Below are 110311 nucleotides of genomic sequence, written 5' to 3' on the forward strand. Positions count from 1 at the left end.
CGGGTACGACCAGCAGCGACAGGGGAACCGGCTCGAGGGCGAAATCCGGCAGGATCGGCTCCACCGTCCCGTCCTGCAGCAGGTCGTCGACGAGCCAGACATGCGTCGCCGCGAACCCGCGGCCCCGGGCCAGGGCTTCGCGCGCGGCGAGGCCGTGATCGACCAGCAACCCGCCGCCGACCGGCACCGCGACCGTCGTCCCGTCCGGCCCGCGCAAGGCGAGCCCGTCGCTCCCGGCGACGTTGCTCATGCGGATCGCCGCGTGCCGGGTGAGATCGTCGGGCCGCTCGGGCCGGCCCCGCGCCGCCAGATAGTCGCGCGACGCCACCAGCAGGCGGCGCGACCGGCCGAGCGCCCGGACCTGCATCGTGCTGTCGGCGAGCGGACCGAGCCGGATCGCGACGTCGACCGCCTCCTGCACCAGATCGATGCGCGCGTCGGACAGGCTGAGGTCGACGACGAGCCCCGGGTGACGGTCCTGGATCGCGAAGAGGAGCCCGCAGACGTAGCGGACGCCCAGAGCCGCCGTGCACGAGATGCGCACCCGGCCGGTCAGGCCGCGCCCGGCCTCCCGCACCCCGTCCGTCGCCTCGTCGACCAGCCGCAGGATCGTGCGCGCCTCGGCATGGTAGCGCCGTCCTTCGTCGGTGAGGGTGAGGCGCCGGGTCGTCCGGTTGAGCAGGGTGACGCCGAGCGCCCGCTCCAGATCCGCCACGTGCCGGGTCACGGTCGACTGTCCGACGCCGTGCTCGCGCGCCACGGCCGACAGGCTACCGCGCTCGACCACGCGCACGAAGCTGCGCATCCGCTCCAGCGTGACGCCCGATTGATCCATAGAGCGGTGAAGTCCTATCCGATCCTGCCGCCTACCGGATGGATCGATCGCCGGGCAGGTTCAAGCCTCGATCGCTCGCCGGGCGTCGTTGCCCGCCGAGATCCGCCGCTCGCACGGAGGCACCCTCCATGAAGATCCTCGTCATCTCCGCCCATCCGGAACCGGCCTCGCTCATCCACGCCCTGCGGGACGTGGCGGTCACCACGCTTCACGCGGACGGGCACGAGGTCCGGGTCACCGATCTCTACGCAGCCGGGTGGAAGAGCGCGGTCGACCGGGCCGACTTCCCGGGCCTGCCCGATGACGCGCGCCTGCACGTGCCCGCGGCCTCCGCCGAGGCCTTCGCGGCCGGGACCCTGACGCCGGACGTCGTGGCGCAGCAGGCGGACCTCCTCTGGGCGGACGCCCTGATCCTCGCCTTTCCCCTGTGGTGGTTCTCGATGCCGGCCATCCTCAAGGGGTGGATCGACCGCGTCTACGCGTTCGGCTTCGCCTACGGCGTCGGCGAGCACAGCGAGACGCGCTGGGGCGACCGCTACGGCGAGGGGACGCTCGCGGGCCGACGCGCGATGCTCGTCGTGACGGCCGGTGGCTGGGCGTCGCATTACGGCCCGCGCGGGATCAACGGGCCGATCGACGACCTGCTGTTTCCGATCCACCATGGCGTGCTGTTCTATCCCGGCCTCGACGTGCTGCCGCCCTTCGTGGCCTACCGCGCCGACCGCATGGACGACGCCACCTTCGCGGCGACCGCGGAGGCCCTGAGGAAGCGGATGCGCACCTTGTTCGAGACGGCCCCGATTCCGTTCCGCCGGCAGAATGGCGGGGATTACGCGATCCCCTCGATGGAGCTGCGCCCGGATGCGGCCGACCCGCACCTCACCGGGTTCTCCGCCCACCGGCTTCCCGCCTGAGCGCCCGGCCTTTACCTGAACTGCGCCGTCGGGGCCGGTCCCGGCGGATAACCAGGGCCGTATCCGCCGCACATCGCGCGGCGCGTCGGAGGCGTACGGTCATGGCCGTCGAAAACGCTTCGCGCCGCCCCGATCGGCGATCCTCGCCGAGCATTGTTGCACAAGCCGATCGCCGATTCTGCCGGTTTCGGACACGGTCAAGATCGACCTGCGCTCAACGGCGACCCGGGCTGAACGGCGCAGGCACCACCAGCGGGGCCTCGCCCGACATCACCTCGGCCAGGAGGCGGCCGGAGGCCGGCCCGAGGGTGAACCCCTGGTGGCCGTGGCCGAAATGGAGCCACAGGCCCGGATGGCGCGGCGCTGGCCCGACGACCGGCAGCAGGTCGGGCATGCAGGGGCGGATGCCGGACCAGGGCGCGTTCTCGCGCGGCGCACCGAGATCGAGGAGGCCGCTCGCGGCGGCCTCGGCGCGGGCGAGCTGGACCGGGCCGGTCGCGGCGTCCGGCCCCGCCAATTCGGCGCCGGTGGTGAGGCGCAGGCCCGCCGCCATCGGGGCGAGGACGGTGCCGTTCTGCGCGTCGAGCAGCGGCAGGTTCAGCGTCCGGGTGGTGCGCCAGTGCCGATGATAGCCGCGCTTGCGCACCATCGCGATCCGGTAGCCGAACCGGCGCAGGAGCGCGGGCGACCACGGGCCGAGCGCCACCACCGCGGACGAGGCCTCGACCGTCCCGTCCGTGGTCCGCACGCTCCAGCCCCGCCCCGCCGGGGCGAGGCTGTCCGCCTCGCCCCGGAGCAAGGTCCCGCCGCGCCGGGCGAACAGGGCGGCGTAGGCCGCCACGAGCGCGCCCGGGTCCCGGACCGACCACGGATCCTCCCAGTGGACCGCCCCGGCCCCGGTCTGCTTCAGTGCCGGCTCGGCCACGGCGAGGTCGGCGGGGGACATTGCCCGCGCGCGAACCCCGTAGCGCGCCCGCAGGCGCTCCGCCTCCGCCACGGCCTCGTCCATGGCCCGTGGCTCACGGAAGAGCGCGCGAAAGCCGCCCCGGCGGACGAGGTCGGCGGCGCCCGCCGCCTCGATCAGCGCCGCGTGCTCCGGGACGGCGTGCGCGATCAGGCTCGCATAGGCGCGCGAGGCGGCCGCGTGGCGGCGGGGGGCCGAATGCCACCAGTAGCTCAGGAGCGGCCCGAGATGGCGGTGGAGCGCGCGCAGCTCGTAATGGACGTCGTTGCTGCGGCCGGTGGCGATCGCCCACAGGGTCGCCCGGTCGCGCGGCATGGCGTAGGGCTCGACCGCCTCGCTCTGGATGATCCCGGCATTGCCGTAGCTCGTCTCCCGCCCCGGCTCGCCCCGGTCGACGAGGGCGACCGACCAGCCGCGCTGCTGCAGGTGAAGGGCGGTGCCGATGCCGACCATACCGGCGCCCAGAACGATCGCGCTGCGCAAACTCACCGCCCTCGGATTTTTTGGTGGGATTCGTGTTCTGGGAGGAGTGTCGGGCCCGCCGCGGCCGGGCAAGACCCGACCACGATACGCGGCACGCGCGCCGGCGCAATGGAGGACCGGGCATCCGGGCCGGCCTGCGCATTCGACCCCGCGCCCCGCCGTCTCCGGACGAGCGCGGGAAGCGGATCCGAAAATCCCTTTTCCAAAAATCCCTTTGCCTCGTCGCGACGGCCGCGACATCCTCACGATCGTCCCGGGCTCCGCTCCGAGGCCCGGGACCGATGGTGAGAGGCCGTGAGCGTCTCGCTCGCCGCGCCGCACGAACCGAAGCTCGGGCAGGACCGGCGGCTCGGTCTCCGGAACCTGGACGCCCGTCGCGGTTTCCGGAGGGCCAGTCCGGACCTTGCATGACCACCTACTTCACCAGCGACACCCATTTCGGCGACCCGCGGGTGCTGCGGATCGACCGCCGGCCCTTCCCCGACCTCCCGACCCATGACGCGGCCCTGATCGAGAACTGGAACGCCGTGGTGGAGCCGGACGACACGGTCTGGCACCTCGGCGATTTCGCCCTCGGCCCGCCGCCGGAGCGGGTCCAGGCCCTGCTCTCGGCGCTCAACGGGCAGAAGCACCTGATCGTCGGCAACAACGACGGCCCGGCGACGCTCGCCGCGCAAGGGTGGCGCAGCATCGCGCATTACGCCGAGATCGACGTCGACGGGCAGCATCTCGTCCTGTGCCACTATGCTTTCCGGACCTGGAACCGGATGGGACGGGGCGTCGTGAACCTGCACGGCCATTCGCACGGCAAGCTCAAGCCGGCGACGCGGCAATACGATGTCGGCGTCGATGCCTGGGATTTCCGGCCGGTGACGCTGGAGACGATCCGCTCGACGCCGCGCCGTCGCACGACGACCTGACGCCCTCCGACCTCACCTCGCCGCGCGCGGACCCTTGCCACCCATCCGGGCAGTTTTGCGCGGAACCCCTCGGGCGCCCCCGACGTTCATCGGTCACAAGAAGCAAGCTTGGCATCACGCTTCATCCATGAGGCCGATCGCCGCAGCTGCGGATCCCACATCGTTCGTGAGTTCAGTGATGACCACACCGCGTCGTCTCCCGCTCGGCTGGCCACTCGCCGCCGCTGTCCTGCTCCTGGCCGGCCCGGCCTTGGCCCAGCCGGCCTGCATTGGCGCCCAGCGCAAGATCGACGAGGCCGGCGCCCTGCGGTTCCAGGCCCGGCAAGATGCCCGCATCGGCGACCGCGACCGCGTCTGCGACAATCTCGGCGATGCGGAGGACCGCTACGAGGATGCCCGCGACCGGCTCGAGGAATGCGGCCTCGGCGTCGCGTCGGTCGATCTCAAGAGCGCCATGCGCTCGGTGCGCCAGGAAAAGCGGTTCTTCCGCTGCGATTGAGCGCGTGCCGTAGCGCACACCTCTTCACCCGAAATTCACCCATTACTCTCACTGGGCGCTGCCGTGACTTGAGGCGCGCCAGATCGGAACCGTCGTCATGACCAACGCCAGCCAGACCCCGTCCGAAGCCCGCCTCTCCGCCCCGACCGCCGGTGCCCACTCGTTCACCGCGGCGCTCTGCGGCTTTCTCGGATCGACCGCGGCCACGACCGTGGTGATGCTGCTGCTCAGCAGCGTCTGAGACGCCTCTTGTCACGCCTGTCTTGACCATGCTCGGTCTGCCGGCGCCTGTTCAGGGCGCGACCGACCAGAACCGGCGCCGGGCGAACAGCATGTCCGGCTGGCCGACCTGAGGGCTCCCCGCCTGCACATGGACCTGCACCGGCGCCGCCGGCGGGCAGACCGGATCCGGGCGCCGCGCCTGGATCGTCACAGGCTCGGGCCGCACGATGCCCATCCGCACCTGAACGTCCGGATTACGCAGCGCCGCGACCGTCGCCACGGCGGCCATCAATGCGCCTGCGATGGCGCCGAGGAGAAAATTCAGCATAGCGGTCGGTCCTTGCGCCGACATCGTAGCGGTTTGAGGGCGAAACACCGGCCTGTGCACCAAGCCGCCTGCCGCAACGTCGGCCTTCTTTCACAACCCTAGCTTAACAAATCGATGGCAGACCTGCCCCCGGGGCCGCTGCAGCGGCAAGCCGGAGAGGCAGACTGATGAGCTACGCGGCGAACGCCTACGCGCGAACGGCCCAGGTGGCGCTGACACCCCGCGAGGCAGAGGCCGCGGTTTTGATCAAGGCGGCGGCTCGCCTGCAAGCGATCCAGGACAACTGGGACGACCAGCAGATGACGCTGAACGATGCGCTCGGCTTCAACCGCAAGGTCTGGACGCTCCTCTCCTCCGCCGCGACGGAGCCGGACGCGCCGCTTCCCGACGAGCTGAAGACCGCGATGGCCCGTCTCGGCGCCTTCGTGTTCACCCGCACCCTCGATGCGATGATCGATCCCACCGCCGACAAGCTGACCGCCCTGATCCGGATCAACCGCGAGCTGGCGAACGGCCTGCGCGGGAATCCCTGATCGTCGGATCCCGGCCCGGGACACGGACGCCCGGTCTCCTTCCGCCGCTGCGGGGCGCTCGCCGCGGCGCTGCATTGAGGAGAGGGCGTGTCATCGGCCGAGGCGGGCCGAGCGACCGCTTCTTCGAACGGCGACGAAGAAGCCCTCGTCCCAGGCGGCACGAGGGCTCCTGAAAGGCGGGACGAGCCCGCCGGCTGGGGGTTTCCTCGGGAGACTCCGATCACCCGCACCGCCCGCGGTGGCGGCGCCCGAAAAGCGGGCGTCCCGCGAGGCGCTTACTTGTGCTGCCGGCGAGCTAGCGCGCTGTCGTCGCCCGAGGTCGTGGTCATCGGGGCTTCCAGGCCGCTGGTGTTCTGCTCGGGCCTGTCGGGCAGGGTCTGGTCGAAGTTGCGCCGGTTCGAGGCGTGGTCGTGGTACTGCTCGGTCTGGACGTGCTTGCTGTCGAGGCCCCGCGCCGCCCCGTGCTGGGACTTGTCGCGGTTGCTGAGCACCATGTTCTCCTCGAGGATGCCCTCGGGCAGCTCGGTCATCGCACCGGTGCCGGAGCCCTTGCCCTGCGCCCCCGGACCCATGTTGTGCCTGTCGGCCTTGGCCATGTTCATCCTCCGATCGAGCTGATCGCCGGAGAGGAGGCTGCCGGTCGCAGCGTCCCGCCCCGCCTACCCCATAACAGTATGAAGCGCATCGGCTGGAGCAAGCGGGGCCGCAGGAAATATTGCCCGGAACCTTTTAGCCGCGAAAGCGATACAGCCGCGCAGATCGTGTCCGGCTGATCATCGCCGACGACGGCATGATCCTGCAAGGGCGGCCGGAACCTTCGCCGGCACGCATGTATCGGACAGCCTTAGTCTTTCCGGCACGGAAACGCGTCGCGCAGAGCGAGCAGCGCCAGGACGCCGGCCTTCTCGCGCAGAGCCGGCGGATGGGCGGTGCCGTAGGCCACCACCGCCCGGACGAGCTGGAGCCGGTTGCCGTCGGGCGGCAGACAGGCGCCGAGGATCGGTGGCTGGTTGGCGGTGTCGGCGACGCCGGCGAGATCCTGCACCGCGCCCATGAAGGCCCAGCATCCGACGGTTTCCGGATCCTGGCGGAACTCAACCTCGCCGCCCCGGACCTTGGCGCCGCGCAGCAGGCTCTTGCACTGCGTCACCAGCACCGCGCCCTCGGCGGCGTGGGCCGGCGCCGGGACGGCTCCGGTCGCAAGGATCGCAGCCAAGGTCGCCATGACGATGGCCGAAGGGCGAAGGAATTCGGGGAGCCGCACGGTCTCGCCGGATGACGGCGCGCGGTTCGGGAACCTGCCCGGACGGTTCGGGAACCTGCTCGGAATCGACATGCGGACACAACTCGACGCGGGAGGCCGCCTGGCTGCGGCCCGGCGCATCCTAGCAAGCGCGGCCGGGTCCCGCGCCGCGCCGCTCGCCGTGAGTCACACCCTCGTTGCCGCAGGCCGGAGGCCGGCAAAACCCGGGCGTGGTAAACCCGGGGCGTCAGCGCGCCGGGTACACCACCCGGGCCAGGGCCGCCTCGACCCGGGGGGTCGGCACCGTCGTGGCGGCGGCCTTCTGGTACTGCGCCATCATCCGGCGGGCGGCGTCCGCCGGCAGTGCGCCGATCGGCGCCGTCATCGCCAGCAACTCCTTGCGGGTCTTGGCCGCCACCACCCCGGGACGGTTCACGTCCTGGAAGTCGGCCATCTTGTGCTTGTCGGAATCGGGGTCGCCGTGAAACACCCGCGGCCCCTCGGGCATGATGACGATGTCGCCCGGCCGCAGGGTCGGGTCGCGCAGGAGGGCAGTGCGGGCGTCGAGGGACTTGAGCGGCGACACCGCGATCGCCAGGGGCTTCACCTCCTTCTGCGGCTTCACCTCGGCTTTCGGAAGCGCGACATAGCGGGTACGGCCGCGCAATGCCTTTGCCTGGGTCGCGAGGCGGTTGCGCCGGCTCGCCCGCTGCCGGATCGGCGCATCGTAGGGTTGCGCCGCATAGGGCTGGACCGCATAGGGCTGCGCCGCCGGCGCCGAGGCTGCGGACGGGCCTCCGAACATCTGGCGGAGGAAGTCCAGCCCGTCATTCTCGGCCCGCGCCCCCGCACTCGAGGCGATCAGCAGGCATCCCGACGTCATCGCCAGAAGGACGGCGCGGAGCCGGGCAGCCGGCATGGTCTGGTGCAGCGGCATCGAGCCCCCCAGTGAGTGTGGCGGTGATCTTGGGAAATCTGTACTGGTACCCGGCCGTTTAACCTCGACGGCAGCCTGCCAGTTCCGGGCTTTCGGACAAAGATGAACAATTTATGATCGCGCCGTCCCGCCCCCTCCCCGATCGGATGAGGCGAGGGCTGCGCAGGCCCGGCGCCGGATCAGGCGGACGCCCTAAACCTCGCCATCTCTGATCCTCGTCTGAGCATCAATGGTCGAACACTGCCCCCGAACCGGCGCGAGGCGTGGAGAATCGATGACGCAACGGAAATCGACGATGCCGCGGCGGGGACACCTGCGGATGCGATCGGCCCTCGCCTTGACCTTCGCCTCCTTCCTCGGATGCGCCGCCCCGGCACTGGCCCAAGGCCCCTCCCCGGACAGGCGCGTGCCGCAGGAGCCGACGGCTTGGCCGTTCACGGCGATCGGGCGGGTGAACGTGGTGCAGGGGCCCGCCCATCGCAGCCACTGCACCGGCACCCTGGTCGGGCCGCGTCACGTGCTGACCGCCGCCCATTGCCTGTTCGACCTCCGCCTCGATACCTGGGTCAAGCCGCACCAGGTCCACTTCGTCGCCGGCCAGGCCCGCGACCTGAACACCGGCACCGCCGAGGTCGAGGCGTTCCGCCTCGCGCCCGGCATCGACCTGCGGGCAGCGGCGCGGCCGGCTCAAGGATCGATCGCACCGGAGATGATCGGGCGGGACTGGGTGATCCTCACGCTGCGCCAGCCTCTCGCGTTGAAACCCGTGCCGTGGCGCGTGCTGCCGCATGCCGATCTGCCGGGAAGCCGGCCCGGCGCGGTGGTGGCGCTCGCCGGCTACGCCGCCGACCGGCCCTACCTGCCGGTGATCCATCGCGGCTGCACGGCCCGGATCGACGCCCCGGCGGCCGGCATGCTGAGCGATTCGTGCGAGTCGATGTCGGGCGAGTCCGGCGCGCCGGTACTGCTGCTCGACGCGGAGGGCGGCGCGGCCCTGGTCGGGATCCACACCGCGGTCACGCAGGGCATACGAGTGGGGAGCGCCTATCGCTCGGCGAGCGGCGTCGGGGTCGCGGCTGGCAGCTTCGCCGGTGCGCTCGACGAGATGGTCAAGCCGTGACGCGCCAGAACGCCACCTGCGTGTCGCCGTAGGTCCGGCGCTCCAGCTCCGCAAATCCGTCCGGGGCGGCGAGGGCCGCGGAGGCCGCCTCCTCCACCACGGCGAGGGCATCCGGTGCGAGCCAGCCGCCCTCCCGGGCCGCGCTCAGCGCCCTGGGAGCGAGGTCGCGTCCATAGGGCGGATCGCAGAAGACGAGGCCGAACGGCTCGCCGGGCGGAGCCGCGCCGAGGCGGGTGGCGTCGCGGCGAAACAGCCGCGTCACGCCGCCGAGCCCGAGGGTGTCGAGGTTGGTGCGGATCACGCCGCGGGCCTCCGCCCCCTCGTCGACGAGGAGCGCGAAGGCCGCGCCGCGGGAGAGCGCCTCGCAGGCGAGCGCACCGGTGCCGGCGAACAGGTCGAGGACGCGGGCGCCCGGAACCGGATCGTCGTAGGCATGGCCCAAGACGTTGAACAACGCCTCGCGCAGCCGGTCCGAGGTCGGCCGGATCGCGTCGCTGCGCGGTCCGGCGAGGCTACGGCCGCGCAACTCCCCTCCGACGATCCGCATCGGTCAGGCTCAGCCGCGCGGCGGCCGGCCGCCGGGCCGCGCGCCGCGCCCGCCGGGCTTGGATCCACCGCCACCGCCGCCCGAGCGGAAGCCGCCGCCGGGCTTGCCGAACGGCTTCGCCCCCGGCCGACCGCCGCCGCCGGGACGACCCTCGCCCTTGCCGGCGAAGGACTTACCCCCGAACGACTTCGCCCCGAAGGACTTGCCGCCCGCGGGCTTGCCGCCGAAGGATTTGCCGCCGCCAGGCTTGCCGCCGAACGAACGGCCCTCGCCGCCGGACCGGCCCTCGAACGAGCGACCGCCGCCTGGACCGCGGCCCTCACCTCCGAAGGAGCGGCCTTCGCCACCGCCCGAACGCCCTTCGAACGAGCGGCCACCACCGCCCGAACGGCCCTCGCTCCTGCCGCCGAACTTGCCGCCGGAGCCGCCGCTGCCCCCGAAGGAGCGGTCCCCGCCGCCGGAACGACCTTCGAACGGGCGACCGCCACCCGAACCACGGCCCTCGCCCCCGAAGGAACGCCCTTCGCCGCCGGAGCGGCCTTCGAACGAACGGCCTTCACCGCCGCGGCCCCCGAAGCTCTTGCTCCCGAAGCTCTTGTCACCGAAGCCGCGGCCCGAGCCGCCATCCGGGCGACCGCCGGGCCGGCCGAAGCCGCGGCCACGACCGCCGTCATCGGCGAGGCCGGCCTTGGCGCCGCCTCGCGGGGCGCTGTCACGGTCGCGGCGCATCGGGCGGTCCTCGCCGCCCGGCCCCCGGTAGGGGGCGTCGTCCCGGTCGCTGCCGCGGAACTTGGTGCGGCGGTGCGGCGCCGCCTCCTCCTGCGGCTGGGCCACCAGGCGCTCGACCAGCACACGGCGGTCGCCGGAGGCGATGGCGCCGACGCGCTTGCGCGGCGCATCCGCGGTGGCGGCGCGGATCTCCTGCGGGCTGTCGCCGCGCCGGTGCACCCGGCCGCGATTCGGCAGGTCGCCGGCAGCCTCGGCCTCGGGATCGCGCCAGACCGTGCGCGCCGGGGCGCGGCGGGCGGCCGGCGCGGCCGGCGGCTTGCCGAATTGCGGCCGGGCGGGGTCGCGACCGCGAGGAGCAGCCTCCTGCGCCGCCTTGCGGGCGGCGGCTTTCGGCGACCCGAACGCGGCGATCGGCTCGCGCACCGGGCTGGTGAAGTCGACGCCGGCCTGCTCGGCGAGCGTGGTGCCGAGCTGGTCCTTCAGCACCCGGGTGCGGATCTCCTCGACCAGACCGACCTCGAGCTCGCCGAGCTGGAACGGTCCGAAGGAGAGCCGGATCAGCCGGTTCACCGACAGGCCGAGATGCTCGAGGATCCGCTTGACCTCGCGGTTCTTGCCCTCGCGAAGGCCGAGCGTCAGCCAGACGTTGTCGCCCTGCGCCCGGTCGATCGTCGCCTCGACGGGACCATATTCCATCCCGTCGATGGTCACGCCCTTGCGCAAGCCGTCCAGCATCGCCTGGTCGACGTCGCCGAAGGCGCGCACGCGGTAGCGGCGCAGCCAGCCGGTCTCCGGATGGGCGATGACCTTGGCGAGCCCGCCATCATTGGTGAGGAGCAGGAGCCCCTCGGTGTTGATGTCGAGCCGGCCGATGGCCACCACCCGGGGCATGTCCTCGGGCAGCACGTCGAACACCGTCTGGCGCCCTTCCGGGTCGCGGGCGGTGGTCACGATGCCGCGGGGCTTGTGGAAGAGCCACAGCCGGGTGCGCTCGCGGGTCGGCAGCGGCTCGCCGTCGATGGTGATCCGGTCGCTCGGGGTCACGTTCACCGCCGGGGAATCGAGGCGTGCGCCGTTCAGCGTCACGCGGCCCTCCGCGATCATCGCCTCGGCGTCGCGGCGCGAGGCCACACCCGCCCGGGCGATCGCCTTGGCGATGCGCTCCGGCTCCGGCTCGGCCGGTGCCGCGGCCTTGGCCGTCCCACGCTTGGAAGCCTGCCCCTCCGGGGAGCCTGCGGATGCCTCGTCCCGTCCGCGACGCCGCTGCGGCGCCCCGGTCTCGTCGTCGTTGATGTCGTTCATGCGCGCCTGATACCAGACGGGGTCTGTTTGGGCGAGTGGAACCGATGCGCGATTTTGCAAGGGGTGGGGCGCGTTTGGATCCCTCGCGCCAGGATCTCGCGCGCCAGGATCTCTCGCGCCAGGATCTCTCGCGCCCGGACCCTTTGGGCCTCGCCTTCGACGCGGCGCGCGAGGCTGCGGCGCGGGGCGAGGTGCCGGTGGGCGCCGCGGTGGTGCGGGACGGGGTCGTGCTGGCGGTCGCCGGCAACCGTCCCCGGGCCGACCGCGACCCGACGGCCCATGCGGAGATCCTGGCGATCCGTGCCGCCTGCGCGGCGCTCGACGACGAGCGCCTGACCGGCTGCGACCTCTACGTCACGCTCGAGCCCTGCGCGATGTGCGCCGGCGCCATCAGCTTCGCGCGCATCCGCCGGCTCTACTTCGCCGCCTCCGATCCCAAGGGCGGCGCCGTCGAGAACGGCCCCCGCTTCTTCAACCAGCCGACCTGCCACCACGCCCCCGAAGTCTATGGAGGGCTTCGCGAGAGCGAGGCAGCGGCGCTGCTGCGCGACTTTTTCCGCGACCGGCGGCCCTGAAGCCCCTCGAATTCAGCCTTCTCAAATCAATATAGCAATGGCTATATAGCTGGGCCCGAAGTCGGGCGGGAGCGGCGGAGCACGGGGCTGATGCGGGACGGATGGGCGTGGCGCGCCGGGACCGAGGCGGCGGAGCCGAGCCTCGGGGCGATGAATGCGAGCGTGCCGGTGCGGACCACCGGCTCCTGGCCGCGGCGGCTGCTCGCGTTCCTCGGCCCGGGCTACATGGTCTCGGTCGGCTACATGGACCCGGGCAACTGGGCCACCGACATCGCCGGCGGAGCGCAGTTCGGCTACACCCTGCTCGCCGTCATCCTGCTCTCGAACCTGATGGCGGTGGTGCTCCAGGCGCTGGCCGCGCGGCTCGGCATCGCCACCGGCCGCGACCTGGCGCAGGCCTGTCGCGACGCCTATTCGCGCCCCGTGGGGATCGCGCTCTGGCTCGCCTGCGAGGCGGCGATCATCGCCTGCGACCTCGCCGAGGTGATCGGCACCGCCATCGCCCTCAAGCTCCTGTTCGGCCTGCCGCTGCTGCTCGGCGCGGTGCTGACCGGCCTCGACGTGCTGCTGATCCTGCTCCTCATGCGCCGGGGCTTCCGCGCGCTCGAAGCTTTCGTGATCGCGCTCCTCACGATCATCTTCGTCTGCTTCGCGCTCCAGATCGCCATGGCGGCGCCGCCCGTGCGCGACGTGCTCGCCGGCTTCGTGCCGTCCACAAAAATCGTCACCGATCCGGCGGCGCTCTACCTCGCCATCGGCATCCTCGGCGCCACGGTGATGCCGCACAATCTCTACCTGCATTCCTCGATCGTGCAGACCCGCGCCTATCCGCGGGACGAGGCCGGCAAGCGCAGCGCGCTGCGCTTCGCGGTGGCCGATTCGACCATCGCGCTCACGCTCGCGCTCTTCGTGAACGCCGCGATCCTGATCATGGCGGCCAAGGTCTTCCACGGCTCCGGCCATGCCGGCGTGCAGGAGATCGAGGAGGCCCACGCCCTGCTCTCGCCGCTGCTCGGCGTCGGCCTCGCCTCCACCCTCTTCGCCCTGGCGCTCCTCGCCTCGGGCCTCAATTCCACGGTCACCGCGACGCTCGCCGGCCAGATCGTGATGGAGGGGTTTTTGCACCTGCGCCTGCCCGACTGGGCGCGCCGGCTCGTCACCCGCGGCATCGCCATCGTGCCGGTGGTGGTCGTCACCGGGCTCTACGGCGACGGGGGCACCGCAAAACTCCTGGTCCTGAGCCAGGTCGTTCTGTCGATGCAGCTCCCCTTCGCGGTGATCCCGTTGGTGCGCTTCGTCTCCGACAAGAACAAGATGGGCGTCTTCGTCATCCCGGCCTGGCTGAGGATCCTGTCCTGGGCCATCGCCGCGGTGATCGTGGTCCTGAATCTGAAGCTTCTCGCCGATACTCTCACGGGTGGTTGACGTCGCTGTCGGCGAGTGTCGGGAAGCAGACGCAAACGCAGAGATGTGGCGCTTGCACAACATTTGGGCGACACCGGCGGGGCGAGCTGGGCGAGAACTCGGAACAACGACGCTCATTGGGACTTTACGCACCACGTCTTTCGACTTGCGTGGACCCACGATGAAGATCCGCACCGGCTACTCGATCGCATTCGACACGCCCGGCCCGACCCCGATGGTCCTGATGCTCAACGTGCATCCCGACCGGGCCGGCGACCTGATCACGCCCGACGCCATGACCATCGACCCGCCGGTCCCCGCGCATCAGTTCGTCGATTCCTTCGGCAATCTCTGCACCCGCATCGTCGCCCCGGGCGGCCGCATCACCGTCTCGGCCGATGTCCTGGTGCAGGACAGCGGGCAGGCCGACGACGTCGCGCCGGACGCGGTCCAGCACCCGGTGCAGGACCTGCCCGACGACGTGCTGCCGTTCCTCCTCGGCAGCCGCTACTGCGACACCGACAAGCTGTCGGACACCGCCTGGCAGCTCTTCGGGAGCACGCCGGAAGGCTGGGCCCGGGTCCAGGCCATCGTCGACTACGTCCACAACCACATCCGCTTCGACTACCAGCGCGCCGATGCGACCCGCAGCGCCCTCGACGGCTTCAACCAGCGCGAGGGCGTCTGCCGCGACTTCGCGCATCTCGCCGTCACCTTCTGCCGCTGCATGAACATCCCGGCGCGCTACTGCACCGGCTATCTCGGCGATATCGGCGTGCCGGCGGTGCCCGACCCGATGGACTTCTCCGCCTGGTTCGAGGTCTATCTCGGCGGGCGCTGGTACACGTTCGATGCGCGCCACAACACGCCGCGCATCGGCCGCATCGTCATGGCGAGAGGCCGCGACGCCACCGACGTGGCGATCTCGACCAGCTTCGGCTCGGCCCGGCTCGCCAAGTTCGAGGTCCATACCGACGAGGTGATAGAGCCGGATGTCGTGCAGCCGACGCAGTGGCTCCAGGCCGCGGAGTAGGGGGATGGCTCGGGGGAACTCCCCTCTCCCGTGTGGGAGAGGGGAGTTCCCCCGCAAGCCTTCTTGCCACGTGGCTCTCTGATTCGCCGACCAAACGGAGAACCGGCCCACCCGTCTCCCACCAAGGTCAAGCCTGGATGAACGACCGTTCTCCGGCTATGGCGGCGCGATGCTGCTCCGTCCCTACCAGCGCGCGAGCCTCGACGCGCTCCAGGCCGATTGGGCGCGCGGCGGCCGCAACGGCCTGATCGTGCTGCCGACCGGGGCCGGCAAGAGTCTCGTCATCGCCACGTTGGTGCGGGAGACGATGGCCCGAGACCCGGCTGCCCGGATCGCCGTCGTCACCCATACCCGCGAGCTGATCGCCCAGAACCACGCCGAGCTTCTGACCCTCTGGCCCGAAGCGCCGGCCGGCATCGTCTCTGCCGGGCTCGGGCGGCGGGAGGAGACAAAGGCCGTCCTGTTCTGCGGCATCCAGTCGGTCTGGAACCGCGTCGAGGCGACCGGCGGCTTCGACCTGGTGATCGTCGACGAGGCCCACCTGATCCCCCGCGACGCCGAGACCCGCTACGGCCGTTTCCTCGATGCGGTGCGGGCGCGCTCCCCCGCGATGCGTCTCGTCGGGCTCACCGCCACGCCCTACCGCCTCGACAGCGGCCGCCTCGACGAAGGCCAGGGCCGCGTCTTCAACCGCATCGTCTACGAGGCGCAGGTCGGCGACCTGATCCGCGAGGGCCACCTCTCGCTCCTGGTCTCGAAGGCCACCGCCACGATCCTCGATGTCAGCGGCGTGCCGCTGCGGGCGGGCGACTACGTGCCGGGGGCGCTGGAGGCGGCGGTGAACCGCGATGTCATCACCAGGGCCGCGGTGGCCGAGATGGTGACGTACGGGGCCGAGCGCCGGGCCTGGCTCGCCTTCTGCGCCGGGGTGAAGCACGCCGACGCGGTGCGCGACGCGATCCGGGCGGAAGGGTTCTCCTGCGAATCGATCTCGGGCGAGACGGGAAAGCGCGAGCGCGACCGCATCGTGCGCGACTTCCGGGCCGGGCGCCTGCGCTGCCTCACCTCGGTCGGCGTGCTGGCGACCGGCTTCAACGTGCCGGAGGTCGACCTAATCGCACTCCTGCGCCCGACCCAGAGCACCGGCCTCTACGTGCAGCAGGTCGGCCGGGGCCTGCGCCGGGCCAAGGGCAAGACGGACGCCCTGGTGCTCGATTATGCCGGCCTCGTGCGCCGCCACGGGCCGATCGACGTGCTCTCGGCCAACGCCGTCGCCCGGGCGCGGCTGCTCGGCGAGGGCGGCGGGCCCCGGGCCAAGCCCTGCCCCGGCTGCGGGGCGCTGATCGCGCTCAATGCCAGCACCTGCGAGGCCTGCTGGGTCGAACCGGAGGACGAGGACGACGCGGAGATGCCGCACGAGGCGGTGGCCGACGACGAGACCGCGGTCCTCTCCGCCGGCACCGTCGCGGTGGTGCGCGAGGCGCATGCGCGCTGGTGGCCGGTCGCCGGCTGGCGCTTCCGGCGCGAGGCGCGTCCACGCGGCCCCGACGTGCTGGCGGTGGCGCTGGAGGGCGACGAGGATGCGATGACCGTGTGCCTCGATCTCGAAGCCACGGGCTTTGCCCGCGAGAAGGCGGTGCAGTGGTGGCGGCGCCTCGGCGGCGCGATGCCCCCACCTCTCGACATCGACGAGGCGCTGGCGCGCTGCGACGAGCTGTCCCGGCCGGAAGCCGTGCGGGTGGTGCCGACCGGCCGGCTCTCCGAGAACGTCGATTATCGTCTGGCCGACGGGGCGACCTGGACCGATACGCGGCGGGTGGCCTGAGCGGTCAGCCCGCCGCGATCAGCCGGGCGATCTCGGCCTCCGCGACGTCCTTCTCGGCGCCGACCTCGGCGGCGAGGGTGCGGATCGCCTCGAGGTCGCCGGCATGGCAGGCGGTCTCGAGGGCGGCGCAGAGCCGCGACAGCCGGGTGAAGCCGATCAGCCCCGACGAGGCGATCACCCCATGCGCCGCGGCGCCGAGTGCTGCTGGCTCGCCCCGCACCGACCAGCCGCGCAGCTGCGCCTGGAAGCGCCCGAGGAGCACCGGCATCGCTTGGTCGCCGACTGCCTGGCGCAGGTCGGCGAAGGTCGCGGCGTCGAGGGAGGGGGGCGTCGTCATGGCGTCCGGCTCCACATGCGCCTCGTCCTGCTCGTGCGCGTCGGCACTCGGGACGCGATCCTACAGGATATGGAGCGGCCGCGATGCTCGGCCATCAGGCCGATCCATTGCCGATCGGTGCCGATCCATTCCGGACCGGCACGGATTCAGGGCTGACCGAAGCCGCCGCCGCGCCCTCAAGCCGATCGCGCCACCGAGGTCCCGATCTCCGCCGAGCGGGCGGCCTCCGCCTCGCGGGCATAGGTCCGCGCCCGCAGGACGGCCTCGGACGGCAATTGCTCGACGACCGACCCGTCCGGGCCGACGACCTGGAACACGATCTGCCGGCTCTCGATGTCGCGCCGGTACTGGGCCCGGTCGGTCTTGGTGTCAGGGGTGTCCGTCGGTGCGGTTCCGTCGCGCGCGATCGTCCGCTGGGCATCCGGGCTCAGATCGAGGGTCACCGCCGGGTCGAGGGGCGGGTCGATGCCGGCTTGGTACGTGCGCGAGGGGGTGGTTCGGACAACGGGTTCGACCGCGGCCGGCGGGAGCGCCGCTGCGAGGTTGCTGGTCTCGATCACTGCGAAGTCCTTTCGGGCGATCTGTTCGCAACCAGCTAGCCGCGAGACGCCCTACCGCAGTGTTAACGTCGCCCCGGCCCTTCAATCCTATGTTAAGGTCTGGTTTCGCCGTTCCGGACAATTGTCGCGAGTTTCATCACGGACGCGCGGATCCGGCGCCGGAGACGGCAGGAGATGGAAGGGCCGACGGTGTCGAAGCTCGCAAGCATCCCGCCGTCGCAAGCGCCGCGCAGGGGCCGAGGATATCCCGCCGCGACGCCCGGCCGAAGATCCTGCAGCCTGGACAAGACTTCAATGACGAGACGCCGAGGGCCGATCCCTCATGGCCGCCCGATATCCTTTGAATCCTGTCTGACCCACTCAACAAGACGCGCACCCAAGGGTCTTCGACCCCCTGCGTCATTCCGGTGCCGCGCAGCGGAATCCGGAATGACGATGCCGACGTGAGTCCGTCAGGAGCGAAGCAGGCCGCTCTTTGCGGACCCACCATTGATCGTCACGGCGCCTCGGGCGAAGCCGGCGGCGCCTCGCTGTCCGGGCGGGGCTCGGCGGTGGCGACGGCCTTCGTGGTGAGCAGCGGCTCGAGGCGCCGGGCCAGTTCCTGGCCGAGATGGCGGGCATACGGCCCGGTGAAGTAGCGGCCGCCGGCGCCGCGTCCCTCCAGGTGGTCGCGAGCCTTGGTCATCGCGTCGACCTCGGGCCGGCACAGGAAGCCGATCACCCCGGCCGCCTCGTACCAGCGCCCGGCCCGGGCATGGGCCAGGGCCGCCGGGTTGTTGCCGATGGTCTCGGCGAAGCAATCCGTCGCGGCCTGTTCGAGCGGGGTGAGGACCGCGCGCCGGTGCTCGGCGCGGGACGGTGGGGCCGCCACGGCCGGATGGGCCGCGGCGGCCAGCTCTATCGCCGCCAGGGTGCAGATCGCGCCGTACAACAGAACTCTCATATCCGGGCCTCGGCCGAATCAACCGCCTCACTCCGGCAAGCCTCGTGCCGATCATGGGCGGATCTTGGGCGGAACCCGGAGAAAAAGCAGGCTTTCGTACGAGGCAGGCCGCCGCCGTGAAGCTGAGCGGCAACCTTTTCCCAGTCTGCCGCTGAGTTTCCCTGGTCGGCCGCGGCGCTCTCTTTGCGAGCCGCGGCGCCCTCTTTGCTAGCCGCGGCGCTCGGCGTTCCAGCGGCCCTTGCAGGAGGTGGAGCCGGAAGTGGTCCAGTTGCCGTTGCCCATGCCCTGGCCGAGACGGCCGACCACCTGGGCGGCGGCATCGCCGCGGCTGATCGTCGCCCGCACGGCGCCGCTCGGCTGCACCCGTCCCGTGACGGTGAAGTCGCCGCCGCCGGCATAGCGGGCCTGGCCGTTCTCGATGATGACGCCGTAGCGATAGGCCCGGTCGCAGGACCCGCTCTCGGTGATGACTTCGACGCTCCAGGTGCCGTCGAAGCGGTCCGGTGCCTTGGCGCTGGTTCTGGCGATGGCCGGCGCCACGGCGCCAGCCAGACAAGCTCCCGCCGCAAGGGCGGACACGATCAGCCTCATGGTCCTCGTTTCCCGATTCGGTCTGGCGACAAACTCGGCAGCACGAGGTTGGTTGCCGCAGCGCAGCGTTTCCCGGGCGTTACTCCGCCATGCCGAGGCGGGGCCCCGGCTCCTCCGCCAGGGTGGAGGCCCGCCGCAGATCCTCGAGGAAGCCCGCATAGGCCTCGCCCCGGGCCTCGTCGGGCAGGCGCAACAGGTAGGAGGGGTGGACGGTAACGAAGCCTGCATACGGCTTCTCGCCGAACGTCGCCGGTCCGCGGGCGCGGGTGATCGGCACCTGCCGGCCGGTGAGCGCCAGAACGGCGGTGGCGCCGAGCGCCACGACCAGGCGCGGCGCCACGAAGGCGAGCTCGCGGTCGAGCCACCAGCGGTAATGCGCCACCTCGCCGGCGGTCGGCTTCCGGTGGATGCGCCGCTTGCCCCGCAGCTCGAACTTGAAGTGCTTGACCGCATTGGTGAGATAAGCCCGCTCGCGGTCTATGCCCGCCTCGCGCAGGGCCTGGGACAGGAGCTGACCCGCCGGGCCGACGAAGGGCCGGCCCTGGAGGTCCTCCTGGTCGCCCGGCTGCTCGCCCACGAAGGCGATCGCCGCCCCGAGCGGGCCCTCGCCGAGGACGGCTTGCGTCGCGCCCGGCACCAGCGGCTCGGAACCGCGAATCACCGCGTTCAACGCATCGAGGTCGGCCGGTTCCTGCGCCGCCATCGCGGCGATCGCCCGGGCGGGCACGCGCTTGACCGGCGCCTCCGGTGCGCGTGCGATCATCGCCCCGACCCGGCGTCCGGCCTCCCGCACCAGGCCGGGGATCGCCGCCGTCTCGGGCAGGTTGTGCCAGTACTTCTTCGGCATCTCGGCCCGCATCGCCGCCAGGTTGGTGCGGGCAGGGTTGAAGGTGCTGGAATAATACTCGGTCCAGCCGGCCTCGAAGGCGTCCTGCTCCGGCACGTCCTCGCGCCGCCCCGGCGGTCCGAACCGCAGGGCCTGGCCGTTCCAGTGGGCCGAGCCGTCCGGGGTCAGGATCGACCAGTCGAAGGACGGGAAGCGGGCGGAAAAGAACGGCGCGGCCTCCGCCAGGATGTGGTGCTCCGGCTCGAACCAGGCGGCGAAACGCTCGCGTCCGCCCTCCCCCGCCCCGGCGTGGCGAAAGCGCAGGAAGGCGTGCATCTTGTGCAGGTCGCGCGCCACCGCCTTGCCCATCAGGGTCAGGCGGTGGACCAGGGGATCGCTGGCGACCTCGGCCAGATGCCGCTCGCCCTGCGCCACCCGCCAGATCAGCCGGTGGAGAAGGCCGTAGCGCTCCGGGTCGCGGTGCATGACGATTTGGGTCACGAGCGTCGCCACCGCCCGCGGCAGGGTCAGTGCCGGACCAGGTTCGCCATCCTCGAAACCCGCCCCGTCGTCCGGAAACAGCGAGCCCGAATCGCCCTCGACCCAGGTCACCGCCTCCGGCGACATCCCCGCCGGGATGAGGTGCCGGATCGCGGCCCGGAATCCGTCGAGGTCGGCACCAGGCCGGAGCCGGATCGTGCGGGTGCGCATCGAAGGCCTGTCGTCGTTGAACCTGTGTCAGCGGCGAGCCTGTCCCCGCTTCGAGGCGGAGCCGCGATGCTGGTGGACGTCCAATAAAGGGCCGCGTCGGCGCTGCTGATCGAAGCCTGCCCGCCGAAAGTCAAGACGCCGCCGCAAGGGTCTGCGTCGCAGCGTCGTCGGCCATCTTCTCGCGGCATCTGAACGGCGCCGCCAGCCTTGTCGAGCGGCCCGATCGAACCGTGCAGGGCGCGGAGCCGGTTTGTCGCGGGAAGGAAACGCGGCGGTGATCCCGCCGGCGACGCCATCCGGCGCTGGGCCGCGGCGCAGCCCGGTGGCGCTCCTACGGGCGGCGGCGCCCGAGACTCGTTCACGCAGGCTTGGCCTGCCTCCGCCGGGACGAGCTTGCGGGCGAGGGCAGCGCCGAACCCGGCCACCCGCGACAGGCGGGGACCGCCGGCGCCTCACCGGACGCCAACGCCGAGGAGCTGGTCGACGGTGCCGGACGCGGCCGCGAGGTCGGTGCTCGCCCCGGCCCATGCGATGCGGCCGCGCTCGATGACGATCGCCCGCTCGGCGAAGGCGAGGGCACGCCCGATCTGCTGCTCGACCAGCAGGATCGTCGTCTCCCCCGACAGCGCGAGGCCGGTGATCGCCTCCATCAGCTCGTCGCAGATCACCGGCGCCAATCCCTCCAGGGGCTCGTCGAGGAGCAGTACGCGCGGCTGCCCGAGCAGGGTCCGGGCGAGGGAGAGCATCTGCTGCTCGCCGCCCGAGAGCTGGTGCCCGGCATTGCGCCGCCGCTCGGCCAGCCGGGGAAACAGCGCATAGGCCTCCGCCAAAGCCGCGCGGGAACGTCCCTTCAGGCCGGTCGCGAGGTTCTCCTCGACGGTGAGCGAGCCGAAGATGTCGCGGGTCTGCGGCACGTAGCCGAGGCCGAGCGCCGCCCGCGCCGAGGGCCTGAGCCCGCCGAGTTCGTGGGTGTCGAGGCGGATCGAGCCGCTTCGTTGCGTCGTCCGACCCATGAGGGTCGCCAGCAGGGTGGTCTTGCCGACCCCGTTGCGGCCGAGCACGGCGAGCCGCGCCCCGGCGGCGACCGAGAGGTCCAGCCCGTCGATCACCCGGGTCGGCCCGTATCCGGCGGAGAGGCCCGCGATCTCAAGCGCTGCGGCGGTCATCGGCGTAGCTCCCGAGATAGGCCCGGCGCACCTCCGCGTTCCGGCGCACCTCCTCCGCCTTCCCTTCGACGATCAGGCGGCCCGCCGCGAGCACGAGGATGCGCGCCGCGAAGCGGAAGACGAGATCCATGTCGTGCTCGATCATCAGCACCGCCATGTCGGACGGCAGGCGGTCGAGCGCGTCGAGGATGCGGTGGGATTCGTCGTGCGGCACGCCGGCCGCGGGTTCGTCGAGGAGCAGCACCTTCGGCCGCAGCGCCAGCCCGATCGCGAGGTCGATCAGGCGCTGCTGGCCATAGGCGAGGCGGGCGACCGGCGTGTCCGCCACGGCCGCGAGGCCGAGCTCGGCGAGCAGGTGCTCGGCCTCGCCGCGGACCTCCCGCGCCGCGCCGGCATGGCTCGTGATGCGGCGGCTCAGGCCCCGGCGCTGCTGGATCGCGATGCCGAGATTCTCGGCCGCCGTCATGCTGCGGAACAGGCGGGTGATCTGGAAGGTCCGCACGAGCCCCCGCGCCACCCGGTCGGCGACCGACGCCCGGGTGACGTCGTGGCCGTCGACGAGGATGCGGCCCGCGCTCGGCGCGAGGTCGCCCGACAGGAGGTTGACGAGGGTCGTCTTGCCGGCCCCGTTGGGGCCGATCAGCGCGACCCGCTCGCCGGGGGCGAGGGCGAAGCTGACGTTGTCGGTCGCCTGCAGGCCGCCGAAGCGCCGTGACACGCCCTGCACGGCCAGGAGGGGCGAGGGGGCGGTGGGGACCGGCACGGTCATGGCTGCCGCCCCGGCAGGCGCGAGGACTTGAACGACCCGAACGGCCGGGGCAGGCGCAACGACGTCGACGACAGCCAAGACCCGGACGACCGCACCTCGGACGACCGGAAAGACCTAACCATCTCGGGCAGCCCGCTCGCGAGGCCGCGGGGCATGAGCACCACGATCAGCACCAGGAAGGCTCCCACGGCCGTGATCCAGTGGAACGGGTTGTAGGCGGCGACGAAATGCTCGACGACCTGGAACAGGAACGCGCCGACGAGCGCGCCCCAGAGCGTCCCCGCGCCGCCTAAGGTCAGCATCACCAGGGCCTGGGCCGAGCGCTCGAAGCCGATGCTGTCGAGCCCGACGACACCGGTGGTGATCGCCGTGAGCGCCCCGCCGATGCCGGCCACCGCGCCCGCGATCCCGTACATCACGACGAGACGAGGATAGACCGCGATGCCGATCATGCGCGCCCGCAGGTCGTCGTCGCGGATCGCCCGGCAGGTCGCGCCGAAGGGGGACCGCACCAGGATCGTCAACCCGATGACGACCAGCACCAGCACGGCGACCGCGAGGACGTAGGCGGTGCGGCTGTAGATGTCGAAGGCGGCGAGCCCGAGGACCGGGCCCGGCTCGATGCCCGCCAGACCGTCGCTCCCGCCGGTCCAGCTCGCGAGCTTGTTGGCGAGCGCCGCGGCGAGCTGGCCGATGGCGATCGACTGCACGAGCTGGGGCAGGCCGCGGAAGCGGGTCACGACGGCGCCGGAGGCGAGGCCCGCCGCGCCCCCCGCGGCCGCGCCGACGAGCAGGAGCAGCACCGGGTCGGTGAGGCCGCCGAGGCAGGCATTGCCGGCCGCGTAGGCGCCGACGCCGAACAGGGCGGCCTGGCCGAGGGTGGCGATGCCGCAATAGCCCGTCACGAGATCGAGGGAGAGGACGAGCAGGCTGATCGCGATGAGGTGCGTCAGGAAGGCGAGGTCGTCCGGGAAGGCGGCGTAGCCGAGGCCCGAGACGAGGAGGATCGCGAGCGGGACCAGAGCGGCGCCGAGAAGCGGGCGGGCCGCCATCCGGCGGCCGCGATCCGGGATTGCGCGTGTCAGCATGTCACTGTGCCCGCCCCAGCATGCCGTTGGGAAAGATCGCCACGACGGCGATCACCGCGCTGTAGAAGAAGAACTCGCCGAATTCCGGCGCGACGTACTTGCCGACCGTGTCGATCAGGCCGAGCAGGAGCGAGGCCGCGAGCGCCCCGGGGATCGATCCGGCACCCCCGACCGACACGACGACCAGGAACGTCACCATGTAGCGCAGGGCGTAGAACGGCTCGATCGGCAGGAGCTCGGCGCCGACGATGCCCCCGAAGGCGCCGAGGCCGACGGCCAGCGCGAAGGTCGCGGCGTAGATCAGGTCGGTCCGCAGGCCGAGGGACTCGGCCATGTCGCTGTTGTCGACGCTCGCCCGGAGCCGGATGCCGAACTCGGTGCGCTCGAGCAGGAGCCACAGGCCGAGCGCCGTGGCGAGGCCGCAGGCGATCACGAAGAGGCGGTGCGTCGGCACCGTGCGAAAGCCGAGGTCGAGCGGGCCGCTGAGCGAGGCCGGCAGGGGGATCGGCTTGAGGGTGGGGCCCAGGAGGTAGTTGGCGGTCCCGATGATCACGAAGGTGATGCCGATCGTCATCAGGATCTGGGTCAGGGGATCGGTGCGGCGGTAGAGGCGGCGGTAGAGCAGGCGCTCGAGCGGCAGGGTCACCGCGACCGTCGCCGCGACGGCGAGCGGCAGCGTGACGAGGTAGGACAGGCCGGCGCCGCGCAACAGGGTCGAGGCGATATAGCCGCCCATCATGGCGAAGGCGCCGTGGGCGAGGTTCACCACCCGCACGAGGCCCATCATGATCGAGAGGCCGATCGAGATGATGAAGAGCACCATGCCGTAGGCGAGGGCGTCGAAGGCGAGGCTGAGGATCGTGCGGGTCATCGGGCCGGCCGCTCCGTCGGACCGGCGGCATCGTGCAGCCGGCCGCCGTGCAATCGATCATGGACGACGCGGCCCCGCACGACGGTGAGCAGGACCTGCGTGCCGCGCATCGTGGCCGCCTCCGCCCCGGTCGGATCCCGGTCGATCGCGATCAGGTCCGCGGCCATGCCGGGCTCCAGCCGGCCCCGCCAGCCCTGATGGCCCATGGCGCGGGCCCCGCCTTCCGCATAGGCGGCCAGGACCTCCGGGGCCCGGAGCGCCTCGTCCGGCCCGACCGGCCGGCCCGCCGAGGCGCCGCGGTCCATCGCATCCGCCACCCCGATCCAGGGCGAGATCGACCCGGTCGGCGCGTCCGAGCTCGGCACGTAGCCGATGCCGGCCTCGATCATCGCCCTCGCCTGGTAGCAGGTGCCCGCAGCCTCGCCGAAGGCGGCGTGGATCGAGCGGTTCATCCGCGACAGGAAGCTCGGCTGCGTCACCACGAGGGCGCCGAGATCGCGCAGGCCCGGCAACAATCCCGGCGCGACCCGAAAGGCATGCTCGATCCGGTGCGGCGCCGCGGGCTGCCGCGGATGAGCCCGGCGCGCCGCCTCGAGGCTCTCCGCGACCAGCGCGACGGCCCGGTCGCCCACCGCGTGGACGGCGACCTGCCAGCCTGCCTCATGGGCCTCCGCGAGGGCGCGGCGCAGGGCCGGTTCCGGCCGCATGAAGTAGCCGTGGCCGGCGCCGTCGGCGTAGCCCTCCGTCATCGCGGCGGTCCGGGCGCCGACGATGCCGTCGGCGAAGAACTTGAGCGTGATCGCTTGCCAGTCCGGATCGGGGGTCGGGCGCAACCCGTGCGCCGCCGCCTCGGGCGCGTCGAGGCGGTGCATGAAGCCGAGCCGCAGCGGCAGGTCGGCGCATTCGCGCCGCAGCCCCTGCCAGAGCGCGAATTCCGCCGGAAAGCCGTCGGTGAAGCCGATTGCGGCCTCGACCGCGGCCGTCAGACCCAAGGCCGCCGCGTCCCCGATCGTCGCCCGCAAGGCACGGGCGAGCAACTTGGCGTCCGGGCGCGGCACGGCGCGGAAGATGGCCTCGGCGGCGGCCTCGCTGGCCGAGCCGTCGAGCCTGCCATCCGGATCGCGCCCGAACGCGCCGCCCTCCGGGTCGCCGGTGCCGTCGCCGAGGCCGAGCACCCGCAAGGCCGCCGAGTTGACGAGGGCGACGTGGCCGCAGAAGCGCCGGACGAGGACGGGGCGGTCCGGAACGGCCGCGTCGAGCTCGGCGCGCGTCGGGTAGCGCGGGTCGCGCAGCCGGTTCTCGTCGAACCCCGTCGCCATCACCCAAGCCCCCTCCGGCAGGGTGACCGCCCCCTGCGCCAGCCGGGCGAGCAGCGCGTCGTGCGCGTCGACGTCCGGCCCGCCGAGATCCAGGTTCAGCCGCGACGCGGCGATCGCGTAGAGATGCACATGGGCGTCGGTGAGGCCCGGCCCGAGGACGGCCCCGCCCAGATCCACTTTGCGCCCGACCCGGGGCATCTCGGAGCGGCGGCCGATCCAGGCCACCTTCCCCCCGGACACGATCAGCGCATCGGCGGCGGCGGGCGCGTTCCAGGCGCCGAACACCGTGCCGTTGACGAAGCCGAGATCATCCATCGCCGTCGCGTCCGCGCGTTCTCTCGGACAATCAGTTCTTGCTCAGCGCCCAGTCCGGCTGCGACGGGAAGGTCTCGATCTCGCGGTTGATGAACTGCCCGTCCTTCTTGTCGACGGTCCGCAGGTAGACGTTCTGCCGGATGTGCCGCGTCGCCGGATCGATCGAGACCGGCCCGCGCGGCGAGACCCAGGACAGCCCGGACACGGACGCGACCGCCTTCTTCGGGTCGCGCTTGCCGTCCGTCGCCTCGATCATCTTATAGATCAACCGCGCGCCGTCATAGGCGGCCACCGCCGTCATCGTGACCTCGCCCGCGTCGCCGCCATCCTTCCTGATCTGGTCGAGGAAGGCGCGGTTCTCGGGCGAGTCGTGCGAGACGGCGTAATGGTAGGTCGACAGGATGCCGATCCCGGCCTCGCCGATCGCCGGAAGGTCGGGCTCGGTCACCACGTCGCCGGTCGAGATGAGCGTGATGCCGTCCTTCTTCAGACCGTTGTCGATATAGGCCTTCATGAAGCCGAGGGTCGGCGGCCCGCTCGGCAGGAAGGTGAAGATCGTGTCGGCCCCCGAATCCTTGATGCGCTGCATGACCGGGCCGAAATCGGTCGTCGAGAGCGGGATGCGCGTCGCGCTGACGACCTGCCCGCCCGCGGCCTCGAAGGCGCCCTTGAAGGCGGCCTCGGCATCGATGCCCGGACCGTAATCGCTCACGGCGATCGCGACCTTCTTCGATCCCTTCTCCCGCGCCACCTTCGCGGCCGGCACCGTGTTCTGGTACATCGTGAAGGAGGTGCGGACGATCGACGGGCTCTTCTCGACGATGGCCGAGGTCGCGGCGTTGAGGACGACCATCACCGTCTCGGAACTCTCGAGCAGCGGAGCCGCCGCGAGCGCGTTCGGCGTGAAGTAGAAGCCGGCGAGATACTGGACCTTTTCCTTGACGATCAGCTCCTGCGCGAGCGCCCGGGCCTTGGCGGGGTTGGGCGATTCCTCATCGCGGTAGACGAACTCGACCTGATGCTTGCCGGACGACTTCCCGTTCTGGGCGACCCAGGCGTCAATGCCCATCCGGAAGTTCTTTCCGAACAACGCGTAGGGACCCGACAAGGTGCCGATGACCCCGACCTTGACGACATCGGCCGTCGCCGCCGTTGCGCCGAAGCAGAGGGAGCCGAGCACGATCGTGACCAGGAGCGACGTCCGCATCATACCCCCCACGCGTCCCGGCCCTGGTGGCGGTACTGGCCGGTCGGTAAATCGTTCGCACACCGAACGTATGTGCGTTTTTGAACGAGAACAAGCTTGGTTTTCGGCCATGCTGGCGAATTTCGCGCCATCGTCCGGCGACGGTGCCGTCGCGGTGCGGACTGGCCGGCTTCAGGCCTGTCTGGGTGACAAGAAGGGACGCGGTTTCCCTCGAACCGTCGTCAGACCAGGGCGCGGCCGAGCTCGGCGGCCGCCTCGCGCAGGACCGGCAGGATCTCGTCGTGGATGCGGCCGATGCTCACAAGCTCGGTACGAACGCCGACCTGGATGGCGCAGGGCACGGCGCCGTCGTAGCGCCGCACCGGGACGGCGGCCGAGCGCAGGCCCAGTTCCGCTTCCTCGTCGACGATGCAGTAGCCCTGCTCGCGCGCCGTGATGATGGCCGCCCTCAGCACCGACGTGTCCGCGACGGTGCGGGGCGTGAGCTTGGTCATCTCGACCGTCGCCAGGTAGGCGTCGAGCGCCTCCCCGTCGAGCCCGCTCAGGAGGGCGCGGCCGACGGAGGTGGCGTGCGCCGGGAGACGGTAGCCGATGGCAAGGTCGACCGACACGATGCGCCGCGGGCTCGCCCGGGCGACGAAGACGACGTCCCTCTGGTCGAGAACGCCGACGGAGCAGGTCTCGGCGATGGTGCGGCTGACCCGCTCGACGACGGGCTGGGCCGCCGCCGGAATCCCGTTCGACGACAGGTAGGCGGTGGCGAGGTTGAGGATGCGGGCCGTCAGGCGGAACTGGCGACCGTCGGACTCGACGTAGCCGAGGCTCTCCAGGGTGAAGAGCGCGCGCCGCGCCGTGGCCCGGGTCAGCCCCGCGACGGAGGCGACCTCGCTCAGCGTCATCTCCTTGCGGTCGGCGTCGAAGGCCGTCACGACCCGCAATCCCCGGGCGAGGATCTCGAGATATTCCGGGCCGCGCGTTTCCGTGAGGCTCTGCTCCTGCTCCGTGCGGAGAAGACGGGGCATGGGCACGGCTCCGGTTGGACGAGGCGGCTCTGGATGTTCGATTGGATGCCGGTCTCGCAGCGACACGGTATCGAAAGGGCCTCTAGCACCCTTGTCCGCGCGCGGCCAAGGGGCTCTTCCCGCGGCGGGCAAGGAGGCTGCCGGCGGCGGGCACGAGGCTCCTCGTGCGGAGACAGCGCCCGCGCGGGTCGCACCGGGGCCTGGCGACCGCTTCAGGAGACCGGCAGGAGCGTGCGCAGGTCGAAGGCCGGGTCCCGGGCCTGGTCGGGCGTCGGCGACAGGCCGGCGGCGAGGAAGCGCCGCCCGATGATCTGGTCCCCGGGCCGGTTGACGCTGTCGACGGCCCGCAAGTGTCCCTGCCGGAAATGGAAGAGGGAGAAGCGGCCCTCCTCGGACGAGCCCCGGCTGACGCTGAGGTCGCTGCCGGCGGAGAGCCCGACCGATTGCAGCTTGGCGTCGAACTGGTCCGACCAGAAGCGGGGAATGCCCGGACAGGGCTCGGGCCGCCCGGCGACCGCGGCCCCGGCGCTGCGGCCCTGGTCCATCGCGTTCTGCACGCATTCGAGGCGGAGCGGAGAGTCCGCGAAGGCATTGGGCTGGACCGTGCAGTCGCCCGCCGCGTAGACGCCCTCCATCCCGGTCCGGCAGAACGCGTCTATGGCGATGCCCGCCGGGGTGGCGAGGCCGCAGGCCTGCGCGAAGTCGACGTTCGGCACCGCCCCGACGCCGACCACCACGAGATCGCAGGGGTAGCGCGCGCCGTCGCTGCCCATGGCCCGGACGACGCGCCCCCCCTCGCCGTCGAGGCGATCGAGGCCGGTCCCGAGCCGGATCGTCACGCCGCGCCGCCGATGCAGGCGGACGAGATGGTCGGAGATCTGCGGCGGGACGGCCCGGGCGAGGAGGCGCGGTCCCGCCTCGAGCACCACGACCGGCTTGCCCAGGGACGCGGCGGAAGCCGCGACTTCGAGGCCGATATAGCCGCCGCCCACGATCAGGACCGAGGTCGCGGCCGTCAGGCGCTCCCGCAGGGCGCGCGCATCCGCGAGGTCGCGCAGCACCACCACGCCGTCCAGCTCCGCTCCGGGGACGGCGAGCCGCCGCGCCCGGGCGCCGCAGGCGATCACCAGCGCGTCGAACGGCATCGGGCGGTCCTGGCCGCAGGTGATCGTGCGGCGCACCGGATCGAGATGCGAGACGCGGCACCCGGTCACGAGGTCGATCGCGGCGTCGCGATAGAAGCTCTCTGCGCGCAGGGGCAGCGCGTCCTCCGCGACCTTGCCGAGAAGGTAGGCCTTGGAGAGCGGAGGCCGCTGGTAGGGCGGATGGTCCTCGGCCGTGATCAGGGTGACGCGGCCGCCGAAGCCGGATTCGCGGGCGCTCGCGACGGCCTGGAGGCCGGCATAGGACCCGCCGACCACGACGAGGTGGTGGGATGCGCCCCGCGGCGCCACCGCTCCGGCTAGAACGGGCATGTCTGGTGCTCCGGCAGGGCGACGCGCAGCCGCGGCAGACCCGGCGCGATCGCGATCTGGCAGCTCAGGCGGCTGGTGGGCCGGCGCTCGGCGGAGACGTGCGCGAGCAGGGCCGCCTCGTCGTGGCTCGGACCCGGCACGAGGGGGAGGCAGGCCGGATCGAGATAAACGTGGCAGGTGGCGCAGTTGAGGCTGCCGCCGCATTCGGCATCGATGCCGCGGATGTCGTTCCGGATCGCCGCGAGCATGACCGTCGCGCCGACCGGCGCCTCGACCTCACGCTCGCCGCCATCCGCCGACACGAAAACGATCCCGACCATTTTCGTTCTCCTATCGAACATATGTTCGGATATCACCGTATTGGTAGCGTCGCAAGCGGCCTCGAACCGGGCCTGACCGCCGGCCCGTTGACGAGTCCGACCGGTGAGCGTAGATTTTTTTCAGTTCCTGTTCGATCAGCGAACATACGCAGGAGACGCCGCCCCATGATGAGCCAGGAGCAGAACGACCTCATCACCCGCATCGGGCCCGCTGCCCCCGCCGGCCTGCTGATGCGGCGCTACTGGCAGCCGGCGGCCCTGGTGGCCGAGCTGAAGGACGAGCGGCCGATCGTGCCGGTGCGCCTGCTCGGCCAGGACTTCGTGCTGTTCCGCGACGAGGCCGGACGCTACGGGATGCTCGACCGGGACTGCCCGCATCGCGGCGCCGACCTTGCCTTCGGGCGCCTCGAGCAGGGCGGGCTGCGCTGCTCGTTCCACGGCTGGCTGTTCGATGCCGAGGGGAACTGCCTCGAGACTCCCGCCGAGCCGGCCGGCTCGAAGCTGTGCCAGAACATCCGGCAGAAATCGTACCCGGTGGTCGAGAAGAACGGCATCCTGTTCGCCTGGCTGGGCGAGGGCGAGCCCTCCGCCTTCCCCGAGCTCGACTGCTTCCAGGCCCCCGACGCCTACACCTTCGCCTTCAAGGGGCTGATCGAGTGCAACTGGCTGCAGGCGCTCGAGGTCGGCATCGACCCGGCGCACGCCTCCTTCCTGCACCGCTTCTTCGAGGACGAGGAGATCACGGAGGCCTACGGCAAGCAGTTCCGCGGCGCCTCGGCGGGGACCGCCATCCCGATGACGCGGATCCTGCGCGAGTACGACCGGCCCGTCATCAACGTCGAGCGCACGGAATACGGCCTGCGCATCATCGCGCTGCGCGAGCTCGACGCCGAGCGCACGCATGTGCGCGTCACGAACCAGGTCTTCCCGCACGCCTTCGTCATCCCGATGTCGACCGAGATGACGATCACCCAATGGCACGTCCCGGTCGACGACGAGACCTGCTACTGGTACGCGATCTTCACGAGCTACGGAAAGCCCGTCGACAAGGAGAAGATGACGGCCCAGCGCCTCGAACTCTACGAGCTGCCCGGCTACGTCTCCCGCAAGAACAAGTCGAACGATTACGGCTTCGACCCGCACGAGCAGAAGCATTCGACCTATACGGGCATGGGCGCGGACATCAACGTCCACGACCAATGGGCGGTGGAATCGATGGGCCGGATCCAGGACCGGACGCGCGAGCATCTCGGCCAGTCCGACAAGGCGATCATCCAGTACCGCAAGATCCTGCGCGAGCAGATCGACAAGGTCCGCAACGGCGGCGAGCCGATGATGGTTCTCGACGCCAAGGCCGCGCGCGCGATCCAGGGCCCCGGCACCATGGACGGGATCGGCCCGTCGAAGGGCTGGGAGACCTACTGGATGGAGGTCGACGTCGCGCGGCGCCGGAGCGCGCCGTGGATGCCCGCCGTGCCCCCCGCGCAGCCCGGCGACGAGAAGATCGTCGACCTCGTGGCCGCGGCCGAGTGATGGCGCGTCCCATGAGCTTCGTCGACGATCACGGCCTCTGGTCCGAGGAGCAGACGCGCGCCGCCGCGGAGATCGCCGCGCGCGTGGCGGCGGAGGGGCTCGAGGTCATCCGCTTCGCCTTCCCCGACCAGCACGGCGTCCTGCGCGGCAAGACGCTGGTGGCCGACGAGGCGGTGCGGGTGCTGGCGAACGGCATCTCGCTCACGAGCACGCTGCTGGCCAAGGATACCTCCCACCGCACCGTCTTCCCGGTCTTCACCGCGGGCGGCGGCTTCGGCATGACGGAGATGCAGGGCGGCGGCGACGTCCTGATGATCCCGGACCCGGCGACGTTCCGCGTCCTGCCCTGGGCCGACAAGACCGGCTGGGTGCTGTGCGACCTGCACTTCGCCGACGGCAGCGTCCCGCCCTTCGCGACGCGCGCCCTGTACCGGCGCGTGCTCGAGGGGCTGGCCGGCCGCGGCTACGCCTTCATGGCCGGGCTCGAGGTCGAGTGCCACATCTTCCGGCTGCTCGATCCGAAGATGGCGCCCGAGCATGCCGGCCAGCCGGGCACCCCGCCGGAGGTCGCCCTCCTGTCGCACGGCTATCAGTACCTGACCGAGCAGCGCTACGACCTGATCGAGCCGGTGCTGGAGATCGTGCGCCGCAACGTGCTGGCGGTCGGCCTGCCGCTCCGCTCGATCGAGGTCGAGTACGGCCCGAGCCAGTGCGAGTTCACCTTCGCGCCGACGACCGGGCTCGGACCCGCGGACCTGATGGTGCTGTTCCGGTCCGCCGTGAAGCAGGTCTGCCGCCGGCACGGCCTGCACGCCACCTTCATGTGCCGGCCGAAGATCCCGAACGTCGTCTCGTCGGGCTGGCACCTGCACCAATCCCTGCGCGAGGTGAGGACCGGGGCGAATGCCTTCCGGTCGGACGGGCCCGAGGTGCTCTCAGACCTTGGCCGCTCCTACCTCGCCGGGCTGCTGGACCATGCCCGCGCGGCGGCGGTGTTCACGACGCCGACCATCAACGGCTACAAGCGCTACCGCGCCTACTCGCTGGCGCCCGACCGCGCGATCTGGGGCTGCGACAACCGCGGGGTGATGATCCGCGTGATCGGCCGGCCGGGCGATGCGGCGACCCGGCTGGAGAACCGCATCGGCGAGCCGGCGGCCAACCCCTATCTCTACATGGCCTCCCAGGTGCTCTCGGGCCTCGACGGCATCGACCGCGGGCTGAGCCCGGGCCCCTCCGCGGACACGCCCTACGAGACGGAGGCGCCCCTGCTCCCGAAATCGCTGCGGGAGGCGGTGTTCGCACTCAACGACGACCCGTTCTTTCGCGAGACGCTCGGGGCCCGCTTCGTGGATTACTACGTCCACCTGAAGAACGCGGAGATCGAGCGCTTCCAGGCGGAGGTCAGCGACTGGGAGCATCGCGAGTATTTCGAGATGTTCTGATCGGGCCGGAGGATCCGGAACCCCGCCGGCATGACGCCCGCGGGGCCCGCCGCGCGGGGCCCGGGGCGGGTCGCTACGGCTCGGAAGCGGGGGGCGCCACGCCCAGCACGGCGGCCCGTTCGAGCAGCCGGAGGGCCGCCTTGTAGGACGGCACCTCGATGCGGTGGCCGTCGAGTTCCGCCGGGGTGCGGCCCTCGGCACGGGCCTGCTCGAACACCGAGATCAGGCGCCGGGCCGCCTTCATCTGCGCCTCGGAGGGAGTCAGCCGGTCGTTGACGTGGGCGACCTGGGCGGGATCGACCAGCGCCTTCGCCTTGAACCCGCGGGCGACGGCGAAGGCGAGGTCGCGGTCGATGTCCTCGCGGCGGGAGAAGGTGTAGGGACAGTCGATCGCCAGAACCCCGGCAGCGACGCACTCGAACAGGAACCGCGACCGGGCATAGGCCAGTTCCTCGGAGCCCGCGGTCCGGCCGACGCCGAGATCGGCGGCCATGTCCTCGCTCGCCATCAGCATCGCGGTCACCCGCGAGCTGGCCTCGGCGAGGGAGGTGATGCGCACCAAGGCCGCCGCAGTCTCGACGTTCGGCACGATCTCGGTCGCGCCGACCGCGCGGCCGAGGTCGCGCTCGTGCCGGGTGATCGCCCGGTCGAGGGCGGCGACCTGCTCGGGACCGGCCGTCTTGGCGAGCAGGATCACCCCGATCCCGGCCTGCATCGCCGCGGCGAGGTCGTCGTGCCCGACATGTTCGAGCGGATTGATGCGCAAAGCCGGGATCACGCCGGCCGCTCGGCACAGGTCGGCGGTCGGGCGGCACAGCAGCCGGGCCTGGAGCTTGAGCTGTGGCGGCGTGAAATCCTCGAGATCCTGGATCAGCACGTCCGGCCGGGCCTCGGCGGCCCGGCGCAGGGCGGCCTCGTCGGCCCCTGCGGCGAAGATCCAGGTTCTGCGGGCTGCGATCGGTCGCTGCATGTCGGCAAGCCTTTCCATGGCGGGGCGTCCCGGGCTCGGCCGGTCGCGGAACGGGTTCACGGAGCCCGGGCTCCTGTCGGCATCCGGGCACGATCGGCCCCGACAGGCCGGTCGTCCCCGAATCCGCAAGAGCATACCGGCAGATACCCCGGACGCGGCGCAAGGCCGTTGCGCCCCGGCGATGCCCGCCCCAGCCCGCGACAATTGACAGGCACAGGCGATGACGCGACCTCAATCCCGGCGACGCCGCGCCGGGGAGCCTTCGTGTCCGCTTACACCGTCTCCAAGCCCGAGCTGATGCCGGGCCAGAACGACATCGAGTTCCGAGCCTTCATCCAGAACTTCCTGGCCTTCAGCGCCCGCGTGGCCCAGTGCCGAGCCGGGTTCGGATCGCGGATCGGACTGTCCGGCGTCGCCTACACGACGTTGATCTCGATCGCCCATCTGGAAGGGGACGAGGGGGTCGGCGTCAGCCAGCTCGCCGAGCACCTGCACCTGTCGGGCGCCTTCGTGACGATCGAGGTCAACAAGCTCGTCACCGAGGGACTGGTGGCGAAGCGCCGCCACGAGCGCGACCGGCGCCGGGTGCTGCTGAGCCTCACCGACGAGGGGCGCCGCCGCCTCGTCGGCCTGCGCCCCGTCCTCGCTCCCGTGAACGACGCCTTGTTCGGCTGCCTGAGCGCCGAGGAGTTCCGGGTCCTCGCCGGCCTGATGGCCCGCCTGGTGCCGTGCGGGGACGACGCCACCGCGCTCCTGGAGACGCTGGCCGAGCCGGGCACGAGCGAGGGTCCTGCCGCCGGATAGCGGCGGCCGGCACCCGCCCGCCGCACCGCACCGGCTCCGGGGCACCGCACCGGCTCCGGGGCACCGCTCCGGCTCCGGGGCACCGCGCCCAATCCGCGGGCAGGATCAGCCGAAAGAACGGGCTTGCCTGATTTCCGGAGATAGCTTTGTATCAAAGCTATATCGCGGAGACGGGCGATGGCCTTCGATCAGCGCGCATTCCGGTCTGCCTTGTCGCAATTCGCCACCGGCGTCGCCGTCATCACGGCGCGCGGCGGTGGCGGCGAGGCGATCGGGCTCACCATGAGTTCGTTCAACTCGGTCTCGCTCGACCCGCCGCTGATCCTGTTCAGCGTCGACCGCCGGGCGCACAGCCTGCCGTCGATGCGGGAGGCGGCGGGCTACGCCGTCAACATCCTCAGCCGGGCGCAGGAAACGCTGTCGAACCAGTTCGCCCGCTCCTTGAGCGACAAGTGGAGCGCCGTCGAACACACCCTCGGACATGCCGAGGCGCCGCTGCTCACCGGGGCTCTGGCGCATTTCGAGTGCGAGCCTTTCGCCCGCCACGACGGCGGCGATCATGAGATCTTCCTCGGCCGCGTCGTGCGCTTCACGGCCGACGGCGACGCGCCACCACTCGTCTTCTTCCGCGGCCGGTACCACGGCCTCTGCGCGGGCGACGACCGCGCGCCCGAGTGGCCCCTGCCGATCCATTACTGAACCGCGCCGAGCAGCCCGGTTCCGTCTCGCGTCACTCCGTCCGCGCCGAAGCGGCAGCGCTCCGGCGAACCATTCCGGGAAGGAAGCCACCATGAAGACCGGAAGTCAGCACATCGCCTCGCTGAAGGACCGGCGGGCCCTCTATATCGACGGCCAGCGGGTCGAGGACGCGACCCGCCACCCGGCCTTCGCCCGCACGATTGCCTCGGTCGGCCGCCTGTTCGACTTCGCCAGCGATCCCGCGCAGGCCGACCTGATGAGCTTCGTCACGCCGGAGGGCGGGCGCGCCAACCGCATCTGGCAATTGCCGGAGACTTACGGCGACCTCGTCACCCGCCGGCAGGGCCTCGAGGCCTGGACCGGCCTGCATGCCGGCTTTCTCGGCCGCGCCCCGGACCACGTCGCCTCCTGCATCGCCGGGATGGTCATGGGTCTCGACGTGTTCGAGGGATACGACCGCGACCGGGCCCGGGCGCTGGCCGATTACTACACGTATGCCCGCGACAACGACCTCTACCTCACCTACGTCATCATCAACCCGCAGGCCGACCGCTCGAAGAGCGCCGCGCAGCAGAAGGACGCCTTCCTGACCGCGGGCGTGGTCGATGAGGACGCCGCCGGCATTACGGTGCGCGGCGCCAAGATGCTCGCCACCGGCGGCATCATGGCCAACGAGGTGCTGGTCACCTGCATCCAGCCGCTCCAGCCCGGCGACGAGCCCTACGCCGTGTCCTTCGCCATCCCGATGGACACGGCCGGGCTGAAGATCCTGTCGCGCAAGTCCTACGAGGCGGCCGCGGCCCACGTCTTCGACAACCCGCTGTCGAGCCGCTTCGACGAGAACGATGCCGTCCTGTACTTCGACGACGTCAAGGTGCCGTGGGACCGGGTGTTCGTGTTCAAGAACATCGCGATGTGCCAGAAGCAGTTCCATGCGACGCCCGCCCACGTCTACCAGAACTACCAGGCGATGATCCGCCTGTCGGTGAAGGTACGCTTCCTCATCGGGCTCGCCCATCGCACCGCCGAGATGAACGGCATCCTCGCCTTCCCGCAGGTGCGCGAGACCCTGGGCCAGCTCGCCGCCGAGGGCGGCATGATCGACGCGCTGGTGGCGGCGATGGAGGCCAAGGGCACGCAGAGGGGCCGCTACTTCGTCCCCGACCGCCACACCCTCTACGCGGCGCAGACCCTCACCCAGCAGCTCTACCCGAAGATCCTCAACACCCTGCGCGAGCTGGCCGGCGGCGGCCTCATCATGCTGCCGTCCTCGGTGGAGGACTTCGCCAACCCCGACATCGCCGCCCTGATCGAGAAGACGCAGCAATCGCCGGCGGCGAACGCCGAAGACCGGGTCAAGTTCTACAAGCTGGCCTGGGACGCGGTCGGCTCGGAATTCGCTTCCCGCCACCAGCAATACGAGATGTTCTACGCCGGCGCGACCTTCGTGACCAAGGGTCACTCGTTCCGCACCTACGACTGGGCGGCGGCGGGCGCGCTCGTGAGCGGAATGCTCGGCAGCTACGACCTCGACCGCGAGCGGCAGGCCGCCCGCGCCGCGTGACTTCCCCGCTTCCGCATCGTTCGACAAGGAGATGAGCCGTGGCCATCAACAAGCTGCATGACGAGTTCCGGGCCGTCGACATGACCGAGGGTTGGGAAGTGCCGCCGGGCTATCCGGCGGGTATCCAGCAGAAGATCCTGTCGGGGGCCCTCGACGAGGCGGGCAAGCGCGGCAGCCGCAGCCGGCTGCTGCGCTTCGAGCCTGGCGTGTTCACCACCGCGCCCTTCGTCCACGAATACTGGGAGGAGGTGTTCCTGGTCTCCGGCGACCTGACGGTCGGCAACGACGAGCAGGGCAAGGGCGGCGAGGCGTTCAAGCCCTTCACCTATGCCTGCCGGCCCCCGGGCGCCGTCCACGGCCCGTTCAAGTCCGAGGGCGGCTGCATCCTGTTCGAGCTTCATTACTTCGACCCGGTCTGAGCCGACAGACGATGACCGCCCCTCCATCCCACGCCGGTCCCGAGCCGAAGGTCCGACCCGCATGATCGCCCAGCAACTCGTCAACGGCCTGATGCTCGGCGCGATCTACGTCCTGGTGGCGGTCTCGTTCACGCTGTCGATCGGCATCCTGAACTTCCTCAACTTCTCGATCCCGGGCCTGTTCATGGTCGGCGGGATGGCGACTTGGATCCTGATCGGCAAGGGCCTGCACTGGAGCCTAGCGATCCTGGGCGCGGTCGGGGCGGCGGGGCTGGTGGCGCTCGCCGTCGAGCGGCTGTCCTACCGCCGCAGCCAGGCGCGCGAGCCCGAGGTGCCCCTCGTCAGCTCCCTCGGCTTCCTGGTCCTGCTGGAGAACCTCGCCCTGGTCGGCGCCGGGTCCGACCAGCAGGCCTTCCCGGCGCTGGTGCCGGACTTCAACCTGCGCATCGCCGGTCTCGTCGTCGGCGGCGCCCAGCTCATCAGCCTCGCGGTCGCCCTGGCGCTCGTCGTCGCGATGTCCCTGGTGCTGTCGCGCACCAGCCTCGGCCGGCAGGTCCGCAGCATCGCCGAGAACCGCGAGACCGCAGTGATCCTCGGCATCGATGTCGGACGGCTGGTGCCGGCGATCTTCCTCCTCAGCGCGGTGTTCACGGCGCTCGGGGGGGTGCTGTTCGCCCTCAACTACCTCCAAGTGTCGCCGTTCATGGGCGAGGGCGTCGGCTTCAAGGGGGTCGCGGCGATGATCCTCGGCGGCATGGGCAGCATCTGGGGCGCCGTCGCCGGCGGCCTGCTGATCGGCCTGACCGAGGTTCTGTCGATCACCTATCTGGGCGCCGACGTCGTCAACGTCAGCGTCTACGGCCTGCTGCTCGCCGTGATGGTGCTGCGCCCGCAGGGCCTGTTCGGCCGTCCTCCGGCTCGGGAGAAGCTGTAATGACCGGCTACCAATCCGGCCTTCTGGTCATCCTCTGCTTCAACGTCATCGCGGCCTACGCGGTCTACCTGCCGATGGCCGCCGGCCAGCTCAACCTCGGCGTCGCCGGCTTCATGGCGACCGGGGCCTACGCGGCCGCCTATCTCACCAACGAAGCCGGCTGGCCGATGGGCACGGCGATCCCCGCGGGCGGCGCCTGCGCCGGCCTGCTCGCGCTCCTCGTCGCGGTGCCGATCCTGCGCACCCAGGGCATCTCCCTTGCTCTCGCGACCTTCGCCCTCGGGCAGGTGATCGCCGCGATCTTCCTCAATCTCGACGTCGTCGGGGGCGCCGCCGGCTACCCGGTCTCGGCCTATGCCGGACCCGGGGCCGTGTTCGCCGCGACCGCCGCGATCCTCGCCGCCATGCTGCTGCTCTCGCGCACCCGCTTCGCCCTCTACCTCACCGCGATCAAGAGCGACCCGGTCGTGACCGACCTGATGGGCGTCAACGTCCGGGCGGTCCAGGTCGGCGCGCTCACTCTCGGGGCGGTGATCGGCGGGCTCGGCGGCGGCCTCTACGGCCACCATTTCAGCTTCGTCGAGGCGCAGCACTTCAACGTCGCGCTGAGCATCTTCACGGTGCTGTACGTCCTGCTCGGCGGGGTCCAGACCGTGTGGGGACCGCTCGTCGGCGCCGCGTTCTTCACCCTTCTGCCCGAGGTGCTGCGGGCCGGCGGCGGCTGGCGCTACGTCCTGTTCGCCCTCCTCATCATCGGCTTCATGGCCCTGCGGCCGCAGGGACTGGTGACCGCCGGCGCCCGCTGGCCGGCGCGCCTGCGGCACCGCGCCCCCGAACGCCCGGCCGCCGAGACGCGCCTGAGCACGGAGGTCTCCGGATCATGACCGCGCTTCTCGCCGTCGAGCACCTCTCGATCGCCTTCGGCGGCCTCCAGGTGCTGCAGGATCTCAGCTTCACCGTGCCCAAGGGCCAGGCGACGGCGCTGATCGGCCCCAACGGCGCCGGCAAGACCACCGTGTTCAACCTCGTGAGCGGGGTCTACACGCCGACCGGCGGGCGCATCCTGCTCGCCGGGCAGGACATCACCGCCCTGCCCTCGCGCCGGCGCATCCGGCACGGCATCGCGCGCAGCTTCCAGAACGTCCGTCTGATGGACCACCTGTCGGTGGTGGAGAACCTGCTCGTCGGCCAGCACGCCACCACGCGCGGCCTGCGCGACCTCCTGGTGCCGTTCCGCCTCGTCCCCAACCATCGCTGGCGCCGCGAGGCGGTCGACGCCCTCGCCGAGGCGGGGCTCGCCGCCTATGCCGAGGCGCGGGTCGGGGCTCTGCCCTACGGCATCCGCAAGCGGGTCGACCTCGTGCGCGCCACCCTCGCGGGGGCGTCGCTGCTGATGCTCGACGAGCCCGCCGCCGGCCTCAACCCGAGCGAGACCAACGCCCTGCGCGACCACCTCGTCCTGCTGCGTCGCCGCGGCGTCACGCTGCTCATCGTCGAGCACGACATGCCGTTCATCGGCGAGGTCTGCGAGCACGTCGTGGTCCTCGATTTCGGCCAGAAGCTCGCCGAGGGCACGCTGGCGCAGGTGCAGCGCGACGAGCGGGTGCGCGCGGCCTATCTGGGGCAGGCGGCCTGATGCGCATTCTCCTCGACATCGCCGGGCTCTCGGTCGCCTACGGCCACGTCACCGCCCTGCAGGACCTGTCGCTCGCCGTGCCCGAGGGCGGGATCGTCGCCCTGCTGGGGGCGAACGGGGCCGGCAAGACCAGCCTGCTCAAGGCCGTCGCCGGGGTGGTGCGCCCCCGCAGCGGGCGGGTGGTCTTCGACGGCCGCGACATCACCGCCGCCGGCGTCCCGGCCCGGCTGGCCGACGGCCTCGTGCTGGTGCCGGAGGGGCGCCGGATCCTGGTCTCGCTGACCATCGAGGAGAACCTTCTGGTCGGCGCCCATCTCCGGCGCGATCCCGACGGCGTGCGGCGCGACATCGCGGCGATCTACGAGCGGTTCCCGAATCTCGGCCGCCGCCGCCACATGGCGGCGTCCTGCCTCTCGGGCGGCGAGCAGCAGATGCTCGCGGTCGGTCGGGCGATGATCGCCCGGCCCCGGCTGCTGATGCTCGACGAGCCGTCGCTGGGCCTGTCTCCGCTGTTCATCGAGCACCTGTTCGCGCTGATCCGCGCGCTCAACCGCGACGGAATCACGATCCTGCTCGTTGAGCAGAACACCGCCCAGGCCCTCGCCGTAGCCCACACGGCAGCCGTGCTGGAGCTGGGGCGGATCGTGATGGCGGGCGACCCGGCGCAACTCGCCGGCGATCCACGCCTCGCGGAAGCCTATCTCGGCCGCGCTGCCGGCGAGCCGGCCGCCCTGCACTGAGGCATCCGCGCGAATCGGCCGACCACAAGCCAACCAACCATCAGGGGACCGGGTGATGACAGTGACGGGCAAGACGGTCGGCGGAACGGTCGTGGCGGTGTGTCTGCTCGCGGCGCCCGGCGCCGGGGCAGCGGAGATCGTCCTCGGCTTCTCGATGGCGAAGACCGGCCCCTATGTGAGCCTCGCCAACACCAACGAGGTGGCGGTCGACATGGCCGTCGCCGAGATCAACGCCAGGGGCGGCGTCGGCGGCCACACCCTGCGGCTGGTCAAGTTCGACACCGGCGGCGACCCGAAGCAGGCCGCCCTCGCGGTCCGCCGCTTCGCCGAGGACGACAAGGCTTTGGCGGTGATCGGCCCGTTCAGCTCCAGCGAGGTCCGGGTCGCGTTCCCGGCCGGCGAGCGCCTCGGCATCGTGCAGATGTCGATGTCGTCCTCGGCGCCCAACCTGACCAAGGGCTTCTCCTACGCCTTCCGCAACACCCGCGACGAGGGCAAGGTCATCGACCAGGTCCTGGCGACGCTCAAGGACAAGGCGTTGCCGAGCGCCAGCGGCGCCGTCGCTTACGCCACCGACGACGTCGTGTCGAAGTCGATCGGCACGGCGGTGCTGCCGGGACTGATGGCGAAGTACCAGATCCCGGCGAAGGGCAGCGTCGACTTCCAGTACAACGCCTTCGACCTGTCGCCGCAGGTCTCGCGCCTCGCGCAGATGCAGGCCGACGTCATCGGGCTCGGCGCTCCGCCCGAGGCGGCGGTGAACCTCGCCAAGGAGATGAAGCGCCAGGGCGTGAAGGGCCGCCTCGTCGGCGGCACCACCATCGCCGACCCGGAGCTGCCGCGGCGGATGGAGGGCGCCGGCGAGACCCTGACGATCGGGACGACCTTCTTCACCGCGCTGAATGCCCGCACGCAGGCCTTCGCCAGGGAATTCGGCCAGCGGACGAAGGCCGCCGGCATCGCCCGCCACGAGCCGAACCAGCAGGACGCCGCCGCCTACGACATCGTCTACCTGCTCGCCGAGGCGGCCTCGCGCGCCAAGGTGACGGCCGAACCGGGCAAGCTCGCCGCCGAGCGCACGGCGATCCGCGATGCCTTGGCGTCGCTGAAGGACTTCGATGCGCTGGAGGGCAGCATCTCCTTCGGCGAGGAGCGCGACGCGATCAAGCCGATCTACGTCGTCGAGGTGAAGGGCAGCGACTGGGCGCTGCTCGACACCCGCAAGGCCGATTAGAGCCATGGCCGACGCGGGGGATGCCGCCTCGTCCCGGCCGGCGCGGCAAGATCACCGCCCTTCCGGCCCGCAGCGGAGGGGAGCCGGCCGTTTTGCTCGGCGAGCGGGTGGTTACCTCCGACCTCTGCTTAGAACAGGCTCAGCTGGCGCGGGGGCTCGGCGAGGCGCGTGCGCAGGTCGAGCCGGTCGGTGAGGCGCGTCGGCGCGTAATCGGCCGCGACCAGGAACGGCCGGGCGCGCTTGAGGCCGGAGGTCAGGCGGGCGACGTCGTCGAGGCGCAGGCGCGCGTGGCGCCGCGCCGCCACGATCTTGTCCACCGCCCGCACGCCGAGGCCCGGCACCCGCAGGAGCATCTCCCGGTCGGCCCGGTTGACGTCGACGGGGAAGCGGTCGCGGTTGCGCAGAGCCCAGGCGAGCTTGGGGTCGACGTCGAGGGCGAGCATGCCGGATTCGGTCGCTCCCGCCACGTCGTCGGGCGAGAAGGCATAGTACCGCATCAGCCAGTCGGCCTGGTAGAGCCGGTGCTCGCGCTGGAGCGGCGGCGGCTTGCTCGGCAGGATCGAGGCGGCGTCGGGGATCGGGCTGAAGGCCGAGTAGTAGATCCGCTTCAGCCCGTAATGGTCGTACAGGCGGGCGCTGGTGCGGATCAGCGACTCGTCGGTGCTGGCATCGGCCCCGACGATCACCTGGGTCGACTGGCCGGCCGGGGCGAAGCGGCGCTTCTCCTCTTTGGCCTGCAGGATGCGCTCGCCCATCTGGCCCATCGCGGTCTGGATCGCGGCGCCGTCCTTCTCCGGCGCCAGCCGCTCCAGGCTCGCCTCGGTCGGCAGTTCCAGGTTGATCGAGAGCCGGTCGGCATAGAGCCCGGCCTGCTCGATCAGCCACGGGCTCGCCTCGGGGATCGTCTTCAGGTGGATGTAGCCGCGAAAGCCGTGCCGCTGGCGCAAGGTCTTGGCCACCCGGATCAGCTGCTCCATCGTGTGGTCGGGCGAGCGGATGATGCCGGAAGAAAGAAAGAGCCCTTCGATGTAGTTGCGCTTGTAGAACTCGACCGTCAGCGTCACCACCTCGTCGACCGAGAACCTGGCCCGGCGGACGTTCGAGGAGCGCCGGTTGACGCAATAGGCGCAGTCGAACAGGCAGTAATTGGTGAGCAGGATCTTCAGCAAGGAGACGCAGCGCCCGTCCGGCGTGTAGGCGTGGCAGATGCCGGCCCCCGTCGTGGAGCCGAGCCCGCCGGCCTCGGCCTTGCGCTTCGGCGCCCCCGACGAGGCGCAGGAGGCATCGTACTTCGCCGCGTCGGCGAGGATCGTGAGCTTCTTCTTCAGGGCATCGTCCATGCCCGCAACCTGGCAATCGTTCCTGATTTGTTCAAGGCAGAAGGCGCGCGTGTCCCGTGGTCGAAAGCCGCATCGGGCAGCCCGGGAACCTGCCGCCCGGCCCCTCGTTGACTGCCTGATTGGACTTCTTCTAATTCGCAAGGAGATGCCGCATGGCGACGACCCCGTCCGCGAACTGCCGCAGCTGCCGTTACTACGACGACCACAAGCTGAACGGCGCCGCCGCGCAGGGTGAGGAGGGCCTCTGCCGCTTCAACCCGCCGGTGAGCCAGCCGGAGCCGCAAGGGCACGGCCTGTGGCCGGTGGTGTCGGCCCAGGATTGGTGCGGGCATTTCTCGCCGGAGATGATGGCGGGCGAGTAAGCGCCGCTTGGTTCGCAGATTTCCGAAGGCCGGCCCGCAAGGGCCGGCCTTTCTGCGTGATGATGGTCCGGGTCGCGTTCAGGGAGCCGCCGGGCGCGCCGGCAGCGGAACCCCACCATCCCCGACACGTTGCGCAGGCTCCCGCCCCCAACGGATGGTTGCTCGATGCCGGACGATGTCACCGCCCTCTCGCGCCGGAGCCTGATGATGGCCGGCGGCGCCACCCTGGTCGGTATCGGTAGCGCGGCGGCACAAGGGACGTCCGGAGGAGGCGTGCCCGGGCCCGAGCGGCCGGTCGATACCGGCAAGGTCGAGAACGGCAAGGTGACGTTTCCGAACTGGCGCGGCCCCTCCGACCGGCCCTCCGCACCGCCGCCGGCGCCGCTGCCGCCGGGCGAGCGGGTCGGCTTCGCGATCGTGGGGCTCGGCCGGCTGTCGCTGGAGGAGATCCTTCCGGCCTTCGGCGAGTGCCGGAAGGCGAAGCCCGTCGCCCTGATGTCGGGCTCGCCCGACAAGGCCAAGGCGGTGGCCGCGCAATACGGCATCAAGCCGGAGGCGGTCTACGGCTACGATGGCTGGGACGCGCTCGCCCGCAACCCGGAGGTGAAGGCGGTCTATATCGTCACCCCGAACGCCCTGCACCGCGACCAGGTGATCGCCGCGGCGGGCGCCGGCAAGCACGTGCTGTGCGAGAAGCCGATGGCGACCTCGGCGGCGGAGGCGCGGGCGATGATCGACGCCTGCGCCAAGGCCAGCGTCAAGCTGATGATCGCCTATCGCTGCCAGTACGAGCCCCATAACCGCGAGGTCGTGCGGCTGGTCCGCAGCGCCAAGTACGGCAAGGTCAAGCTGATCGAGGCGACCAACACCCAGACCATGAGCCTGCCCGAGCAGTGGCGGATGCGCAAGGCGCTGGCCGGCGGCGGCGCGCTGCCGGATATCGGGCTCTACTGCCTCAACGGGGTGCGGGCGCTCCTGGGCGAGGAGCCGGTCTCGGTCCAGGCGCAGATCCACTCGCCGGATGATCCGCTCTACCGTGAGGTCGAGGAGACGGTGGCCTTCACCCTGCGCTTCCCCTCCGGGGCGCTGGCCCTCTGCTCGACCAGCTACGGCGCGCACGAGACCCGCTCATTGACCGTCCAGGCCGAGGGCGGCGCGGTCCAGCTCCAGAACGCCTTCGCCTACGAGGGCCAGCGCCTGTTCCTGAGCCATCGCGAGGGCAAGGCCGAGGCCAAGGAGGAGCGGGTGCTGGGGACTAAGAACCAGTTCGCCCTCGAGATCGACCATTTCGCGACCTGCCTCCTGGAGAACCGCACGCCCCGCACCCCGGGCGAGGAGGGTTTGCAGGACCAGATCCTGATGGAGGCGATCTACGAGGCCGCCCGCACCGGCAACGCGGTGGCGCTCAAGGGGCCGGAGCGCATCGTGGGCAAGGGCGAGGGACAGGCCAGGGATCATTCCGGCAAGGGCCTCGACCTGACCCGCGGCCCGGAGCCGGAGGAGGCCGGCTAGGATGGGACTCCGCCTTCGCGGACCCGCCGGTTCTCTCTGCCGTGGTGACCCTGTGAGGTGGGATCGGGGTGCTTGGGCCAGGAAGCCGGCCGTTTACCCGCGCCGCACCGCGATCGCCTCGACTTCCACCAGGTAGCCGTGGTGCAGCTCCGGCACCGGCACCACCGTGCGGGCCGGCTTCGCCTCCCCGAGCATCTCGGCATAGACCCGGTTGAATTCCGGCCAGTTCCCGACCCCGACGAGGTAGGCGGTCACCCGCAGGAGGTGCTCCGGCCCGCTTCCCGCCTCAGCCAGGATGGAAAGCAGGTTCGCGAGGGCCTGCCGCGCCTGCGCCTCGAACGGCTTGTCCGCAAGGTGGCTGCCGTCGGGCCGGGCCGGGAGCTGCCCCGAGACGAAGACGAGGTCGCGCCAGGCGGTCCCTTGCGAATAATGCCCGGCCGGCTTCGGCGCGGCGGCGGTGGCGATGCGGGCGATCGGATCGGTCATGGCGGCCACTCCTACCAGCCGTTGATGCGGGGCCAGATGGCCGCGACGCGGCCGTCCTCGTCGAGAACGTGGTACCGGTCGTGCTGCGCCCCCGTCGCGCAGGCGTGGTTCGGGAGGATGCGGACCTGCGCGCCGATCGGAAGGTCCGGTAGGGAGGCATCCGAGCCCGGCCGCAGGGCCAGGATGCCGTGCTCCTGGTTGGCGTCGCGGACGACGAGGCCGGGATAGGGCCGGCCCGCCGCGTCGCAGACGACGCCGTAGCCCTGGTCGACGGCCTGGCGCGCCGTGCCCCGGTCGCGCGAGAGCGCCATCCAGCCGGCATCGACGACGATCCAGCCCTTCGCCCGCTGGTGGCCGATCACCGTGGCGAGCACCGACAGGGCGATGTCCTCGACCGCCACCGCACCGACGCCGGCCTGGAACAGGTCGCCGAGCATGAACACGCCGGCCCGGACCTCGGTGACGCCGGTGAGGTCGCGGGCGAAGCGCGCGGTCGGGGTCGAGCCGACGCTGACGACCGGACAAGGCAGGCCCGCCGCCCGCAAGGTCTCGGCCGCACTCACCGCCGCGACCCGCTCGGCCTCCGCCGCCGCCGCGAGCGCGGCGGGATCGCTCAGGCCGTAGCTGTCGCCGGCATGGAGCAGGACGCCGCGCAGGGCTGCGCCGCCGGCGGTGAGCCGCCGGCCGATCGCCACCAGGGTGTCACGGTCGTCGGGCGCGACGCCGGAGCGGTGCCCGTCGGCATCGACCTCGATCAGCACCGGCACGGCATCGCCGCTGGCGTGAGCGTGCTCGGCCACCGCCTCGGCCTGCTCGGTGCTGTCGAGGATGACCGCGAGGTCGGCGCCGCCGGCCCGGATGGCGGCGATCCGGGGCAGCTTGGCCGGGGCGATGCCGACGGCGTAGATCATGTCCCGCACCCCGCCCGCCGCCAAGGACTCCGCCTCGCGCAAGGTCGAGACCGTCGCGGGACCTTCCGCCGACGCCATCGCGATGCGCGCGACGTCGAGGGACTTGGCGGTCTTGAGGTGCGGCCGGAGCATCACGCCGAGCGCATCGAGATGCGCGCGCATCCGCGCGACATTGGCGCGCAAACGGGCCTCCTCGAGGAGAAGGCAGGGGGTCTCCAGGCGATCCAGGAAGGTCGGGCTCGGCTCGGCCATGGTCGTGCGCTCGTCGTGGTCGCGTCGTCTCGCCCGACGAAGACCACGGGAGGATCGGGAACGCCATTAACGCAGCCTGCCTTCTGCCTTAAGCTCTGGCTTAATGCTCGGAACCGACGATCTCCGCTTCTTCCTCGCCGTCGCCGAGGCGCCCTCCCTGGCCGCCGCGTCGCGCGCCCTCGACGTCTCGCCGTCGGCGGTCACGCAGCGCCTGCGCGCCCTCGAGGAACGGCTCGGCGTGCACCTCGTCGACCGGGCCGGGCGCCACCTCGCGCTGACCGACGAGGGCGAGCTGATCGCCGAGCGCGGCCGGCGGATCGTCGATTCGCTGGCCGAGCTCGACGAGGCGCTGGCGGCACGGCGCGGGCAGGTGGTGGGGCATCTGCGGATCGTGGCGCCGCTCGGCTTCGGCCGCCGCCACGTCGCCCCTGTCGCGGCAGCGTTTCAGGCGGACCATCCGCAGGTCGCGATCGACCTCCTGCTCTCCGACCGCCTCGGCGGCGTGCCGTCCGGGAGCTTCGACCTCGCGGTTCATGTCGGCGAGATCGCGCAGGCGGCGCCCGGCCTGATCGCCCGGCGCCTCGCGCCCAACGACCGGGTAGCCTGCGCCGCGCCGGCCTATCTCGCCGCCCACGGCACGCCCGCCGCCCCGGCCGACCTGCGCTCGCACGCCTGCATCGCTTTGCGCGAGAACGACGAGGACGTGACCCTGTGGCGCTTCCGGCGCGACGGGCAGGAGCAGCGGGTCCGGATCGAGCCGCGCCTCGCCAGCAATGACGGCGAGGTGGTGCGCGGCTGGGCGCTCGCCGGACGGGGCATCATCCTGCGCTCGGAATGGCACGTCGCTGCCGACCTGCGGGCGGGGCGCCTCGTCCGGTTGCTGCCGGGCCATACCCTGCCCGATGCCCCCGTGATGGCGCTCCTCGGCGCCCCCCGCCGCGCCCGCGCCGCCCGCACCCGGCGCTTCCTCGACGCGCTCGCCGCCGCACTCGATCCCGCTCCCTGGCGCGCGTGACCGCCGCCTCACGCGAACGCGATCCGCTCGGCCTCGCCAGCGCCACGGAGTCCGGGTAACCCGGATGCCATGCCCCGCCTCGCGCCCCTCCTCGCCCTTCTCGCCTCCTGCCTCACCGCGGGAGCCGCCACCGCGCAGGGCCTGCGGCCCGCGAAATATGCCGACCTCGTCCGGGCCGAGCTGATCACGCAGGAGGGCGCCGTCGCGCCGGGCGCGACTCTCACGGCCGGCGTGCGGCTGACGATGAAGCCGGGCTGGCACGTCTACTGGCGCAATCCCGGCGATTCGGGCCTGCCGCCGGAGATCGCCTGGTCGCTGCCGACGGGATTTTCCGCCGGCAGCGTCGCGTGGCCGGCGCCGGAGCGGATCCCGGTCGGCGACCTGATGAATTTCGGCTACGAGGGCGAGGTGCTGCTCACGGTGCCGGTAACGGCGCCCGGGACGCTCGGTCCGGGGCCGGTCCCGCTCAAGGCCAAGGTCTCCTACCTCGTCTGCGAGCGCGAATGCGTGCCGGGCGAGGCCGCGCTCTCGACGAGCCTGCCGGTGGCGCCGGCCGGGACCAGCCCGCGGCCCGATCCCCGGACCGCCGCCCTGTTCGCGCAAGCCCGCGAGCGGCTGCCGGCGCCCGCTCCCTGGCCGGTCCGGATGGTGCAGGACGGCGCGACGCCGGTCCTGACCGTCGAGGCGCCGGACCTCGGGGCCCGCGACGTCGCGTTCTTCCCCTATTCCGAGACCGCCCTGGAGCATGCCGCCGCGCAGGTCGCGACGAGCGACGCCACGGGTCTGCACCTGCGCCTCCAGCGCAGCAGCCAGGCTGGCGCCGACGCGCCGGCACCCCGGGCCGACGGCGTGCTGACCTTCACGGAGGAGACCGGGTCCGGCCCGGTCCGCCGCGCCTATGCGCTGGGCGAGGAGGCGCCCGCGCCGGCGAGTGCCGCTTCTGCCGCACCGGACACCGCGACCGCCCCGGTCGCCGCGACCGCCCCGGTCGAGGCCGAGGGGTTGTGGCAGGCGGCGTTCCTCGCCTTCCTGGGCGGGCTCCTGCTCAACCTGATGCCCTGCGTCTTCCCGGTCCTGTCGATCAAGGTCTTGAGCCTTGTGCGCCACTCAGGGGAAAGTTCGGGCCGGGTGCGGCTGCACGGCCTCGCCTACGCAGTGGGCGTCCTCGCCACGTTCCTGAGCCTCGCCGGTCTGCTGATCGCGCTCAGGGCCGGCGGCGCGCAGATCGGCTGGGGCTTCCAGCTGCAATCGCCCCTGGTCGTGGCCGGCCTCGCCTACGGGCTGTTCGCCATGGGGTTGAGCCTGTCGGGGGTCTGGCATCTCGGCGGCCGGGCGGCGTCGCTCGGCGACGGCTTGACCCGGCGCGCCGGGCTCGAGGGCTCGTTCTTCACCGGGGTGCTGGCGACCGTGGTCGCCACGCCCTGCACCGCGCCGTTCATGGGCGCGGCGGTCGGCTACGGCCTGACGCAAGGGGCGGCGGTGGCCCTCACGGTGTTCGCGGCGCTCGGCCTCGGCCTCGCCCTGCCCTTCGCCCTGCTGGCAGCCTGGCCGGCCGGCTTGCGACGCCTGCCGCGGCCGGGCGCCTGGATGGAGACCCTGAAGGGCCTCCTCGCCTTCCCGCTCTACCTCACGGTGGCGTGGCTGGTCTGGGTGCTGAGCCAGCAGGTCGGGCCGACCGGGCTGATGGCAGCCCTCACCGGCCTCGTGCTGGTGGCGTTCTGCGCCTGGACGATCGAGCGCGGGCGGATGGCCGGCCCCCTCGCCCGGCGCGGCGCGCACGTCGCAGTGCTCCTCGGACTCCTCGGTCTCGCCGGCCTGCTGGCGGCCCTCGATCAGGACCGCGCCGGCCCGGTGGCGGTCGCGAGCGTCGACGGGATCGAGCCGTTCAGCCAGACCCGGCTCGACGCGCTGCTCGCCGAGCGCCGGCCGGTCTTCGTCAACATGACGGCGGCGTGGTGCATCACCTGCCAGGTCAACGACCGCGCCACCTTGCGGGCCGCGCCGGTGCGCGCCGCCTTCAAGGCGCACGACGTGGCGCAGCTCAAGGGCGACTGGACCAACCAGAACCCGGAGATCACCCGGGTGCTGGAGGCCAACGGCCGCTCGGGCGTGCCGCTCTACCTGCTCTATGACGGGCGCGGCGGCGTCGCGGTGCTGCCGCAGATCCTGACCGAGGCGACGATCCGCGACGCGCTGGCGGCCTTGCCGGCCGGGACGGGACCGCGGGCCGCCCTACCCTGATCGCCGGCGAGCCAGCGCGCCGCGCCGCGCCGCAGGCCTGCCAATCGCGCTGCAGGCCTGCCATGCGGCCGGCGGCCTGAACCGGGGACGCCCTCTCGCCTTATGCTGCGGTGCAGCAGCGAGGACGGCGATGCAGCACACTCTCCACGAAACAGCCGGCGCCACCGCGACCGGACGGTCCGCGGCGCTCGCCCTCCTGGCGCTCGCCGCGGCCTCCTTCGGCATCGGCACCACCGAATTCGTCATCATGGGGCTGCTGCCGGAGATGGCGGCCGATCTCGGCGTCGGCATCCCGAAGGCAGGCCTGCTGGTCTCCGGCTACGCGCTGAGCGTCACCTTCGGCTCGCCCCTGGTGGCGGTGGCCCTGTCGCGCCTCGACCGGCGCCGGGCGCTCCTGGTGCTGGTCGGCCTGTTCATCCTCGGCAACGCGCTCTGCGCGCTCGCGCCCGATTACCGCCTCCTGATGCTCGCCCGGATCGTCACGGCGCTCTGCCACGGCGCCTTCTTCGGCCTGGGCTCGGTGGTCGCCGCCGATCTCGTGCCGCCGCACCGCAAGGCCAGCGCCATCGCGATCATGTTCACCGGGCTCACGCTGGCCAACGTGCTGGGCGTTCCGTTCGGCACCGCGCTCGGCCACGCGCTCGGCTGGCGGGCGACGTTCTGGGCTGTGGTCGGCATCGGCTTCGTGGCCGCCGCCGCCCTCCTCGCCTGGCTGCCGCGGCATCTCGCCAACGACTCCGGCAGCCTGCTCTCGGAGATGAGGGTCCTGCGCCGGACGCAGGTGGTGCTCGCGATGCTGCTCAGCGTACTGGCCTCGGCGAGCCTGTTCAGCGTCTTCACCTACGTGGCGCCGCTGCTCGCCGCCACCGCCGGCGCGACCCCGTCGGCGATCACCGGCGTGCTGCTGCTGTTCGGCGTCGGCCTCACCGTCGGCAACGTCCTGGGCGGGCGCCTCGGCGACTGGCGGCAAATGCCCTCGGTGATTGGCCTGAGCCTCGCCCTCGTCGCGGTGCTGTTGGCCCTGGTGCCGGCGAGTGCCGCCTTGATGCCCGCGACGGCGCTCATCGGCCTGTGGGGAATCCTCGCCTTCGCCCTCGTGGCGCCGTTGCAGCTGCGGGTGCTCACCGCGGCGGACGGCGCCCGCAACCTCGCCTCCACGGTGAACCAGGGTGCGTTCAACCTCGGCAACGCGCTCGGCGCCTGGCTCGGGGGCGTCGCGATCACGGTCGGCGTTCCCTACGGCCACCTGCCGGCGATCGGGGCGGTGCTGGCGCTGGCGGTGGCCGGGGTGGGGATGGTGGCGCACCGCCTCGATCGCTGAACCGGACAGGCTCGCGCACACCAAGCCTTCCCCCCTCTGCGGGGGAGGGTTCAGGCGCGGGGCTCATCTGGCGATGCGAGACTGTTCCCGCCCGCTCCGCCGCGCCGCCGCCAGCGCCGTCCCGCCGATCAGCCCCGCCGCCGCGATCATCCCGAGATGCAGCCACATCGGGTCCGCGGCGACGACGCGGCCCTTCGCCCGCGCGTCGAACCGGCCGTGGGCGCCGTGATCGCGGCGGGCATCGACCGGCTCGAACAGGTTGTCGGGCCGGCCGCGTTCCGCCGCCTCGGAGGTCATCTCGCCGCGATAGCCGTGGCGGGCGAGGTAGTGGTCGCTGAAGGCGGGCGCGGCTTGCGCGCCGAAGATCGCGAGCCAGGACGGGGTGCCGATCCACAGCTCGCGCGGCGCGTCGTGGGCGGCGCTCAGGATCTCCTCGGCGATCGCCTCGGGCTGGAAGATCGGCGGCACCGGCTCGAGCTTGCGCGGCAGGCGCGAGCGGGCCCAGTCGAATTGCGGCGTGTTCACCGCCGGCAGCTGCACCATGGTGAGCCGGATGCGGCTGCGGTGGTGCAGCAATTCGGTGCGCAGGCTGTCGACGAAGCCGCGCACCGCCGACTTGGCGGCGCAATAGGCCGATTGCAGCGGGATCGACCGGTAGGCCAGGGCCGAGCCGACATGCACGATGGTGCCGCGGTCGGCCTCGCGCATGTGCCGCAGGGCCGCGAGCGTGCCGTGGACCTGGCCCAGATAGGTGACCTCGGTGACGCGCCGGAACTCCTCCGGGGTCGTGTGCTCGACCTCGGCATAGACCGTCACCATGGCGTTGTTGACCCAGACGTCGATGCCGCCGAATTCCTGCGCGAAGGCGTCGGCCGCGCGGTCGACCGCCGCCGGGTCGGCGACGTCGGCGCGGTAGCCCAGCGCCTGCCCGCCGACCGCCCGCACCTCCTCGACCGCCGCCTCGATCCCGGCCCGGCCGCGCGCCACGATGCCGACGTTCCAGCCCCGCCGCCCGAACGCGACCGCGACGGCGCGCCCGACCCCGGCGCTGCCGCCGGTCACCACGACGGTGGGGCGCGTTGTTCCGCTCATCCGAATGCTCCTCGCGACATGGGCGTCAGCCCCGACAACGCGCCCGGAGCCGTTCGGGTGCAGGACCCGGATCGATGGGGGATGTGCCGGATCGGCGGGCAGCCTGCCCGCTATTATGTCTATACACAAACGCCCGGCGCCGGTACGACAGGCTTGACCGGACGAGGCTGGAGCGGAGGGAACGATGAGGGCGGTTGCCGCAGGGCTGGGAATGGCCGTCGCACTGGCGGCGTCGGCTGAGGCGCAGGAGACGAAGGTGACGGTCGGCCTGTCCGGCTGGACCGGCTTCGCCCCGCTGACGCTCGCCAAGGAAGCCGGCATCTTCAAGAAGAACGGCCTCGACGTCTCGCTCAAGAAGATCCCGCAGGCGAGCCGCCACCTCGCCATCCGCTCCGGCGATGTGCAATGCGCCGCCACCACGGTCGAGACCTGGGTGGTCTGGAACGCCAACGGCGTGCCGACGAAGCAGATCTTCCAGCTCGACAAGTCCTACGGGGCGGACGGCCTCGCGGTGCGCAACGACGTGGCGTCGATCAAGGACCTGAAGGGCAAGACGGTCGCGGCCTCGGTCCCCGGCACCGCGCCGTATTTCGGCCTCGCCTGGATCCTGAAGGCCAACGGCCTGTCCCTCAAGGACGTGAAGGTCGTCAACCTCGAGCCGGGACCTGCCGCGCAGGCCTTCATCGCCGGCCAGAACGACGCCGCGATGACCTACGAGCCCTATCTCTCGTCGGTGCGCGCCGCGCCGCAGGCCGGCAAGATCATCGCCACCACCCTCGACTACCCGATGGTGATGGACACCTTCGGCTGCACCCCCGACTTCCTCGACCAGAACCCGAAGGCCGCGAAGGCGCTGGCCGACAGTTACTTCGAGGCGCTCGACATGATCGCCAAGGACCCGCAAAAGTCCTACGAGATCATGGGCGCCGACGTGAAGCAGACGGGGGAGGCCTTCGGCAATTCCGCGAAGTTCCTGCGCTGGCAGGATCGCGCCGCCAACAAGGCGTTCTTCGGCGGCGAGATCCAGACCTTCTCGGAGAAGGCGGCGGACCTGCTGCTCGAGATCGGGGTAATCCGGCAGAAGCCCGACATCGGCGGGCTCGTCGACGGCCGCTTCGTGCAGTGACCGCGTTGCGTCCGCTGCAGCCGGTCGGCGGCCCGGCCAGGGCCGCCCTCGGCTTGAGCTTCTTCGTGCTGTTCGTGGCGGCCTGGGCCGCCGCGACCCTCGGGGGGCTGGTCCCCAAGACCTTCCTGGCCGACCCGGTGACCATGGTCCAGGACGGCTGGCTGCTCCTCACCCGGTTCGATTTCCTGTCGGATATCGGCGTCACGGTCTGGCGGGTGGTCGGCGGCTTCCTGCTCGCCTGCCTGGTGGCGGTGCCGCTCGGGGTGATGATGGGGGCCTACAAGCCGGTCGAGGCGTTCTTCGAGCCCTTCGTCTCCTTCGCCCGCTACCTGCCGGCCTCGGCCTTCGTGCCGCTGCTGATCCTGTGGGCCGGCATCGGCGAGACGCAGAAGCTGCTCGTCATCTTCATCGGCTCGGTGTTCCAGCTGATCCTGATGATCGCGGTCGCGGTCGGCAACGTCCGGCGCGACCTCGTCGAGGCGGCCTATACGTTAGGGGCGAGCGACACCGGCATCATCCGCCGGGTGCTGATCCCGGCGACCGCTCCGGAGATCGCCGAGATCCTGCGCCTCGTGCTCGGCTGGGCCTGGACCTACGTCATCGTCGCCGAGCTGATCGGCTCCTCGTCGGGCATCGGCCACATGATCATCGAGAGCCAGGCGCTGCTCGCCACCGGCCAGATCATCTTCGGCATCATCGTCATCGGGCTGATCGGCCTCGTCTCGGACTTCCTGTTCAAGGCGGCCAACCGGCTCCTGTTTCCCTGGAAGCTCGCCTGATGCGGGACACGATCGAGGTCGCGGTCGAGGGCGTGGCGCGGGTCTTCCCCGGCCACCGCGGCGCCAAACCCGTGCAGGCCCTCAGCCCTACGACCCTCTCCGTCGCCAAGAACGACTTCATCACCATCCTCGGGCCGTCGGGCTGCGGAAAGTCGACGCTGCTCCGCATCGTCGCCGGGCTCGACCGGCCGAGCGCCGGCCGCGTGCTGATCGAGGGGCGCGAGGTGCGCGGGCCCGGCCCCGACCGGGGCATGGTGTTCCAGTCCTACACCCTGTTCCCCTGGCTGACGGTCGCGGAGAATATCGGCTTCGGTCTGCGCGAGCGCGGCGTGCCCGCAGCGGAGCGCCGCGAGATCGTCGCGGCCTATCTCGACAAGGTGGGCCTGCGCGGCTTCGAGGGGCATTACCCCAAGCAGCTCTCCGGCGGCATGCAGCAGCGCACCGCCATCGCACGGGCGCTCGCCAACGATCCCGCCATCCTGCTCCTCGACGAGCCGTTCGGGGCGCTGGACAACCAGACCCGCGGGCTGATGCAGGAATTGCTGCTCGGCATCTGGGAGCGCGAGCGCAAGACCGTGATCTTCGTCACCCACGACATCGAGGAGGCGATCTTCATGGCCTCGCGGGTGATCGTGATGACGGCCCGCCCCGGGCGGATCAAGGCCGACGTGCCGGTCGATCTCGGCCATCCGCGCCACTACACGATCAAGACGAGCCCCGATTTCTCGCGGCTGAAGGCGCAGCTCACCGAGGAGATCCGGGCCGAGGCAGTGCTGGCGGCGCGGGAGCATTGAGAAGCCGAACGAGGCTCGGACGGCGCCGAGGCACCACCGAAAATCCGTTCATCCCGCTCGAATCTGCCGGTTCATGTTCTAACTGCGTCCCCTCATCCGCACCCCGCCGCCCCCGCGGCGCGACCGGTCAGGAGGACACATGAAGGCCTTCGTCGTCCGCAAGCCCGGCGGCCTCGACCGGCTCGAGATCGCCGAGCGGCCCGATCCCGGCGCGCCGGGCCCCGGCGAGATCCGGGTCGCGATCCACGCGACCTCGCTCAACTTCCACGACCTGCTGGTGGCGAGCGGGCGCTCCCCCACCGAGGACGGCCGGGTGCTGATGTCGGACGGGGCCGGCACCGTCGAGGCGGTCGGCCCCGGCGTCACCGAGTTCGCCCCCGGCGACGCGGTGGTCTCCTGCTTCTTCCCGCACTGGGCGGACGGGCTGCCTCAAGGACCGGTCGGCACTTTCGCTCAGGTGCCCGGCGACGGGGTCGACGGCTTCGCCCTCGCGCATGCGGTCCGGCCCGCCGGCGCCTTCACCCGCGCGCCGCGCGGCTGGGACCACACGGAATCCGCCACCATCACCACCGCCGGCCTCACGGCCTGGCGGGCCCTCGTCGGCGACGGCGGCCTGAAGGCTGGCGATACGGTGCTGGCGCTGGGCACCGGCGGCGTCTCGGTCGCGGCCCTGCAGATCGCCAAGGCGATGGGCGCCGCGGTGATCGTCACCTCCTCCTCCGACGCCAAGCTCGAGCGGGTGCGGGCGCTCGGCGCCGACCACACCATCAACTACCGGACGACGCCGGAATGGGGCCGGGCGGTGCGCGATTGGACCGGGGGCGCCGGCGTCGACCACGTCGTCGAGGTCGGCGGGCCCGGTACCCTGGCGCAGTCGATCGAGGCGGTCCGCGTCGGCGGCCATATCGCGCTGATCGGCGTGCTCACCGGGCGGGCCGGCGAGGTCCCGACCTCCGCGCTGATGGCCAAGCAGGCCCGGCTCCAGGGCCTGATCGTCGGCAGCCGGCGCCAGCAGCAGGATTACGTCGCGGCCCTCGACCGGACCGGGATCCGCCCGGTGATCGACCGCACCTATGCCTTCGCCGAGCTGCCCGAGGCCTTCCGCCACCAGGAGAGCGGGAGCCATTTCGGCAAGCTCTGCGTCGCCTGGTAGCGGGCAAGCTCGACGGCGCCGCGTCTTCCGGGCTATGTCCTGACGATGAACGGAATCGTCGTGGTCGGCGCCGGCCAGGCCGGCTTTCAGCTCGGGGCCTCCCTGCGCGAGGGCGTCTATGGCGGGCCGGTGACCCTCGTCGGCGAGGAGCCCGGCCTGCCCTATGGCCGGCCTCCCCTGTCGAAGGCCTACATGCTGGGCAAGACCGACGCGGCGGGCCTCGCCCTCCGGCCGGAGGCCTACTTCGCCGAGCATCGGCTGACGGTGCGCGCGACGGAGCGCGCGGTCGCGATCGACCGGGCGGCGCGCCGCCTCCACCTCGCCTCCGGGGAGGCGCTTCCCTACGATCACCTCGTCCTGGCGACCGGTGCCCGCAACCGCCCGCTGCCGGTCCCCGGCGCCGATCTGCCGGGGGTCCACCAGCTGCGGACGCTGGCCGAGGCCGAGGCCCTGAAGGCGGCGCTCGCCGAGGCGCGATCGGTCGCCGTGGTGGGCGCCGGCTTCATCGGGCTCGAATTCGCGGCGGTCTGCGCCCAGACAGGTCTTCCGGTCACGGTGATCGAGGGGCTGGAGCGCCCCCTCGCCCGCTCGGTCTCGCCCGGCATGGCGGGGCTGATCGAGGCCTCCCACCGCCGGGCGGGCACGCGCTTCCTGTTCGGGAGCGCCGTCTCGGCCCTCGTCGGGGACGACCGGGTCCGGGCGGTGGCGCTCTCCGACGGCCGCGAGGTCGAGGCCGACCTCGTCCTTGTCGGCATCGGCGTCCTGCCGAACCACGATCTCGCGGCATCGGCCGGTCTGCGGATCGAGAACGGGATCGCGGCCGACGCGATGCTCGCGACCGAGGACCCGGCGATCTCGGCGGTCGGCGACTGCGCCAGCTTCCCCTCGCCCCATGCGGAAGGCGCGCGGGTGCGGATCGAATCGGTGCAGAACGCCGTCGACGGCGCCCGCTGCGTCGCTGCCCGCCTCACCGGGCGGCCCGCCGCCTTCACGGCGGTGCCGTGGTTCTGGAGCGACCAGGGACCGCTCAAGCTCCAGATCGCCGGCCTGTGCCAGCCGCACGACCGCGCGGTGCGCCGAGGCGACCCGGCAGCCGGCGGCGTGTCGGTGTTCTGCTATCGCGGCGAACGCCTCGCCGGCGTCGAATCCCTCAACCGCCCGGCCGACCACATGATCGCCCGGCGCCTGATCCAGGCTGGCCGGAGCCCGACGCCCGACGAGGCGGCGGATCCCGGCTTCGACCTCAAGGCCCTGGCGCTGGGCTGACGACGGTGGTGCCGGGCGAACCTCCGACTGGAGACCGCGCGCGATGTCCCCTGCCCTCGTCGTTCACGCCACCGGCCCCGGCGGTCGGCTCGAAGGCACTTGGCAGTCGGCGTCGCCCGGCGCACCCGTCCTCCTCATCATCCCGGGTTCTGGGCCGACCGATCGCGACGGCAACAACCCGGGCGGCGTGACGGCCGGCACCTACCGCCTCCTCGCCGAGGGGCTGGCGGCGCGCGGCATCGCCTCCCTGCGGATCGACAAGCGCGGCATGTATGGCAGCCGGCTCGCCGCCGCCGATCCCAACGCGGTGACATTCGGCGACTACGTCGACGACGTCCGGGCCTGGATCGCGGAGATCCGCCGGCGCGACGCGGCGGCGCCGGTCTGGCTCCTCGGCCACAGCGAGGGCGGGCTGGTGGCCCTGGCGGCGGCGCGGACCTCGCCCAGCCTTGCCGGACTGATCCTGGCGGCGGTGCCGGGCCGCCCGCTCGGCGCGGTGCTCCGCGAGCAGCTCGCCGCCGACCCGGCCAATGCGGGCATCCTGGCCGAGGCGCTCGACGCGCTGGCCCGCTTCGAGCATGGCAAGCGGGTCGAGACCGTGAGCCCGATGCTGCAGCCGCTGTTCCGCCCCGCGGTGCAGGGCTTCCTGATCAGCATGCTCCGGGTCGATCCTGCGGCGCTGATCGCGCAGGCGCGGGTGCCGGTGCTCATCCTGCAGGGCGCGCGCGACATCCAGGTCGGTCGTGCCGACGCGGAAACCCTGCACCGCGCGTGCCCCGCGTCCCGCCTGGTGGTGCTGGCCGAGGCCAACCACGTCCTCAAGCCCGTCGCATCGGACGACCGGGCTGCGAACATCGCCGCCTACCGGGATCCAGGCCTGCCCCTTGCCGAGGGAGCGGTCGATGCGATCGCCGCCATGGTGGGCGGCGGGACAGCCGTTCCCTGACTCGGCTGCCCCGCGAGAAATCGTCCCGCGGGACCCGCTCTCGCCCATCCCGGCCGGAGCCCCGCGCTTCGCATCACGCCGCCCGGATCGTCTCGGCGAAGCGGCGCGCCTCGGCGCTCAGGCGGCCGGACTGATGCGACAGGCCGGAGGACGCCGATATGGCCCGTGACCTCGCCGGTCCCGGTCGCGGCCTGGGAGACGTTGCGGACGATCTCCTGGGTCGCCGCGTCCTGCTCCTCCACCTCAGCCGCGATCGAGGCGGACACGCCGCCGATCACGCGGATGCTGCCGGCGATGGCCGCGACCACCGAACCGGTCGAATCGCGCACCGCCCCGACCTGGCCGGCGAGGGCCTTCGGCTCGGCGGCGACGACCGCGAAGCCCCGTCCCGCCGCGCCCGCGACGCCGGCCAGTCGGTCAGCGGTCGTTCTCGGTGGTGAGCTCGCTCGGATGGATGCCCTTGTCCGGCGCATCGTCCGGGCGCAGCCGGGCGTCCGGATAGGCGCCGTCGGTCAGCTCCACCCCCGCCGCCACCAGGGCGCCGCGGATCGCGGCCCGCTGCTCGGGCGACGGCGGGTAGCGGCCCGCCTCGAAGTGGCGGATGCTCTCCGCGTCGACATTGGCGCGCAAGGCCAGGTCGTCCTCCGACCAGCCCAGCAGGTCCCGCGCCCGGCGCAGCTGCGCCGCCGTGATGTCGTCTGCGCCGTTCACTGAAGCTCGCCCCCTGCTCTCTCGTGGCTCGTTCCGTCGCGCAACGCTGCGGCGACGCCCTGGCTAACGGCGGGGCTCCGCTTTCGTTGCCACACCGACAAGCTTTCGCGAGTCGTGCCATATTATGGCCAAGCTTGCCGCATAATTGCAACAGTCGTCGGCAAGATGCCGCGACGAGGCATCCGCGCCGGCAGTCAGGGTTGCGGGCGCGGAATGCCCTCTCTACGGTCCGCCACCAACACGACAAGACAAATGGGGAATGCGATGAAGGCGATGCAGGTTGCGCTGGCCGCTGGTGCCGTCGCGCTGTTGGCGTCGGCGACGCAGGCTTCGGCGCAGAACATGATGGGCTACGGCCAGAAGAACCGGGACAAGGCCAGCACGCCGCAATACATCCCGCCGACGAAGGCCCAGGAGAAGGTCTTCCCGCTCGATTCGACCTGGACGGCGGTGAGCCTCAACGGCAAGCCCTTCGCGGGGACCGAGCGGCCGAGCTTCATCATCGACAAGCAGTACCGCGCCCGCGGCTTCGGCGGCTGCAACACCTTCGCGGCGACCGCCTTCCCGCTCAAGGAGCAGCACCTGGCGGTCGGCCCGCTGGCGCTGACCAAGCGCAATTGCGACAAGGTGGTCGGCGCCTCCGAGATGCAGTTCCTCACCGCGCTGCGCACCTCGGGCCAATGGGATCTGGTCGGCTCGCAGCTGGTGATCAAGAGCCAGGCCGGCGAGCTGCGCTTCGACCGCGCGCTCTGAGCCGTCTCGCCCGGCCGAACCCGCTCGACAGGACGGCCCCGCTGCGAAGCGGGGCCGTTCTCGCATGCGCGCACGACCGGAATCGATTTACCTCCCCGCTCCAGTGCTTTAAGGCCCTGTCTCGTCCAGCGCGACGGTTCGGGGTCCAGGCCCGCATCGGCACGCGGCCCAACGAGAACGGCGGATGCGAGGAGGAACCGGGATGCGGTCGATGTCGAGGAGAGTGCTGCTCGCGGCGGCGCTGCTGGGGAGCAGCCTGGCCGGCGCGCAGGCGCAGGACAAGGCACCGGTGAAGCTCGGCGCGATCGAGATCCTCACCGGGCCGAACAGCCGTTACGGCATCGCGATCCAGCGCGGGTTCGACCTCGCGCTCGCCGACATCAACAAGGCCGGCGGCGTGCTCGGCGGCCGTCCCCTGGCCATCGCCTACGAGGATTCGGCCGGGGCCAAGGAGCAGGCGCTCAACGCCGCCCGCAAGCTGATCGGCCGCGACAAGGTCCCGCTGATCCTCGGCCCGACCCTGTCGAACGAGATGTTCGCCGCCGGCCCCGTCGCCAACGAGCGCAAGGTGCCGATCGTCGGCACCTCGACCACCGCCAACGGCATCACGGCGATCGGCCCCTACGTCTTCCGCACCTCGCTGCCCGAGGCCGACGTCATCCCGGTCACGCTCAAGACCGCCAAGGACAAGTTCGGCATCAAGCGCGTCGCCGTGATGTACGGTAACGACGACGCCTTCACCAAGTCGGCCTACGACGTGATGAAGGCCTCGCTCGAGAAGCTCGGCATCGAGACCCTGACGACCGAGACCTTCGGCTCGAAGGATTCGGATTTTTCCGCCCAGCTCACCAAGATCAAGGCGCTGAACCCCGACGCGATCGTGCTGTCGGCGCTGGTCGAGGCGGCGTCGGGCATCGAGCTTCAGGCGCGCCAGCTCGGCATCCCCGAGAAGGTGTTCTTCATCGGCGGCAACGGCCTGAACTCGCCCAAGCTCGGCGACATCGCCGGCAAGGCGGCGGACGGCACCCTCGTCGGCAGCCCGTGGTTCATCGGCAAGCCGGACGCGGCCAACCAGGCCTTCGTCAACGCCTTCAAGGACAAGTACGGCGGCGACCTGCCCGACCAGTTCGCGGCCCAGGCCTACGACACCCTGTTCATCGTCGCCAAGGCGATCGACGCCGCCGGCGCGCCGGACTCCGAGAAGATCAAGGACGCGCTGATCAAGGTGAAGCACACCGGCGTGATGGGGCCGTTCTCCTTCTCCGACAGCCGCGACCCGGCCGATACCTCCGGCGTGGTGGTGCTGGTGATGAAGGGCGGCAAGTTCCAGCTGCTGCAGTAAGTCGGCGTCGATCAACGGTGCGTCGGGAATAGAACGCAGGATCCCCTCTCCCACACGGGAGAGGGGAACCGCGCTTTATTTATCACGCGCCGGCGCCGGCCCGTCCCGCGCCCCGCTTCCCACCGATTGACCCGCCGCGCGATATCCGCCACGTCGCGCCATCGCCATCCTGTCCGGCCCTGAAGGCCGGGCCGCAGCGGGCGCCGGGCGCCCCTCGAACTCTTTAAGCCCCATGCTTGAGCAGCAGCTCGTCAACGGCGTCGTGCTCGGCGCGACCTACGCCCTCTTCGCCATCGGCTTCACGCTGATGTTCGGGGTGATGGGCGTGATCAACCTCACCTACGGGGTCTACTTCGCCCTGGGCGCCTTCGCGGCGCTCTGGAGCACGCAGGCGGCCGGGCTGCCGATCTGGGCGGCGCTGCCGGTCGGTGCGCTGATCGCCGGACTGATCGCCGTCCTCCTCGACACCCTGCTCCTCACCCGGCTGCGCAAGGCGAAGGCGCCCGAACTCGCGTCCCTGATGGTGACGCTCGGCGCCACGCTCTTCCTCTATGCCGGCATGGCGGCGGCGTTGGGTACCGAGATCCGGCGCTTCCCGGCCGAGGTCTTTTCCGGGGGCGCCTACAGCCTCGGCGACGTGCGGATCGGCACCACCCAGATCCTGATCCTCGCCGCCGCCATCGTGCTGATGCTGGCGCTGCTGGCGCTGGTGCGCGGCTCGCGGGTCGGCCTCGCCATCCGGGCGGTGGCCGAGAACCCGGACGCCGCGTCGCTGATGGGCATCAACGGCGCCCTGATGCTGCGGGTGGTGTCGTTCCTGTCCGGCGCCATCGGAGGCGCGGCGGGGGTGCTCGTCGGGCTCAACTTCAACGCCATCCAGCCCTTCATGGGCGAGCACATGATGCTCCGCGGCTTCGCGGTCATCATCGTGGGCGGGCTCGGCGACCTGCGCGGCGCCCTCCTCGCCGGCCTGCTTCTCGGCCTCGCCGAGGTGCTCACCGCCGCCTACCTCTCCTCGACCCTCAAGGACATGATCGCCTTCGCCCTCCTCGTCGCCACCCTGTGGTTCCGTCCGCTCGGCCTGTTCGGCCGCGCCGCCGCCAAGCGGGCCTGAACACCATGTGGGAAGCCCTCGACGATTTCTACTGGACCTACCAGAGCCTGATCCACGGGATCGGGGTGAACGGCATCCTGGCCTTGTCGGTCTACGTGGTGCTGGCGGTGGGCCAGCTCTCCCTCGGCCAGGCCGCCTTCATGGGCGTCGGCGCCTATACGGGCGCCCTGCTCTCGGTGAAGTTCGGCGCGCCCTTCGCCGTGTCGATGGTCGCCGCCGCCCTGGTGCCGGCCGTGCTGGCCTTGATCGTCGGCGGGCCGACTTTGCGGCTCACCGGCGTCTACCTCGCCATCGCGACGATCGGGCTCGGCGAGATCACCCGCATCGTCTTCCTCAACTGGGACTATGCCGGTGGGGCGCTCGGCCTTTCCAACATCCCGGAGCGCGGCGGCGTGCCGGCGATCTACGGCACCCTCGCGGTGCTGCTCGTCGGCCTGACGCTCGTGGCACGCTCCCGCGTCGGCCGCGCCATGGAGGCGATGCGCGAGGACGAGGCCGCGGCCGGCGTGATGGGGGTGAACCTGCCGCGCTACCGGCTGGTGGCCCTCGTCGCCTCCTCGGCCATGGCCGGGGTGGCGGGCTGCCTTTCGGCCCATGTCTCCTCGTTCATCGGCCCGAACGAGTACGGGTTCGAGGCGGCGGTGACGATCCTGAGCTACGCGTTGCTCGGCGGCATCGGCTCGCCGCTCGCGCCGGTGCTGGGCTCGACGATTCTCACGCTGCTGCCGGAGGTGCTGCGCCCGCTCGCCGATTTCCGCCTGATGGTGAACGGCCTGATCATCGTGCTCGCCGTCCTCTTCATGCCCCGGGGCATCCTGCCCTGGCGCATCGCCCGGACGGGCTGACGCGATGACTCAGCACGTCTCGGCACTCCTCACCGTCCAGGGCCTGACCCGCCGCTTCCAGGGCCTCGTCGCGGTCGATTCGGTCGACTTCGCAGTCCGGCCCGGCACCGTCCACGGGCTGATCGGGCCGAACGGCGCCGGCAAGACCACCCTGTTCAACCTCGTCTCCGGCGTGCTGGCGCCGAGCGCCGGCAGCGTGCGCCTCGGCGACCAGCCGCTCGACGGGCTGCCGCCCTATCGGCGCACGGCGCTCGGCCTCGCCCGCACGTTCCAGAACATCCGCATCTTCTCCGAGATGACGGTGCTCGAGAACGTGATGACCGGCCTGCACACGCGGCTGTTCTCGACCTGGGGCATCCTGCTCCGCGGCCCCGGATTCCGGGCCGAGGAGCGCCAGGCCAAGGCCAAGGCGCGCGACCTCCTCTCCTTCGTGGGCCTGTCCGAGGCTGCCGACACCCGCGCGGGCGACCTGCCCTACGGCGACCAGCGCCGGCTCGAGATCGCCCGGGCGCTGGCCTGCGAGCCGCGTCTCGTGCTCCTCGACGAACCCGCCGCCGGCATGAACCCGGCCGAGACCCACGCCCTCCTCGGCCTCCTGCGCCGCCTGCGCGACGAGCGCGGCCTGACCCTGCTGCTCGTCGAGCACGACATGCCCCTCGTGATGAGCCTGTGCGATCGGCTGACGGTCCTGAATTTCGGCCGGCGGATCGCCGACGGCACGCCCGCGGAGGTGCGCGCCCATCCGGCGGTGATCGAGGCCTATCTGGGCACCGGCAGCCACGAGGTCGGCGTGAGCCGGGGACAAGCATCATGACTCGATCGGTCGTGAGCGAGTTGCTCGCAGTGGAAGGCCTGCGCCTCGGCTACGGCCGGGCCGACGTGGTCCACGGCATCGGCCTGTCGGTGCGGCGCGGCAGCATCGTGTCGCTGATCGGCTCCAACGGCGCCGGCAAGACCACGATCCTGCGCAGCCTCTCGGGGCTCATGAAGCCCCGGGCCGGCCGGGTGCTGTTCGGCGACGGGACGCCGGTCGACATCGCCGGCGAGGCCGCCCACCGCATCGCGCGGCGCGGCATCGTGCAGGTGCCGGAAGGGCGCCAGGTCTTCGCCAACATGACGGTGGCCGAGAACCTTCGGCTCGGCGCCTACCACGTGCCGGGGCCGGAAGCGGCGCGGCGGCAAGCGGCGGTCGAGGCGCGGTTTCCGCGGCTGGCCGAGCGGCTGCGCCAGCAGGCGGGCTACCTCTCGGGCGGCGAGCAGCAGATGCTGGCGATGGGCCGCGCCCTCATGGCCGAGCCGGTGCTCCTCCTCCTCGACGAGCCCTCGATGGGCCTCGCCCCCCTCATCGTCGACGAGATCTTCTCGATCATCGCGTCCTTGCGCGCGGAGGGCCGCACCATCCTGCTCGTCGAGCAGAATGCCAGCGCGGCGCTCGCCATCGCCGATTACGCCTACGTGCTGGAGACCGGGCGCATCCGGCTCCAGGGCCAGGCGGCGGACATCGCCCGCAACCCGGAGGTGACGGCGGCGTATCTGGGGGTGTGAGGGCGGAAGCCCTCACTGCCAAACCCCCGCCTTGCGCGCCTTCGCGCTCGCCTCCGCCGCCTGCAAGTCCGGCGGGGCACCCGGTGCCGCCCGTCCGGCGCCGTTGAACAGAACCACCTCCGACAGGTCCTGGTCGCCGGCGCGGCAGCGGTACAGATCGGCGCCTCCCGCCGGCTGGCACGTCACCTCGCGCCGGCGCAGGTACTGGCGGAACTCGCGGGCGAGCGTGCCCCCCTGTCCCTCGACGCCGGCGAGGCGCACGCTCTGCCCGTCGAGGCGCAGGCGGCCGGTATCGATCACCCGCGGCACGCCGCGCAAGGCCGGGGTGGCGGTCGGGCGCTCGCCGGGATTCTGCCAGGCCGGGCGGGACGCCGGGCGGGTGGTGCTCCCGGTCTCGCGGGCGCCCTCCCGCGCCTCGGAGACCGGCGGCGCCGGGCGGGCTTTCGCCACCTGGGCCGAGAAATCCTGAAACAACGCCTCCGGCCCGTCGCCGGCCCCGTTCTCGGCCGCCGCGCCGGAAAGATAGGTGCCGACAAGGAGGTCGCCGACCGGTCCGATGAACAGCCCATCCCGGCTCGACGGATCGTCGGTGCTCTCCGGCGGTCGGGCGAGGCCGGCGAGCAGCCCGAGGAGCGCCGTGCGCCGCTCCGCCGCCGGCATCGGTCCGGCGACCAGCCGGTCGTAGACCGGGCGGCCGTCGCGCCCGAGATGGCGCAGGCTGGCGCTCGCAGCCCGGCGGGCCTCGGGCGTGTCGACGAGGGACGCGCCGCCGGCCACCACCGCCTGCACGCCGCCATCCGGGCCGAGGGCCAGGAAGCCTGCCCGGGCGCCGCCGCGGCCGGCGGCGTCGAGGCGGCGCTCTACCGCCGTCTCGGCCATGGCCTGGAGGTCGCGGTCGAGGGTGGTGCGCAGCACCGCCTCGCGGGGCCACCCGGGGCCGAGACGGCCCGCGGCCTCGGCCAGGACGAGATCGGGGAATCCGCTGCGGGTCACCGGCGTGGTGCCGACGGGGCTGAGACCATCGAGCGCCCGCCCGGCTTGCCCGGCCTCGGTCGCGCCGAGCGTGCCGCGCATCACCATGCCGTCGAGCACCGCGTGGCCGAGCGCCCGGGCCGCGTTCACGTCCCGGTCGGGCTGCAGGCCGGGGGCGAGGGTCAGGCCGGCGAGATAAGCCGCCTCCGGCGTGTCGAGGGAGACCGCCGCCTTGTTGAACAGGGCCCTGGCCGCGGCGTCGATTCCGGTGAGGCCGGGGCCGAAACGGGCGAGGTCGAGGGCGCGGGCGAGGATCCGCGCGTCGCTCTCCCGCACCGAGAGCCACAGGACCAGCATCGCCTCGCGCACCCGGTCGGCGAGGCTGCGCGGCTGACCCGGCGCGGCTCCGATGAGGTCGCGGCGGACCAGGCGCTGGGTCAGGCGCGGGCCGCCGGACCGGGGGCCGTCGCTGATCGTATCGCGGAAGGCCCGCCCGATCACGGCCGCCACCCCCGCCGCATCGAGCCGGTAGCCGTCCTCGAACCACGGATCCTGCGCGGCGAGGAACGCTTGGCGCATGGCGGGGGACACGGCGTCCAGCGGGAGAGGCTGCCCCCGGACGACGTCGCGGCGGGCGACCGGCGTGCCATCCTCCGCCTGTATCGTGAGGGTGCGTGGCGAAGGCCGGCTGCCGCTCAAGGGTGGCAGCGTCGCGGCGCACCAGACGAGGAACAGGGCCGCGAGGCTCGCACCGCCGAGGCCGGCGAGCAGCAGAGCGCGGCCCCAGGGCAGCGCCCCGGCCCGCCGCGCGGCACCGGCGGCGCGGGCCGCGAGCGGATGGGCGCCGACGCGCTCGGCCGCCCCCTGCCAGGCGGGTGCGACCCGTCGCAGCGGCCCGGCAGCGGCGGCGAGCACCGGCTGGAGGTGCCCGGCGGCCTGGCTTCCAGCCCGGGCGGCGCCGGCGCGGACCTGCGCCAGCCCCGCCGACAGCGAGAGGACGCCGGGGGGGAGCCGGCTGCGCGCAGGGCCAACGCGGGAGGGAGAGGAGGCCTCCGGACGCTCCGGCGGCGGCTGCGGCGGGCTGGAGAGGTCGAGCCAATCCCGCCCGGGCTGCGTCGTCATCGGATCCGCCACCATCCTGAGCGCTCACCCTCCGCCTCGATGCCGCCGCGCCCGAAACCCTTAAGGCGGGGCGCGAAACGGCTACGGTCCCCGGCAACGTTGGCCCTGCGGAAACAGTTCCGCCCCAACCCACCCGAGACCGGCCGCGGAGCCTGAATGCGGCGCAGTCGGCTCGGCAATGCGGGTTGTGACGACAAGTCTTCGTACTCAAGCTCGGCCGTTAGGTACCCCGATAGTTCAGACGAACCGCGAATAGTCCGGAACGATATTTTGAAGTCGGCGTTTTGAAGCATCATCGAAGCGCTGCCGCATCCAATGCCGGCGCTCAGGGAGGCACCCGATCATGAACAGATTGACAGTTGGACTGGCCGCGCTGCTGCTCAGCACTTCGGCTTATGCACAAACGGCCGGTAGCCCGGCGGCCGGCGGCGCGCCGGGTCGCGGCGGCGAGATGAGCCAATCCGGCCCGAAGGCCGGACAAGGCGCCGGACAGATGGGCGCCGGCCAGCAGGCCCGCGGCGAGATGGGCAAGGGCGAGGCAGGCAAGGGCGAGGCGAAGGCCGACGGCCAGGCCGGAATGCGGGCCGAGCAGGGCCGCCAGGGTGCCGGCCGCGACGGCGTGAACCAAGGATCTATGACGGACCGCAAGGACGGGACCCGCGACCGCGCCGAGACCACCCGCGCCGGCGAGCGCGGGGCCGACCGCGACAGCCGCCGGGCGATGGATGAGCGCCGCGACGGCGAGCGCCGGATGGATCGCCGCGGCGACCGGGCCGACCGCATCGAGCGCCGTGAGGGCCGCGCCGGCTTCCGCAGCGAGGCGCGTGAGGACCGGATCACCACCGTCGGCGGCCGCCGCACTGTGACGATCGCAGGCCAGCGGGTGATCTACGGCTCGCCGGAATACCGCCGCCTCGTCATCCGCGAGAAGAGCGGGCCGCGCCGCTATGTCGTGGTGCGCGGCCAGCGGGTGATCTATGGCTCGCCGGAATACCGTCGCCTGATCGTCTCCGAGCGCAGCGGCTCCGACCGCTACGTCACGGTCTCGGGCCGTCGCGTCCTCGTCGGGTCGCCGGAATACCGTCGCCTGTCGGTGAGCGAGCGCAGCAGCGTCACCGGTAGCGTGCGCGGCCGCGAGGACGTGCGCAGCGAGCGCCGCGAGGATCGCCTGAGCCGGAGCGAGCAGCGCCGCGACGGCGCCGTGGACCGCGAGCGCAACCGCGACCTGTCGCGGGGCGAGATGAAGACCGACGCCAAGGACCGGCGCGAGATGGGCGAGCGCAACGGCGCCCGGCCCGAGCAGGCGGCGGGCAACCAGCCTGGCCGCACCGGTGGCGAGCGCGGCATGAACGACCGCCAGGCGAATGACCGCCAGATGGGCGGCCGCGGTACCGGCCCGGAGACCACCGGCAGCACCCAGCGCGGCGGTGCCGGCGGCGGCAAGTCGATGCAGGAGGGCGGAGCCCGGTCCATGCAGGAGGGCGGTGGCGCCAAGGCCGGCCAGCCCGGCGGCGCGGGTGCCGGTGGCCGCATGTAATCGGCCCCATCGCAGCGTCCGATGGTGAACGAGGCCGGTCCCGGGGGCACCCGGGGCCGGCCTTCGCGCGTGCGGCCGAGGTTGCGGAGGGGGGAGCCCGCGCGGGTTGCGGCAATGGAGCGCCCGGGCTCCGATGTGATTGTGCTCACCCGGGTCATGCGCTACCGCCGGGAGGCCTGCGCCGGCCGCCCCTTTCCCGCCCGGTTGACGCCGCATGGAGGCGGTCGAGCGCGCCGCGGACTGCCGGACGTGTTCGGGAGGATCAGGATGCCGATGCGCGCGCCCATCTCCACACTCGGCCCGGGCGAAGCCGTCGCCCGCGTCGCCTTGTCCGGCCGGCTCGCCCCGGCCGGCGCCCCCATCCATGCCAGCCGAGCAGATTCGACGCGCAGATGCTGAAAACCGCCATCGTCGCGGCGCGGGACCGCCAGCGCCTCCAGGAAATCGCCGGCATCCTGATCGGCTTCGGGGTCAACAAGGTCGTCGACCGGCTCGGCCTGCGGGCGATCCCGCGGCTCGCCTGGCGCAGCGCGCCCGCCGTCGATCTCACCCGCCTGTCGCAGCCCGAGCGCCTGCGCCGGGCGATCGAGGCCTTGGGGCCCACCTTCATCAAGCTCGGACAGGTGCTGGCGAGCCGCGCCGACCTCCTGGCCCCGCAATGGACCGAAGAGCTCGGCAAGCTGCACGACAAGGTCGCGCCGCTGCCCTGGGAGGTGATCCGGCCCCAGCTCGAGGCCGATCTCGGCGCCCCGCCCGCCGAGATCTTTTCGGAATTCGACACCAACCCGATCGCCTCGGCCTCGATCGCCCAGGTCTACCGGGCCCGGCTCGAGACCGGCGAGGAGGTGATCGTCAAGGTCCGGCGTCCGGGCCTGCAGAAGATCATCGAGGCGGACCTGCGGCTCCTGTCGCACGCCTCGCGCATCGTCGAGACCGAGTGGCCCGAGATGGCCCGCTACCGGCCGACCGAGCAGATGCGCCACATCGCCAACGGCCTGCGCGAGGAACTCGACCTCGCCAACGAGGGCCGCAACTGCGAGATGCTGGCAGCCCTGTTCCCCGACCGCGACGACGTGGTCTTCCCGAAGGTCTACTGGGAATACACCTCCGAGCGGGTGCTGGTGCAGGAATTCGTCCACGGCATCCCGCCGACGGACACCAAGCGCCTGGAGGAGGCCGGCCTCGACCGCAAGGTGCTGGCCCAGCGCGGGGTCGATGCCTTCCTGCAGATGGCCCTGATCGAGGGGCTGTTCCACGCCGATCCGCATCCCGGCAACCTGTTGGCGATGTCGGGCAACCGCATCGCCTTCATCGATTTCGGCATCGTCGGGCGGTTGTCGCAGCGACGGCGCTCGCAGCTCCTCGTGCTCATCGGCGCGATGCTGCAGGAGGACGCCGACGGGCTGATGGCGGTGCTGCTCGACTGGACCGGCGCCAGCAACCCGGACCTGACCCGGCTCGAAGCCGCCTCGCAGGCCTTCGTCACCCGCCACAACGGCGCGACGCTCAATCTCGGCCTCGTGCTGACCGACTTCATGACCATGGCCCGCGAGAACGACCTCGCGATGCCGACCGACCTCGCGATCCTGTTCAAGGGCCTGGTCACGGCCGACGGCGTGATGCGCCAGCTCGACCCCGCCTTCGACCTGTTCGCGGCCGCAGGCCCGACGGTGCGCCGCCACATGCGGGCGCAGTTCTCGGTCAAGGACATGAAGGGCAAGTTCCAGGGCCTGGCGACCGGGCTCTACGGCGCGGCCTCCGAACTGCCGACGCTGATCCACCTGATGCTGGTGCGGCTCAAGCAGGGCCGGGTCACGGTGGAGATCGAGCTCAAGGGCATGGACAAGCTGACACGGGGCATCGAGCGCGCCGCCGCCCGGGTCGCGGTCGGCCTCGTGGTGGCGGCCTTCGCCACCCAGCTCGCCCCGCGGCTGATGGAGCACGGCACCCCGGCCTTCGCCACCATCGGCATCCTGGTGCTGACGATCGGGATCGGCTGGATCCTGCTGCTCGCCCGCAACCGCTGAGGCGGCATCCGGACCCCGTCGCGCAACCCCGCGCGGCGCCTGGGCGAAACCTCGGACACACGATGGGGCCGCCCCCGGAGGGACGGCCCCTGCCCTGCTGATCGGTCTGCCGCGCTCAGGCGGCGAGGCGCCGGCCGCGCCGGCGGGCGTGCAGGTCCTGCGCCGCCCGGGTGGCGTGGCGCGGGCTGCGGAAGACCCGTCCCTCCAGTGTGTGGAAGTCCGGATGGGCGGAGAAGAAGCGGAAGCCGTCGGTCTCGGGAACGACGATTCCGGCGGAGGTCTCGCCGACCTCGACGATGCGGGCAGGCTGCATGGTTGCGTGTCTCCGGTCGCGGCCGCTCCTCGGGCGCCGCGGAATCCTGTCTCGGGAAAGCTTAGCAAGAGTCGGGCCGGTCTCGAGCGGCCCGGGCGGACGGCGCGCGCTCAGGCGCGGCGGCCGCCGCAGCGACACGGATCGCAGGAAGCCGGAACGGGATGGCCGGCGAAGGGCATGCGACAAGGCAGCATCGCGTGGATCTCCGGATTGGCCCACCGGCGCGTCGGAGGCGCCGGGGTGCTTTAGCGTTTGGTCTCGCGGCGCAATCGCCTCAAATCACCGCGGCGACGGGACCCGTCAGATCGGCCCCGAATGCCCGGTCACCATCGGCCGGCGGGGTGCCGAAGTCAACGAGAATGTTCTTTTTATGGAACAGTTTGAAAGACAATAGGTTTTCATTCACGCGCCACGCCGGAGCACAATCACAATGCTACGGCCGGTTTCTAGGCCATCGACTCGCACGCAACCGGTTTTCGTTCTTTAAAACAAACGGCGCGATGGCGTGCGGTCTGGCGCGCCGCCGTCGCGTGGCGCAGGATGCGGGCCTGGACCATCCGGAGAGCGCCGATGTCGGACGAGCCCCACGATCACGCCCAAGATCACTCCCACTCCCATGCCCCCGATCACGCCCACGATCACGCCCACGAGGCGCCGCGCTGGAAGCACGACGGCGTCCGGGTGATCACCGGCGACAAGCTGGACCCCAATACGGCGCAGACCCCCGGGATGTTCCGTCAGGCGGCGATCAACCACGCGCGGGTCGGAGCGCAGAAGATCTGGGCCGGCACGGTGGCAATCGAGCCCGATGCCAAGACCGGCGTGCATCATCACGGGGCGCTCGAGAGCGTGATCTACGTGGTGCGCGGCCGCGCCCGGATGCGTTGGGGCGAGCGGCTCGAATTCGTGGCCGAGGCAGGCCCGGGCGACTTCATCTACGTGCCTCCTTACGTCCCCCACCAAGAGATCAACGCTTCGCCGGACGAGGCGCTGGAATGCGTGCTGGTGCGCTCCGACAACGAGGCGGTGGTGGTCAACATCACCGACATCGAGCCCGTGGAACGGCCGGAAGCGGTCTACTGGGTCGACCCGATTCACAAGCATCCGTGACCGCACCGGCGCTGCGCGAGGGTGACAACGCGGGAGAGTAATCGCGGTTCCATGCCGCAGGATTGGGTCAGCCCACAGTCTCCCGCGGGCCGATGTCGCAGGTTTCGCCCCGGTCGTACCCTCGTTTCATTGCTCCGGCACCGGATCGGCGGGACGGCGGCGGGGCCCGGCGCCCGGCAGGACAGTGGCCCCGGCGCATCACGTCTCGTGACGACTTGGATGCTGGGGATTTCCTGCCTGCGCTTAACCGCCTGTTAAGCACGCCGGGTGACCCTGGGGGTAATTCCAGATTGTCCCGAGGTTCCCATGCCCGCGCAGCAGGCCCGCCTGCCCTTTTCCGACGACTGCCCGGTCTCTCTCGACGTACTCGGCACGCTCTATCGCGGCGACGCCGAGCTGGTGGACACGGTCCTCTCCGAGATCCCGTCGGCGACCCGCGCCCGTCTCGCGACCTACCTGTACGGCAAGAGCCACCTTCACGCCCTCGGGTTGCGGGTCGCCTCCGCCTGCACCGAGACCGACCTCGTGCGGGTGGCCGGAACCGCCGGGGCGGTGCTGTTCGCCCAATCCCGCGCCGCACCGCGGGCCCCCGAGATCCGCCATTCCGGCCAGCGCCGCATCAGCCTCGCAGGCAGCCGCTCCGTCGCCTGACGGCAAATTTCGGTTTCTCGCCGATCCCCGCTTGTGGTCCGTCGAGAACCCGTGCTAATGCCCCGCCTGCGCTGGCGACGGCGCGCCGCGGAGAGGTGGCAGAGCGGTTGAATGCACCGCACTCGAAATGCGGCATGGGCGCAAGTCCATCGGGGGTTCGAATCCCTCCCTCTCCGCCAAGCTTGCTAAAAGCTCAATCATTCCGGTAAGTTGCTGTCCCGCAACGGTTTCGTACGGCCCGCTTGGTACAAACGGGTGGTACAAATGCCCCTGCCGATGGCCCGTCCCTGGAAGCACCACAACGGCGTCTACTACGCTCGCAAGGGCGTGCCAGCTCACCTGCGCCCGCTGGTCGGCAAGTGGACCGTGATGGTCAGCCTCGGGACGAAGGACCCCGACGAAGCCCGCCGGCTGCACCCCGAGGCGATCCGCGAGATCGAGGAATGGCTGGCCGCGCTTGAGGCTGGCCCGAAGGCGCTAAGCGAGCGAGAGGCCCACGAACTCGCCTCCCCTGTCCGCGACGACTGGGTAGCCCCCCACCGCGACAATCCGAGCCGCAACCCATGGCGGACCGATCTCTTCGAGCGCCTGTGGCGGAATAGGAGGGCCGGCCTGTGGGGTCGGCCAGACCTGATTCATCAGGTCCTCCACGGCGAGTACGCCGACCGCGGCGAGGACGGGATGGAAGTGCTCTGCTACGAGCACGCCGATCAGCTCATTGAAGCGAAGGGACTGGTCGTCGATAAGGACGGTCGTCGCACCCTCGCCAAGGCGGTCGGGGCGGCACTCCAGCGCGCCAGCCTGACCCTAGAGCGATTCGCGCTTGGCGATGTGGGTGACGAAGCACCGCCTGTGCGACCCCGCTTTGCAGCCTCTGTGCCCGCCGCCAAGGCCTCGCCGTCGAAGGTCGAGTTCGATGAGCTCGTGAAAGGTTGGGCCGCCGAGCGCAAACCGGCCGAGAAGACGCTTTACGATTGGAAGCGCGTGATGGTGCAGCTCGCCGAATTTCTTGGGCATCGCGATGCAGCCCGGGTCACGAGTGAGGATCTGATCGCCTGGAAGAACAGCCTCGTCGGATCCGGGCTTGCCGCGAAAACCATCCGCGAAAGTCGTTTGGCGCCCGTTCGGGCGATTCTGCGATGGGGCGTCGACAACCGCCGGCTCACCGATAATGCTGCCGAGCGGATCACGATCAGCGTCAAGCAGAAACCGGGTCAGGGTAAGCGTGGCTTCAAGGACGCTGAGGCTGCCCAGATCCTGCAGGCGGCGGCCACAGAGAACGATCCCGTGAAGCGGTGGGTGCCACTCGTCTGCGCGTACTCGGGTGCGCGGCTGTCGGAGGTGTGCCAGCTTCGCGTCCAGGATATCAGCGAGGTCGACGGGATCCCCGTCATGCACTTCGATGCCGAGGCCGGGTCGCTGAAGAATGTCGGCTCGGAGCGGACGGTGCCCCTGCACTCCGCGCTCATCACGGCCGGCTTCCTCGACTTCGTACGCCGCCAGAAGGCTGGGCCTTTGTTCCCAGATTTGCCGCCAGATAAGTTCGGCAAGCGCGGTGGCAACGGCACCAAGATCCTCGGTCGATGGGTGCGCGGGCTCGGCCTGACCGATCCACGCCTCGCCCCGAATCACTCATGGCGGCACCGCTTTAAAACCCTAGCGCGAAATCATGGCCTTGCTAGCGATGTCACTGATGCGATCACCGGCCATGCGCATCGAACGGTTGGAGATGGATATGGCCAGTATGACGTTCAGGCGATGAAGAGAGAAATAGAAAAAATTCCTAGATTACAATGAGGAATTGCGCATGGCGCCCATCTGCGTGCGCGGCTGCGCGCCCTGGCGGGTGAGCGATGCCTGTTAGGCTAGCACTGCCTTTTGACAATGCCCGCCCGTGAGGGGATCGCGCCCAACCACCAGAAGCTGCAAGGCCTCTTTGGCAAAAACACCTATAAGTGCTTCGCTACGGTGGTTCAGCGTGTTTGTAGTGCCCGCCCGCATCTTAACGGAAAGCGTTAAAGTCTATAACTCGATTAGGGTCAAAAGTGGCTTGCATTTGCGTGCAAACGACAAAACTCAAGCAATTATAAGCTAAGCGCAGAGATATTGTGTTCTCCAAATAGCTGATGCCCAACTGTTGAAATGACGTTAGATTTTAATTGCGTCGCAATTGGCCAAGCCCTTAATATGGGTAGCTTTCGATTCGGCCTGTCGTGGCCATAGATTTTGAGCTCCGCACCATGATTAAAGCTGTATCAGTTGAGAATTTCATGCGTATAGACCAGCGAGTTGACATAGATCTGAATCCAGTAACTATATTGGTTGGCGGCAATGGATCTGGAAAGTCATCCATCTTGAAGGCCATTCACTGGGCTGTGCGCTGCGCAACATTGAAGGATTGGCGAGACAACACCTCGCTTGATAGAATGGATTATACCCCAAGCCGCGCATTCCAAGAATTGGCACACAAAAAACGCATACAAAGCAAGGATCATCTTCCAAAAATAAAAGTCGGGTTTATCGACGATAGCGGCGAAGAAACTATTATCAATATAAGCTCGGCGCGTAATGATGCAGGTGCTAAGGCGCCTATCATCGGACCATTGGCGCGATCTCTAACGCAAGAAACACCTCAAACTGCCTATATTCCAGGTCTAGCAGGATTGGCAGAGGTTGAGACGGTCCTAGCTGCTCCGGTGCTGCATCGTCGAGCAGCCTCGGGTGAAGGGGGATCGGTACTACGCCATATCATACTTGATTTAGCCGGAGGCAGCGCCAGCGAGGAGACAGAGCATCGCCATCTTTCAGAGTTGTCTAGCTGGGTATCTAGGGTTTTGCCAGAGTCTCAATTTTGGGTGAAATTTGACAGGTTGCGAGACGTAAGTATAGAAGCATTATTTTATACGCCTGATATGAAAGAGACAGGTCGTTCAGTTGCTAATCAGCGCCGTCCTCTTGAAATGGCTGGCACGGGATATTTGCAGGTTGTTCAGATATTTGCCTATCTATTAAAATTCAAACCGAAGTTGCTCCTTATAGACGAGCCTGATGCTCACCTTCATCCGAGCACTCAGGAGCGTCTGATAAAGGCTTTAGAGGAGGCGGCTGCGGAATTTCCTGAGACAAAATTTATCTTGAGCACTCATTCGCCGCACCTTGTGAGAGCAGCAAGTTCCCTATCTCGCGTTCATTGGATGGAAAACGGTCATCTCCGTGCCGACTCAGAGGATAAGATTAGGCTTCGTATGGGCTGGGGAGCTTTAGATAAGGGTTTGATTCTGTTTACTGAAGACGAAGACATGTCCTATTTAAAGTCTATTATCTCTCAGTGGCCGGATCTTGATCGAAAAATTCTCCTCTGGCCTACTTTTGGGCATGGAGGTATCCCAAGCGGAGATTCTCTGAATAAGCTTCGTAGTAGCCTAGGTATTCCGGTCTTCGTTCACCGGGACCGGGACTTTATGTCAGACAATGATATCAATCATTGGCGTGAGGCCAAGGGTTTTGCCAGATGTGATATTCCATCCTGGGTACCCTCTGGCGCCGACATAGAGTCGCTTTTCTGTGATCCATCTCACATTGAAAATACGATGGGTTTTGATCCAGCTGAAGCGCAAGTAATATTTCAGAATGCATTAGCCTCTTTCGCCGAAGACCAGGTGGAGCGCGATTTCACAGGCGCTCTTGACTCTGCTGTCAGATCGCTTCCGATTGAAAATCGAAGCCTTCCGGGGCCTCGATGGCGTGAACTTGGGGGATTTGGCCGCCACACGATCAAAGGAAAGCTTCTCCTTAGTGCCATTGAAAATGAAATAAAGATTCGGCTTCGTGGTGGACCAGAGGCTAGAAGATTGGCTCTTCTGCCTAAGCTTCGTCGCCCTCATACAGGATGCGTGATAGCAGGAGATCTTCGTAGCGCATTGGAGGTGGCACTTGCTTGAACATGGCGCCTATTTTTTCATGATTTATAGGACGGTGACGGCGAAGCCGATGGCACTCATGAAGATAACAGCTATTTTCCGTAGCGAGTTGCGATGACACGCCAGTCTTCCAGGCGAGGCCAAAGCCGATCGCCGATATGGCTATTGTTGTAGGTTCCAGCTGGACAGGTAACTCGGGCCTCGTTGCTCTTGGTCGGGATCGCCGACCGCGTTCCGGTGGCCCAGGTCGCGTCGAAGAAGCCGTGGCTGGAGCAGTCACGCTCAGCCACGACCCATTTAAGAACGCCTGGGAGTCGACCGAGCAGCGAGAGAGCGTCGGGCAGTTCTTGCACCTGACCGGCTGTGGAGCGGAAGCTAACAGGCAGCCTCGCCAATCGACCCAAGCGCAAAATTTGGTGCCAAACCTGCTACGCGAGCGGCCAAGAGCTTCACGTTCTCTCGCTCAACTCCAACCCCCCGTTCTTGCCACGGGTGGCGCGCTGAGCCGCCAACGGTTTCGTATGTTGCACAACGTCGGTAGTAGCCTACGGCCAACCTTGTGCAGCCTGAGAGTCCTGTTAAGTTGCCAAGCTATTTTTACCGAGCAGGTGTCAAGGATCAAGGGGGGCATAATGATATAATCCCCCGGGGAATTCATCGATATCGCAGATTACGTGAGCGGCAGTATCGTTGAGTGTAGCTCATTGATAAAGAACTTGATTTAGATATTATTCTATGTGATAATATAGATATTGAGCGGCTGATTGGCGCGCGGCGCTGAAGCTGATCGATGTGAACTACGGAGCCCTTTAATGCACCAGCGACCCCCCTCCCCCGCTCGGCGTCGATCGCCGCCCGGCCAGGGTACGCTCAACTTCAGCCTCTCCGCCAAGGCCCCCGCTCCGGGGGCCTTCTTCGTTTCAGGAGCACTCTGATGAGTGGCAAAGCTGCTCTCCAGCTCGTCGCCGAAGTGCCGCTGCGGCCCATGACACCGGCGCTCGTCCTGTTCGGCCGCGATGATGCCGGCCGGCCCCGTGCCGCTTGGTTCGATGCCAGCGAAGCCAAGCTCGCGGCGCAAGCGGCCGAGGTGATGAACCTCCAGGTGGTGCAGCTCGCCGACGACGAGCAGCGCGCCTTTGCCGATCAATTCACACACGGCCGGCTGTTCGGCAGCGGCCGCGCCTTCATTCCCTACATCCGGCGCGAGCTCTTCCCCCGCCTTCTCGAACTCGCCGGCGTGCAGGTGGATCCAGACGGCGCGGGCTTGGCGCCTGCTGCCGAGGATGGCCCGCCCACGGCGACGCAAGAGCCGGAACGAGGAAAGCTGCCCTGTGCGACGGTGGCAGCCCCTCCGCCGCCCGCTCCGCCCGGCCCCTTCGTCGGGCACAAGCTGCCTCGCGACCGTGACGAGATCGGACTGGGCAGCATCGTGCTCGCCCATGAGGGGGCCGACGAGGGCTGGTGGGAGGCGGAGGTGATCGGGATCAACGGCACCGTTCATTCGCTCCGCTGGCGCGACTACCCGACCCAGCCCACCATCCTGCGCCGCGCCGACGAACTCGCGCTGCTGCCACCCGCTAAAGCCTAGCCGTTCCGTGCCCCGCACCCGAGCCACAGAGGCTGGCTCGGGTGCCCAGCGGCAGGCCGCCCCGCGCCGCCGCTTAACCTCCTTCCGACATTCGAGGCTCCTATGCTGACCACCGTCCTCGACGTGGATCGCACCCGCGCGCTCAACGACATCCTCCGCCGCTCCCTCTCGGGCGGCCTGCTGATGCTGACCGCCGGCGTCATCGCCCTCGGCCGCGAGCGCCAGCAGACCATTCTCGACGCCATCGCCGCCTACGACAATTTCACACCCGACAACGATCCCCGCGGCGAACACGACTTCGGTGCGCTCGAGGTTGCAGGCGAGCGGGTGTTCTTCAAGATCGACTACTACGACCGCGCGATGACGGGGCACTCCCCGGATCCGGCCGACAGCAGCATCACGACGCGGATGCTGACCGTCATGCTCGCCGGGGAATACTGACGTGGCCGGACGCAGACTGGCGGCTTCGGCCATCCCCACCCCCGGGCCGTGGCTGGTGCGCGGCGAGGCCGAACCGGGAGCATCGCCCGCGCAAAACATGCTCGGGGTCGAGCCAGCGGCCGAGGACCGGCCAGGTGGCTGGCCCTACTTCATCCGGCGGGATGCACCCGTCGAGCCCGGCGGCTGCCCGCTGCACATCGCCACCGGCATCCAGCGGCTCGCCGACGCTCAGCTCCTGGCCGCCGCGCCGGACCTCGCGGAACGGCTGCTCGCGCTGCTCACTGCGCCCGCACTCCGAGCACGCGATCTCGACGCCCGGACCCGCGCGGCGATCGACGCAGCTTGGGCGCTTCTCATCCGAGTTGCCCCGCAACTGGAGATCGGCGCGTGAGGTGTCCCGCGCTCCAAGCGCAACCGGCATCCTCAACTCGGTGTCGAGGTTCACCCGGACTTCGCGCGCCGCCCGGCCCGCAATGGCATTGGCGGCTCGGCCCCGGCTTCGGGTTCGATGAACAGCGCCGCGACCGGCACCGCCAGGGCGACCGCCATCGCCTCCAGCGTCGAGATCGTCACGTTCTCCGAGCCGCGCTCGACCCGCCCGACATAGGCGCGGTCGATGCCGGCCGCGAGGGCCAGTCGCTCCTGCGAGAGGCCCTTGGCAACGCGCAGCCGCCGCAGATTCCAGCCGATAAGTGCTCGCACCTCCATGGCGCGAGAGAGCCAGTCCGCGGCTTGACAATCGACGGACCAACAGTCCCACATTCCGATTATCCAAGGGCTCGGCCGCAGGCCGTTGGCCCGCTCCACGGAACCTCCGCCATGCTGCTGTCCGCCTCCGGGGCCTACTTCCTCGTCGCCTTGATTGCCGCCGCGGTGAGCTATGTCGTGGCGCACCGAAAGGGGCTCAACGCCGTCGGCTGGGCGTGGGCCTCGCTGTTGTTGCTCGTCCCTGCAGCGATTTTGCCGTTCGTACCCTCACGACAGAGGCCGGAGCGGTCGAGTGGCGTTCCGGACGAAACTTGGCAGGCCCTCCTTGCCTACGATCCCGACATCAAGGCGGCCGCGGGGCAGCTCGCTCCCTACGGCGCGCCTGGCCTCGATGAACTGCGGCGGGCCTGGGCGGCGGTTCCCGACAAAGGGGCGTTGCCGGCGATGGTCTCGGCCATTGAGGCGCGATGGTCGGGCTACACGGCCGCAGGTCTGACCTACGTCGAGACCCAGGATGGGGTTGCGGTGCTTCGGGACGCAGCGGGGCATTATCACGTCGGCGAGCGTCAGACCGGCGACCTCCGCACAGCGCGCCTCATCGCCTCGGCCAGCGCGCGGCGGGCGCGCACGTCCTCGGTGGCTGGCATCGTCGTTGGAGCAGCCGTTCTGGCCGCCGCAGTGACCGGTGCTGGCCCGGCGAGCGCCCAACCCGCCGCGACCGGGATAACGCTGCCGAGCTGCGAGACCTACGATCGCGAACGCCCTCGTGGCGGCACGCGGGAGCAGCTGTCCGATCTGTTCGGCCTGTCGATCTACCGGTGGGGCGACGCCGAGTACGGCCGCTACCGGGCCTTCCTGCTCGATTGCAAGCGCACGCTTCCGGGCTTCCGCCAGGATATGACACTGCGCGATTGGGAAGCTGCGGTCGAGAGCAGCGTCGCGACCCTTAAGGCCTACACCGGCTACGTGAACCGATTCGGCGAGCCGATGGGCCGGCAGAGCGGATCTCGACCCCGTCCGGGTGAGCCGGACTACACCCGCGCTTTCGAGACCCTGTCATGCGACCGCTTCACCGAGGCGACAGTCAACGCGTGGACGCGCGGTGGACCGCCTGATGACTCCACGGCCGCACCGTTTTCGGTGCCGCTGGCGGCCTGGCGCTACGAGGTCTGGCGCGCCTTCGAGAACCGCGTGCTGGCTTGCGGCAAGCGGTCCGGCTCGCCGGTCGAAGCCGACGAGAGCTGGATGCGGGTCATCATCTCCCAACAGGAGGCGGGGAATGCCGCTGCTATCCGGCAGGCGCAGCAGGAGGAGGCCGCGGGCGCAGCACGGCTTGCCGGCATTCTGAGCCGGGCCGCCGAGGCCGAGACCTCAAACTCGGCCGCCGACATCGCTGGCAAGCTCAACGCCGTCGATGCACTCGCGGCGGGGCTGAAGCTCGCTCCCGCCGAAGCCGCGCAGGTTGCGGCGGCACGAGCGCAGATCGGCGCACGGCTACGGGCAGCCCGACTGGCCGAAGCCGAAGCCTGGGAGCGGGACCGGCCGGCTCGGCAGGCGCGAGCCCAGCAGCAAGAAGAAGAACTGGCGGGCCTGCAACGTCAAAACCGCGAGCGTGACGCGGAAGCTGCGGCCGAGCGTGAGCGGGCTACCCGAATCGAGGCAGAACGGCAGGCTGGGACCCGGGCGCAAGCCGAGCGGCAGGCGGCGGAGGCGGTAGCGCAACAGCAACGCGACGCAGCTCAGCGCGCTGCCGACCGGGCGGCGCAGGAGCGAGCCGCTGCCGAGACCCTGGCTCGCTTCCGGCGCGAGGAGGAATCGGCGCTGGCGCGTGATCCGTGCAACCGGGTCGAAGTGCGCCGGCAGTTGATGGAGGCCGCCAATGCGATGGACCACGCACGCTTCGGGGGGCGCAAGCTGCTCGATTTAACCCGTGGGCTCACGAATTCAGGGCAGCCGGATGCAGTACGTTCGTGCGTGTTCCAGGCCGAGTGGTCCTCGGGGCAGCGTGGGCTGGTAACGATCACGGTGCGCAAGAACTCATTCGGCGACGACCTGATTGAGGTGCGCCCCTGAAGACATAGGACAATCGATTTTCCAGTGTTCGGAAAGTTGCCCGCATCCCGCCCTTGACCGCTTAGCTGCGGCCAAGGCCTTTCTTGAGCGGCAGCAGCACCCGATTGGCCCGAACGTGCCCGAGGTGGTGGAGATCGCAACCACTCAAGGAGGTCTGTCCGTGTAGAGGACTCGGCAGGGGCCGGAGCAGCCATCATTGTCACGGACGGGCGCCACAGCGCTGAACCGGAGCCCAGTCTCCATAGAGGCCAGAGCGTCGGTCCAGGTGACATGCCCGGCAAGATTCGCAGCTGGAACCCCTGCTACCGAGGCTGTCCGCATGTCCGTCACGGAGCCATGACCGACGAGATGCGTGTGCGGCAGGGTCCTAATCATCGATAATGACGAACAAAATCATCATCATGTTCTGTTGGATCGAATGGTCTTGGATTGGCACGATGGGGACAGATCCAAGCGACCCCGCGAGACCGTTATGACCACCGCGACCCTCATCGCATCCCTCCTCGCCCCCCTGCGCCGCCTCCTGCCCGGCCTCCTCCTGTGCCTCGCGGTGACCGGCGCCGCCCTCGCGCTCGAATCGGCCGAGGAGCACCTGTTCGGCCGCGCCTGGCTTGAGGCTTTGGTGCTCGCGATCGTGCTCGGCACCGCCCTGCGCACCGCGTGGAACCCGGGCGCGCGCTTCTTCCCCGGCATCGCCTTCGGCGCCAAGACGGTCCTCGAAGTCGCCGTCGTCCTGCTCGGCGCTTCGCTCAGCCTCGCAACCCTGCTGGCGGCCGGACCCGGCCTTCTCGTCGGCATCGCCGTGGTGGTGATGGCGGCGATCGCGGCGAGCTACGGCATCGGCCGCGCCCTAGGTCTGCACCCCCGGCTCGCGATCCTCGTCGCCTGCGGCAACTCGATCTGCGGCAACTCGGCGATCGCCGCGACCGCCCCGGTGATCGGTGCGGACGGCGAGGACGTCGCCTCCTCCATCGCCTTCACGGCGGTGCTCGGGGTGCTGGTCGTGCTCGGCCTGCCCTTGCTCGTGCCGCTCCTCGGCCTGTCGCCGATGCAGTACGGCGTGCTCGCCGGCCTCACCGTCTACGCCGTGCCGCAGGTGCTCGCCGCGACGGCGCCGGTGGCGGCGCTGAGCGTCCAGGTCGGTACCCTGGTCAAGCTGGTCCGGGTGCTGATGCTCGGCCCGGTGGTGCTGGCGCTCTCCCTCGGCGCGAGCCGGCTGCGCGAGGAGACGGACGAGCCGGCCCCGCACGTCACTGCGGGAGAGCGTCCGAAGCCAGGCCGCGTCGCGATCCACCGCCTCGTGCCGTGGTTCATCCTGGCGTTCCTGGCGATGGCCGGCCTGCGCTCGGGCGGTCTGATCCCGCAAGCCGCCCTGCCGCCGATCGCCGCGACCGCCAACGTGCTCACCATCGTGTCGATGGCCGCGCTCGGGCTCGGGGTCGACGTGCGCAGCGTCGCCGGCGCGGGGCTGCGGGTCACGCTGGCGGTGGTCGCCTCCCTGCTCGCCCTCACCGCGGTCAGCCTCTGCCTGATCCATATCCTCGGCATCGCTTGACCGAGCGTCCTCGGACGACCGTTTCCCGGCGCGCCGGAGGGAAACGATCTCTCCAATCGATCGGAACGAGCAGGACTTTCCGTTGGAAGCCCTGTCTCATGGAAGATACTTTCCATCACCCAAGGGAGAGCGCGAGACGCTCGGCCCGGACCCGGAGGAACACCCTTGAGCCATCCTGCCATTCCCCGCCGCGCGATGCTTGCCGGTCTTGGCCTCAGTGGTCTTGGCCTCGGCGGCCTCGCGGCCGCGCTGCCGGCCTGGGCTGCGGGCACGATCAAGCTCCCGCTGCCCGGCGGCCCCGACCTGCGCGACCTGACCACAGCCTTCCCCGGCAAGGGGCCGATGATCCTGCAGCGGACGCGCCCGCCGCTCCTGGAGACGCCGTTCGAGGTGTTCGACCAGGGCGTGTTCACCCCCAACGACCGCTTCTACGTGCGCTGGCACTGGGCCTCGATCCCCACCGAGGTCGACGCGAACGCCTATCGGCTGACGGTGCGTGGCCATGTCGACCGGGAGCTGTCGCTGTCGCTCGACGAGCTCGCCCGGCTGCCGCGCTTCGAGATCGCCGCCGTCAACCAATGCTCGGGGAATTCCCGTGGTCTGTTCGAGCCGCGGGTGCCGGGGGCGCAGTGGGCCAACGGCTCGATGGGCAACGCGCGCTGGACGGGCGTGCGCCTGAAAGACGTGCTCGACCGTGCCGGGGTGAAGGCCGGGGCCGTGCAGGTCCGCTTCAGCGGCCTCGACGAACCGGTCGTGGACGAAGCGCCCGACTTCAAGAAGTCGCTCGACCTCGACCATGCCCGCGACGGCGAGGTCATGCTGGCCTACGCGATGAACGGCGAGCAGCTGCCGCTGCTCAACGGCTTCCCGCTGCGCCTGGTGGTGCCGGGCTGGTACTCGACCTACTGGGTCAAGATGCTGTCCGACATCGAGGTGCTGGACAAGCCCGACGACCAGTACTGGATGAAGACCGCCTACCGCATCCCGGACGTGCCGGGGGCAAACATCAAGCCCGGTCAGACCGGGTTCAAGACAGTGCCGATCAACCGCATGGTCCCGCGCTCCTTCGTCACCAACCTGCGCGACGGCGCACAGGCGACGGCCGGTTCGCCGGTGGCGGTCCGCGGCATCGCCTTCGGGGGCGATTGCGGGGTCAGGACGGTGGAGATCTCCGCCGACGGTGGCGCGACGTGGTCCTTGGGCAAGCTCGGAGCCGACGAGGGCCCCTACAGCTTCCGGCGGTTCGAGGGCGACCTGCCGGCTCTCGCGGCCGGCACCCACGCGATCAAGGTCCGCTGCACCAACACGAACGGGCTGGTTCAGCCGATGGAGCGGGTCTGGAACGGGGCCGGGTTCATGCAGAACGGCGTCGAGACCGTGTCGCTTCACGTCGCCTGAGGGAGAGAGCCATGGTCACATCCCGCACCGCGTTCTTGCTCGCCGCGCTCGCGCTGGCCTCCGCCCCGACATTCGCCGCCGAGGCGGCCGAGCCGATGCGCTTCACCTCGCAGCAGGTCGAGCTGCCCACCTCCGACCGCTTCTTCCCGGAGGGCCCCGGGGCGGAGGCCGCCAACAACAACTGCCTTGCCTGCCATTCGGCCGGAATGGTGCTGACCCAGCCCAAGTTGTCGAAGGCGCAGTGGACCGAGACCGTCAACAAGATGGTCCACGTCTACAAGGCACCGATCGACGAGGCCGACGTGAAGGCCATCGTCGACTACCTCGCGGCAATGAAGCCGCAGCCCTGACGGTGACGTGCCCGGCCCGCCGTCGCAACGGCAAAGCCGGGGAAGCACGCCGGGACCGATCCGGTCCCGGCACGTTGTCCCGCGATCCACCAGCCTGGAGACCCGCATGTCGAGCTTGGCCGAGCGCAGGGCGCGCCTGATCGTCCACGAGGAGGAGCCGTACAATGCCGAGCCGCCCCTCGCGCGGCTGCGCGCCTCCTATCGCACGACAGCCGACGACTTCTACGTGCGCTCGCACGGCGACCTGCCGGAGATCAATGCGGACGGCTACCGCCTCCGCCTCGATGGCGCGATCCCGACGGCGCTGGAGTTGTCGCTGGACGACATGCGGTCGCGCTATGCCAAGGCCACCGTCACGGCGACGATGCAGTGCGCGGGCAACCGCCGCGCGGACATGCGGGCGGTGGCGCCGGTCTCCGGTGACCCGTGGGACGGCGGCGCGATCGGCACGGCCGACTGGACCGGAATCCGCTTGGGAGACGTGCTGCGCGAGGCCGGGATCGCCGAGAGTGCAGACCTGCACGTCGCCTTCGAGAGCCACGACCTCGTCGAGGGCCGGCCCTACGGAGCCTCGATTCCGTTGGCCAAGGCGCTCGCGCCCGAGACCCTGCTGGCCTTCGCGATGAACGGCGCGCCGCTGCTGCCGGAGCATGGCTTCCCGCTGCGCGTCGTCGTGCCGGGCTTCGCCGGGGTGCGCAGCCCGAAATGGCTGAAGCGCATCACGGTGCAGGACCACCCATCGGACAACCCGATCCAGGCCGAGGACTACAAGCTGTTCCCGTCGGACGTAACGGCGGAGACGGCCGACCCCGCCCGGGGTCACACCATCAACACGATGCCGCTGAACGCGGCGATCTGCGAGCCGGCGCGCGGGGCACGGCTGGCAGCCGGGGCAAACACCGTCCGCGGCTACGCGGTGTCGGGCGACCGCACCGTCGTCCGCGTCGACGTCTCCGGCAATGGCGGGCGGACCTGGGCGCAGGCGGCGCTCGAGCACGATGCGCGGGCGCGCTTCGCCTGGACGTTCTGGACGATCGACCTCGATCTCCCCCCGGGCGAGCATGAGCTGGCGGTGCGCGCCTGGGACGAGGCCGGGCAGACCCAGCCTGCGCTGCCGGACGACACCTGGAACTACAAGGGCTACCTCAGCGCCGCGTGGCACCGCGTGCGCGTGACCGTGGAGTGAGCGCCGGGAGGTACTCAGACCTGCCACAGCGTCACGGCCGCGAGGCTCGCGACGGCGGAGAGCAGGAGCGCGATGCCGAGGGGCAGGGCGCGGGGCATCATCCGCATCGGTGCCGACGCGAGGGATCGCCTCACGGCGTGATCACGCCAGGCCGCCGCACAAAAACATCCGAATGCGCAGGCGACGAGCGCCAGGGCCATGATCCGCAGCGGCCAGCCGGGCAGCACCTCCGACAGGAAGCGTTGCGCGGCCAAACCGACGCTCAGGAACGCGAGCCCGGTGCGCAGCCACGCGGCGTAGGTGCGTTCCGCGGCGAGCACCGTCCGGTCTTCTGCCAGCCGCACGCGCGGATCGTCGGGTTCGACGTTGCTCACGGCTCGGCCCCCCGGATCAGGTCGAGCAGCGCGTCCGCGGCCCGGCTGCGGTATCGCTCCTTGTGGCGTAGGACCCGGAAGGTGCGTGCCGGCAGACCGAGCGGCACGGCGACGAGCGTCCCGGTCCGCAGGGAGGGGGCGACCACCGCCTCCGACAGGACGCTCGCGCCGGCCCCCGCCGCGACGGCGGCGAGCACCGCCTCGTTCGAGGGCAGTTCCAGCGCCACGGTGAGCGCGTCGGGTGCGAGGCCGGCGGCCGCGACGGCGGATTCGAGGGCCGAGCGCGTCCCGGATCCGGGTTCGCGCAGCACCCAGGCGATTGCGGCGAGGTCCGAGGGGCCCGGCTGCCGGCAGCCGGCCAGTTCGTGCCCGGGGCGGACCACGAGGACGAGCCGATCCTCCGCGACCGGAAGGCTCGCGAGGCCGTCATCCTCGACGGCGCCCTCCACGAAGCCGAGCTCCGCCATTCCCGAGCGGACCGCTTCGGCTGCCTGCGCGGTATTGCCGATGCCGAGCCGCAGGATGATGTCCGGATAGGCCGCCCGGAACGCGACGAGGTGGCGAGGCAGCCAATGACCGGCGATGGTCTGGCTCGCGCGGATGGCGAGGGTGCCGCGGCGCAGGCCGCTCAGGTCGGCGAGCACCTGCTCGGCCGCCTCGGCGCGGGCGAGCACCGCGCGTGCCTCCGCAAGGAACAGGCGGCCGGCCTCGGTCAGCTCGATGCCCCGCCCGACCCGGTGGAACAGCTTGACGGCGTGCCGGCCCTCCAGGGCGGCGATGGCCGCGCTGACCGCCGACTGGACGAGGTTGAGCGCCTCGGCGGCCCGGGTGACGTGCTGGCGCTCGGCCACCGCCACGAAGATGCGCAGCTGGTCGAGGGTCATGGCCGTCCGGACGGCCCCGGCACGCGTTCCGTCATGCTCGCTCCCCCTGCCCATCTTCTCGACCGAGCTTGGCCCGGCGTCACCGCGGCCCGCTTTCTCGTCCGCTCGCCTGGGCGTCGACCGCCTCAGCGACCCGCAGCAGCCGCGCTTCGTCCGTGCGCGCGGTCACCACGTAGGCCATCCCGGCATCGATCCACGAGAAAGCGGCGACGTCGCCCTCGCGGGCGTAGCGGAAGACGCCGCGTCCCCCGGCCGCGCCGGCGCGGCTGTAGAGCGTCAGGCGGGTGCCGCGGTCGTCGTCGTACATCAGCATCGCCGCCGGCTCGTCGCCGGCCGGCAGCAGGCGCCCGCCCATCAGGCGGAATCCTTGGGCCTGCAAATCCGGCGCCCTGACCGGCCGGCCGACGCGCCGCGAGAGCCATTGCTCCAGATGCGGCGTCCCGTCGGCGCGGACCTCGACCGGGTGGACGGCCTCGACCACGTAGGTGCGGAAGGCCGAGACCGCCGCCTGCGTCATCGGCTCGACCGGCGCCGCTGCGGGCGGCACCGCCCCGCGCCCCAACCAACCCACCGCCCCGCCCAGGGCGAGGCACACCATCGCCGCCGCGGCGCCCGGCAGCCAGCGGATGCTCCGGGCGGGACGCGGGCGCGCCAGGTGGGCGACGCGCAGCCGGGCCGGGATCGGCTCGTCGGCGATCGGGGCGAGGCGGGCCCGCAGGCGGGCGCGGACCTGCCCGTCGGCGGCGACCCGGGCCGCCGCGTCCGGGTGCTCGGCGAGCCAGGCCTCGACGGTGGCGCGGCGGCCGGGATCGAGCCGGCCGTCCACGAGGGCGTGCAGGTCGTCCTCGCCGACGGGCCGGGGGTCGGACGCGGTCATTTCACTCTCCGCAGGTGTCCGGTGACGACGGTCGGTGCGTGGTCCAGGAAGGCGCGCATCCGGCCCCGCGCCCGGCTCAGGCGCGACATCACCGTGCCGACCGGCACGGCGAGCACCGCGGCGGCCTCGGCATAGGACATGTCCTCGACCGCGACGAGGAGCAGGACCGAGCGTTGATCCTCGGGCAGGCCGGCGAGCCCGTCGAGCACGTCCCGCACGCCGAGGGCGGCCCCGGGATCGGCGGAGGCGTCCACGACGTCGTCGAGCAGCTCCGAGCCGACCTCGACGCCGCGGCGACCGCGCACCCCTTCGAGGTAGCGGTTGCGCAGGATCGCGAACAGCCAGGCGCGCAGGTCGCCGTCCCGGCGGCGCTGCGGCCAGGCCCGGATCGCGCGTTCGAGGGCGTCCTGGACGAGGTCGTCGGCCGCCTCGCGCTCGCGCAGGAGCGCGACGGCGTAGCGCCGCAACGCCGGGATCTGCGGCTCGATCAGGGCGGCGAGGTCGTCCAAGGCGTTCTCCACAAGGGCGCTCTCCGGGGCAGGCGGTGGCGGATGGATCGCCCGGCTTGCAATGAAAGATGCCGGATGAGGCCGCGTATTCCCCCGGCCGACCGGAAAATCGCATCACGCAGCCGTGATCGGTGCGTTTCGCCCGGTCGGGGAATATTCGGCGCTCCCAGGCATCTCTCCCGGCGTGACCTTCGAGAACCGGGAGAGACGATGCGCGGCGCACCGACGGCGATCCTGATCGCCACCCTGATGGCCGGCGGCCTGGCGGGCGGCGGCATGATGATGATGCGGACCGGGCACGCCGAGAGCGCCCCGGGCGGCTTCGACGCGCTGATGGCCCAGTCGATGACCCGGATGCACGCCGACATGGCGGTGCCGCCCTCCGGCGATCCGGACCGGGACTTCGCCGCCATGATGATCCCGCACCACCAGGGCGCGATCGACATGGCGAAGGCCGAACTCGCCTACGGTCGCGACCCCGTCCTGCGCCGGCTCGCGCAGGGCATCATCGTCGAACAGGCCCAGGAGATCGAGGTCATGCGGCGCGCGCTCGCCGAGCGCCCGCCCGCCGCTCCCGCCACGCCGAAAGCTCCGGCCCCGCACCATCACTGAGCCGGCCAGCCCACACACCCAGCGAGACGACATCCGATGCGACACCTCATTCCGGCGGCTCTCGTGCTCGCCCTTCTCGGCGGAACCGCGCTCGCGGGCCAGGCGCCGGGCCCTGCCTCGGCGCCCGACGTGCCGGTCGGCCCCCGCGACCGCTTCTATACCTCGGACCAGTTCTCCAACACGGTCTCGGTGATCGACCCCGCCGCCAACACGCTCCTCGGCGTCATCCGCCTCGGCGACACCACGCCCGCGAACCTGAGCCCGCTCTACCGCGGCCAGCTCCTCGTCCACGGCATGGGCTTCTCGCCCGACCGCAAGACCCTGCTGGCGGTCTCGATCGGCTCGAACTCGGTCAGCTTCATCGACACCGCCACCAATACCGTGCGGCACACGACCTATGTCGGCCGCTCGCCGCACGAGGCGTTCTTCACGCCGGACGGGCGCGAGGTCTGGGTCAGCGTGCGCGGCGAGGATTACGTGGCGATCCTCGACGCGGCGACGGGCAAGGAGACGGGCCGGATTACAGTGCCGAACGGGCCCGGCATGACGATCTTCTCGCCCGACGGCCGGTACGGCTACGTCTGTTCCAGCTTCAGCCCCGAGACGGTCGCGATCGAGGTCAAGAGCCGGCAGATCGTCGGGCGGATCAAGCAGGAGAGCCCGTTCTGCCCCGACATCGCGGCGACGCCCGACGGCCGCCAGGTCTGGTTCACCCTGAAGGATGTCGGCCGGGTCCAGGTCTTCGAGGCTGCGCCGCCGTTCAAGGCGCTCAAGACCATCGAGACGGGGCCGATCACTAACCACGTTAACATCGCCCGCACCAGGGCCGGCCAGTTCGCCTACGTGACGGTCGGCGGGCTCAACCAGGTCAAGGTGTTCCGCACCGACGACTTCTCGCAGGTCGCGACGATACCGACCGGCGCGCTCCCGCACGGCCTCTGGCCCTCGGGCGACGGGTCGCGGGTCTATGTCGGCCTTGAGAATGCCGATGCGGTCGCGGTGATCGACACCGGCACCAACGCCGTCACCGCAACGATCCCGATCGGCCAGGGCCCGCAAGGCGTGGCCTACCTGCCCGCGGCGGTCCCGGAGAGCGCGGGCGCCCCGAACCTGCAGCCCCTCGGCGCGGCCGGCCAGTCGAGCCGGCTGATCCTCGACGGGCCGGACGGCAAGCCGGCGACGCAGGTGACGCTGTTCGACCAGGGCGTGCTGCAGACGCTGCAGGCCGCGGTCACCGGGCTGATGCCGAAGAGCCCCTACCTGCTCGCTCTCTCAGCCGATCCGAAGGGCGCCGGGCCGCTGGAGCCGCTCGCCGCCTTCATGACGAACCCTGCAGGCGCCGCCATCGTCAACGCGGTCGGACCGATCCGCCAGGTGACGCAGAACCCGAGCGCGGCGGCGCGGCGCATCCTCGTGATCGTCGAGGGCAAGCCCGGCGAGACCGGCGCGACGGTCCAGGTCCAGGTCGTGCAGTAACGCTTCGAAGGGGGTGGTCGTCGGATCGCCCCCTTCCGTTTCGGGGGGCCATCCTCACGCCCGGTAGGCAACCAGTACGGCCCCGGCGGCGATGAGCGCGATGCCGAGCCAGTTCGGGGCGGCCAGCCGCTCGCCCAGCAACACGACGCCAAACACCGCGACCAGCACGACACTCAGCTTGTCCAGGGGCGCGACGCGGGCTGCATCGCCGAGCTTGAGAGCCCGAAAGTAGCAGAGCCACGAGCCGCCGATGGCGAGCCCAGACAGAACGAGGAACAGGGAGGTCTTGCGCTAGATCGACCCGAGCAGCTGCCATTGACTGCCACGATCTAGCGCACCTACCTCGTGCCCATGACGGCGGAAGCGGCTAGACCACCGGGCAGCAGTTCGATGGGCTTGAGACCTCGGCGGTACCCTCGAGCGGCGCCTCGGCACCGAGCGAGCGGCATTCTGGATCATGGGCAACAACCATCATCGATGCCGTCGAATGCTGCGGTGGAGTTTGCTTCGCCACGAAAAAAGCCGGGTGGAGGAGATCCCCACCCGGCTTCCGGTGCTTCAGCGAATGACCGCCCGCGTGCGGATGACCCGCACGCCATCGTTGGTCGCAACCAAGTGCGTCAGCGCCGCGGTAAGGTGGCGCTGCAGTCGATCTGGCCGGCCTTGAAATGCGACGGTCCCAGTGCTTGGCCACCAGTGCAAGATTTCGCCCTCATCTGAGCGGAACCGATGCAAGCCTTCGCGGGCGTGCCAAGACCAATCCCCGAACGCCCCGCAGTAAAGGGCGGCGTTTTGCAGGTCCAACAGCGAGCCAGTGTGTTTCAGCTTCATCGTGCGATCTCCGGCGCCGGCAAAAGGTCCGACGAAGATTGTTTTACCGAGTCGTGATTTGGCCTGATGGGACACCTAAATCTGGGGCTACCACGCCGCAGGGGCCTTGACGGCTTGATGCAGGACGGGCTGTCTGGCGCCGGAGGCCAACGTGACCCGAGCTCGCCTCGTCCCTGAGGCTACCTACGAAGGCACGCCGCTGGCCGCTCTACTCAACGCATCCCGCGGCGCATCTAGTCGCGTACTGCTCACGCAACTCGGCGGGGCACCCCTAGCAACACGAAAGCATTGATTGACGGATTCATAGTCCAGGCGCCGCTTCTAGCACGATGGTACAGCATTGGATATGCATATCGTCATCTATGGACCCCCATTTCGGGCCTTCGGTGTTTTGGAGATAGTTGCCCGTCCGAGATATTGCGCCGACTACCTTGTCTGCACTGCCCCGTAAGATATCATAAACGGCCTGTTCTGACTGCGTTTGACGCTAATGTCTCAAATCGTGAGTCGGTAAAATATAATTTCAACCGCAGCTTCCCACGATCGTTGGTATGCCAACGCTTTCGAGGCCTGCCTTCATCAGCTTGCAATGTGCTTCCGATGCGGAGTGCATATGGAGATTCATGTGCATATAGACACTGATTTCCACATCACCACATTGGTACATGCTTACAGCGACATGCTGATTATGAAGATCGGAGAAGGGTACACCCCCTACATCCTCTCCCTCCTATACAAGCCACTTCGGGGCCCCCGGGAATGGGTACTGGGGGAGATGAAACAGGGAATCACTGAGGCCTACAAGACCCTCTTGCTCCGGGTTGCCCGCAAGCCCCGCTCCCCCGCCCACCGCAATCGCCTCCCCGAATGGGTCCTCGTTCCGGACTGGCCCGTGCCGAAGGGGGTGAAGGCGAGCCTGCGCGAGGTCACGCTCAACAATGGGTTGCACTACCAGGGTCTCGCCCTCATCCCGCCCCGCAGCCGCCTCCGTGAAGGCCTCGACGCTCATTTCGCCACCCACCAGGCCCTCTACACCCGCGGCGCTGTCGCTCGCATTCACGCCGAGCCCATCACCGAAACGCCCCGGCTCGCCGCGTTTTACCTATTCAAGTCCCTCCAGCGTCGCCGAGCGGACTTCGACAGCGTGATTATCCTACCGCGGGCGATTTCCGAGCTCGAAGATAGCGATACAGTACGTAGCGTAATCTAGATAGATTTATGTGTCAATTTATTCAATTATTACATAGATACTTAGCGCATGCCAATGTCCAGATCCCGGTCATATTGATGCTGAGGGTTGAAATTTATGGCAAGCAGTTTGCAAATGGCCGGGGCAGTTGCCCGCCCCGGCTCATCCGTCACTTTCGGCGACGCTTCCAGATCACTTTGCGAACCCGGAGTCGCAGAAACTCTTTATCCGTACCGCAGCAGATCACGTGGATCACCGCCCGCTGTCCCTCCTCCAGGTTCAAGAAGTGGGACTGCCGCTCCGGGGTGACCTCGAACTCGATGGTCCGCCGCCCTGCCGGGTCACGACCACGCTCGAACGCCGGCTTCACCCCAAACTCGAGATCATCAAGGATATCGAACTGCTCGCCATCCTCGGTGTCCTCATCACCGCCGCGGTCCATCACGCTCTCCTCGCCCTCCCCCGCTGCAACGTCGTCCGGCTCCTCGAAGGAGGCGCCCTCTAAATCGGCCAGGATCATGTCCTTCGGCGCACTCACCTGCTTATCATCCAAGTTGTAGTACTTTTTAGCGGAGGCGTAGTCCTCCTCGGTCCGAATTTGCTTGCGCCCCTTCTTCGGCTTGCGCGCCTCCCGCTCCAGATAGGCCTCGTAAAGCTTCTCGATGCCGCCTCCCCCCTCGATCTCTTCGGCCACAAGGTGGACCGGCGTGCCGACGATCATGATCGGGTGGAGGGCCGCAGCGAACTTGCCGGTACGGCTGCGCGCCTGTTTAGACGTCGCCTCGAACACGTAGTTCATCGTGTGTCGCAACGCGTCAGTATGGTGAGTACGCGCCTTCAGCTTTTGCTTGCCGGTTTGGAAGAACGGCTGATCGAAAAACTCCTTCCATGCCTTGTAATCGTTGTAGTAATGGCGACCGATGCCGACGCAGATGGCCAGCACCTCGTACAGGTCGCGGCGGTAGCCCGCCTTCAGCTTGCCCAGCTTGGACCGGGCTTCCAACGCCATGCCGTTTGGATTTTCTTTGATGCGACGTCGAAGGTCCGAATTGTCCGGCGGGAGCGGTCCGCGATTGTTGCTTCCCTCAATGGGCTCCGTCGTCCAAGCATCATCCGACTGCTCGGGCTTCTTCCTACCGCGCTTGCGCTTCGTCATGGTAGTTTGACCTTGATGGAGCAACGCGCGCCGTTCTCGTTACGAGAAATGCAGGGTGTCGCGGGCGCGCCGTTGCTGATGAGGGGGGGCCGCCGCGGGAGGGGGTATGAGCCCGACTGCGGCGGCGTGTTGGGAAAGCGCCTAACGGTAACGGCGCTGTATCAGCCGACGCGCTTGCGCTCGCCCGCCGCGATGAGGGCGGCAACGGCTTCCTGGTAAGGCCACTGCTCGGCGCCCGTCCAGCCCATGGGCTTCTCCGGCGGATGGAGCGACGCGGGGAAGGTTTCGCCCAGAATCAGCTCCAAGATTTCGATCTGCTCAAGGCCGAACTGCAGACCGAGACCGACGAGACCGGAGTAGTCGATGATCACCGGGCGGTCGGTGGTGTAGCCGATGCGCCAGCGCACACTACTGCCAATGGGATGGACTCGGCGCTGATGCACGTCGTACATCAACGGCTTGGTCAAACTCTTATTCTGTTCCGCCATGTTGTGGCCTCCAGCCCTCGGGTTGAGAGCAAGGCCGTTCTACGCCACGTCACATCGAGTAGGGGGTCGCGCTGCGCGGCGACCCCCTACTAAGTCTATGATTCTTTGTAAGAAACTGCATCCAGCAGATCCTCAGAGAGGGGCTGGAGCGTTGGTGCGGTGGGCGGGACCGGATGGGCGAGGTTGAGTGTCAGAAGCTCGTAGCCTCGCTCCTCCAGTCGCGCCTTCACAAATTCGTACTCGCCAACCGCTCGTCGCAACCCTGGCAAATCCTCAGCCTTACCCAGTAGATTTTTAGCGAAGGGCGCCCAACCAGTTCTCTTTGGCTGAAATATTTGGCTACCAAAGTGGCTATTCCAAACAAAACCTGCGAGAAAATCCCACTCTTTTCGACATTGCTTGCCCACTGTTTCACCACCTAAATACGGATAGTATTTTCTGATTGTGGCATGTGCGTCGGTACCTTGCTTTTGGTTGAAGAGAGATAAGGCTGTTTTCCATCCTCCTTTCTGCTTGGTATCTTCAACGTCGTAGCGGAGAGAGAAGTCATACAATGGAGCGCATCTTCGCTGATGGCGACGGCGGATCTGTAGTTTGAGATCAAGCGTTCTTGGACTATGTGCAACAGCAAATTTCCGGATACTAACTGGAGTTCTAAGTATATTTTTTAGAATATCTTTAGCATTGGAGTCATCCAGATAATTTGTAGCTGGATTTCCATCGATTTTATACGCCCTATCAATGCGTTGCAGCAGCTTGATCGACGCACAAGCATATGCTGAATTCAGTATATCGCTGCTTACTGTCAGATACCGATTAGGAAACTCCCTCTTATCTCGTTGTCTCTCGTTTAGTTTATGCCCAAAAAGGACTGCGATTTGCATTTCGTAAAGGCGAATAGCTCGCAACTGCAGGGAGTTCTGCTCATCTAACACGAATTCTAAAGCATCTGATACATTGTAGATGCGATACATAGAATTTTCCAACTGAATCATGCGTATCCTCAAGCTTACTACAAGCCAGCCTGACTTAAATGCCTAAGAAGATATGGATCTGCCTGCGCTCCTGACCAGCTGTGCGCACTTATTTTCGAAGTGCACGGCCACGGTTGACCATAATACGTGCTGGTAGGTCGAGCTTAACTACAGGGCGTGATAGGCTGCCGCAGCACGTAGGCCCGGGGAGCCGGGGAGCCGGGGTGTGGATCGACATCGAAGTGGGACCCCGGACTGGATCACGAGTAAACCATGGAAGCCACATTGAAAATCTCTCTCAAGGTGGGGTCCCGATCGGCGCCGACAGGGACCCCCGCTTGAAGCCGTTTTTCTGATTTATAAACAATAGTGTAGGCATAATTCCTGGTGGGGGCCCGCTTCAGTGCTGATACATAGGGAGCGAGGGCACACGGCTCAGCGCAGACTGGCTCGCGCCTCGCATGGCGGAAGCGGATCGTCGTCCCGGCCTTCTCGATGCTCCCGAAATAAAGCGCCTAGCGCGCGATGCCTTCTACGATGCGGCCCTCGCGCCGCACCGGCAGGTCGCGCGCACCCATGCGGTCGCGGCCGCCGACTGGAGCCGGCACTTGGCCCTTCTCTCCCCGGCGAGTGCGTTCGCCCTGGCGCTGGAGACGGCGGCCGGAAGCGATGCCGGCCGACACGCCGCCTTCCTGGCGGCGGCTGCCGACTACCGCGCGATCCTGCGGGCCTTCTTCGAGCCGCGCATCCTGGCTCAGGCGCTGCACCCGGCACCAGTCTGCGACGGCTGCCAGGCCCGGCTCTACTTCGGCGCCTATGACGACGTCCCCGCCTTCCCAGTCTCGCTCGAACCCGGCGCGGCCGAGCGGCAGGTGCTGCTGAGCTTAGGGAGTTTGCTTGCCGGCAGCCTCCTGCTCGGGCTGATCGCGTTCCGCCGGTTCGCCCGATGGCCCGTCTGACGGAGAAGCCGCCGGGTTCGCTAACAGCCTTGCATCTCGATAGGCATGAGCATCGCGCAGACGGATGCCCCAGGACGCGGACGTCCCGGGACATCTTGCCCGTCCGGCCGGGCTTGAACTTATCCGATCGTCACGCCTCCGCCCCGCAAGCAGTCAGGGGCGTCGCATGTTCCGCTGCAGCCGGACGCCGGTGCCTAGCCATGGCAAGCCGGCCCCGCCGCGTGATCTGCCAGACCATCTGCCCGGAGAAGGCCTCGCGGTGGATCGGACCGAGATAGCCGATGTGGTAGAGTTGCACCATCGCCAACACCTCCACGTGCTCCTCCGCCGACAGTTCGAGACGGCCGGCTGCGAGAGCGCGCTGCAGGAGGCTCGTCTGTAGGGGTGAGAGGCTGGCGAGAGACTGGCGGCGGGCCGCGGCGACCCTGGCCCGATCGGCCCGGGCGCGGTTCATCGACCACCTCCCCGGTCGTCCGTCACACTCCGGTCGGCTCCCCGAATGCGTGTAGAATCCTCGGCGCCGAGGGTCGTGAAGCGCCAGCCGGCAGCCTTCATAGTCGGCGGGCGGATCGCCTGCCCCTTGGCATCGTCCCGGCGGGTCCCAAGCGGCACGCGCCACGTCCCGGCGTGGACGGTAACGGCGGGCGCCGATGTCTGATCCGACGGTTCCATCAGGAAGATGAGAGGTGGTTTCGCCAGTTCAGTGCTGGTGCGCATGGCCCGCCTCCGGAGCCTTCGCGGCGATCGCGTCGATGGCGAACTCGACCGGCACGTTGCCGGCCCGCTCGAAGGACAGCGTGCCCTTGACCATCTCGCCCTGCTTGAGCGGGGCGGCCAAGTCCATAAACATGATATGGAAGCCGCCCGGCTCGAGCTTGACGGTCTGCCCCGGCTTGATCTCGAGGCCACCCTCGACAGGGCCCATCTTCATCACGTCGCCCTCCATCGTCATACGGTGGATCTCGACGTGGCCGGCGGCGCTGAGCGAGCCACCGACGAGCCGGTCGGGCATCGACCCGGTGTTGGTGATGACGGCATAGCCGCCACCGACCTTGGCGCCGCGCGGCGTCGCCCGAGCCCAAGGGTGGTCGATCTTCAGCGGTCCGACGCTGTACTCGTGCGCCAGCGCCAAACCGGTCAGCGCCGTAAAGGTGAGGGCGACCGCAGCAACGGTCTCGCGCAGGGGAAAGTGGATGCGCTTGGTCATGGTGGTTCTCCTCGTCTCGATGAGGGCGACCGCGGACAGCCGCCGACCGGGCGCGCGGCACGCGCACGCGACCCGGGTTTGCAGGACATCAGGGTTCAGACGAGAAGGGACGGCGGTGGGCGTGGACCACGGCAGAGCCGCGGCGGGCCGGTCGTCGGGCGGAGCCCGAGATCGGATACCCGGGAGCGAACCGCATCCAGGCGCACGATGCGCCAGCGCAGCAGCGTGAAAGTCTCCGGCACCGGCAGCAGCGGACCGGCAACGCAACCGAACGTGCAGCAGGATGGGGCCCGCGGCTGCTCCGCCCCGTCATCGGCCGTCGCAGGAGCTTTCTGCATCGTCGGACGACACAGGACGGGGCCGGTGCTGTCCGGCCCGATGGGAAGTGCCGAGGCGACGCCCGCCAGTCCGGTCAGCAGCAGCTGAAGGGCGAGCGCGTAGGAGAGCATGCATGCGCAAGCTGCCCGCAGCCATTCCGATTGCCGTCGAAGCCCACCCATGTCGAGAGCCTAGGCGATTCCCGAGGAAGCGCCATGCGGTGTTCCGTCAGCGTCCCCCTTGGGCGACGCCGCCGGCCAGCGCAGCTTCACCGAGCCGAGGATCGGCATCGGCGCTCCGAGAGCCCCGCGGATCTCAGTCGTCAAGGTCACTCAACCCTCCTCGTGCCGAAGGTCGAGACTGTCGAAGCGGCCGAGCCGGTAGACGAGCCAGGACACGGCCCAGGCCACTACGAACAGCCCGATCACCACGAAGCCGAGAAGACCGAAATTCTCGCTGAGATGCGAGACGGCGCTCCAGAAGGCTCCGTGCAAGCCGAGCTTGTCGCCGATGAGACTCAGGGCCTCGATGCCGCCCACCAGCAGGGCGACCGCCACGGAGACGAACGTGATGGTCAGGTTGTAGAAGAGCTTGCGCACGGGCTTGACATAGGCCCAGCCGTAGGCGCCGAGCATCAGCACGCCGTCGGTGGCGTCGACCAGCGTCATACCGGCCGTGAACAGCACCGGGAAGACCAGAATTGCCCACAGGGTCGTGCCCTTGCTGGCCTCGGCAGCCGCAAGCCCGAACAGGCTGACCTCGGTCGCGGTGTCGAAGCCGAGCGCGAACAACAGGCCGAGCGGGTACATGTGCCAGGGCCGGGTGATCAGGCCGAACAACGGGCGCAGTATCCGCGACAGGAACCCGCGCTGGGCCAGCAGGAGATCGAGATCCTCGCTCACGTAGCGCCCGGTGCGGCGGACCTCCCGAAAGGTGCGCCAGATGCCGGCGAGGAGCACCAGATTGACCGTTCCGATGAGCAACAAGAAACCGGCCGACACCCCGGTCCCGACGAGGCCGCCGAGATCCTTCAGGCTCTCGAACGCCGTCAGGCCGGCCGCCGTCCATGCGATGGTCACGGCCGCGATGATGACGACGCTCGAATGTCCGAGGGCGAACCAGAGGCCGACGGAGACCGGGCGCTCCCCGAACTGCATGAGCTTGCGCGTGACGTTGTCGATGGCCGCGATGTGGTCGGGATCGACGGCATGGCGCAGGCCGAACACGTAGGCGGCCAAGGCGGTTCCGAGCAGCACCGGCCGATCGCGGAACAGCCACCACGCCCACAGCCAGGCGACGATATTGAATACAAACAATGTCGCATACAGCAGGTATATTCTCGATCGCAGCGACTCCAGATTGAACGTCCGATAATGAGCGATAGGCATCATTCGACAATCTCGCTTCGGCAATTTCCAACGATGCACATCATCATCTGCCGTCTAAAGGCCGAGGCGTTTCGCTGCGGCGAGGGCCGCGTCCCTCGCCTGCCCGTCCATCCAGACCCGGCCCGTGCGCATCTGCGCGACGCGCTCCGGCCCGGCGAGGATCGGCGTGCCTTTGTGGAACGGAGGGGCCGGCTCGTATTCCAGGATGAGCTGCGTCCGCTCGGCGGCCTCCTGCCCGCGCAGGAGCACCGCGAGGGTCAGGCCGAAATCGAGGCCCGCCGTCACGCCGGCCCCGGTGAGCCGGTTGCGGTCATGGACCACGCGGGTATCGACCTTGGTCGCGCCCATGAGCGGCAGAAGATCGGTGACCGCCCAATGCGCGGTCGCCTCGTAGCCGCGCAGGAGACCGGCGGCTGCGAGCACGAGCCCCCCCGTGCAGACGCTCGTCACGTAGCGTGCGCGGACGCCCCGATCGGCCAGGAAGTCGAGGATCGCGGGGTTCTTCATGCAGGCGACCGAGCCCATCAGCCCGCCCGGCACGAAGAGCACGTCGAGGTCGCGCGGACACTCGTCGACGGTGCAGGTCGGGGTGACCGGGAGACCCAGATCCGTTGCGACGGGTTCTCTCGTCTCCCCGACGAGATGGATGTCGGAGTTGAGCATCTGGAGGACGCTCTGCGGGGCGACGAGATCGAGCATGACCATGCGGGGATAGACCAGCATGGCGACCTTGAGCGGCGCGACGTCCGATTGCTGCATCATGCGCGGCCGCGGGAGAGGCTGCGGCGACGACTGGGCGCGGGCGCCGGGCGTTGCTGCAGCGAGTAGGGCACCACCGAGGGCGGTCGCCGCGAAGCTGCGCCGGCTCAGCTCAGACGCGTCGAGGGATCGCTCTGCGGCCAGGTCCGCGGGCGTGGTTCGGGCCATGGTGGATCTCCGGTCAGAACTGGGTCGAGATCGAGGCGAGAACGGTGAACGGCACCGTCGGACGCAACACGTTGGCGCCATCGGTGTCGTAGATGCGCCGGTCGGTGATGTTCTGAAGGTTCAGCTGAGCCCGAAACGGCTGTCCCTGGATCGCGAAACGATACCAAGCCGCCGCGTCGAGCCGCACGTAGCCCGGAAGCTTGAACGTGTTCGGCAGCGTCGCCTCACGCGCCGTCTCGGCTCGTATGCCGGCGCCGATCCCGAAGCCGTCGAGGACGGAGCCGGACAGGAACTCGTAGGTCGTCCAGACCTGGCCGGCGTGCCTGGCGACCCCCGCCAGCAGGTCGCCGACGGGCAGCCGGTTGTCCTTGGTCACGTCAGCGAAGGTGTAGGCGTAGCTGACCACGCCTTTCCAGCCCGGCAGGATCTCCCCGGCGATATCCACCTCGACGCCGCGGCTCTGCTGCTCGCCGGACGCGATGCTGAAGGTGGCGTTCGTCGGGTCGGGGGTCGGCACGTTGGTGCGGGTGACCTGGAACAAGGCCACGGTAGCCTGCACACGCCCGTCGAACGCCTGCTGCTTCACGCCGACCTCGAACTGCTCGCTCGCGCTCGGAGGCAGTGTCGCGCCGCTGACCGTCGTCTGTGTCGTCGGGACGAAGCCGTTGGCCCAGTTCGCGAACAGGGCGGTCGTCGGAACCGGCTCGTAGGTGATGCCGAGCCGCGGCGAGAACCGGTCGGCGGCGTTGGCGCTGGTGCGGTTGGTGAGCCGGTTGAGGTTGACCGTGTCGGTGACGTCATAGCGCCCGCCCAGCAGCAGGCGGATCTGCGGCGTGAGCGTCATGAAATCCTGGACGTAGCCGGCGATGTTCGTGAAGCTGGCATCGGAACTCGCGCTCAATCGTAGCGCGCTCGGCGTCACGCCGTAGACCGGCGCGAAGATATTCAGGTTTGGAAGCGTTCCCTGGAAACTGGTCGCGCTGTTGAAGCTCCAGTAGGTCTCCACTCCGGCCAGCCAGTCATGCCGGATGTCGCCCGTGTAGAACGTCCCCGAGAACTCGTTCTGCCAGTCGTAGTCACGCAGGTGCTGGGGCCCGGTGACGAAGGTGCGCGAGACCGTGCGCCCGTCCGCGTTGAACCGAAGGACGGCGAACCGGTCGGTGCCGATGTCGTAGTTGACCGCGGATGCGTTGAAACCCGACCGGAAGCGGAGGTTCTCGTCGAACTTGTGTGTCCAGTCGTAACTGATGCGCTCCGCGTTGCGGTGGCTGTCGCGCAGGTTCGGATCGGAGAAGCTGAAGGAGTAAGGAAGCCGCAACGTCGTGCGTGACAGCGGCGACTGGTACGGCCCGTAGCTGAAGTTGCTCTGCAGGACCTGAGCGCGGACGATGATCTCGTCCTGGGCGGTCGGACGCCAGCGCAGGCTCGGGTTGACGAACTTGCTGTCACCATAGGCGAAGTCGCGGTACGTGTCGGTGCGGTCGAAGGCGCCGTTGATGCGCATGACGAGACGGCCGTCGCCGGTCAGGTCCTGGTTCACGTCGAAGGTCGGCCGGACGAGACCGAAGCTGCCGCCGGTGAGAGCGGCATTGGCGAAGTTCAGGTCGACGGGTGTCTTGGTGACGATGTTGACCACGCCGCCCGCCGCCAGGTTGCCGCCGTAGAGCACGGAGGCAGGGCCTTTCAGCACCTCGATGCGCTCGATGCCCTGGACATCCTGCTGGTTGCTGGTTTCGCGAAACCCGTCGCGCAGATTGGAGAAGCCGTCGTTGAAGCCGCGGATCCGGAAGGACTGGGAGCCCGGGATGGCATTGCTGCTCGTCACGCCGCTGACCGTATCGATGGCCTGTCGGATGGTGAGCGCGCCGCGGTCCTGGATCAGCTCCTGCGGGACGACCTGCACGGAGACGGGGATATCCTGGATCGGGGCCGGGATCTTCAGGGCCGTCGTCGTCCGCTTGGGGGTGTAGCCCTGAACGAAGAGATCGTTCGGCATCCTCCCGCCATTCGAGCCGAAGGCGGCGCTCCTCCGCTCGCCGGCGACGGTGATCTGTTCGAGCGCGACGGTGTCGGGGGGCGCGGACTGGGCGAGAGCGGAGGTGGTGGAAAGCAGCATCAGCGGCAGGGCGGCACGCAGCTCGGCCCGCGGAATGCGATACATGTTCATGTCCCATCGTCTGGCGGATCGGGGTACGGATCGCTCAGACGACGGGAGGCGCGCGGGCGCTGGCTCTGCTTCCCGGCGGCGCCCGGGGCGTCGCCGTGACTTCCGGACGCCAGACGATCACTTCCGCCCGACGCAACGGCCAGACCACGGCCATCGAAACCAGGAGTGGTGGGCTTCCTGCGCTCAGATCCTGAGCGGCGGTACAGCAGGCCGCGTGGGCATGGGCCGGGAGGGACTTGGCTGGCCCTTCCGCCGACGATTCGGCTTGCGGCGCGCAGATGATGTGCGCCTGGCTCTGATTGCCCGCGAACAGAGTTCCGGCCAACAGGATCTGGAGGGCGAGCGCGTACAACGCGACCACGGCGAGGGCCACGCGGCAGACCGGTCGAGCTGACAACCACGCACGCATGGTTCCGCGTACGGTGCGGCTCGATCCGCCGTCAATGCGGCAAACCCTGTTTTCTCATGCATTCAAGTTCGAAGAGACGTAAGCGTTCTTCCGAGCCCACCTACCGTCATGCGTGGTGAGGCGTAATGCTGATGTCCGTGGTTTGATGCGGGGATCGGCTTGTGTCTGGACTTGAGCATAGATTTGAGCCGCGCCGCCTGGAGGTGATCACGGGCGGCAGCGGGCGGCGGGTTTGGTCGGCGGATGCCAAGGCGGCGATCCTCGAGGAGAGCCTCGTGCCGGGGGCCGTCGTCTCGGCCGTGGCGCGCCGCCATGGGGTGACGCCCCAACAGGTGTTCGGTTGGCGCCGGGAGGCGCGCCGCGCTCTCGAAGCGGCGCAGGATCCCACGCCGATGATCTTCGTGCCGGCGACGACGCCAGTTGCGTCTGCTCTCCCGTCGGTGCCGTCACCGATGCGGTCGCCCGAGCGAGCGGCGGACGGCGCCGGGATCGAACTCGAGATCGCTGGCGCGGTCGTCCGCATCGGCGCTCACGCCAGTGAGGCTCAGATCAGGGCAGTGATCCGGGCTCTGAGGCCGCGGTCGTGATCGGGCCCAGCGGTGCCGTGAGGGTGATGGTGGCCACCCGCCCGGTCGACTTCCGCAAAGGCGTCGATGGGCTGGCCGCCCTGGTGCGTGACGCCATCGGCGCCGATCCATTCTCGGGCAGCATCTACGTGTTCCGTTCCAAGCGCGCCGACCGGATCAAGCTGGTGTTCTGGGATGGGACCGGCCTGGTTCTGGTGGCCAAGCGGCTCGAGAGCGGCGCCTTCCACTGGCCGGCGCCTCGCGACAGCACCGTGCACCTGAGCGCCGCACAGCTCTCGGCCCTGCTCGAGGGGCTGGACTGGCGGCGCGTTCACGGCCTGCGTCCCGTCGTGACCCCCGCCGTCGCTAGCTGAGCGGCGGAGTGCGCAGGACGCCTCGAGGCCATCGCAAGTAGCTGAGAACTATGCTCTAATCTTGTTCGTGCCTACTCCCGCTCCCCCTCCGCCAGACGATCCCGAGACGCTCAAGGCGCTACTGGCCGAGGAGCGGGCCGAGAACGAGCGGCTGCGCCAGATCATCCAGGCGATGCAACGCCACCGCTTCGGGCGGCGGGCCGAGAGCCTGCCGGAGGACCAGCTGCTGCTGGGGCTGGAGGAGGCCGAGCAGGGCGAGGCCGCCACGCTGGCGGCCGCCGACAGCGAGCCGGCCAGCCGGGCGACGCGGGTCGCCGAGCGGCGGCGCAATCGGGGAACTCTGCCTGCCCACCTGCCGCGGATCGAGCGCCTCGTCGATCCCGCCTGCCTGGTCTGCCCGTGCTGTGCCGGGACCTTGCACCGGATCGGCGAGGACGTCTCTGAACGCCTCGACGTGGTGCCGGCGCAGGTCCGGGTCCTGGTGATCCGCCGGCCGCGCTACGCGTGCCGGACCTGCGAGGAGGCGGTCGTACAGGCGCCCGCACCCGCCCGCCTGATCGAGGGCGGCCTGCCCACCGACGCGCTGGTGGCGCAGGTGCTGGTCTCCAAATACGCGGACCACCTGCCGCTCTACCGACAGGCTCAGATCTTCGCGCGCCAGGGCGTCCTTCTCGACCGCTCGACCCTGGCCGACTGGGTCGGGCGCGCCGCCTTTGCGCTGCGCCCCGTGCACGAACGCCTGCTCACGATGCTGCGGGCCAGCGGCAAGCTGTTTGCCGACGAGACCACCGCGCCGGTGCTCGATCCCGGGCGCGGCCGCACCAAGACGGGGCAGCTGTGGGCCTACGCGCGGGACGACCGGCCCTGGGGCGGACGCGATCCGCCGGGCGTGGTCTACGTCTACGCCCCGGACCGCACGGCCGAGCGGCCTCTTCGTCACCTGAGCGGCTTTGCGGGCGTGCTGCAGGTCGACGGCTATGGCGGCTACAAGGCCCTGGCGGATCGCGGCGGGATCCAGCTGGCGTTCTGCTGGGCGCACGTGCGTCGGCGCTTCTATGAGCTGGCGCAGGGCGGGCCGGCACCGATCGCCACGCAGGCGCTGGAACGGATCGCGCGTCTGTACCGGACCGAGGCGGAGATCCGCGGCCGCTCGGTCGAGGAGCGGCGGGCGCAGCGCCAGGAGCACAGCCGTCCAGTGATCGCGGCGCTAGAGCCGTGGCTGCGCGAGACGCTCGGGCAGCTGAGCCAGAAGAGCCGGCTGGCCGAGGCGATCCGCTACGCGCTGTCGCGCTGGGCCGGGTTGTGCGTGTTCCTGGAGGATGGCCGGGTCGAGCTCGACTCGAACGTGGTCGAGCGGGCGATCCGGCCACTGGCGCTGACGCGCAAGAACGCGTTGTTTGCTGGTTCGGATGGCGGCGGGCAGCACTGGGCGGTGATCGCCTCGCTGGTCGAGACGTGCAAGCTGAACGGGGTAGAGCCGCAGGCCTACCTGAATGATGTGCTCACCCGCATCGCCGAGGGCCATCCCAACCGCCGCCTCGACGAGTTGCTGCCCTGGGCCTACGCCAGCGCGCAAGACCTCAAAGCCGTGGCCTAAAGGCTCCGCTTACGAAGAGACAGGCCGCCTGGAGGGATGCGGGCCGAGCGCGCGACAATATCCACGATGTCCGCATGGGCTTCGTTTTCGGGCCCAGGCGCCCGGCAGGAAAACGATTTTTTGCCAGTGTGCGGTTTGGTCTCCGCACGCTACCATGGACAGAAATCGACAGCGGCGCGGGACCCGCCGCATTGACGCTGGCGCTAACAGGATCGTACGGCATCGCGATGCGCACGTGCCTGCCAAGCTGGCCGCCCGGTCGCGTGGTCATCGCGGTGGCCGCGCTGTACGCGCTCGCCCTGCAGGCGTTGCTCGGTGGCATGGTGTCTGCCGGCGTGCCGTCGGCGTCCCATATCATCTGCCTGCGGGATACGGGGTCGGCGGGACAAGCACCGGCAAAGCCGGCCCCCATGCACGGCCATATGGCATGCTGCGTCGTGGCCCACGGCATGGATGCGGCCAACCCGCCCATGCCGATCTCTGCAATGATCGTCTGGCCGGTCCGGCACGCGACCGCGGTGATCTGGCGGCCGGAAGTCGTCGCCTGTCCACGCGCGCCTCCCGGGGTCAGCGCCAGCGCCCGCGCCCCACCCATCGTGTGACCGATCGCCAATCCGATCAGTCATATGATGGACCTCAGCCATGCATTCCCTCTCCAGGGCCGAGCTGTACGCCGCCCTGCTGCCGACCCTGCTCGCCTCGACTTCCGTTCTTGCGCAGACCGCCGGTCCGGATACCATTCCTCTCCAACAGATCGACGTTGCCGGTGCGGCCCTGTCCGGCCGCAGCGTACCGAACGGCGGTAACTCCGACGGCGTGACCGGCTATGTCGCGTCCCGGACGACGACCGGCAGCAAGACGCGAACGCCCGTCGTCGAAATCCCGCAATCGGTATCCACGATCACGCGCGAGCAGCTCGACGACCGCAATGTCCAGACGCTCGTTGAAGCACTCAATTACACCCCTGGCATCACGCCGAACTACGGGTACGGCCCCTGGGTCGACTGGTTCTCGGTTCGGGGTTTCGATCTCGTCACGCTCGGGACCTATCGTGACGGTCTGCGGCAAGGCTATGGCGGCGGCAACTTCGCCATTCCCCGCGTCGAGCCCTACGGTGCACAATCCATCACGGTTCTACGGGGTCCGGCTTCCGGTCTCTACGGCCTCGGGTCCCCGGGCGGCATCATCAACGTCATCACGAAACGTCCGACCGCGGTTCCCTTCGGCGAGATCCAGTTCCAGGCCGGCAACTACGACCGCTACCAGGGCAATTTCGACATCGGCGGACCGGTGGTCGGCAACGAGCAGTTCAGCTATCGCCTGACCGGCCTGTTCCGCGATGCGAAGGATTGGCTCCCGGGCGGCAAGGACAACCGGACCTACATCGCGCCGGCAATTACATGGCGCCCCGATGCCGATACGTCCGTCACGCTCCTCGCGGAGCACATGACGGTCACGAGCGCCGCCAACACGTCCTACTTCTACGACGCACCGAACCGCCGCCTGACCAACTACTTCAAAGGCGATCCGGCCTACAACACGGCCCGGACGGAGCAGTACCGGATCGGCTACGAGGCCGAGCACCGGTTCAGCGACTTCCTGGCCGTGCGTCAGAATTTTCGCTTCTACCGCATCCTCGGTGATTACGGCTACACGGATCTTCTCTCGATCGATCCGGTGGCCAATACAGGACAACGGACCGCGACGCGGATCGTTGATACGGTCAACGCCATCGCGCTCGACAATCAGGCCGAGACGCGCTTCGAGCTCGGCGGCGTCGCCAATACCTTGCTATTTGGCCTCGACTACAATCATTACGGATACAGCAACAAGATCGGCTTCGGTCCTGCGCCCGACCTCGATCTTTTTGCCCTGAATTACGGCAGGCAATACATCGCACCCGTCGATACGTTCGCCATACGACAGAAGCAGCGGCAGCACGAGATCGGTCTCTACGCTCAAGAACAGGCCAAGTGGGGCGGCTTCGTCCTGACGCTCAACGGTCGACAGAGTTGGGTGACGAGCACGGTCAACAATCTCGTCGCCGGCACCAAGGCGGATCAGGACAATGCAGCCCTCACCGGCCGGGTGGGGCTCGCCTACGTCTTCGACAGTGGCCTGGCCCCCTATGTCAGCTACGGCACGAACTTCAGCCCGCAGCTCGGCACGGATGCCGCGGGGACGCCGTTCAAGCCGACATCGGGCGAGCAGGAAGAGGTCGGCATCAAATACAAGGTGCCCGATCTTCCGGTCTTCATGAGCGCCGCCCTGTTCAACATCGACCAGAAGAACGTGCTCCGTCCCGATCCGGGCAACCCCCTCCTCTTCCAGACCCCGACCGGCCAGATCCGCTCGCGCGGCATCGAGTTGGAGGCGACGGCCTCGCTGGCACCCGGCTGGAACCTCACTGCCGCCTACACGCATCTCGACGTCACCATCGTCAAAGGTATCGACGATCCTGCCCTCGGGATCACGACCGGCAAGAAGCTCTCCGGCATCCCCGACGACACCGTCGCCGCCTTTGCCAAGTACACGTTCCAGCCCGGCTCGGCCTTCGCCGGGCTCGGCATCGGTGCGGGCGTCCGCTACATCAGCTCGAGTTTCGGCGACGACCAGAACACGTTCCGTAGCCGGGGAGACGCGCTGGTCGATGGCGTCATTGATTACGATCTCGCGCTGTTCGACCGAAAGTACTCCGGCCTGCGGCTGCAGGTGAATGCGACCAACCTGTTCGATACCCGCCGGATCGTATGCCAGACCGGGCTCTGCCTGTACGATGCGAGGCGGCAGGTAATCGGCAGCCTCGTGTATCGCTGGTAGGGCCGCGCGGCCATCGATCTCCAGGCAGAGCGGCATGATGCAGCTTTGCCTGGATCCTTGTTGCTGCATCTGTTCTGTTTCGTGCGGAGACGGATATTGCGAATGATTCTCAGAATTCAGATTGGAGGACAGTCCTCATGACCATTGTCGATCGCCGAACCGCCGCACTGCTCGCGCTCCTCTCCCCGTTCGCCGCCGGCTCGGCGCGTGCCGAGTCGGCCGGGCCGTCGCCGCATTCGTCGTCGAACAGCTATGACATGGGTCGTGGCGACGGCGTGCATTGGATCGGTCACGAGGAGATCGGGATGCTGATCTATCCCGGCATGACCATCATGGACCTGATCGGACCACACAGCATGTTCGGGGCCATGATGGGCGCCAAGATCCACCTCGTCTCCCGGTCGCTCGATCCGGTGACGAGCGACGCGGGCGTGACGATCATGCCCACGGCGACGTTCGAGACCTGCCCGCGGGACCTGACCGTCCTGTTCACGCCGGGCGGCACGGACGGCACGATCAAGGCGGCCACCGACCCGGAGACGCTTGCCTTCATGGCCGATCGCGGCAGCCGGGCGACGTACGTGACCAGCGTGTGCTCGGGCTCGCTGATCCTCGGCAAGGCCGGCCTGCTCGAGGGCTACAGGGCGACGTCGCACTGGTCCTGCCGGGACGCCCTGGCCGGCTTCGGTGCGATCCCGACCGAGGCGCGCGTCGTGCGTGACCGCAACCGCATCACCGGGGCGGGCGTCACGGCCGGGCTCGATTTCGGACTGACGATGGTCGCAGAGATGCGCGACCGCACCTATGCGGAATGCTGCCAGTTGATGAGCGAGTACGATCCGGATCCGCCGTTCCACGCCGGGTCGCTGAAGACCGCACCGCGGGAGGTGAGGGAACCGATGATGGAACTGATCGCGGGCTTTTCGGAACAGGCAAAGGCGCTGGCAGCCGGCGGCATCGCTCGCCGATAACGCTTCGGGAGCCATACACCGAACTGGTGACCGGTTCGGTGTATGGTGTCATGATACGAAGCCGATAGAGTTGCACTCTGTAACTCGCCGAGGAGTGCCGTCCCTGATCGGCCCCTGCAGCCGGCCCGGCGGCACATGCTTGACATGTTCCCAATCACGCAGGCGCTGCGACAGCATCCCTATCCACTTCGATCGTCTTAGGATCAGCAACGGTTCCGCGCCCCGCCACGTATCGTCGGCCACTGACTGGTCATGTCTGGGAGGACGGAGCCATCATGGCTGATGATCACCTATATCATTTTTCTCTATTTGATGAACAACCGCTCTGCACGCACGATCCTTCCGACTGGGCGCATACAAGAACGCCATCACGCGCGGTCGCCCGAAAGAACAACCGGAGGAATCATGCCCAATCACCGCGACCTGTGCACATTCGCTGACGTCTGACGGACAGCGGCATCATGCAGCCGAACTGGGTCGTGCTGTCGCTCACGTTGGCCTACTTGGCAGCGATGGGGTTGATCAGCGTCGTCGCGCGCCGTCACGCCAGGAGCGCCGGCAGCTTCACGTCGGGAGGAGCGCGTTACCCGGCAGTCCTGATCGGCTTCCTGCTCATGTCCGAGTTCATCGGTACGGCGGCGAGCGTCGGCACGACGCAGACCGCCGTGAAGGTCGGCCTCTCGGCGGCCTGGAACATCGTGGCCCTCGGCATCGGCTTCATGCTGTACGCCTTCTTCCTGGCCCGTCGCTTCAAGACGCTCGGCGAGAACACCATCTCGGGCGCGCTGGCCCGCGCCTATGGACGCCCGACCAAGCTCGCCACCTCGGTCATCATGATCTTCGCCCTGCAGATCGTGGCGATCTCGACCTACGCGGGCGGCGGCTCCATCCTGGCGGGGCTGCTCGGGATGGACCGCACCACGGCGATCGTCATCACCGGCGCGGTGGCGACGCTCTACGTCGGCATCGGCGGCATGCGCTCCGTGATCACCACCAATGTGCTGCACGCCGTCGTCAAGTACGTCGGCATCCTGGTCGCAGCGGCCTTCGCCGTCTCGCAAATCGGCGGCCTCGGGTCCCTGCAGGCACAGGTTCCGGCCCGGATGTTTGCCGTCGACACCGTCGGCTGGTCCCAGATCCTGGCTTGGCTCGTGGCCGGGATCGGCGCGGTCTTCTCGACACAATACGTGATCCAGGCGATCAACACCGTGGAGGACGGTCGCACCGCCCAGGCCGCGAGCTTCTGGTGCGCAATCCTTCTCGATTCCGTTCGGCCTGCTGGCCGCCCTCGTCGGCGTGTGCGCGGGCGCCTTGATGCCGAACGTGCCGCCGATCGGGGTGCTGCCGGCGCTGATCGCCCGGATGGACGACGTCCTTGCCGCGGTCGTGGTCGCGGGCCTCGCCGGTTCGCTGTTCGGCACGATCTCGGCGCTCAGCATCGGTGCGGCGACGCTCCTCTACAAGGATTTC

110 protein-coding genes, 1 tRNA gene and 3 pseudogenes (2 of these 114 cut by a window edge) are annotated in these 110311 nt (G+C 69.7%); 65 read left to right on the forward strand and 49 right to left on the reverse strand.

Translation table 11 applies throughout. From position 1 onward, the window contains the following. Positions 1-835 carry the 5' portion of a LysR family transcriptional regulator gene (locus tag DA075_RS32820; RefSeq protein WP_099957295.1) on the reverse strand. The gene continues 86 nt to the left of window position 1, outside the view, so 835 of the gene's 921 nt are visible here — the first part of the coding sequence; its start codon is at positions 833-835; its stop codon lies beyond the left edge, outside the window. A 128-nt stretch (positions 836-963) separates the two neighbouring features. Between DA075_RS32820 and DA075_RS32825 the strand changes: the two genes are divergently transcribed. Continuing rightward, positions 964-1749: an NAD(P)H-dependent oxidoreductase gene (locus DA075_RS32825; RefSeq protein ID WP_099957296.1), complete on the forward strand. Its 786-nt coding sequence runs from the start codon at positions 964-966 to the stop codon at positions 1747-1749. A 214-nt stretch (positions 1750-1963) separates the two neighbouring features. On the opposite strand, the gene DA075_RS32830 is transcribed toward DA075_RS32825, so the two are convergent. Further along, positions 1964-3196 (reverse strand): NAD(P)/FAD-dependent oxidoreductase, encoded by a 1233-nt coding sequence (locus DA075_RS32830; RefSeq protein ID WP_099957297.1) that lies wholly within the window; start codon positions 3194-3196, stop codon positions 1964-1966. A gap of 407 nt (positions 3197-3603) precedes the next feature. Here DA075_RS32830 and DA075_RS32835 point away from each other — a divergent pair, with 407 nt between their 5' ends. The 3 genes from DA075_RS32835 to DA075_RS36900 all read left to right on the forward strand — a co-directional run bounded on the left by DA075_RS32835 (position 3604) and on the right by DA075_RS36900 (position 4856). After that, a complete protein-coding gene (locus tag DA075_RS32835; RefSeq protein ID WP_099957298.1) occupies positions 3604-4116 on the forward strand; it encodes a metallophosphoesterase family protein in 513 nt (170 codons plus the stop codon). 178 nt (positions 4117-4294) lie between these two features. Next, on the forward strand, positions 4295-4615 hold the full coding sequence (locus DA075_RS32840) for a hypothetical protein (RefSeq protein WP_099957299.1): 321 nt from the start codon (positions 4295-4297) through the stop codon (positions 4613-4615). Between the two features lie 97 nt (positions 4616-4712). Beyond that, the gene (locus DA075_RS36900) at positions 4713-4856 is read left to right on the forward strand and encodes a hypothetical protein (protein ID WP_164712583.1); all 144 of its coding nucleotides are present in this window, start codon (positions 4713-4715) and stop codon (positions 4854-4856) included. A 51-nt stretch (positions 4857-4907) separates the two neighbouring features. Here DA075_RS36900 and DA075_RS32845 read toward each other — a convergent pair whose 3' ends face one another. Next, positions 4908-5165, reverse strand: coding sequence for a hypothetical protein (locus DA075_RS32845; protein WP_099957300.1), 258 nt, complete (start codon positions 5163-5165; stop codon positions 4908-4910). A 167-nt stretch (positions 5166-5332) separates the two neighbouring features. On the opposite strand from DA075_RS32845, the gene flaF reads away from it, so the two are divergent. Then, on the forward strand, positions 5333-5698 hold the full coding sequence (gene flaF, locus DA075_RS32850; protein WP_099957301.1) for a flagellar biosynthesis regulator FlaF: 366 nt from the start codon (positions 5333-5335) through the stop codon (positions 5696-5698). A gap of 275 nt (positions 5699-5973) precedes the next feature. On the opposite strand, the gene DA075_RS32855 is transcribed toward flaF, so the two are convergent. The 3 genes from DA075_RS32855 to DA075_RS32865 all read right to left on the reverse strand — a co-directional run bounded on the left by DA075_RS32855 (position 5974) and on the right by DA075_RS32865 (position 7878). Continuing rightward, on the reverse strand, positions 5974-6294 hold the full coding sequence (locus tag DA075_RS32855; RefSeq protein ID WP_099957585.1) for a hypothetical protein: 321 nt from the start codon (positions 6292-6294) through the stop codon (positions 5974-5976). A gap of 248 nt (positions 6295-6542) precedes the next feature. Beyond that, complete coding sequence (locus DA075_RS32860) at positions 6543-6923, reverse strand: Rap1a/Tai family immunity protein (RefSeq protein ID WP_099957586.1); 381 nt, start codon at positions 6921-6923, stop codon at positions 6543-6545. Between the two features lie 265 nt (positions 6924-7188). After that, positions 7189-7878 (reverse strand): hypothetical protein, encoded by a 690-nt coding sequence (locus DA075_RS32865; protein WP_099957302.1) that lies wholly within the window; start codon positions 7876-7878, stop codon positions 7189-7191. Between the two features lie 406 nt (positions 7879-8284). On the opposite strand from DA075_RS32865, the gene DA075_RS32870 reads away from it, so the two are divergent. Continuing rightward, positions 8285-8998 carry a trypsin-like serine peptidase gene (locus DA075_RS32870; protein WP_232388794.1) on the forward strand — a complete coding sequence of 238 codons (714 nt, stop codon included), beginning with the start codon at positions 8285-8287 and terminating at the stop codon, positions 8996-8998. Here the strand turns inward: DA075_RS32870 and rsmD are convergent. Beyond that, positions 8988-9545 carry a 16S rRNA (guanine(966)-N(2))-methyltransferase RsmD gene (rsmD, locus tag DA075_RS32875; RefSeq protein ID WP_099957304.1) on the reverse strand — a complete coding sequence of 186 codons (558 nt, stop codon included), beginning with the start codon at positions 9543-9545 and terminating at the stop codon, positions 8988-8990. The genes DA075_RS32870 and rsmD overlap by 11 nt on opposite strands. 9 nt (positions 9546-9554) lie before the next feature. Then, on the reverse strand, positions 9555-11576 hold the full coding sequence (locus tag DA075_RS32880; RefSeq protein WP_099957305.1) for a pseudouridine synthase: 2022 nt from the start codon (positions 11574-11576) through the stop codon (positions 9555-9557). 143 nt (positions 11577-11719) lie between these two features. On the opposite strand from DA075_RS32880, the gene DA075_RS32885 reads away from it, so the two are divergent. From DA075_RS32885 to DA075_RS32900, 4 genes are all read left to right on the forward strand, one after another. Further along, the gene (locus DA075_RS32885; protein WP_244936711.1) at positions 11720-12151 is read left to right on the forward strand and encodes a nucleoside deaminase; all 432 of its coding nucleotides are present in this window, start codon (positions 11720-11722) and stop codon (positions 12149-12151) included. Positions 12152-12241: 90 nt separating this feature from the next. Further along, complete coding sequence (locus DA075_RS32890; RefSeq protein ID WP_099957307.1) at positions 12242-13576, forward strand: Nramp family divalent metal transporter; 1335 nt, start codon at positions 12242-12244, stop codon at positions 13574-13576. Positions 13577-13736: 160 nt separating this feature from the next. Beyond that, a complete protein-coding gene (locus DA075_RS32895) occupies positions 13737-14588 on the forward strand; it encodes a transglutaminase-like domain-containing protein (RefSeq protein ID WP_099957308.1) in 852 nt (283 codons plus the stop codon). Positions 14589-14757: 169 nt separating this feature from the next. Beyond that, on the forward strand, positions 14758-16413 hold the full coding sequence (locus DA075_RS32900) for a DEAD/DEAH box helicase (protein WP_099957309.1): 1656 nt from the start codon (positions 14758-14760) through the stop codon (positions 16411-16413). A gap of 4 nt (positions 16414-16417) precedes the next feature. On the opposite strand, the gene DA075_RS32905 is transcribed toward DA075_RS32900, so the two are convergent. The 14 genes from DA075_RS32905 to DA075_RS32970 all read right to left on the reverse strand — a co-directional run bounded on the left by DA075_RS32905 (position 16418) and on the right by DA075_RS32970 (position 29933). Next, positions 16418-16750, reverse strand: a complete 333-nt coding sequence (locus DA075_RS32905; RefSeq protein WP_123834540.1) for an Hpt domain-containing protein — start codon at positions 16748-16750, stop codon at positions 16418-16420. Positions 16751-16926: 176 nt separating this feature from the next. Further along, on the reverse strand, positions 16927-17310 hold the full coding sequence (locus tag DA075_RS32910; RefSeq protein WP_174800197.1) for a hypothetical protein: 384 nt from the start codon (positions 17308-17310) through the stop codon (positions 16927-16929). Positions 17311-17806: 496 nt separating this feature from the next. After that, entirely contained in the window at positions 17807-18253 is a 447-nt protein-coding gene (locus DA075_RS32915) for a hypothetical protein (protein WP_099957312.1), read from the reverse strand. A gap of 207 nt (positions 18254-18460) precedes the next feature. Next, entirely contained in the window at positions 18461-18844 is a 384-nt protein-coding gene (locus DA075_RS32920) for a hypothetical protein (RefSeq protein ID WP_099957313.1), read from the reverse strand. 79 nt (positions 18845-18923) lie between these two features. Continuing rightward, entirely contained in the window at positions 18924-20381 is a 1458-nt protein-coding gene (locus DA075_RS32925; protein ID WP_099957314.1) for a UdgX family uracil-DNA binding protein, read from the reverse strand. A 452-nt stretch (positions 20382-20833) separates the two neighbouring features. Further along, a complete protein-coding gene (locus DA075_RS32930; protein WP_099957315.1) occupies positions 20834-21547 on the reverse strand; it encodes an ABC transporter ATP-binding protein in 714 nt (237 codons plus the stop codon). Further along, positions 21528-22316: an ABC transporter ATP-binding protein gene (locus tag DA075_RS32935; protein WP_099957316.1), complete on the reverse strand. Its 789-nt coding sequence runs from the start codon at positions 22314-22316 to the stop codon at positions 21528-21530. The genes DA075_RS32930 and DA075_RS32935 overlap by 20 nt, the downstream gene beginning before the upstream one ends. Next, positions 22313-23368, reverse strand: a complete 1056-nt coding sequence (locus DA075_RS32940) for a branched-chain amino acid ABC transporter permease (protein WP_099957317.1) — start codon at positions 23366-23368, stop codon at positions 22313-22315. The genes DA075_RS32935 and DA075_RS32940 overlap by 4 nt, the downstream gene beginning before the upstream one ends. Before the next feature lie 37 nt (positions 23369-23405). Further along, positions 23406-24275, reverse strand: a complete 870-nt coding sequence (locus DA075_RS32945; protein WP_099957318.1) for a branched-chain amino acid ABC transporter permease — start codon at positions 24273-24275, stop codon at positions 23406-23408. After that, complete coding sequence (locus tag DA075_RS32950; RefSeq protein WP_244936652.1) at positions 24272-25909, reverse strand: amidohydrolase; 1638 nt, start codon at positions 25907-25909, stop codon at positions 24272-24274. Before DA075_RS32950 ends, DA075_RS32945 begins: the two co-directional genes overlap by 4 nt. A gap of 31 nt (positions 25910-25940) precedes the next feature. Beyond that, positions 25941-27116 (reverse strand): ABC transporter substrate-binding protein, encoded by a 1176-nt coding sequence (locus DA075_RS32955; RefSeq protein WP_099957588.1) that lies wholly within the window; start codon positions 27114-27116, stop codon positions 25941-25943. A gap of 221 nt (positions 27117-27337) precedes the next feature. Further along, on the reverse strand, positions 27338-28138 hold the full coding sequence (locus DA075_RS32960) for an IclR family transcriptional regulator domain-containing protein (RefSeq protein ID WP_099957319.1): 801 nt from the start codon (positions 28136-28138) through the stop codon (positions 27338-27340). Between the two features lie 212 nt (positions 28139-28350). After that, positions 28351-29613 carry an NAD(P)/FAD-dependent oxidoreductase gene (locus DA075_RS32965; protein ID WP_210207074.1) on the reverse strand — a complete coding sequence of 421 codons (1263 nt, stop codon included), beginning with the start codon at positions 29611-29613 and terminating at the stop codon, positions 28351-28353. Further along, positions 29601-29933 (reverse strand): 2Fe-2S iron-sulfur cluster-binding protein, encoded by a 333-nt coding sequence (locus DA075_RS32970; RefSeq protein ID WP_099957320.1) that lies wholly within the window; start codon positions 29931-29933, stop codon positions 29601-29603. The genes DA075_RS32965 and DA075_RS32970 overlap by 13 nt, the downstream gene beginning before the upstream one ends. A gap of 165 nt (positions 29934-30098) precedes the next feature. On the opposite strand from DA075_RS32970, the gene DA075_RS32975 reads away from it, so the two are divergent. Both DA075_RS32975 and DA075_RS32980 read left to right on the forward strand, forming a co-directional pair. Next, complete coding sequence (locus tag DA075_RS32975; protein ID WP_099957321.1) at positions 30099-31466, forward strand: aromatic ring-hydroxylating dioxygenase subunit alpha; 1368 nt, start codon at positions 30099-30101, stop codon at positions 31464-31466. Between the two features lie 11 nt (positions 31467-31477). After that, positions 31478-32911, forward strand: a complete 1434-nt coding sequence (locus DA075_RS32980; protein WP_099957590.1) for a glutamine synthetase family protein — start codon at positions 31478-31480, stop codon at positions 32909-32911. 73 nt (positions 32912-32984) lie between these two features. Here DA075_RS32980 and DA075_RS32985 read toward each other — a convergent pair whose 3' ends face one another. Next, positions 32985-33881, reverse strand: a complete 897-nt coding sequence (locus DA075_RS32985; protein WP_164712584.1) for an HpcH/HpaI aldolase/citrate lyase family protein — start codon at positions 33879-33881, stop codon at positions 32985-32987. A 264-nt stretch (positions 33882-34145) separates the two neighbouring features. Here DA075_RS32985 and DA075_RS32990 point away from each other — a divergent pair, with 264 nt between their 5' ends. The 9 genes from DA075_RS32990 to DA075_RS33030 all read left to right on the forward strand — a co-directional run bounded on the left by DA075_RS32990 (position 34146) and on the right by DA075_RS33030 (position 41911). Then, positions 34146-34685 carry a MarR family winged helix-turn-helix transcriptional regulator gene (locus DA075_RS32990; RefSeq protein WP_099957323.1) on the forward strand — a complete coding sequence of 180 codons (540 nt, stop codon included), beginning with the start codon at positions 34146-34148 and terminating at the stop codon, positions 34683-34685. Positions 34686-34862: 177 nt separating this feature from the next. Next, the gene (locus DA075_RS32995; RefSeq protein ID WP_099957324.1) at positions 34863-35384 is read left to right on the forward strand and encodes a flavin reductase family protein; all 522 of its coding nucleotides are present in this window, start codon (positions 34863-34865) and stop codon (positions 35382-35384) included. 91 nt (positions 35385-35475) lie between these two features. Next, positions 35476-36948: a 4-hydroxyphenylacetate 3-hydroxylase family protein gene (locus DA075_RS33000; protein ID WP_099957325.1), complete on the forward strand. Its 1473-nt coding sequence runs from the start codon at positions 35476-35478 to the stop codon at positions 36946-36948. A gap of 38 nt (positions 36949-36986) precedes the next feature. After that, entirely contained in the window at positions 36987-37367 is a 381-nt protein-coding gene (locus DA075_RS33005) for a cupin domain-containing protein (protein WP_099957326.1), read from the forward strand. A gap of 61 nt (positions 37368-37428) precedes the next feature. Next, entirely contained in the window at positions 37429-38301 is an 873-nt protein-coding gene (locus DA075_RS33010; protein WP_099957327.1) for a branched-chain amino acid ABC transporter permease, read from the forward strand. Further along, positions 38301-39185: a branched-chain amino acid ABC transporter permease gene (locus DA075_RS33015; protein ID WP_099957328.1), complete on the forward strand. Its 885-nt coding sequence runs from the start codon at positions 38301-38303 to the stop codon at positions 39183-39185. Before DA075_RS33010 ends, DA075_RS33015 begins: the two co-directional genes overlap by 1 nt. Beyond that, positions 39182-39937, forward strand: coding sequence for an ABC transporter ATP-binding protein (locus DA075_RS33020; protein WP_099957329.1), 756 nt, complete (start codon positions 39182-39184; stop codon positions 39935-39937). Before DA075_RS33015 ends, DA075_RS33020 begins: the two co-directional genes overlap by 4 nt. Then, positions 39937-40677 (forward strand): ABC transporter ATP-binding protein, encoded by a 741-nt coding sequence (locus DA075_RS33025; protein WP_099957330.1) that lies wholly within the window; start codon positions 39937-39939, stop codon positions 40675-40677. Before DA075_RS33020 ends, DA075_RS33025 begins: the two co-directional genes overlap by 1 nt. A gap of 55 nt (positions 40678-40732) precedes the next feature. Beyond that, positions 40733-41911, forward strand: coding sequence for an ABC transporter substrate-binding protein (locus tag DA075_RS33030; protein ID WP_099957331.1), 1179 nt, complete (start codon positions 40733-40735; stop codon positions 41909-41911). Positions 41912-42039: 128 nt separating this feature from the next. On the opposite strand, the gene DA075_RS33035 is transcribed toward DA075_RS33030, so the two are convergent. Further along, positions 42040-43251, reverse strand: a complete 1212-nt coding sequence (locus DA075_RS33035) for a putative DNA modification/repair radical SAM protein (RefSeq protein ID WP_099957332.1) — start codon at positions 43249-43251, stop codon at positions 42040-42042. Between the two features lie 152 nt (positions 43252-43403). Here DA075_RS33035 and DA075_RS33040 point away from each other — a divergent pair, with 152 nt between their 5' ends. Then, positions 43404-43613: a hypothetical protein gene (locus DA075_RS33040; protein ID WP_099957333.1), complete on the forward strand. Its 210-nt coding sequence runs from the start codon at positions 43404-43406 to the stop codon at positions 43611-43613. 165 nt (positions 43614-43778) lie between these two features. After that, entirely contained in the window at positions 43779-45125 is a 1347-nt protein-coding gene (locus DA075_RS33045; RefSeq protein WP_099957334.1) for a Gfo/Idh/MocA family protein, read from the forward strand. 93 nt (positions 45126-45218) lie between these two features. On the opposite strand, the gene DA075_RS33050 is transcribed toward DA075_RS33045, so the two are convergent. Both DA075_RS33050 and DA075_RS33055 read right to left on the reverse strand, forming a co-directional pair. Further along, positions 45219-45611: a RidA family protein gene (locus DA075_RS33050; protein WP_099957335.1), complete on the reverse strand. Its 393-nt coding sequence runs from the start codon at positions 45609-45611 to the stop codon at positions 45219-45221. Positions 45612-45622: 11 nt separating this feature from the next. Further along, entirely contained in the window at positions 45623-46774 is a 1152-nt protein-coding gene (locus DA075_RS33055; protein ID WP_099957336.1) for a DSD1 family PLP-dependent enzyme, read from the reverse strand. A 103-nt stretch (positions 46775-46877) separates the two neighbouring features. Here DA075_RS33055 and DA075_RS33060 point away from each other — a divergent pair, with 103 nt between their 5' ends. The 3 genes from DA075_RS33060 to DA075_RS33070 all read left to right on the forward strand — a co-directional run bounded on the left by DA075_RS33060 (position 46878) and on the right by DA075_RS33070 (position 51351). Then, entirely contained in the window at positions 46878-47789 is a 912-nt protein-coding gene (locus DA075_RS33060; protein ID WP_099957337.1) for a LysR family transcriptional regulator, read from the forward strand. Between the two features lie 69 nt (positions 47790-47858). Beyond that, positions 47859-50030, forward strand: coding sequence for a protein-disulfide reductase DsbD family protein (locus DA075_RS33065; RefSeq protein WP_099957338.1), 2172 nt, complete (start codon positions 47859-47861; stop codon positions 50028-50030). 130 nt (positions 50031-50160) lie between these two features. Continuing rightward, on the forward strand, positions 50161-51351 hold the full coding sequence (locus DA075_RS33070) for an MFS transporter (RefSeq protein ID WP_099957339.1): 1191 nt from the start codon (positions 50161-50163) through the stop codon (positions 51349-51351). A gap of 63 nt (positions 51352-51414) precedes the next feature. Here DA075_RS33070 and DA075_RS33075 read toward each other — a convergent pair whose 3' ends face one another. After that, complete coding sequence (locus DA075_RS33075; RefSeq protein WP_099957340.1) at positions 51415-52443, reverse strand: SDR family oxidoreductase; 1029 nt, start codon at positions 52441-52443, stop codon at positions 51415-51417. A gap of 184 nt (positions 52444-52627) precedes the next feature. Here DA075_RS33075 and DA075_RS33080 point away from each other — a divergent pair, with 184 nt between their 5' ends. The 6 genes from DA075_RS33080 (at position 52628) to DA075_RS33105 (ending at position 58507) form a co-directional block, all read left to right on the forward strand. After that, positions 52628-53569, forward strand: a complete 942-nt coding sequence (locus DA075_RS33080) for an ABC transporter substrate-binding protein (RefSeq protein ID WP_099957341.1) — start codon at positions 52628-52630, stop codon at positions 53567-53569. A 5-nt stretch (positions 53570-53574) separates the two neighbouring features. Beyond that, the gene (locus DA075_RS33085; RefSeq protein ID WP_099957591.1) at positions 53575-54348 is read left to right on the forward strand and encodes an ABC transporter permease; all 774 of its coding nucleotides are present in this window, start codon (positions 53575-53577) and stop codon (positions 54346-54348) included. Continuing rightward, positions 54348-55142, forward strand: coding sequence for an ABC transporter ATP-binding protein (locus tag DA075_RS33090; protein WP_099957342.1), 795 nt, complete (start codon positions 54348-54350; stop codon positions 55140-55142). Before DA075_RS33085 ends, DA075_RS33090 begins: the two co-directional genes overlap by 1 nt. A 139-nt stretch (positions 55143-55281) precedes the next feature. Further along, on the forward strand, positions 55282-56295 hold the full coding sequence (locus DA075_RS33095) for a zinc-dependent alcohol dehydrogenase family protein (RefSeq protein ID WP_099957343.1): 1014 nt from the start codon (positions 55282-55284) through the stop codon (positions 56293-56295). 45 nt (positions 56296-56340) lie between these two features. Then, positions 56341-57561, forward strand: a complete 1221-nt coding sequence (locus DA075_RS33100; protein ID WP_099957344.1) for an NAD(P)/FAD-dependent oxidoreductase — start codon at positions 56341-56343, stop codon at positions 57559-57561. A gap of 43 nt (positions 57562-57604) precedes the next feature. Beyond that, a complete protein-coding gene (locus DA075_RS33105; protein WP_099957345.1) occupies positions 57605-58507 on the forward strand; it encodes an alpha/beta hydrolase in 903 nt (300 codons plus the stop codon). A gap of 73 nt (positions 58508-58580) precedes the next feature. Here DA075_RS33105 and DA075_RS37925 read toward each other — a convergent pair. Beyond that, positions 58581-58917: pseudogene (locus DA075_RS37925) on the reverse strand (methyl-accepting chemotaxis protein); the annotation flags it as partial. Between the two features lie 7 nt (positions 58918-58924). Continuing rightward, complete coding sequence (locus DA075_RS33110) at positions 58925-59218, reverse strand: helix-turn-helix domain-containing protein (RefSeq protein ID WP_232388822.1); 294 nt, start codon at positions 59216-59218, stop codon at positions 58925-58927. 264 nt (positions 59219-59482) lie between these two features. On the opposite strand from DA075_RS33110, the gene DA075_RS33115 reads away from it, so the two are divergent. The 6 genes from DA075_RS33115 to DA075_RS33140 all read left to right on the forward strand — a co-directional run bounded on the left by DA075_RS33115 (position 59483) and on the right by DA075_RS33140 (position 64817). Continuing rightward, entirely contained in the window at positions 59483-59971 is a 489-nt protein-coding gene (locus DA075_RS33115; RefSeq protein WP_099957593.1) for an META domain-containing protein, read from the forward strand. Positions 59972-60182: 211 nt separating this feature from the next. Next, positions 60183-61313: an ABC transporter substrate-binding protein gene (locus tag DA075_RS33120; RefSeq protein WP_244936653.1), complete on the forward strand. Its 1131-nt coding sequence runs from the start codon at positions 60183-60185 to the stop codon at positions 61311-61313. 232 nt (positions 61314-61545) lie between these two features. Further along, positions 61546-62427, forward strand: coding sequence for a branched-chain amino acid ABC transporter permease (locus DA075_RS33125; RefSeq protein WP_099957347.1), 882 nt, complete (start codon positions 61546-61548; stop codon positions 62425-62427). 5 nt (positions 62428-62432) lie between these two features. Continuing rightward, positions 62433-63272, forward strand: a complete 840-nt coding sequence (locus tag DA075_RS33130; protein ID WP_099957348.1) for a branched-chain amino acid ABC transporter permease — start codon at positions 62433-62435, stop codon at positions 63270-63272. A gap of 4 nt (positions 63273-63276) precedes the next feature. Then, the gene (locus DA075_RS33135; RefSeq protein WP_099957349.1) at positions 63277-64086 is read left to right on the forward strand and encodes an ABC transporter ATP-binding protein; all 810 of its coding nucleotides are present in this window, start codon (positions 63277-63279) and stop codon (positions 64084-64086) included. 20 nt (positions 64087-64106) lie between these two features. Continuing rightward, on the forward strand, positions 64107-64817 hold the full coding sequence (locus DA075_RS33140) for an ABC transporter ATP-binding protein (RefSeq protein WP_210207097.1): 711 nt from the start codon (positions 64107-64109) through the stop codon (positions 64815-64817). A gap of 12 nt (positions 64818-64829) precedes the next feature. Here DA075_RS33140 and DA075_RS33145 read toward each other — a convergent pair whose 3' ends face one another. Next, positions 64830-66911 (reverse strand): transglycosylase domain-containing protein, encoded by a 2082-nt coding sequence (locus tag DA075_RS33145; protein ID WP_244936654.1) that lies wholly within the window; start codon positions 66909-66911, stop codon positions 64830-64832. Positions 66912-67362: 451 nt separating this feature from the next. On the opposite strand from DA075_RS33145, the gene DA075_RS33150 reads away from it, so the two are divergent. Together DA075_RS33150 and DA075_RS33155 are read left to right on the forward strand one after the other, a co-directional pair. Continuing rightward, positions 67363-68448, forward strand: coding sequence for a hypothetical protein (locus tag DA075_RS33150; protein WP_244936655.1), 1086 nt, complete (start codon positions 67363-67365; stop codon positions 68446-68448). A 392-nt stretch (positions 68449-68840) separates the two neighbouring features. Beyond that, positions 68841-70475: an ABC1 kinase family protein gene (locus DA075_RS33155; RefSeq protein WP_099957353.1), complete on the forward strand. Its 1635-nt coding sequence runs from the start codon at positions 68841-68843 to the stop codon at positions 70473-70475. 115 nt (positions 70476-70590) lie between these two features. Here DA075_RS33155 and DA075_RS33160 read toward each other — a convergent pair whose 3' ends face one another. Further along, a complete protein-coding gene (locus DA075_RS33160) occupies positions 70591-70788 on the reverse strand; it encodes a hypothetical protein (RefSeq protein WP_099957354.1) in 198 nt (65 codons plus the stop codon). A gap of 570 nt (positions 70789-71358) precedes the next feature. On the opposite strand from DA075_RS33160, the gene DA075_RS33165 reads away from it, so the two are divergent. The 8 genes from DA075_RS33165 to DA075_RS33200 all read left to right on the forward strand — a co-directional run bounded on the left by DA075_RS33165 (position 71359) and on the right by DA075_RS33200 (position 78889). Further along, entirely contained in the window at positions 71359-71898 is a 540-nt protein-coding gene (locus DA075_RS33165; protein WP_099957355.1) for a cupin domain-containing protein, read from the forward strand. Between the two features lie 306 nt (positions 71899-72204). After that, a complete protein-coding gene (locus tag DA075_RS33170) occupies positions 72205-72549 on the forward strand; it encodes a hypothetical protein (protein ID WP_099957356.1) in 345 nt (114 codons plus the stop codon). 89 nt (positions 72550-72638) lie between these two features. Further along, a tRNA-Ser gene (locus tag DA075_RS33175) sits at positions 72639-72728 on the forward strand. An 85-nt stretch (positions 72729-72813) separates the two neighbouring features. Beyond that, entirely contained in the window at positions 72814-74346 is a 1533-nt protein-coding gene (locus tag DA075_RS33180; protein ID WP_099957357.1) for a site-specific integrase, read from the forward strand. Positions 74347-74789: 443 nt separating this feature from the next. Continuing rightward, positions 74790-76490, forward strand: a complete 1701-nt coding sequence (locus DA075_RS33185) for an ATP-dependent nuclease (RefSeq protein WP_276330950.1) — start codon at positions 74790-74792, stop codon at positions 76488-76490. A 913-nt stretch (positions 76491-77403) separates the two neighbouring features. Then, the gene (locus DA075_RS37930; RefSeq protein ID WP_244537587.1) at positions 77404-78057 is read left to right on the forward strand and encodes a hypothetical protein; all 654 of its coding nucleotides are present in this window, start codon (positions 77404-77406) and stop codon (positions 78055-78057) included. Between the two features lie 105 nt (positions 78058-78162). Beyond that, the gene (locus DA075_RS33195; RefSeq protein ID WP_082742740.1) at positions 78163-78498 is read left to right on the forward strand and encodes a DUF3768 domain-containing protein; all 336 of its coding nucleotides are present in this window, start codon (positions 78163-78165) and stop codon (positions 78496-78498) included. Between the two features lies 1 nt (position 78499). Then, on the forward strand, positions 78500-78889 hold the full coding sequence (locus DA075_RS33200; RefSeq protein WP_123834544.1) for a hypothetical protein: 390 nt from the start codon (positions 78500-78502) through the stop codon (positions 78887-78889). A 50-nt stretch (positions 78890-78939) separates the two neighbouring features. On the opposite strand, the gene DA075_RS33205 is transcribed toward DA075_RS33200, so the two are convergent. Further along, positions 78940-79206 carry a helix-turn-helix domain-containing protein gene (locus DA075_RS33205; RefSeq protein WP_091887011.1) on the reverse strand — a complete coding sequence of 89 codons (267 nt, stop codon included), beginning with the start codon at positions 79204-79206 and terminating at the stop codon, positions 78940-78942. 111 nt (positions 79207-79317) lie between these two features. On the opposite strand from DA075_RS33205, the gene DA075_RS33210 reads away from it, so the two are divergent. From DA075_RS33210 to DA075_RS33230, 5 genes are all read left to right on the forward strand, one after another. Further along, positions 79318-81279, forward strand: a complete 1962-nt coding sequence (locus tag DA075_RS33210; RefSeq protein ID WP_091887009.1) for a hypothetical protein — start codon at positions 79318-79320, stop codon at positions 81277-81279. A 472-nt stretch (positions 81280-81751) separates the two neighbouring features. Next, positions 81752-82834 carry a YeiH family protein gene (locus DA075_RS33215; protein WP_099957358.1) on the forward strand — a complete coding sequence of 361 codons (1083 nt, stop codon included), beginning with the start codon at positions 81752-81754 and terminating at the stop codon, positions 82832-82834. A 195-nt stretch (positions 82835-83029) separates the two neighbouring features. Beyond that, entirely contained in the window at positions 83030-84232 is a 1203-nt protein-coding gene (locus tag DA075_RS33220) for a molybdopterin-dependent oxidoreductase (RefSeq protein ID WP_099957359.1), read from the forward strand. An 11-nt stretch (positions 84233-84243) separates the two neighbouring features. Then, positions 84244-84582, forward strand: a complete 339-nt coding sequence (locus DA075_RS33225) for a c-type cytochrome (protein WP_058617457.1) — start codon at positions 84244-84246, stop codon at positions 84580-84582. A 106-nt stretch (positions 84583-84688) separates the two neighbouring features. Further along, a complete protein-coding gene (locus DA075_RS33230; protein ID WP_099957360.1) occupies positions 84689-85768 on the forward strand; it encodes a molybdopterin-dependent oxidoreductase in 1080 nt (359 codons plus the stop codon). Between the two features lie 14 nt (positions 85769-85782). On the opposite strand, the gene DA075_RS33235 is transcribed toward DA075_RS33230, so the two are convergent. The 4 genes from DA075_RS33235 to DA075_RS33250 form a co-directional block, all read right to left on the reverse strand. Further along, positions 85783-86142: a YidH family protein gene (locus DA075_RS33235; RefSeq protein ID WP_099957361.1), complete on the reverse strand. Its 360-nt coding sequence runs from the start codon at positions 86140-86142 to the stop codon at positions 85783-85785. Further along, complete coding sequence (locus tag DA075_RS33240) at positions 86139-87026, reverse strand: LysR family transcriptional regulator (protein WP_099957362.1); 888 nt, start codon at positions 87024-87026, stop codon at positions 86139-86141. The genes DA075_RS33235 and DA075_RS33240 overlap by 4 nt, the downstream gene beginning before the upstream one ends. A 79-nt stretch (positions 87027-87105) precedes the next feature. After that, the gene (locus DA075_RS33245) at positions 87106-87903 is read right to left on the reverse strand and encodes an anti-sigma factor family protein (RefSeq protein WP_099957363.1); all 798 of its coding nucleotides are present in this window, start codon (positions 87901-87903) and stop codon (positions 87106-87108) included. Further along, positions 87900-88412: a sigma-70 family RNA polymerase sigma factor gene (locus DA075_RS33250; protein WP_058617523.1), complete on the reverse strand. Its 513-nt coding sequence runs from the start codon at positions 88410-88412 to the stop codon at positions 87900-87902. Before DA075_RS33250 ends, DA075_RS33245 begins: the two co-directional genes overlap by 4 nt. 210 nt (positions 88413-88622) lie before the next feature. Here DA075_RS33250 and copM point away from each other — a divergent pair, with 210 nt between their 5' ends. Both copM and DA075_RS33260 read left to right on the forward strand, forming a co-directional pair. Then, on the forward strand, positions 88623-89024 hold the full coding sequence (copM, locus tag DA075_RS33255) for a CopM family metallochaperone (RefSeq protein ID WP_099957364.1): 402 nt from the start codon (positions 88623-88625) through the stop codon (positions 89022-89024). A 36-nt stretch (positions 89025-89060) separates the two neighbouring features. Then, positions 89061-90500, forward strand: a complete 1440-nt coding sequence (locus DA075_RS33260) for a YncE family protein (RefSeq protein ID WP_099957365.1) — start codon at positions 89061-89063, stop codon at positions 90498-90500. A gap of 54 nt (positions 90501-90554) precedes the next feature. Here DA075_RS33260 and DA075_RS33265 read toward each other — a convergent pair. Continuing rightward, positions 90555-90788, reverse strand: a pseudogene (locus DA075_RS33265) (EamA family transporter); the annotation flags it as partial. A gap of 270 nt (positions 90789-91058) precedes the next feature. Further along, positions 91059-91331, reverse strand: coding sequence for a hypothetical protein (locus DA075_RS33270; protein ID WP_099957366.1), 273 nt, complete (start codon positions 91329-91331; stop codon positions 91059-91061). A 613-nt stretch (positions 91332-91944) separates the two neighbouring features. Between DA075_RS33270 and DA075_RS33275 the strand changes: the two genes are divergently transcribed. After that, a complete protein-coding gene (locus DA075_RS33275) occupies positions 91945-92541 on the forward strand; it encodes a hypothetical protein (RefSeq protein ID WP_099957367.1) in 597 nt (198 codons plus the stop codon). Positions 92542-92689: 148 nt separating this feature from the next. Here the strand turns inward: DA075_RS33275 and DA075_RS33280 are convergent, their stop codons facing one another. The 3 genes from DA075_RS33280 to DA075_RS36195 all read right to left on the reverse strand — a co-directional run bounded on the left by DA075_RS33280 (position 92690) and on the right by DA075_RS36195 (position 95138). Then, positions 92690-93676: a hypothetical protein gene (locus DA075_RS33280; protein WP_123834546.1), complete on the reverse strand. Its 987-nt coding sequence runs from the start codon at positions 93674-93676 to the stop codon at positions 92690-92692. 161 nt (positions 93677-93837) lie between these two features. Beyond that, positions 93838-94164, reverse strand: a complete 327-nt coding sequence (locus DA075_RS33285; protein ID WP_099957369.1) for a hypothetical protein — start codon at positions 94162-94164, stop codon at positions 93838-93840. A gap of 95 nt (positions 94165-94259) precedes the next feature. Beyond that, complete coding sequence (locus tag DA075_RS36195) at positions 94260-95138, reverse strand: hypothetical protein (RefSeq protein ID WP_210207076.1); 879 nt, start codon at positions 95136-95138, stop codon at positions 94260-94262. Positions 95139-95599: 461 nt separating this feature from the next. Between DA075_RS36195 and DA075_RS33290 the strand changes: the two genes are divergently transcribed. Beyond that, positions 95600-96097, forward strand: coding sequence for a DUF3526 domain-containing protein (locus DA075_RS33290; protein WP_099957370.1), 498 nt, complete (start codon positions 95600-95602; stop codon positions 96095-96097). A 130-nt stretch (positions 96098-96227) separates the two neighbouring features. Here the strand turns inward: DA075_RS33290 and DA075_RS33295 are convergent, their stop codons facing one another. From DA075_RS33295 to DA075_RS33320, 8 genes are all read right to left on the reverse strand, one after another. Next, the gene (locus DA075_RS33295) at positions 96228-96551 is read right to left on the reverse strand and encodes a hypothetical protein (protein WP_099957371.1); all 324 of its coding nucleotides are present in this window, start codon (positions 96549-96551) and stop codon (positions 96228-96230) included. Continuing rightward, complete coding sequence (locus DA075_RS36200) at positions 96548-96814, reverse strand: hypothetical protein (protein ID WP_123834550.1); 267 nt, start codon at positions 96812-96814, stop codon at positions 96548-96550. Before DA075_RS36200 ends, DA075_RS33295 begins: the two co-directional genes overlap by 4 nt. Then, positions 96798-97304, reverse strand: coding sequence for a copper chaperone PCu(A)C (locus DA075_RS33300; RefSeq protein WP_099957372.1), 507 nt, complete (start codon positions 97302-97304; stop codon positions 96798-96800). Before DA075_RS33300 ends, DA075_RS36200 begins: the two co-directional genes overlap by 17 nt. A 95-nt stretch (positions 97305-97399) precedes the next feature. Beyond that, entirely contained in the window at positions 97400-97753 is a 354-nt protein-coding gene (locus tag DA075_RS36205; RefSeq protein WP_123834552.1) for a hypothetical protein, read from the reverse strand. 201 nt (positions 97754-97954) lie between these two features. Beyond that, complete coding sequence (locus DA075_RS33305; protein WP_244936656.1) at positions 97955-99013, reverse strand: HoxN/HupN/NixA family nickel/cobalt transporter; 1059 nt, start codon at positions 99011-99013, stop codon at positions 97955-97957. Between the two features lie 51 nt (positions 99014-99064). Beyond that, positions 99065-99937 (reverse strand): DJ-1/PfpI family protein, encoded by an 873-nt coding sequence (locus tag DA075_RS33310; protein WP_244936657.1) that lies wholly within the window; start codon positions 99935-99937, stop codon positions 99065-99067. A gap of 13 nt (positions 99938-99950) precedes the next feature. Next, positions 99951-102098 (reverse strand): TonB-dependent siderophore receptor, encoded by a 2148-nt coding sequence (locus DA075_RS33315; protein WP_164712586.1) that lies wholly within the window; start codon positions 102096-102098, stop codon positions 99951-99953. A 40-nt stretch (positions 102099-102138) separates the two neighbouring features. After that, complete coding sequence (locus DA075_RS33320) at positions 102139-102477, reverse strand: hypothetical protein (RefSeq protein WP_244936658.1); 339 nt, start codon at positions 102475-102477, stop codon at positions 102139-102141. A 197-nt stretch (positions 102478-102674) separates the two neighbouring features. Between DA075_RS33320 and tnpA the strand changes: the two genes are divergently transcribed. The 8 genes and pseudogenes from tnpA to DA075_RS37940 form a co-directional block, all read left to right on the forward strand. Then, a complete protein-coding gene (gene tnpA / locus DA075_RS33325; RefSeq protein ID WP_099957375.1) occupies positions 102675-103100 on the forward strand; it encodes an IS66-like element accessory protein TnpA in 426 nt (141 codons plus the stop codon). Next, on the forward strand, positions 103097-103453 hold the full coding sequence (gene tnpB / locus DA075_RS33330; protein WP_099957376.1) for an IS66 family insertion sequence element accessory protein TnpB: 357 nt from the start codon (positions 103097-103099) through the stop codon (positions 103451-103453). The genes tnpA and tnpB overlap by 4 nt, the downstream gene beginning before the upstream one ends. Positions 103454-103520: 67 nt before the next feature. Beyond that, the gene (gene tnpC, locus DA075_RS33335; RefSeq protein WP_099957596.1) at positions 103521-105050 is read left to right on the forward strand and encodes an IS66 family transposase; all 1530 of its coding nucleotides are present in this window, start codon (positions 103521-103523) and stop codon (positions 105048-105050) included. Between the two features lie 74 nt (positions 105051-105124). Then, entirely contained in the window at positions 105125-105652 is a 528-nt protein-coding gene (locus DA075_RS33340) for a hypothetical protein (protein ID WP_244936659.1), read from the forward strand. Between the two features lie 40 nt (positions 105653-105692). After that, positions 105693-107870 (forward strand): TonB-dependent siderophore receptor, encoded by a 2178-nt coding sequence (locus DA075_RS33345; RefSeq protein WP_099957378.1) that lies wholly within the window; start codon positions 105693-105695, stop codon positions 107868-107870. A 137-nt stretch (positions 107871-108007) separates the two neighbouring features. Continuing rightward, positions 108008-108841, forward strand: coding sequence for a DJ-1/PfpI family protein (locus DA075_RS33350; protein WP_099957379.1), 834 nt, complete (start codon positions 108008-108010; stop codon positions 108839-108841). A 614-nt stretch (positions 108842-109455) separates the two neighbouring features. After that, positions 109456-109872, forward strand: a pseudogene (locus DA075_RS37935) (sodium:solute symporter family transporter); the annotation flags it as partial. A gap of 331 nt (positions 109873-110203) precedes the next feature. After that, positions 110204-110311: the beginning of an SLC5/6 family protein gene (locus tag DA075_RS37940; protein WP_244537589.1), read on the forward strand. The gene runs 399 nt beyond the window's last position; the window shows 108 of its 507 coding nt (coding positions 1-108); its start codon is at positions 110204-110206; its stop codon lies beyond the right edge, outside the window.

Origin of the sequence: Methylobacterium currus (assembly GCF_003058325.1) — a bacterium.
Lineage (GTDB): Bacteria > Pseudomonadota > Alphaproteobacteria > Rhizobiales > Beijerinckiaceae > Methylobacterium > Methylobacterium currus.

What these genes read in the sequence shown, in the direction of transcription:
- DA075_RS32865 (WP_099957302.1), bottom strand. Translation starts at nt 7,878, where the DNA reads ATGCCGCTGCACCAGACCATGCCGGCTGCCCGGCTCCGCGCCGTCCTT.
- DA075_RS33305 (WP_244936656.1), bottom strand. Translation starts at nt 99,013, where the DNA reads ATGATGCCTATCGCTCATTATCGGACGTTCAATCTGGAGTCGCTGCGA.
- DA075_RS32985 (WP_164712584.1), bottom strand. Translation starts at nt 33,881, where the DNA reads ATGCAGCGACCGATCGCAGCCCGCAGAACCTGGATCTTCGCCGCAGGG.
- DA075_RS33015 (WP_099957328.1), top strand. Translation starts at nt 38,301, where the DNA reads ATGACCGGCTACCAATCCGGCCTTCTGGTCATCCTCTGCTTCAACGTC.
- DA075_RS33160 (WP_099957354.1), bottom strand. Translation starts at nt 70,788, where the DNA reads ATGCAGCCTGCCCGCATCGTCGAGGTCGGCGAGACCTCCGCCGGAATC.
- DA075_RS36205 (WP_123834552.1), bottom strand. Translation starts at nt 97,753, where the DNA reads ATGCTCTCCTACGCGCTCGCCCTTCAGCTGCTGCTGACCGGACTGGCG.
- DA075_RS32925 (WP_099957314.1), bottom strand. Translation starts at nt 20,381, where the DNA reads ATGCGCACCCGCACGATCCGGCTCCGGCCTGGTGCCGACCTCGACGGA.
- DA075_RS32945 (WP_099957318.1), bottom strand. Translation starts at nt 24,275, where the DNA reads ATGACCCGCACGATCCTCAGCCTCGCCTTCGACGCCCTCGCCTACGGC.
- DA075_RS33145 (WP_244936654.1), bottom strand. Translation starts at nt 66,911, where the DNA reads ATGACGACGCAGCCCGGGCGGGATTGGCTCGACCTCTCCAGCCCGCCG.
- DA075_RS33000 (WP_099957325.1), top strand. Translation starts at nt 35,476, where the DNA reads ATGAAGACCGGAAGTCAGCACATCGCCTCGCTGAAGGACCGGCGGGCC.
- DA075_RS33205 (WP_091887011.1), bottom strand. Translation starts at nt 79,206, where the DNA reads ATGGAGGTGCGAGCACTTATCGGCTGGAATCTGCGGCGGCTGCGCGTT.
- DA075_RS32880 (WP_099957305.1), bottom strand. Translation starts at nt 11,576, where the DNA reads ATGAACGACATCAACGACGACGAGACCGGGGCGCCGCAGCGGCGTCGC.
- DA075_RS32995 (WP_099957324.1), top strand. Translation starts at nt 34,863, where the DNA reads ATGGCCTTCGATCAGCGCGCATTCCGGTCTGCCTTGTCGCAATTCGCC.
- DA075_RS32930 (WP_099957315.1), bottom strand. Translation starts at nt 21,547, where the DNA reads ATGACCGCCGCAGCGCTTGAGATCGCGGGCCTCTCCGCCGGATACGGG.
- DA075_RS32920 (WP_099957313.1), bottom strand. Translation starts at nt 18,844, where the DNA reads ATGAGGCTGATCGTGTCCGCCCTTGCGGCGGGAGCTTGTCTGGCTGGC.
- DA075_RS33020 (WP_099957329.1), top strand. Translation starts at nt 39,182, where the DNA reads ATGACCGCGCTTCTCGCCGTCGAGCACCTCTCGATCGCCTTCGGCGGC.
- DA075_RS33310 (WP_244936657.1), bottom strand. Translation starts at nt 99,937, where the DNA reads ATGGCCCGAACCACGCCCGCGGACCTGGCCGCAGAGCGATCCCTCGAC.
- DA075_RS33010 (WP_099957327.1), top strand. Translation starts at nt 37,429, where the DNA reads ATGATCGCCCAGCAACTCGTCAACGGCCTGATGCTCGGCGCGATCTAC.
- DA075_RS33080 (WP_099957341.1), top strand. Translation starts at nt 52,628, where the DNA reads ATGAGGGCGGTTGCCGCAGGGCTGGGAATGGCCGTCGCACTGGCGGCG.
- DA075_RS33170 (WP_099957356.1), top strand. Translation starts at nt 72,205, where the DNA reads ATGCCCGCGCAGCAGGCCCGCCTGCCCTTTTCCGACGACTGCCCGGTC.
- DA075_RS33290 (WP_099957370.1), top strand. Translation starts at nt 95,600, where the DNA reads ATGGCGGAAGCGGATCGTCGTCCCGGCCTTCTCGATGCTCCCGAAATA.
- DA075_RS33050 (WP_099957335.1), bottom strand. Translation starts at nt 45,611, where the DNA reads ATGACCGATCCGATCGCCCGCATCGCCACCGCCGCCGCGCCGAAGCCG.
- DA075_RS33350 (WP_099957379.1), top strand. Translation starts at nt 108,008, where the DNA reads ATGACCATTGTCGATCGCCGAACCGCCGCACTGCTCGCGCTCCTCTCC.
- DA075_RS33135 (WP_099957349.1), top strand. Translation starts at nt 63,277, where the DNA reads ATGACTCAGCACGTCTCGGCACTCCTCACCGTCCAGGGCCTGACCCGC.
- DA075_RS33025 (WP_099957330.1), top strand. Translation starts at nt 39,937, where the DNA reads ATGCGCATTCTCCTCGACATCGCCGGGCTCTCGGTCGCCTACGGCCAC.
- DA075_RS33275 (WP_099957367.1), top strand. Translation starts at nt 91,945, where the DNA reads ATGGAGATTCATGTGCATATAGACACTGATTTCCACATCACCACATTG.
- DA075_RS33215 (WP_099957358.1), top strand. Translation starts at nt 81,752, where the DNA reads ATGACCACCGCGACCCTCATCGCATCCCTCCTCGCCCCCCTGCGCCGC.
- DA075_RS33150 (WP_244936655.1), top strand. Translation starts at nt 67,363, where the DNA reads ATGAGCCAATCCGGCCCGAAGGCCGGACAAGGCGCCGGACAGATGGGC.
- DA075_RS32855 (WP_099957585.1), bottom strand. Translation starts at nt 6,294, where the DNA reads ATGGCCAAGGCCGACAGGCACAACATGGGTCCGGGGGCGCAGGGCAAG.
- DA075_RS33060 (WP_099957337.1), top strand. Translation starts at nt 46,878, where the DNA reads ATGCTCGGAACCGACGATCTCCGCTTCTTCCTCGCCGTCGCCGAGGCG.
- DA075_RS33115 (WP_099957593.1), top strand. Translation starts at nt 59,483, where the DNA reads ATGAAGGCGATGCAGGTTGCGCTGGCCGCTGGTGCCGTCGCGCTGTTG.
- DA075_RS33045 (WP_099957334.1), top strand. Translation starts at nt 43,779, where the DNA reads ATGCCGGACGATGTCACCGCCCTCTCGCGCCGGAGCCTGATGATGGCC.
- DA075_RS33340 (WP_244936659.1), top strand. Translation starts at nt 105,125, where the DNA reads ATGGGCTTCGTTTTCGGGCCCAGGCGCCCGGCAGGAAAACGATTTTTT.
- DA075_RS33105 (WP_099957345.1), top strand. Translation starts at nt 57,605, where the DNA reads ATGTCCCCTGCCCTCGTCGTTCACGCCACCGGCCCCGGCGGTCGGCTC.
- DA075_RS33125 (WP_099957347.1), top strand. Translation starts at nt 61,546, where the DNA reads ATGCTTGAGCAGCAGCTCGTCAACGGCGTCGTGCTCGGCGCGACCTAC.
- DA075_RS32845 (WP_099957300.1), bottom strand. Translation starts at nt 5,165, where the DNA reads ATGCTGAATTTTCTCCTCGGCGCCATCGCAGGCGCATTGATGGCCGCC.
- DA075_RS33285 (WP_099957369.1), bottom strand. Translation starts at nt 94,164, where the DNA reads ATGGCGGAACAGAATAAGAGTTTGACCAAGCCGTTGATGTACGACGTG.
- DA075_RS32935 (WP_099957316.1), bottom strand. Translation starts at nt 22,316, where the DNA reads ATGACCGTGCCGGTCCCCACCGCCCCCTCGCCCCTCCTGGCCGTGCAG.
- DA075_RS36900 (WP_164712583.1), top strand. Translation starts at nt 4,713, where the DNA reads ATGACCAACGCCAGCCAGACCCCGTCCGAAGCCCGCCTCTCCGCCCCG.
- DA075_RS33165 (WP_099957355.1), top strand. Translation starts at nt 71,359, where the DNA reads ATGTCGGACGAGCCCCACGATCACGCCCAAGATCACTCCCACTCCCAT.
- DA075_RS32900 (WP_099957309.1), top strand. Translation starts at nt 14,758, where the DNA reads ATGCTGCTCCGTCCCTACCAGCGCGCGAGCCTCGACGCGCTCCAGGCC.
- DA075_RS37930 (WP_244537587.1), top strand. Translation starts at nt 77,404, where the DNA reads ATGAGTGGCAAAGCTGCTCTCCAGCTCGTCGCCGAAGTGCCGCTGCGG.
- DA075_RS33130 (WP_099957348.1), top strand. Translation starts at nt 62,433, where the DNA reads ATGTGGGAAGCCCTCGACGATTTCTACTGGACCTACCAGAGCCTGATC.
- DA075_RS33345 (WP_099957378.1), top strand. Translation starts at nt 105,693, where the DNA reads ATGCATTCCCTCTCCAGGGCCGAGCTGTACGCCGCCCTGCTGCCGACC.
- DA075_RS33030 (WP_099957331.1), top strand. Translation starts at nt 40,733, where the DNA reads ATGACAGTGACGGGCAAGACGGTCGGCGGAACGGTCGTGGCGGTGTGT.
- DA075_RS33185 (WP_276330950.1), top strand. Translation starts at nt 74,790, where the DNA reads ATGATTAAAGCTGTATCAGTTGAGAATTTCATGCGTATAGACCAGCGA.
- DA075_RS33095 (WP_099957343.1), top strand. Translation starts at nt 55,282, where the DNA reads ATGAAGGCCTTCGTCGTCCGCAAGCCCGGCGGCCTCGACCGGCTCGAG.
- DA075_RS32890 (WP_099957307.1), top strand. Translation starts at nt 12,242, where the DNA reads ATGCGGGACGGATGGGCGTGGCGCGCCGGGACCGAGGCGGCGGAGCCG.
- DA075_RS36195 (WP_210207076.1), bottom strand. Translation starts at nt 95,138, where the DNA reads ATGTATCGCATCTACAATGTATCAGATGCTTTAGAATTCGTGTTAGAT.
- DA075_RS32960 (WP_099957319.1), bottom strand. Translation starts at nt 28,138, where the DNA reads ATGCCCCGTCTTCTCCGCACGGAGCAGGAGCAGAGCCTCACGGAAACG.
- DA075_RS36200 (WP_123834550.1), bottom strand. Translation starts at nt 96,814, where the DNA reads ATGCGCACCAGCACTGAACTGGCGAAACCACCTCTCATCTTCCTGATG.
- DA075_RS32970 (WP_099957320.1), bottom strand. Translation starts at nt 29,933, where the DNA reads ATGGTCGGGATCGTTTTCGTGTCGGCGGATGGCGGCGAGCGTGAGGTC.
- DA075_RS33120 (WP_244936653.1), top strand. Translation starts at nt 60,183, where the DNA reads ATGTCGAGGAGAGTGCTGCTCGCGGCGGCGCTGCTGGGGAGCAGCCTG.
- DA075_RS32975 (WP_099957321.1), top strand. Translation starts at nt 30,099, where the DNA reads ATGATGAGCCAGGAGCAGAACGACCTCATCACCCGCATCGGGCCCGCT.
- DA075_RS33055 (WP_099957336.1), bottom strand. Translation starts at nt 46,774, where the DNA reads ATGGCCGAGCCGAGCCCGACCTTCCTGGATCGCCTGGAGACCCCCTGC.
- DA075_RS32955 (WP_099957588.1), bottom strand. Translation starts at nt 27,116, where the DNA reads ATGCGGACGTCGCTCCTGGTCACGATCGTGCTCGGCTCCCTCTGCTTC.
- DA075_RS32940 (WP_099957317.1), bottom strand. Translation starts at nt 23,368, where the DNA reads ATGGCGGCCCGCCCGCTTCTCGGCGCCGCTCTGGTCCCGCTCGCGATC.
- DA075_RS32980 (WP_099957590.1), top strand. Translation starts at nt 31,478, where the DNA reads ATGAGCTTCGTCGACGATCACGGCCTCTGGTCCGAGGAGCAGACGCGC.
- DA075_RS33225 (WP_058617457.1), top strand. Translation starts at nt 84,244, where the DNA reads ATGGTCACATCCCGCACCGCGTTCTTGCTCGCCGCGCTCGCGCTGGCC.
- DA075_RS32915 (WP_099957312.1), bottom strand. Translation starts at nt 18,253, where the DNA reads ATGAGAGTTCTGTTGTACGGCGCGATCTGCACCCTGGCGGCGATAGAG.
- DA075_RS33035 (WP_099957332.1), bottom strand. Translation starts at nt 43,251, where the DNA reads ATGGACGATGCCCTGAAGAAGAAGCTCACGATCCTCGCCGACGCGGCG.
- DA075_RS32840 (WP_099957299.1), top strand. Translation starts at nt 4,295, where the DNA reads ATGACCACACCGCGTCGTCTCCCGCTCGGCTGGCCACTCGCCGCCGCT.
- DA075_RS33155 (WP_099957353.1), top strand. Translation starts at nt 68,841, where the DNA reads ATGCTGAAAACCGCCATCGTCGCGGCGCGGGACCGCCAGCGCCTCCAG.
- DA075_RS33260 (WP_099957365.1), top strand. Translation starts at nt 89,061, where the DNA reads ATGCGACACCTCATTCCGGCGGCTCTCGTGCTCGCCCTTCTCGGCGGA.
- DA075_RS33075 (WP_099957340.1), bottom strand. Translation starts at nt 52,443, where the DNA reads ATGAGCGGAACAACGCGCCCCACCGTCGTGGTGACCGGCGGCAGCGCC.
- DA075_RS33065 (WP_099957338.1), top strand. Translation starts at nt 47,859, where the DNA reads ATGCCCCGCCTCGCGCCCCTCCTCGCCCTTCTCGCCTCCTGCCTCACC.
- DA075_RS32950 (WP_244936652.1), bottom strand. Translation starts at nt 25,909, where the DNA reads ATGGATGATCTCGGCTTCGTCAACGGCACGGTGTTCGGCGCCTGGAAC.
- DA075_RS33300 (WP_099957372.1), bottom strand. Translation starts at nt 97,304, where the DNA reads ATGACCAAGCGCATCCACTTTCCCCTGCGCGAGACCGTTGCTGCGGTC.
- DA075_RS32895 (WP_099957308.1), top strand. Translation starts at nt 13,737, where the DNA reads ATGAAGATCCGCACCGGCTACTCGATCGCATTCGACACGCCCGGCCCG.
- rsmD (WP_099957304.1), bottom strand. Translation starts at nt 9,545, where the DNA reads ATGCGGATCGTCGGAGGGGAGTTGCGCGGCCGTAGCCTCGCCGGACCG.
- DA075_RS33090 (WP_099957342.1), top strand. Translation starts at nt 54,348, where the DNA reads ATGCGGGACACGATCGAGGTCGCGGTCGAGGGCGTGGCGCGGGTCTTC.
- DA075_RS32825 (WP_099957296.1), top strand. Translation starts at nt 964, where the DNA reads ATGAAGATCCTCGTCATCTCCGCCCATCCGGAACCGGCCTCGCTCATC.
- DA075_RS33220 (WP_099957359.1), top strand. Translation starts at nt 83,030, where the DNA reads ATGCTTGCCGGTCTTGGCCTCAGTGGTCTTGGCCTCGGCGGCCTCGCG.
- DA075_RS33100 (WP_099957344.1), top strand. Translation starts at nt 56,341, where the DNA reads ATGAACGGAATCGTCGTGGTCGGCGCCGGCCAGGCCGGCTTTCAGCTC.
- flaF (WP_099957301.1), top strand. Translation starts at nt 5,333, where the DNA reads ATGAGCTACGCGGCGAACGCCTACGCGCGAACGGCCCAGGTGGCGCTG.
- DA075_RS32835 (WP_099957298.1), top strand. Translation starts at nt 3,604, where the DNA reads ATGACCACCTACTTCACCAGCGACACCCATTTCGGCGACCCGCGGGTG.
- copM (WP_099957364.1), top strand. Translation starts at nt 88,623, where the DNA reads ATGCGCGGCGCACCGACGGCGATCCTGATCGCCACCCTGATGGCCGGC.
- DA075_RS33270 (WP_099957366.1), bottom strand. Translation starts at nt 91,331, where the DNA reads ATGAAGCTGAAACACACTGGCTCGCTGTTGGACCTGCAAAACGCCGCC.
- DA075_RS33210 (WP_091887009.1), top strand. Translation starts at nt 79,318, where the DNA reads ATGCTGCTGTCCGCCTCCGGGGCCTACTTCCTCGTCGCCTTGATTGCC.
- DA075_RS33180 (WP_099957357.1), top strand. Translation starts at nt 72,814, where the DNA reads ATGCCCCTGCCGATGGCCCGTCCCTGGAAGCACCACAACGGCGTCTAC.
- DA075_RS32965 (WP_210207074.1), bottom strand. Translation starts at nt 29,613, where the DNA reads ATGCCCGTTCTAGCCGGAGCGGTGGCGCCGCGGGGCGCATCCCACCAC.
- DA075_RS33245 (WP_099957363.1), bottom strand. Translation starts at nt 87,903, where the DNA reads ATGACCGCGTCCGACCCCCGGCCCGTCGGCGAGGACGACCTGCACGCC.
- DA075_RS32905 (WP_123834540.1), bottom strand. Translation starts at nt 16,750, where the DNA reads ATGACGACGCCCCCCTCCCTCGACGCCGCGACCTTCGCCGACCTGCGC.
- DA075_RS33315 (WP_164712586.1), bottom strand. Translation starts at nt 102,098, where the DNA reads ATGTATCGCATTCCGCGGGCCGAGCTGCGTGCCGCCCTGCCGCTGATG.
- DA075_RS32860 (WP_099957586.1), bottom strand. Translation starts at nt 6,923, where the DNA reads ATGGCGACCTTGGCTGCGATCCTTGCGACCGGAGCCGTCCCGGCGCCG.
- DA075_RS33240 (WP_099957362.1), bottom strand. Translation starts at nt 87,026, where the DNA reads ATGACCCTCGACCAGCTGCGCATCTTCGTGGCGGTGGCCGAGCGCCAG.
- DA075_RS33295 (WP_099957371.1), bottom strand. Translation starts at nt 96,551, where the DNA reads ATGAACCGCGCCCGGGCCGATCGGGCCAGGGTCGCCGCGGCCCGCCGC.
- DA075_RS33230 (WP_099957360.1), top strand. Translation starts at nt 84,689, where the DNA reads ATGTCGAGCTTGGCCGAGCGCAGGGCGCGCCTGATCGTCCACGAGGAG.
- DA075_RS33040 (WP_099957333.1), top strand. Translation starts at nt 43,404, where the DNA reads ATGGCGACGACCCCGTCCGCGAACTGCCGCAGCTGCCGTTACTACGAC.
- DA075_RS33280 (WP_123834546.1), bottom strand. Translation starts at nt 93,676, where the DNA reads ATGACGAAGCGCAAGCGCGGTAGGAAGAAGCCCGAGCAGTCGGATGAT.
- DA075_RS33070 (WP_099957339.1), top strand. Translation starts at nt 50,161, where the DNA reads ATGCAGCACACTCTCCACGAAACAGCCGGCGCCACCGCGACCGGACGG.